The following is a 114,620-nucleotide window of genomic DNA, read 5'->3' as shown; positions in this document are numbered from 1 at the left end:
CTTTCTCGCCGTCACCGAACGATTCGAGCAGTTCCCACTCCGGCGGGAACGAATCCCGAATCTCGACGGCATCGGCATCGGTATCGACCGACTCGACGGTCACCTCGACACGATTGGCGCGTCCGCCGGGCGTCGCCGACGCATCCACGTTCCGGCTCCCGGACGCGGCGAGGGTCGCCCCGACACCGCCGGGGTCGACGCTCCAGTCGTCGACGCGGCCGTACTCGCGTTTCGTCTCGCCCGTCTCACGAATCTGCGTGAATCCGAGCGCCGAGGTGAACACGACGTTCCCGAGGAAGGTCACCGTGTAGTTCTGCAGGCCGAAGGGGTGGAGGTTCGCCTGCGTCGCCGGCGGGAGCAGCGAGGAGATGTAGTGGATGCCGCAACCGCTGTCGGTGCTCTCGGTGACCGAGCCGGTCGCCACCAGCCCGTTGGTCCGTGCCGCGACAGAGGCGATACCCTCGTTGGCCGCCGAGAGGAAGGCCGACTCGTCGAGGAGGTCCATCGGTGCCGAGCCGCTGACCTGATAGCCGAGCGGCTGGACCTTCCAGAGTTGGTTCTGGATGGGTCGGACGCTGTCGTCGAACAGCGGATGGTCGAGGTTCTTGTCGGTGTACCGCGCCACGTCGAGGAACTGCCGCTGGACGTTGGGTTCGCCGATGGCGGACCCGTCGAAGAGGTCGTTGTCGAGTTCCGGCAGGACGTACGTGCCGGTGTCGGTGACGACGAGGTTGCCACCCGAATCGACGAAGTCGTCGAGAGCGTCGGTGTAGTCGTCGTCGGTGACGCCCTCCGTAATCTCGACGTTCGCGTCGACGTTCTCCGAGACGCCCTCGGAGATGCGCTCGGTCGGCGAGACGTAGTCGTGGATGAGGACTGCGTGCTCGTACCCATCGAGTGCACCCTGCTTTACGTCCTCGACGGTGACCGGTTCCACCGAGCCGCCATCCTGGATGAAGTTCCGCAAGGTCCCGCGCTTCTCGGCGGACTGGTAGTCCTCGAAGAACTGGAACGGCGTCACGTCGTAGGCGGTCTGTTCGTATCCCTCGTTGCCCCAACTGTCGACGCTCGAGGGGTCGGGGTTGCTCTGAGCGGCTAGCGTCCACCGCTGCATCTCGACGAGTTGGCCAGCTTCCTGGTAATTGGCGATGCGGAGCGTCCACGTGCCGGGTTCGGGGTCGCTGACGGTGAACTCCGGTAAACCACAGCACTTGCCGCCGACTCGCTCGTCGGTGACGCCCTCGAACTCGTACACCGTCTCGCCGGACGGCGAGCGGAGTTCGAGGTCCGCGATGACGTCCTGTCCGTGGAGGTGGACCCCCATGCTGTTGAGGTCCGCCTCCGTCACGTCGAAGGTCAACTCGGTGCGGTCCGCGGTCAGTTCGGTCTCCTCAGTCGTCTCGTAGAACCGGGTGTCGGAGTCGAAACTCAGTTGGCTCTCGGTCCGTCGCAGGGCATCGTCGGTGCTCCCGGGTTCGCCCGTCGTGATGTAGGCGACCGAATCGCCGCCAGTCTCGGTTTCGGTGCTGAACTGCTCGTCGGTCGTCGGCGTGTCGGTGTTGTTGACCGCGAACTGCGTGATGGTTCGGATGGCTGCTCGGTAGCCGGTGACTTCCATCTCGAACAGCTCGGGGTTGTAGACGTTGCCGCCGAGCATGTGGTTGAACGACATCTCGAAGTCCAGCGTCGTCATGTCCAGCCCGATGGGTTCGGGGTGGGCCATCCAGTCGAGGAACGCCCCCGAGACCGTGTAGCCGATGGTGTCGTAGATGGTGGCGTAGTCGAAGGCGCTCTCCGGGACGACGCCGAACAACACCGGCGAGAACTGCTGGTCGCCGACGAGGTCGACGCGGGCCTGCCCGACGGTCTCCCAGGTGTCGAGGGCCTCCGCCAGCGTGTCGTTGATGTTGAGACACATCTCGTAGACCTCGTGCAGTTCACGGGTGTTGAATTGGTCCTGTGAAATGAGTCCCAGCACGAAGTTGTTGAACACGGGACCGCCGTGGAGGTCTGCGCCGTAGTTGAGGTTCTCGTAGTCCTGGAAGTAGTCGACGAGCGCCTTCGCGTCCGGCACCTTCTCGTTGACGAAGGTGGGTTCCTCGCCAGTGTAGTTGGCCGGGGGCGCCGGGAAGTGTGCGGGGTTGATGTAACCGACGGCCGGATACTGTCGGTTCGTGTCGAACACCTCGGCGTTGCCGCGTTCGTACAGCGGTGCGGCCGGCGCCCGTGGGGTCCCCGTCCCGGGGCCGCCGACCTGCCACCCCGAATCGTACTGGGGGTTCCGAACCGCCCAACCGTCGGGGTTGACGAAGCCGATGATGACGACCACGTCGTCGAGCAACGGTTCGAGTTTCGCGTCGCTACCGGGAACGTCCGGTTCGGAGCCGCGGGCGGCGTTCTCCAACACCCGAGCGCCGGTCTCGCGGCCGGCCATCTCCAGTCCGTGGAGCGAACACGAGAAGAAGACCTTCTCCTTGTCCTCGAAGTCCGTCGCCGAATCGAAGTTCGTCAACTCGACGACGTACATCCCCTTGGGGTCGGGGCGGTCGGTGACGTTGTTGGTGTGGCCCGGCGACTGACCGATGTTCTTCACGCGAATCCGGTCGGGATAGCGCTGCTCGAGCACGTCGAGGCCGTCCTTCAGCTGCTCGAAACCGATGTAGTCGACCGACCGCCGCGGTTCCGGGAAGACCCCTGCGGGGTAGTAACCGATACGCCAGAACGGGTTCGACCCCGGCGCGAACTGGAACTCGGAGGCGGACGGCAACTCCGCGAGGGTCGAGGCCTGCGTCGTCGTCAACTGGGCGTAGCCGGCCGGCTCCGGAGAGGTAATCGTCTCCATCTCGACATCGAGGAGCCCCTCCATCGCCGCCGGGCCGCTGGCATCCGAGAATCGAACCAGCGTCGGTACCTCGTAGTCCTCGGGCGTGTGGTTCAGTACGTACTGATACTCCGTCGAGAACGCCGAGTCGCTGGCGTCGGCCGTCGCGTTCCCGGGAAGCGTCAGGGCGGCACCGGTCGCCGCCGACAGTTGCATGAACCGCCGGCGCGACACCGGCGAACCGTCGAATGGGTCATTGTCGCTCATGTGTGGCTCACACGAGCAGACCGACTATCACTTACAAAACGTTGTGACAAACCCATCCAAACGAACCTTTTTGCACGGCGCGCTGCGCGCGCCGGCAAAAACGTTCATGAAAAAGACACGTCGGCCCTCCCTACGGTCCGGCCTCGGTCCCGCGCCTCGCTATCGCTCGGCACGGCGAACCGCTCACTCCCTACGGTCGCTCGCGGATGCTAAGCATACAACGGACGGTAGTATACGCCGAGCGAAGCGAACAAAAGGAGTACGCGCTATTTTTCCCAAGTTTTTGCCGTGTGGGTTGCGGGCTTTGCCCGCAACCTTACTACGTGGCGGCTTCGCCGCCACGCAACCGGTGTCGCGCGCCGTCCGGCGCGCGACCCGCGTTCTCGTGCAAAAAGTGGGTGCTTCTAGTCGTCGCTCGCCACGTGACCCGGCTGGTCGGCCGCGGCGTCGGGGGTCGCCGAATCCGGCAGTTCGGTGCGCACGTCGGCCTCCTCGCGCTCTTCGATGATGTCGGCGTAGGCGTCGGGCAACACCTTCACGAACTTCGGCAGTTCCTCCTCCCAGTTGTCGAGGATGTACTCGGCGCGGTCCGAATCGGTGTAGGCGACGTGGTTCTCCAGCAGGCGCCGGAGCATCTCGCGGTCCTTCGCGTCGAGGTCGTCGGTCGTCGACACCATCCCATAGTTGACCTTCTCCTCGAAGTCGCCCTCGCGGTCGAGGACGTAGGCGACGCCGCCGGACATGCCGGCGGCGAAGTTCTTGCCCGTCTCGCCGAGACAGGCGACGACGCCGCCGGTCATGTACTCACAGCCGTGGTCGCCGACCGACTCGACAACGGCTTTCACGCCGGAGTTGCGGACGCCGAAGCGCTCGCCGGCCATCCCGTTGATGTAGGCCTCACCCTGCGTGGCGCCGTACAGCGCGACGTTGCCGATGAGGATGTTCTTCTCGGGTTCGTAGGGGGCGTCGTTGGGCGTGTTGACGACGAGTTTGCCGCCGGAGAGCCCCTTGCCGACGTAGTCGTTCGCGGTGCCGGTCAACTGCATCGTCACGCCGTCCTGCAGGAACGCGCCGAAGCTCTGTCCAGCGGTGCCGCCGAAGTCGACGGTGATAGTGTCGTCTGGCAGGCCCTCGGTGCCGTAGGCCTTCGAGATGCGGTTCGACAGCGTCGCGCCGACCGCCCGGTTGACGTTCGAGATGTCGCTGTCGATGTGGACCGGTTCGCCGGTTTCGATGGCATCCTCGGCCGCCTCGATGAGGTCCCAGTCGAGGGCCTCGTCGATTTCGTGGGCCTGGGGGTCCGTCTTCGTCCGCTGGTTGCCCGCGGGTTCGGCGAGAATCGCCGAGAGGTCGAGCTTTTTCGCCTTCTCCTGTTGGACGTCGTCGCGCTGTCGGAGGGTGTCGACCTGACCCACCATCTCCTCGACGGTTTCGAAGCCGAGGTCGGCCATGATTTCCCGCAGTTCCTGAGCGATGAACGTCATGTAGTTGACGACGTGCTGTGGTTCGCCGGGGAACCGCTGGCGGAGTTCCTCGCGTTGGGTCGCGACGCCGACCGGACAGGTGTTCTCGTGGCACTGTCGGGCCATCACACAGCCGGAGGTCACGAGCGGCGCGGTGCCGAAGACGTACTCCTCGGCGCCGAGCAAGGCGCCGACGGCCACGTCGTAGCCGGTCTTCATTCCGCCGTCGACGGTGACGCGGATGCGCGAGCGGAGGTCGGTCGAACACAGCATCTGGTTAGCTTCGGCGAGCCCGAGTTCCCACGGCAGGCCGGCGTTCTTAATCGAGGTTTTCGGTGAAGCGCCGGTCCCGCCGGAGTGTCCGGAGATGTGTACTACGTCGGCGTTGGCCTTCGCAACCCCCGCCGCAATCGTACCGATGCCGGCCTCCGAGACCAGTTTGACGTTGATGTCCGCGTCGGGGTTTGCGGCCTTCAGGTCGTGGATGAGTTGCTTGAGGTCCTCAATGGAGTAGATGTCGTGCAGCGGCGGCGGCGAGATGAGCCCGACCCCCGGCGTCGAGTACCGGACGTGGGCAATCATCTCGTTGACCTTCCGGCCGGGAAGGTGGCCGCCCTCACCGGGCTTGGAGCCTTGCGCCATCTTGATTTGAATCTCGTTGGCGTTGGTGAGGTAATCAGAGGTGACGCCGAATCGGCCGGAGGCGACCTGCTTGACGCTGCACTCCTTTTCGGTGTTGAACCGCTCGGGCGGTTCGCCGCCCTCGCCGGTGTTGGACTTGCCGCCGAGGCGGTTCATCGCGATGGAGTTGTTCTCGTGGGCCTCCGGCGAGAGGCTGCCGAGACTCATCGCGGCCGTCGAGAAGCGCTTGACGATGTCTTCGACGGGTTCGACGTCGTCGATGTCGACGGGGTCGCGGTCGGAATCGAACTCGAGCAGGCCGCGGAGCGTCTGGAGGTTCTCCGTCTGGTCGTTCATCAACTCGGCGAACTCCCGGTACTGCTCGTAGTCGCCCTGCCGGACGGCCTTCTGGAGCGTCCCGACCGTCTCGGGGTTCCACTCGTGGAACATCCCCGAGGAGCGGTGTTCGTACTCGCCCTGGTGTTCGAGGTCGGGGTCGTCGCCGAAGGCAATCTCGTAGCGTTTCCGGAGGTCCGACTCGATGTCCTCGATGTCGACGCCCTCCGTTCGGGCGGTCGTCCCTTCGAAGTACTCGGCGACGAAGTCGGAATCGAGGCCGACGGCCTCGAAAATCTGGGCGCCCTGATAGGATTCGACCGTCGAGATGCCCATCTTCGCCATCGTCTTGAGCAAGCCGTCCTCGACGGCCTTGATGTAGGCCTCGATTGCCTTCTCCTCGTCGGCGCCGTCGGGGCCGGCGACGAGGTCCGTGATGGACTGGTAGGCGAGGTAGGGATTGACCGCACCGGCGCCGTAGCCGATGCAGGTCGCAACGTGATGAACCGCACGCGGGTCGCCCGATTCCAGTACGATGCCGACGTGGTTTCGGAGGCCGTTGCGGACGAGGTGGTGGTGGACGCCGCCGGTCGCCAACAGCGCAGGAATCGGCAGGGCGTCGGGGCTGGCCTCACGGTCCGACAGCACGATGATGTCGTGGTCCTGTGCGGCCTCGGTGGCTTCCTCGCGGATGGACTCGACGGCCGCTTCGAGGTCGCCGTCGGGGTCGTAGGTGATGTCGAGGACGTACGTCGAGAGTTCGCCGTCGTCGCCTGCGAGGTCCTTGATGGACGCCGTCTTCGCGTCGGTCAGGACGGGCGAGTCGACGACGAGCTGTCGGGCGTGAGCCGGCGTCTCGTCCAGCAGGTTCCGTTGGTGGCCGAGACGCGATTCCAGGGAGGTGACGAGTTCCTCGCGGATGTAGTCCAGCGGCGGGTTCGTCACCTGTGCGAACAGCTGTTTGAAGTAGGTGAAAAGCGGGCGGTTGAACTGCGAGAGGACACTGAGCGGCGTGTCGTCGCCCATCGAGCCGACGGGGTCCTTCCCGTCTCGGGCCATCGGCTCCAGGAGGTGGTTCATCTCGTCGTGAGTGTAGCCGTACAGCGCCTGATGGGCGCGAAGCCCCGACACGTCGTCTCGCGGCAGGGCGTCGTCGGAGTTGGCGATGTCGTCGATGGTGACCTGCTCGTCGTCGACCCACTCGGCGTACTTGTCGTCGACGAGGTCGTCGAAGATTTCCTCGTCGGGGATGACGCGGCCCTCCTCGGGGTCGGCGAGGAACAACTGTCCGGGCTGAAGTCGGTCCCGTCGCACGATATCGCCGAAGTCGTGTTCGAGGGCGCCGGCCTCGCTGGCCATCACGAGCGTGTTGTCGCTGGTCACGTCGTAGCGGCAGGGACGGAGGCCGTTTCGGTCCAGCACGGCGCCGACGCGCTCGCCGTCGGTCGCGGCGACGAGGGCGGGACCGTCCCACGGTTCGACCAAGGAGGCGTGGTAGTCGTACCACTCCCGGCGCTCTTCGGGGACGCGGTTGGCTTCCCCGCGCCACGCCTCGGGGATGAGCATCCGGAGGGCGTGCGGCATGTCGCGGTCACCCTGCATCAGCAGTTCGAGGGCGTTGTCGACGGAGGCGGTGTCCGATTGGTTCGGGTCGTTGATGATGGGCCGCAGCGTCTCGATGTCGTCGCCGAAGGCCTCGTCTTCGAGGTCGTCCTCGCGGGCGCGCATCCAGTTGATGTTACCCTGAATCGTGTTGAACTCGCCGTTGTGGATGATGTTGCGGTAGGGGTGGGCGAGGTGCCACGCGCCGAGGGTGTTCGTCGAGAACCGGGCGTGGACCATCGCGAAGACGGATTTTACGCGTTCGTCTTCGAGTTCGGGGTAGTAGGCCGGGAGTTGCTCGGCGGTCAGAAGTCCCTTGTAGACGACGGTGTCGCGGTCCAGAGAGCAGACGTAGAAGCGGCCGGAGCCGTCGGGGCGACGCTCCTCGATGGTGTTTTCGAGGTCGCGGCGGCCGACGTACAGCGCGCGGTCGAAGGCGTCGTCGTCGAGGTCAGAGCGGACGAAACACTGGACGACAGCGGGTTCGGACTCGGTCGCGGTCCGTCCCAACTCGCTGTTGTCCGTCGGCACCTCGCGCCAGGCGAACACGTCGAGTCCGTGCTCGGCGAGGACGGACTCGACGAGGTCCTGTAGATGTGCGGCCTCGTCGGCGTCCTGCGGCATGAACAGCGAGCCGACGGCGTACTCACCGGGCTCGGGGAGGTCGTCGATTTCGTCGGCGAAGAAGTCGTGGGGCGTCTGGAGCATGATTCCAGCACCGTCGCCGGTGCCTTCGTCGGCACCCGTCGTTCCGCGGTGTTCGAGGTTTTCGAGTAGTTCGATACCGTCCGCGACGGTTCCGTGGGAGACGCCGCCGTCGAGGTCCATGACGACGCCTACTCCGCAGTTGGCGCGGTAGTCGTCGGAGTCTACGAGTCCGGCCGAACCCGTAGAGGAGTCGATTCGCTCAGGCATACCACACACTCACGAACACCTCAATAAGAGGCTTCCCCTCAAAGACTAAAGGTTAGTTTACCCCATATAAGGCAATATAATGTCAGGAAATATAATATTTCCCTGTCGAACGAGCGGGCGACTCAGTCGTCAGCGGCGGCCGAGTCGGCTATCTCCCGGGACTCCAGTGGTGGGACGATTTCCTCGACCGGGTCGTCGTTACCACCCAGTCGGGAGCGGCGGTCACGGACCGTATGATACGCCCCGATACTCGACACTGTGAGCGCGATACACAACGCGTAGCCGAACCCCGGTACCGAATCGAACGGTCGAATCCCGAGCACCGCGACGGTGACGAGGGCGGTGAACACGGCGCCGAGTCCGAGATAGAACTGACTCCACGGGAGGTCGTCCGACGGCACGATGTCGAGATAGATGTCGAGTTGGCTGACGTGGGGCGTCATCCCGACGACGCCCCGGTCGCTGTCGTACTCGATCACCTCCAGTTGCGACATCTTCGGGAGGTGGGTCTGATGGAGCGCCGTGTACACCCGTTTTCGGAGTTTCGGCGTCACCGACTCGCGGTCGATGCCGTTCTCCCACGCGGCGACTTGTTCGGAGAGGTCCCGAACCGTCACCGGTTCCTGTCGCTGTTTGAGGTAGTGAAGCGTGTACCGCCGCCGCTGACTACTCAGCGTCTCGAACACCGCTTCCGTCGAAAGCGATTCCGACTCGGAGCCGTCGGAACCACCGGAGTTGTCGGAATCGGTCCCCCCAGTTCCCCCCTTATCTGCGGCTATCGCTACCATATCTCTCCCCCTCTGTTCGAAGTAAACGCATCAATGTGGTATATACACCACTTATAGATGGTTGCCATATCTGGTGTGAGCGGGTTACGGTCCCCCGGGTTCGGTGAGCGAACGCAGTCTGCGTCGATCAGCGAGCAGGTGACACAGCGAGGTCCCAGCGAGCAGCGCCAGCGCCGCGCTAGCCCACAGCAGCGGGTCGAGAAGCGACACCACCGGAAGGCCCGCCAACGCGCCGACGACGAGACAGAGCCCGAGGATGCCGATGGCACGATACAGCTCCGTCCACGAAATACCGAACATCGCGACGGGCGTGGCGTAGTGTCGAACCGACCGAGCCGCGGCGAGCGCCCGAACCTCCCGGCTGTCGGCGTCGTAGGACACCAACCCGAGGTCGGCCAACCGCGGGACGTGGGTCTGTCGCAGCGAGTTGTACACGCTCTCACGAAGCGGCGACGGGGGCTGGTCACAGCCCGCTTCGGCTGCCGCGACCGCGTCGGCGAGCCGCGAAACCGACATCGTCCCCTCGTGACTGAGCAGCCGAAGCGCCGTCGCCCGGCGCGGACTGCTCAGTACGCGGTGTACGGTCGTCTCCGAGATTCGATGTTCTGGGTAGCCGGCTGCTACCCGGTCCCCACTCGACATGCCCCCACGGAGGCCGACAGGGGTAATAATCATGGGGACCATACCGGTTTTACCCGGGTATTTTCGTAAGACTGGAGGCCTCCGGCACGGTGACCATACCGGCACGAAAACCGTCCGTTGAGCCGAGTAGGGCAATCCTTTCGCCCCGACAAACGGGGCGTTCAGCCCGTCTCAACGCCATGTTCCGTGCATGGTCCGCTGTCTTTACCTATGACCCCTCCCCCCAGAGGGAAACCTATCCCGAGGCGTCAGGGGACGACCCACGACCCGCGGGGAGTGAACCAACATGACCGACGACAACCAACCCACGACGTACAGCCTCTCGCGCCGCAAGACACTCGCCGGACTCGGTGCCATCGGCCTCGCCTCCGCCGGCGCCGGGCTCGGGACCTCCGCGTTCTTCAGCGACGAAGAGTCCTTCGAGAACAACACCCTCACCGCAGGCACGCTCGACCTGCGTGTCGTCTACGAAGCCTCCTACGACAGCGGCGGCACGGTGGAGAACATGGCCGACTCCGCGATGGGGACCCAAGACGGCGACCCCGCGGCGATGTTCTACGACCTTCAGGACGTCAAACCCGGCGACTCCGGGCACGTCGAGTTCTGCTTCGAGATCGTCGACAACCCCTCCTACATGTGGGCCTGCGGTGACCTCACCCAAGCCGAGAACGGCATCACCGAGCCCGAGAGCGCGGTCGACGACACGCCCGAGGTCGGCGAACTCGGCGACGCTATCGACGCACGCCTCGCCTACTGTGAGAAGGACGACGAAGAACTCATTGAAGGCGAGGAAATCGTCTCCGGCTCGCTCGTCGACGTGTTCGCGGCCATCTCCGGCGGCGCGGCGCTCGACGGCGACGGCGTGGCTGGCCTCGCTCCCGGCGAGCAATCCCCGTACGACGAGGAAGCCGTCGAGGCCGATGAGGAGTACATCACCGGGGCCTGCCTGTGTCTGTTCTGGGAAATCCCCTACGAGGTCGGCAACGAAATCCAGTCCGACTCCCTGACGATGGCACTGGAGTTCCACGCGCTGCAGTCCCGCCACAACGACGGGACGACCAACCCCTGTGAACCCACCATCACCACCCGAACCGGTGACGGCTTCGCCAAACAAGAGGAGTTCGCCACCGAACAGGAAACCTCCTTCGCACGCGGACGCTTCGGTGACGGCGGCGGCCCGGCCACCTGGGAAGTCGCTGTCGGTCCCGACGTCGGCAGCGCCGACACCGACAACTACAGCTGGTCGTCCGGCAACACCGTCCCGTTCAGCTACACCTACGACGGCTCCGGTAACGCCTCGTTCACCCTCGACGGCGTGACCGTCGGCAGCGGCATCCCCGCACCGAGCGGCAAACTCGCCATCACGACGAAAGCCGACGAGGCGACCGTCTCCGTGGCGAACCTCGCACTCGACCTCGACGGCGTCCCGACAGCCCTCAACGGTCCCGACGCGATTTCGGCGTCCAACGACGGCCCCGACCGCGAGGTCACCTACCTCGTCTTCGACACCGACGCGGCAGACGTCGCGAACGCGTTCACCATCAGCGGTGACGTGACGGTCACGCTCCAAGGCGACTACGATACGACCGCCGAGGAAGGCGTCGCCTTCGACATCAGCGTCGAATAATCGCGTACACTCACCCGGGGGTCCCGGGCCGAACCAACCATACAACACGAAATCATGAGCGACGAAACACAACCACACGGCCTCTCCCGCCGGAAGGTGCTGGCCGGTATCAGCGCCGTCGGCGTCGCGAGCGCGGGCGCGGGACTCGGTACCTCCGCGTTCTTCAGCGACACCGAATCCTTCGACGACAACACCCTCACCGCCGGCACCCTCGATTTGAAGCTCGACTACAAGTCGACGTACCTCGGCGGCCCCGGCCGCCTCGACGACGTCGTAGCGATGGGCTACCCCGACGCCGAAGACCTCGGCGACGGACGGTACCTCCTCGACCAGGCTCCCAGCCCCGCCGACATGCAGGCCTGGGAGGACCTCGTCCAGGGCGAACAGTTCGACTTCTGTTCGCCCGAAGCCGACGAGTACCTCGTCAACGGCGACGGAATCCCGGTGTTCACGCTCGAAGACGTGAAACCCGGCGACTCCGGCGAGGTGACCATCAGTCTCCACATCTGTGACAACCCCGCGTACCTCCAGCTGTTCGGCGCACTCACGGAGAACTTGGAAAACGGTCAGACCGAATCCGAGCTGGACGCCGAGGGCGAAGATACCGACGGAGTCGGCGAACTCGCCGACGCCATCGAGGTCTGCGTCTGGTACGACGAGGACTGCGACAACGTCTACGAGCCTACCGGCACCGGCCAACAGAACGAACTGGAAGTCGCACTCGTCAGCGATGTCTCGGGTTCGATGGGTGGGTCGGCGCTGTCCTCGCTGAAGACCGCGGCCACGACGTTCGTCGACAACCTCTCCTCGCCGGACGAAGCCGCCGCAATCTCGTTCAACTCCAGCGCGGCGACCGACCAGGAGCTGACGACCAACTACCAGGCCGTCAAGGACGCCATCAACGCCTACACGGCAGGTGGTGGCACGTCCATCGCCGCCGGCATCATCGAGGGCGAGGACGAACTGCTCAACGGGACCAACGCCACGCCCGGCGCATCGAAGGTGATGATTCTGTTGAGCGACGGCAATTCCAACGCCAGCGCCGCGACGACGGCAGCTAACGACGCGAAGAACGCGGGCATCCGCATCTTCACCGTCGCACTCGGTAGCGCGAACACGAGCCTCCTCCAGAGCCTCGCGAGTTCGCCCGACGACGCCTTCGTCGCACCCGACCCAGCCGACCTGGACACCGTCTACGCCGAAATCGCACAAATCGTCCTCGAGGGCGAACAAAAGATCCTCTCCGGAACGATGGCCGAAGTCTTCGAGGAGCTCTCCGAGGGAGTGCTCCTCGACGGCAACCGCCAAGAGGAGGGCGTCCAGCCCTACCCGGGTGCGACGACCCAGTGTATCGGCTTCGAGTGGGAACTGCCCTTCGAGGTCGGCAACGAGGTCCAGAGCGATTCGGTCGCCTTCGACATCGGCGTCAACGCCGAACAGAGCCGCCACAACGAGACCCCGTTCGCGGAGGCCGACGACTGATTCGGCCGATTGAGCTGGGGCACCTCCCCCAGCCGAGCTACGGTCCCCCACTTGGAGCATGACGTCTTTGGGCTGTCCGAGGACGCATGGCACGGGCACCCCCCGTGAAACGGCGGTTCGACTCCGCCGGTGGGCTTCCCCGACCGGGGAGACACAATCATGACAGACAACAACAGCAACAACCCGATGGCTCTCTCGCGCCGTCGCATGCTCGCCGGCCTCGGAGCCGTCGGCGTCGCAAGCGCGGGCGCCGGCTTCGGCACCACCGCGTTCTTCTCCGACGAGGAGAGCTTCGTGGACAACAGCCTCGTTGCCGGCGAACTCGACCTGCTCATCGACTGGCAACAGACCTACGACTTCGGCGATGGCCTGACCTTCGTCAGCGCCCACCCCGACCACGATGGCGACGGCGAACAGTCCATCGCCGCAGACAACGACGCCGGCCAACTCAGATACAGCGACTTCCCGGACGAGGAAGACCCGGACAGCAACGGCGCGAATCTCCCGGTGCTGAACTGCGAGAACATCCCCCCGCTGTCGGAAGCCGACTTCGGCACCGACCCCGTGACGGGCGAGGAAATGGAGACGCTGGTCCAGCTCACTGACGTCAAACCCGGAGATTCCGGCGAGATTACCTTCTCGCTACACCTCTGTGACAATCCCGGCTACGTCTGGATGCAGGCCGGTAACGTCAGCGAAGACGGCGGTGTCGCCGCCGAACCCGAGCTGCTGGTCGACCCCGACAACCTCGGAGACCTCGGCGACGCCATCCAGGCGACGCTGTGGTACGACGAGGACTGCGACAACGTCTACGACGGCGCCGAGCCGGTCGACATCATGCTCACGTTGGATTTCTCCGGCTCGATGCTGTACGACCAGTACGGCGGCGTCGTCAGCGACGACGACATCGAGATCTACGGCACCACCTACGACGAGACGACGAAAATCGACCTCGTCGAACTCGGTGCCCGACAGTTCGTCGACTACCTGCAGTCGCAGGGCTCCGACGTGAACATCGGCATCGCGTACTTCGACGGCGAGGGAAGCGACGATACCGAGCCACGGACCGGCATCTTACAGTCGATGACGACGGACCTCTCGGTCGTCGATGGAGCGCTGTCCGGACTCCGACAGAAACTCGCGAACGTCGTCAGCGGCGGCCCCGGCTCGACGCCGTTCGACGGCGACGGCGACCCGGACCCGTTCTCGAACGCGAGCAGTATCGCGACTGGCACCTACATCGGCGAGGGCGTCGACGACGCACAGGACGAACTGGCCACCAACGGGCGGAGCGGCGCCGAAAAGCGGAACATCGTCCTCTCGGACGGCGAGTCGTTCAACGGCACCGGTAGCACCCAGTTCTCGTCGCCGACCGGCGCTGCGAGCGACGCGCGAGCAGCGTCTCCGGCGCCGGAAACGGACGTCTACACGATCAACGTCAACGGCAGCGCCAGCACGCTACAGGCGATGGCGGGACCGGCCGGCGGCTCCGGCGGTGACCCGGCGTTCTTCAACGACGTCGACGACCCCCTCGACATCCCGAGTGTGTTCGGCAGCCTCGCGGCCCAGACCGTCGCGGAGAAGGTCATCATGCAGGATTCGTTGGGCAACATCCTCGCCGAACTGGCCGACGGCAACGGCATCCCGCTCGACGGCAACCGCGCCACGTTGTACGACGAGCTGGAGGACCCTGCAGACGACCCGGGCCGCGAGCCGTTCCGCGGCGACGGCGTGATGCACTGTGTCGCGCTGTCGTGGGAACTGCCCTTCGAGGCCGGCAACGAGGTGCAGGGCGACACGCTCGGATTCGACCTCGGCTTCTACACCGAGCAGGCACGGCACAACGACGGCAGCGGGCCGGCGCTGTCCTAAGTCCTAGGCGACTGGACACGCCCTGTCACCGTCCCACGCTGGCGTAGGGGGTTCGACTCCGCACACGTCGAGTCGCCGTAGCCGTTGTATCGGCGGCGGTACGAACACCCTACCGCCCAGCGGCGAGGCGACACTCGACCCATACCTATGCGATATCCTCCCCAGTGGGAGAGCAACACGAGCGGCCGACTGCGGCCGGAGACTGATGAAATGCAATTCACACGACGACAACTGCTGGCGGGAATCGGAGGGGGGACGCTCGCAGCCGGCGGCATCGCCGCGGCTCGGCCGGCCGAACCCACGTTCACGAGATACACATACGCGGCACCGGACACCGACGACCGCCGGCTCCGCGTCGCGTGGTACGAGCGATACAACGGCGCGTTCCTCGAACACCACAACGGAACGGACGAGGTGAGGCTCACCGACGCCCTCGACCCGGCGACGGACCCCGAATACGTCCTCGAAGCCAGCGGCCCGGTCGTCTCGCTTTCGAACGTCGTCCCCGGAGACAGCGGTACCTTGGTCGTCGGACTCGAAGTCGTCGACGACGAGGGCGCAGAACCACTCGATGTCTACGTGCGCGCGGCGGTGACCGAGGATGAGGAAAACCGCGTCAACGGTCCCGAACTCGCGGCCGGAGACGACCCCGACAGTGACGAGGGGGAACTCGGTGCCGCGACCGAAGTCGTCCTCTGGCGTGACGGCGTGCCGGGGGGCAGTTGTGATGGCGAGTTCCAACCGATGGCTGGCTTCGGCGAAACCGCTATCGCCGAGGGGTCGATGAAGTCGGCGTTCGCGGGGGAGCTGGCAAACGATGGCGAACTCGCAATCGACTGTCTGTCCGTCGGTTCGATTCGGTGTATTTCGCTGTCGTGGCGAGTCCCGCTGGGTGCGGGCAACATTGTCCAAACCGACAGCGTCGGGTTCGACATCGCCTTCGCCGGCGTCCCCTGTGGCGGCGAGAACCCCTTCACGATGGAGGTGACCGAATGACGCTCAGCAGACGCCGCGTGTTGGCGGCACTCGCCACGGCCGGCGGAGCGGGCGTGGTCACCGGCGGCGGGACGGCCGCCCTGTTGGACGACGACGAACGCCTCACGAGCGCCATCGGCGCCGGCGCCGTCGACCTCGCGGTCGGCTACGAGGTGCTGGCCGGACCGAACGCCGGCACCACTGGGAGCCACAGCGGGACGACGCTCGAACTCCCCGTGGCCGGACTCACCGCGAGCGACGACAGCGGGACGGCGCTCGTCAGCGTCTCCCTTCCGGACCTCTCGGAGACCATCAACAACCCGGCCGCCGTCTGGCTCCGGTTGGACTGTCCGCCGGCGTCGGCGCTGTCGGAACACCTCTCGGTTCGGCTCTCGTATGCCGATTGTACGACCGGTGCTCGCGGCGACACCATCGCCGACGGCTCGCTTCGCTCCGTCGCCGACGGACTGCGGAACGGAGAACTGCTCGATGCCGACGCTTCGACCGCTCCGGTCGACTGTCTGACCGACGAACTGTGTCTCCTCGTCGAGTACTGGCTCGACGAAGGGTACGTCGGAACCGACGCCACCGAGCTGTCGTTCGACGTCTACGGCGTTCAGTGCCGAAACGACGAGACGAGAGCGAACCCGTTCCCACGGCGGCCGAGCTGTGACACCTACGACCCCTGTGTGTGCTGTGACTCGCTCGGGAAGCTGGAACTCGAGGACGGAGAGGAACCCGGAATCGGTGACAGCTACATCGAACCGGGTGTCTACGCGTTCAGCGAAGGGGGCGACGGCTACGAAATCGAGATTTACGACACGGTGGAGAAGGACGACGGCACCGAAACCACGGCGGTCGCGTTCCGCCTCCGACGGACCGACGGGGGAACGCCTCCAGCCCTGTGTGAGGTGGGCATCAAGGCGGGACCCGGTGACCCACGGCCCTACACCGCTGGGGAGCAGCCAACCAACGACACGGCGTCGCTCGAAGATGGCGGCCTGTTGTACGCCGATGACGGCAAGGCTATCAGCCACGTCACCGTCGCCGTCTGCTCGACCGACTGTGAGGAGGAGAACCAATGACCGACGAAACCACCGCAACCGAGGAGACGACGACGAGCGACACCCAACCGGAACGGGAACCGGCTCCGGAGGAGCCCGGACCGGCCACCAGCGGTCGGGCACGCCGTATCGCGGCCGTTGTCGGCTTCGTCCTCCTGGTGGCACTCGTCGTTCCGTTCGTGGTGTTCGCGGTGCCCCAGACCATCGGCGCCGACCACGGGTTCGTCGTCCTCTCGGGGAGCATGGAACCGGCCATCTCGCCCGGTGACGTAGTCATCGTCGCCAGCGGTCCGGTCGCGGTCGGCGACGTCATCACCTACCGGACGGGCAACGAGGTGCCGACGACCCACCGAATCGTCGAGGAAGTCGACGGCGCCTACCGAACGAAAGGCGACGCCAACGAGAACGCCGACGCCGGACTCGTCGCCCCCGAACAGGTGCTCGGCAGTGTCATCGTCGTCATCCCGCTCATCGGGTACGTCATCCTGTGGGCGAACACGACCCTCGGATTCGTGCTGTTGGTCGTGGTGCCGCTGGTCCTTCTCGGTGGCATGGAGGCGTACCGTTTCCTCCGTGACCCAGAGGAAGAACACGTCACCACGAGCGCGGCAACGGACGGTGGAGCGAGCGTCTCCGACGGGAGTTCGCCTGCCGAAGGGGCTACCGATGCCGAAGGCAAGCCCTCTGGAACGTCACCACAGAAGACCGTCGAAGTCGCTGGATTCGACCTGACACTGACGTTCTGGGTGCTGTTGGCCTTCGCCGCGTACGCCGGCTACGTGCTCTTCATGGAAGTGAGCCGAACCGGCGTCCCGAGTGCCGTCGGCGTCGGTGTGTTCACCGGCGCACTCGTCGGATTCCTGCTGGTCGCCGCGCTGGTGGGCCGGGAGCGTCTCCGTACTCGCCGGCAGGACGCCGAACCGGTTGCCGTGACGGACCCGGACGCCGACGGAACCCCCGGAGGTGACTGAGATGGCAAACGACATCGCCGTCGCCATCGCCATCGTGGCGGTGTTCGTCGCCGCGACGGTCGGTTCCGCCGGCGGAACGGCCGCGCTGCTGTCCGACCAAGAATCGGTGACCGTCCCCGTCAGTGCCGACGTGGCGCCGCCAGTCCAGCCGACCGAGGACGCCAACGAGACGGAGCGCTCGACCGAAGCGTTCTCACCAGCGTCGGCCGCGGGGGGAGCGCCCACGCCCACACGTGAAAGTGGACCCAGTGGCGACGACAACGGTAGCGATACCGACGCCTCGACGGTCGAAAACGGCTCCGACGACGGGACCACCGCGGACGGAGAAACCATCGAGAAATCGGCCGAGAACGCTTCCGAGTCGAACGACGAGGGAGACGGTTCAACGACCGAAGACGAGTCCGGTACTGATTCGCAATCCACTGACGGGTCCAGTGATGGCGAATCCGAGGCCGAAACGCCGGAAGACGCCGGCGAGGCGGACGCTGCCGGTACCGACGCCGACAGTGCCGACGATTCCGCGGACGACGAGGACGCCGGTACCGACGCCGACAGTGCCGACGATTCCGCGGACGACGAGGACGCCGGTACCGACGCCGAGGCCGAAGAGCAGACCGACGACGGTGCTGACTCGACCGACGGTGACACCGAGACGCCAGAAACCGACGAACAGTCCGTCGACGATGGTGAGCAAGCCACCGACGACGGTGAACAAGCTACCGACGAGCAAGCGGGCGACTCGACGGAGGACGGTGTCGAAACCGAATCGACCGACTCCGGCGACGAATCCGCGGACGACTCCTCACCCGCCGACGATGGCGACACTGACGGGGAAGTCACCGACGATGAGACGGTAGATGAGGACACGGCAGACGACGAGACGACAGACGAAGGGACGACTGACGGCGACACTTCGACCGACGACACGACGGACGGAGAGACCTCCGGAGCGAGCGCCGACGAAACGGACTCCTCGACGAGCGACGTCGAAAGCGAGTCCACGGACGAAGACACCGATGAGTCAGACGACGCCGACGACACGACCGTGTCCGGCGAGTCCTGATGCGTATCCGCGGGGTCCCGACCGTCGGCTTGGTCGTGACACTCCCGGGGATGCGCCCCGGGGCGAATCGTCGCAACGTGCTGGTGGCGCTGACGTATCTGTTCGCGCTGCTGCTCGTGATTTCACGGCTGTTGTAGGCGCCGACCAAAAATCGAGCCGCGCGCTCAGTAACTCTTCGCGAAGTACGCCGTCTCGACGGCTTCCTCCTCACAGATACCGCAGGTGTCGTGGACTGGCTCCTCGTCCTCGTCGAGGGGCAGCATCACGATTTCGGCGGCGATTTCGTCCTTGATGGCCGTCTCACACTCCTCGTCACCACACCAGCCGGTCTTGACGTAGCCGCCGTGTTGACCGATGGTGCCGAGGATTTCGCCGCGGCCGTGGGCCTCGCGGATGTTCTCTTCGAGGTTCTCCTCGGCGGCAGCGTACAGTTTGGCGTACACTGTCTCCAACGCCTCCTCGACCGACTCGACGATACTGTCGGCGTCGGCGACTTCGCTTTCGCCGTCGGGGCGGTGGACGAGAGTAGCTTCGCCGTCTTCGACCTCGTTGGGGCCGATTTCGATGCGGAGTGGGATGCCGTTGAGCTCGTGTTCGTTGAACTTGAAGCCGGGGTTGCGCTCGTCGCGGTCGTCGAGCTCCACGCGGAACTGTTCGTCAAGGTCCGCGGCGAGACCGGCGGCGTACTCCTTGACCTCGTCTTCGGTGTCGGCCTGCCAGATGGGGACGACGACGACCTGCGTGGGCGCCAGCGCGGGCGGGATGACGAGCCCTTGGTCGTCGGAGTGGGTCATGATGAGCGCGCCGAGTGCGCGCCACGACAGCCCCCACGAGGTGGTGTGGGCGATGCGTTCGTCCTCGTCCTCGTCGGTGTAGGTGATGTCGAAGGCCTCCGCGAAGGAGGTACCGAGGTGATGGGAGGTGCCGGCCTGTACCGACTTTCCGTCGGGCATCAATGCCTCGATAGTCGTCGTCGTATGGGCGCCGGGGAACTTGTCGTGTTCGGGCTTGCGGCCGGTCATCCCGGGGATTGCCATGACCTCCTCGTACAGTCGCTCGTACTGGCCGAGTCGGGTCATCGTCTCCTCCCAGGCGTCCTCGCTGGTGGCGTGGGCGGTGTGGCCCTCCTGCCAGAGGAACTCCTTGGTCCGGAAGAACGGCTTCGTCTCGGTGGCCTCCCAGCGGACGACGCTACACCACTGGTTCAGCCGCAGGGGTAAATCGCGGTAGCTGCGAACCCACTCGGCCATGAACGGTGCGATGATGGACTCGCTGGTCGGTCGCACGGCGAGCCGCTCTTCGAGTTCGTCGTGGCCGCCGTGGGTGACCCACGCGACTTCGGGGTCGAACCCCTCGACGATGTCCTTCTCCCGTTCGAGATACGACTCGGGGATGAAAAGCGGGAAGTAAGCGTTGTCGACGCCCGTCTCCTTGAACCAGCCGTCGAGGTGGTCCTGTAGTCGCTCCCACAGCGCGTAGCCGCGAGGACGGGTAACGATGAACCCGCCCATCGGCGCGTAGTCCGCGAGGCCGGCCTTCCGGACGACCTCGGCGTACCACTCGCCGGGACTGTGCTCCTTGCTCTCGGTGATGCCGAGTTCCTGCTCGCCGCTCATACCAAAACCGTGCCGCAGGCTGGTATTAAACCCGGCGTATCCGTGGGAACGGCTCAGATGCCCCACTCGATTCGGTCCCACACCCGCTCGTAGGCGAAGTACGTCCCCGTCTTGAGGACGTTCGCGACGAGGCCGATGCTGAGCGCCTCGCCGACGTTGCCGACGACGAAGAAGGCGACCGCCACGGTGATGACGACCATGAACAACCGGTAGCCGACCGTCTTGACGACCGCCCGCGAGAGCCGCTGGTGTGGTCGCCGCCGGAACGCGTCCATGTGAGGACTCGGTCCGCCACTCACGTAACTCTAGGGGGTTGATTTTCTGAAATTTATAACTGTATCTGGTTACTCCTACGGAACCATCTGCAATCCGACGAGCACCACCATTCCGACGACGATGGTCGCGAAGATGCTCTCGGTCCGCCAGGCGACGACCGCGGCGACGAGACCGGCCAGCAGGCGCTCGTTGCCGAGCGACACCGACGGTGACCCCTCGACGATGACGAGGGCGGGGAGGACCAACGCCGCCAACACCGCCGCCGGGACGAACCGGAGCGCTCGTTGGGCGCCGTCGGGAACCTCCGAGAGGTACTCGAAGAGGAAGAGGAATGAGAACCGAATCAGGAAGGTCCCGACGCCAGCCACGGCGATGGCGAGCCACACCGTCGCGGAGTCGGTCATCGGAACCACCCCGTTTCGACGACCAATCCAGCAACGACGCCGGTAACCGCGCCGGTGATGAGCCCGAGGTTGAGCGGGAGGCCCGCCCCGATGACCGCGATGGACCCGCCGACGCCGGCGGCGACCGCACTCGGCGAGTCGGTAATCGTCGGGACCAAGATAGCGAGGAACGTCAACGGCACGGCGAACTGAAGCGGCAGCGAGTCGGGGACGCGAGCGCCGACGACGACGCCGACGACCGTACAAATCTGCCAGACGACCCACAGCGGCACCGCCGTCCCGAGGTAGTACCACTTCCGGTCGACCGACTCGTCGGCGCGGAACTCGGCGACCGACAGGGCATACGCCTGGTCGGTCAGAATATAGGCCATCGCGGCGCGCCACCGCGTCGAGAACTCCTGTAGGTACGGCGCCAGCGAGGCGCTGTACATCGTCATCCGGAGGTTGATGACGAGAACCGTCACGACGACGACCACAGCGGGTGTGTTCTCACCGAGCAACTCGATTGCAGCCAGCTGGGACGCACCGGCGAAGACGAGAACGGACAGCCCGACCGCGTGCAGTCCGGAGAGACCGACCCCGACGGCCGCCGCACCGGCGACGAGACCGAACGGAACGATGCCGACCATGACCGGTGCGACGGTCCGGGCGCCATCGAGAAACGACGCACGTCGCGAAGACATTACGTCCCGCTACCGGTGGTGGGGATACAGGTGTTGTCTTTCGGCGAAAACTGGTCAGTCGGACTACTATTCGTAGGAGACTTCGGTTCCGTCGGCGACCGGCTGGAGCACGTAGCCGCCCGACTGGCCCTGCTTGACCGGCGTGAAGTCCGCCGTGAACACCGTTCGGGTATCCTCTCGAATCTCGAAGGATTGGTTGAACTTCAGCGGCGCGTCGCCGGGCGTGCTCACGTCGGCGTCGCTGCCGTCGTTCAGCGTCGCGTCGACGTTCGAGACCTGTATTTTCAGATACTCGTAATCGCCTGCATCGAGTTCCTGTTCGTCCACGAGTTGCGTGTTGCCGTCCTGCAGTTCGACGAGGTCGGCCTCGGCGTCGTCGACCTCGTAGGTCTCCTCGGCGGATTCGTCGTCGGCGTCCGTCCCGTTTCCGTCCGTCTCGTTGCCGTCGGCATCGTCGCCGTCGTCGGAGGCCGGCTTGATTCGCAGTTCCGTGATGGTGACGACACACGACTCGAAATCCGAGATGTCGCCGGGTTGGTCGGTGACCTGCGTAGCGAGCGTGCCAGTTGCACTGCCGATACAGCCGGCCAGCGAGGCACCTGCGGCAACGCTTCCGGTCGCGATGAGATATTCCCGTCGTTGCATGTACGTCAGAAAGGGCCGTAGCGGTTGATAGGCCTGCTGGCCGATTCGGGTGGAACGGACAGCGGTGCTCAGGCCAACTGCATCTCGTTGCCACACTCCTTACAGAAGATTGTGAAGCCGTCGACCGGTTCCTCGACGCCGTGGGGCGTCACCTCGTCGCACTCGCCGCAGGGTGCGAACGATTCGAGGTCCTCCCAGTTGTGCTGGCTTCCGGGTGCGGCCAGCGCGAGGCCGACCACGGTGCCGTCGCTCTTGTTCCGGCCACACTGGAACTCGCCGGGTTCGAAGTGGATGACTTCGCCGGCTTCGACCTCGGTTTCCTCGCCGTCGGTTCCGTGTTCGAACGTGGCGACGCCTTCCATGATGTAGAAGCACTCCTCTTGGTCGTGGTGGGTGTGGAGGCCCCCCGAGAAGGACTCGCCGGGTTCGAGTTCGTAGTGGACGGCGCTCATCTCCTCGGCGCCGAGGGCGTCGCTGACGTTGCGGCGCTCGCGGTTGACGCCCATCGGGTGCGGTTCGGCCTCTATGTCGTCGATGGTGACACGTTCCATACCGCCACCAGCGAGGGGTCGACCAAAAGCCTACTCCACTGCGAAGGGGCTATCGGTTTCAGTCCACTCCCAGCCCGGCAGACGCGTCTGAAAGCCGGCGGCGAGGGCCGCATCGAGGTCGTCGGCGCCGGCAGCGTCTCCCGGTTCACCGTGGGTGTGTACGTCCGCGAAGTGAAACGTCGCCTCCGCGAGGGTAGCGTGCGGTTCGCCGCCCGCAATCGTCGCGGCGAGTTTGCGGCCGAGGAACTCGTCGACGACGAACCCGGGGTAATCGCCATCACAGTCGAGGTCTCGGAGGATGCCACAGAGAGCGGCGACGTTGACCGCACGGTCGCCGTCGGAAAACACCGCGTCGACCTCCTGTCGATACTGCTCGGCGGACACGCGGTCGACCTCGACGCCGAACAGCGGACCAAGACGGGATCGAACGTCGTTCATCAGCGCCGGAATCGTCTCGTTTTCGCGGACGCGGGCGCGTTCGGCCGCGACGGTTTCGGGTGTGAGCTCCATGTCTTCCGTTTGCGAAGGATTTTATATGAGTGGTGGGTTACGTCCGGGTACGAGCGGGTTTTCCGGTCGTTCCCGCGGTCGAGAGACCACAGTTACCCGTAGATACGACATCCATGACCTGTTGTCACACCGCACGCCGGTCGGGCCATCGGCCCACACGAGAAGCGGTGCACCGCGGCGCCGGAACCCCACAACCGAGGCTTTCTACATCATGAGTGCAGTAGAGCGGAAACTCGAAGACATCAAGGAAACGATAGTGAGCGAAGTCCCGAACGACATCTCCATCTCCGACGTGAAGTACGAGGGGCCGGAACTCGTCGTCTACACGCGGGACCCAAAGAAGTTCGCCGGGGACGGCGATTTGATTCGGCGGCTGGCGTCGAAACTCCGGAAACGAATCACGGTGCGACCGGACCCCGACGTGCTCTCCCGCCCCGAAGAGGCCCGAAAGAAGATTCGGGAGGTCGTCCCCGATGAGGCGGGCATCACGGATCTCGATTTCCACGCCGACACCGGCGAAGTCGTCATCGAGGCCCAGAAACCCGGGATGGTCATCGGCCGCCACGGGTCGACGCTTCGGGAAATCACCCAACAGGTCGGCTGGACTCCGGAAGTCGTCCGCACGCCACCCATCGAATCCGCGACGGTGTCGAACGTCCGGAACTTCCTGAAACAGGAGCGCGACGACCGCCGGGACATCCTCGAACGGGTCGGCCGACAGATTCACCGCGAGGAGATGTCCGATGACGAGTGGGTCCGCATCACCACGCTGGGTTGCTGTCGAGAGGTCGGCCGCGCGTCGTTCATTCTCAACACCCCTGAAACTCGCGTTCTCATCGACTGTGGCGACAAGCCCGGCGCGGAAGGTGAGGTCCCGTACCTTCAGGTCCCGGAGGCACTCGGCGCCGGCGCACAGAACATCGACGCCGTCGTGCTCACCCACGCCCACCTCGACCACTCGGCGCTCATCCCGCTTCTGTTCAAGTACGGCTACGACGGCCCCATCTACTGTACCGAGCCGACTCGCGACTTGATGGGCCTGCTGACGCTGGATTACCTCGACGTGGCCGCAAAGGAGGGTCGGGCCCCGCCGTACGAGTCCGAACAGGTTCGTGAGGCCATCAAGCACTGTATTCCGCTGGAATACGGCGACGTGACGGACATCGCGCCGGACCTCAAGCTCACCTTCCACAACGCCGGCCACATCCTCGGGTCGGCCGTCTCGCACTTCCACGTCGGCGACGGCCTCTACAACGTCGCCTTCTCCGGAGACATCCACTACGACGACACGCGGCTGTTCAACGGTGCGACAAACGAGTTCCCCCGCGTCGAGACGCTCGTCATGGAGTCGACCTACGGCGGCCGCAACGACTTCCAGACCGACCAGGAAGACTCCGAGGAGGAACTGAAGCGCGTCATCCGCGAGACGACAGAGGACGGCGGGAAGATACTCATCCCTGCCTTCGCTGTCGGCCGCTCCCAAGAAATCATGCTCGTCCTCGAAGAGGCGATGCGAAAGGGCGAGATTCCGGAGGTTCCGGTCCACCTCGACGGGATGATCTGGGAGGCGACCGCCATCCACACGACCTACCCCGAGTACCTGCGTGACGACCTCCGGGATCGCATCTTCCACGACGACGAGAACCCGTTCCTCTCCGACCAGTTCAACCACATCGACGGCGGCGAGGACGAACGTCAGGAGGTCGCCGACGGCGGCCCCTGTATCATCCTCTCAACGTCGGGGATGGTCGAGGGCGGCCCCATCATGTCGTGGCTCACTCACGTCGGCGCGGAGGAGGACTCGACGCTCGTCTTCGTCGGCTACCAGGCCCAAGGGACGCTGGGCCGACGCATCCAGAACGGCTGGGACGAGATTCCGATGGACGACCGCTCGAACGGCCGCGGTACGCTGTCTTTGAACATGGACGTCGAGACCGTCGACGGCTTCTCCGGGCACGCCGACCGGCAGGGACTGATGAACTTCGTCCGGACGATGAACCCACGGCCCGAGAAGGTGCTGTGTGTCCACGGCGACGAGTCCTCCGTTCAGGACCTCTCCTCGGCGCTGTATCACGAGTTCAACATGCGGACGTTCGCGCCGAAGAACCTCGAGACGTTCCGATTCAAATAACCACCCGAAGCCGCAACTCGTGTCGACTCTCGCCCTCCCACTCGAGTTGTTCGAGGTCACTTCAGTAGTCCTCGAAACGGCGTCGCCGTTGGTTTCGGACCTCTCGAAGGGAGTGGCGTCGTTTTTTGCGGCGCTTCTCGATGCCGTGGTTCACGCCGTCGAAACCGCGACCGGATGGACGGGGCTCGGCATCATCTTCGTCTACTCGTTTCTCATCGCGTTCATCCTCCCTGGGCCGAGCGAAATCGTCCTCGTCGCGCCGCTGGAACTGGGGCTCTCGGGGGCGGCGACGCTCGCGCTCATCGTGTTGGTGAGTGCGGTCGGCAAGACCGTCGGCAGCGTCGTCGCCTTCCGAGTCGGACAGGGAGTGAAACACTCCGACCCGGTGGTGGAGCGCCTCCGACGCTCGCGGTTCGACGTCATCGAGTGGTCGGAGAAACAGACGGTTAGAATCGCCCGCAAGTGGGGGTACGCCGGCCTCGCCGTCGCGCTCTCTGTGCCCTTCTTCCCGGATACGGTTTCGATATACGCCTTCGCCGTCCTCGAGGAGGACGACCTGAAGTTCGCGCTGGCGACGTTCGCTGGGAGCCTCGGCCGGTTCCTCGTCGTCCTCGCGCTCGTCGGCGGGCCGGCGACCCTGCTGTGAGCGGCGGGTGAGCCCTCGTGACAGTTCACAACCCCTACCACCCCATTCAGGCAGTCAAATCAGTGTCGGCGACCCGAGACGCGTCACCGTTCCATCTTGAATGTGACTCACGACACCTCCAACAACAGCCTACGGGGCGTTCCGAGCCGTGAACGTCCGTCAGCGCCGCCGTCTCGCCACGCGCTCTTCGGCCGTCTCACTCGTGACGACCTCGTACAGCAGAGCACGCCCAGTGCGAGACCGCGCCGCGGTCTCGCTGGTTTCTGACCCCACAGGGTCGGAGACATCGCCGTCTTTCGGTCGGAGGATTCGGCCGAGACGCTGGGTAAACTCGCGTTCGCTACCGGACCCCGACAGCACGACGGCGACGTTGGCGTCGGGCACGTCGACGCCCTCGTCCAAGACGTTCGCGGCGACGACGCGGGAGTAGTCCCCTCGGCGAAAGCGCTCCAGAATCTCGCGGCGCTCCGCTGCGCCCGTTTCGTTGGTTATCGGCGGGATGAGAAAGCGCTCGGCGAGGTCGTAGACGAGGTCCGTATAGGCGGTGAAGACGATGACGCGATCCTCGCGGTGGCGGTCGAGGATGTCGGCCAGTTTCTCGACCTTCCGGTCGGCGTTCATCATCACCTCGCGGGCGCGCTGTTTGGCGAGCAGTGCCTCACGGGCGCGGGGATCGGTCCCCGAGCGCTTGACAAGTTCCTGATAATCGCTGCCGCTCCGGAGCTGGATGTTCGACTCCTTGAGGTAATCGGTGAAGATGCCCTGGTGTTCCTCGTATCGTTCGCGCTCCTCGGCTGTGAGTTCGACCTCGATGCGGCGTATGTCGTAGTCGGCGAGGTGCTCGCCGGCGAGGTCATCCGCCGACCGGCGATAGACGACCGACCCGACCAGTTCCTCGATTGCCTCGTGGGCACCGTCGGGGCGTTCGAAGGTCGCCGTGAGGCCGAGTCGGACCGGAGCCGCCATCAGGCGAGCGATATCCCGATACCCCTCGCCACCGAGATGATGTACTTCGTCGAAGACGAGTAGGCCAAAACGGTCACCCAACTCGTCGGCCCGGAGGTACGCCGAGTCGTAGGTCGCGACGGTGATGGCTTCGACGCGCTGTTTTCCGCCGCCCAACTGACCGATTGGGCAGTCGAACTCCGCGCGGAGTTCGCCCCGCCACTGTTCGAGCAAGTCGATGGTCGGAACGACGACCAGCGTCGCGGTGTCGAGGGCGGCCATCGCGGCGATGGCGACGACCGTCTTGCCGCTGCCGGTCGGGAGTTCCAACACGCCCCGGTCGTTGGCCTCGCGCCACGCATCGAGGGCTTCCCGCTGATAGGACCGGAGTTCGTACGTCGTCGAGAGGTCGCCGACCGCTGGCGTATCGAGAACGCGGTCCTCGACGGCAAGGCCGCGATTGTGACACGTCGACAGCAGGAACGGGTACCGAAAGGCGGGGGCGCGGCGGCTCTTCGAGCGCTCGTCGACCTCGACGAACGACAGGCCATCGAGGGCCTCGCCGTCGGCCCCGTCGACGCGTATCGTCCCCTCGTCGTAACGCAGCGTGACCACACCGGCGTTCGGCGACCGGTCGGCTTAATTCCACGGTTCACCGACTGCGGTGCGACCGCTTTCTCAACCCTTATTGCCGGGCGAGAACACGCTTCGGGTATGAGCGATACGGAGCGCGAGGAGGCCGCCAACGGTGAGGCACTCGACGCCGAGGAGCCAACCGAGGCCGAGGACCCCGAGTCCGTCGACGAGGAGACGGCCGATGTCGACGCCATCGCCGAGCGCGTCGCGGATGCCGACCCCGATGAAATCGCCGAGGAAATCGCCGCGCTGCGGGAGCGAAACGACGACCTCGAACTCGAACGCGACGACCTCGAATCACGGCTGAAGCGCAAGCAGGCGGAGTTCCAGAACTACAAGAAGCGACAGGAGAAGCGCCGCGAGCAGGAGCGCGCTCGCGCGACCGAGGACCTCGTGAGCCGTCTGTTGGAGGTTCGGGACAACCTCAAGCGCGCGCTCGAACAGGACGACGACGCCGACATCCGCGAGGGCGTCGAGGCCACCTTCCGGCAACTCGACGAGACGCTCGCGGCCGAGAACGTCGAACCCATCGAGCCCGAGCCCAGTTCGGAGGTAGACCCCCAGCGCCACGAGGTGCTGTTGAAGGTCGAAAGCGACCAACCGGCCGGCACCGTCGACTCGGTCCAGCGACCCGGCTACGAGATGGCCGGAAAGGTGCTCCGGGCCGCGCAGGTGACCGTCGCCGAGGAAGGCGAATAGCGCTTCTGTTTATATTTCTCGGTCACCAATACCGGATGTTCAGAAAACCGCCGGAAGGAGCCGTGACGGCGACAAGCGTGAGTCACCGTATCTAGCAACTTTTAACCGATTCAGACCGATAGGTACGGGCAACATGGCGAGCAACAAGATTCTCGGTATCGACCTCGGTACCACCAACTCGGCCTTTGCGGTGATGGAAGGTGGGGACCCCGAAATCATCGTCAACGGCGAGGGCGAGCGGACGACCCCGTCCGTCGTCGCATTCACCGACGACGGCGAGCGGCTGGTCGGCAAGCCGGCGAAGAACCAGGCCGTCCAGAACCCCGAGCGGACCATCCAGTCCATCAAGCGGCACATGGGCGAGGAGGACTACAGCGTCGAAATCGAAGGCGACGACTATTCGCCGGAGCAGATTTCGGCGATGATTCTGCAGAAAATCAAACGCGATGCCGAGGAGTACCTCGGCGACGACATCGAGAAGGCCGTCATCACGGTGCCGGCGTACTTCAACGACAAACAGCGGCAGGCCACGAAGGACGCCGGCGAAATCGCCGGCTTCGAGGTCGACCGCATCGTCAACGAGCCGACCGCGGCGGCGATGGCCTACGGCCTCGACGACGAATCCGACCAGACTGTCCTCGTCTACGACCTCGGGGGCGGCACCTTCGACGTCTCCATCCTCGATTTGGGCGGCGGCGTCTACGAGGTCGTCGCCACGAACGGCGACAACGACCTCGGTGGCGACGACTGGGACGAGGCCATCATCGACTATCTCGCCGACTCCTTCGAGGAGGAGAACGGCATCGACCTCCGTGAGGACCGACAGGCCCTGCAGCGACTGAAGGACGCCGCCGAGGAGGCCAAAATCGAACTCTCCTCGCGAAAGGAGACCACCATCAACCTCCCCTTCATCGCCGCGACCGACGAGGGGCCGCTCAACCTCGAAGAGAAGATGACTCGCGCGAAGTTCGAGTCGCTGACCAGCGACCTCGTCGAGCGCACCGTCGGCCCGACCGAACAGGCGCTCTCGGACGCCGGCTACTCGAAGGGCGACATCGACGAGGTCATCCTCGTCGGCGGGTCCACCCGGATGCCGCAGGTTCAAGAGAAAGTCGAGGAGATGACTGGCCAAGAGCCGAAGAAGAACGTCAACCCCGACGAGGCCGTCGCGCTGGGGGCGGCGATTCAGGGTGGCGTCCTCTCCGGCGATGTCGACGACATCGTCCTCCTCGACGTGACGCCGCTGTCACTCGGTATCGAGGTCAAGGGCGGTCTCTTCGAACGTCTCATCGACAAGAACACGACCATCCCGACCGAGGAGTCGAAAATCTTCACGACCGCAGCGGACAACCAGACCTCCGTCAACGTCCGTGTCTTCCAGGGCGAGCGTGAAATCGCCGACCAGAACGAACTGCTTGGCGCCTTCCAGTTGACCGGCATCCCGCCGGCCCCCGCCGGAACGCCGCAGATCGAGGTGTCGTTCAACATCGACGAGAACGGCATCGTCAACGTCTCCGCGGAGGACCAGGGCTCCGGTAACTCCGAGGAGATCACCATCGAGGGCGGCGTCGGCCTCTCCGACGAGGAAATCGAGGAGATGCAGGAGGAAGCCGAGGCTCACGCCGAGGAAGACCAGCAGCGGCGGGCGTTCGTCGAGGCACGCAACGAGGCCGAATCGTCCATCCAGCGCGCCGAGACGCTTCTGGAGGAGAACGACGAGGAAATCGACGACGACCTCCAGTCCGATATCGAAGCCGAAATCGAGCGCGTCGAGGAAGCTCTCGAGGAGTACGCCGAGGTCGACAGCGACGAACTCGACGAGGCCTCCGAGGCGCTGGAGTCCGCAACCGAGAGCCTCTCGGAGCAACTGCAGGAAATCGGCAAACAGATGTACGAACAGCAGGCCGCAGGCGGTGCTGCGGGCGCTGGCGGCCCCGGCGGCGCAGCGGGTGCCGGCGGCATGGGCGGCATGGGCGGTGCCGGCCCCGGTGCGGGTGCGGGTCCTGGCGGCGCAGACGGCGACGGCGAGGAGTACGTCGACGCGGACTTCGAAGACGTCGACGAAAGCGACGAAGAGTAGCGAGACGCGACGGTCGGGGCGTCTCGATGCGAGCGGGGAGGAACGACCCGCGAGCCTGAGTCGCTTTCGTCGGCTCGTCAGAGCGTCGCTCTGACGGTGTCGACGACGACGAGGAGTAAGGCGACTTCGAGTCGTCGGCTCGAAAAACGAACCGAGTGAGTGTTTCAATGGCTCGGAACGCGAGGGGTAGCGAGTGTTCCGAGTTGGACGAAGGCGACACGCCTTCTGATTGCGTCTCGCTGTGAGCAGCACGATGCTACGCGGGGGAGCCGAACTCACTCCGCCTCGTGGAGCCGCTCGCCACGGTGGAGCCGCGTTGCGATGGAGAACGTGCCCTCGAACTCCCGGCGAGTCGGCGTGTGAGCGGCGAGATAGCGAGCAGCCGCCACCATCGCGAGACGCCGCTCGTCGGGCGCTTCGAGGGCGTCGAAGCGGCGGAACGCGGCACCGACGTTCTGGAGCGTGTGGAAATCCGCATCCTCTCGCAGGAGTCCACGGCCGAGCACGCGCTTGAGGTCGGCGGGGTCACCGTCGGACTCGAAGTGCTCGACGACGAGACGGGCGGTGCGGTTGACTCCTCCCTGTTCGTCGAGAGCATCGAGAATCTCCGAACGAATCGCCTCGGGGGCACGTCCCCCGTCCGCATCCGGTACCGGTGCGCGTGGGCTGTTGAGGAACCGGTCGAGGTAGACGCTCATCGCACCGTCGAAGCAGGCCCGGTACAGTTCCGTCGCGTCGGTTCGGGCGGCGAGTTCGTGGGCCGCGTTGGCGTAGACGAACGTATGGTGGACGGTGTCCCAGTCGCCGAACTCGTTGTTGGTCGCGAAGTACGCGACCCGCCGAGTGGCTGCACGGGCGACGGCGTCGGCGAGTTCTTGCTGGGTCGCGCCGTCTGCGATAGCATCACACAGCGCCTCGAGTATCGTCTCGGGGTCGTCCGTGAGCAGCGTCTCGACGAACCCGTTGGGTTCGGTCCACTCGCGATTCCGCCCGGCGGCGACGAGGTCGTCGAGTCGGTCGTGGGCGTCGAAACACAGCGCGGCGATGTCGACCGGCTGTCGCCACGAGGAAAGTTCCTCCGAGCGGGTTCCGTCGGTGAACCGAGGGACAGTCGAGGCGAGCACCGCCGGCGCGTGCTCGTCCCACCCGAGATGGTCCAGCGTTGAGAGAGCGCTGTTGAGGAAATCCAGCGTGTGGCTCGCGTCCATATACAGGTGGTCGGTGGCAGTGGCGACGAGCATCTCGACGACCTCGTCGGGCGACAGCGCGTCGATGGCAGTCAGGAGCGTCCGTTCGGCGCCGTCCGCGTCTCGCACCTCGCAGTTCTCACGGAACCACGACTTCAGTCGGGACTTCGAGAGGTCGCGGTTCCGGAAGGCGTACTGCTGGAATCGCGGGGCCTCGCCGGCCACGTCGTCGGCCACCTCGCGAACGCCGGTGAACATCGCTCGGCGTTTGTCGCGGCCGGCGACCTGCGGGTATAACTCCGCCATGTACGACAGCGTCGTCAACCCCCTTCCCCACCCGGAAGCGCGGTACTTCGTTCCGAAGTCGACCGCGGTTCGCAGCGGCGTCTCGAAGCCCATCCCCTCCTCGTCGAGTCCAATAGTTGCCTTGGCCATGACCAGTGGGATGTCCTCCTGAAGCCCGTCGGCGAGTCGGTTCCGCCAGCGTGTGGCCGGCTCGACTGTCGGTTCGGGGTCGGGGTCAAGGAACACTTGGCCGTCGCGGAGTTCGACGGGAAACGTCTGTACGTCGTCGGCCCAGGGGTCGAACGTGTCGCCCTCTTCCAGTTCGAATCGGGCGTGATGCCAGTGGCAGGTCAACATCCCCTCGTCGACGGTCCCTTCGACGAGCGGAAACCCCATGTGTGGACAGCGGTTGTCGACGGCGTAGATCTCTTTCTCGTGGTAGAACAGCGCGATTGTCCGTCCGTCTTCGGAGACGACCGTCCGACCCTCGGCTTCGAGGTCGGCGAGGTCACAGACGGGGACGTACGATTCCGTTCCCATGCTTGGTATTTGGTAGCATAAGGTATAATCGTTCGCTGAAGCGCGTTTTTGTTTGAATTCTATGAGGTTCTGTCCACGCGGAGTCGAACGCATCGGCGGACGGTTGCCAAAGAACTAAATCTCCTCCGTGTCGGGTGAATACTGTCCATGACACGACTGTACGGAGACGCAAAGCGGGTTGCCGTGGTGGTTGTCGTCGCGACTCTGTTTTCTTCTGTCTTCGCTGGGGTGGCCGCCGCGGACGTCGAGGTCGGCGGCGAGTTCGACGGAACCCTCGCCGGCTACGGCGAAGACGCCGAAACACCGAACGAGATAACCGTCGACGGGCAGTTCACCGTCGAGGGCGAAACCGCGGTCAACCCCGAACTCGTCATCGAGGGAACGGACGCGGCAGTCCTCGACACCGATTCGATAGATGTGTTCGTCGAGGGAAGTCAGTCCATCTCCTTCGACCGCCAGTACCGCGCGGGAGAGGTCCGGTTGACGCCCGAAGAGGGTGAAATCCCTGCCGGGACGACCATTCGCGTGGAGTTCGCCACTTACTTCACTGGCGGCACCACCGACGAACGAATCGACGCTGGAGCGGTGACGGTGAACTACGAAACCGAGGGCGGCACGCCCGGCGACTCGTCGTTCACCGCCCAGGCCAACGCGTCGAACAGCCCGGATAACCGGATCGATTCGCTTCAGTCAGAGATAGCGGACGGAAACCAGACCAGTCTCGTCATGCAGGCGCTCGCCGGTATCGGCGGACTGGCCATCGTCGTCGCCGTCGTCGGCGGCGCCGTCGTCATCTATCGTCGGCGCAACTCCGGTCCGGACTGGTAGTCGAGCGGTTCAGTCCGCAGTCGCTTCCTCGTCGACGAACTCGATTTTGATTCCCTCGCGGTCCTCGAACTCGCGGGCGTACTCCTCGAGCAGTTCCTCCCAGGAGACGTTGCCGGCCAGCCACTGCCGTTTCTTCTCCGAGGGCGGCGACAGTTCCTGAACGGCGTTCCAGCCGAGGCTGACCCCGTCGAGGGACTGCTTCCACCCGCGGAACCCGGTGGCGCCGTCCTCGTAGTTATCCCAGAGGACGCCCTGATAGAGGTAGCTGACGACGCCGTCGCGGCTGATGAACTCGTGTTTCAGTTCGCCCTCGCCCGTGTCGCCGGTTTCGAGGTGGACGTACTCCAGTTTCGGTTCCGGCGGCATTGGCAACTCGATGGTCTCGTTGATGATGAACGCCGACCGGATGTCGCGGCCGTACCACTCGGGATAGGCGAAGGCCAGTCGGTAGTCGTCCCAGTGCTTGGCGACGAGGTCATCGAGACCGCCGTCGTCGGCGTAGGTGTCGAGTTCCTGATATAGCCGCAACACGTCGATTGGACCGGTTCGGACGTAGGCGACGAACTTGACGCGATGGGAGTCGTAGCTGTCGTCGGTGTAGCGGTTGTACCCCGAACTCGCCGTCGAAACGCGCTCGAAGGAGATGACGTCCTCGTTGTCGTCGTCGTAGACGATGTACATGTCCGTCTCTATCATCCCGAGACTCTGGAAGTAATCGAGAGCGTCGTCGGGCGCGTCGTCCTCGTCGACGTCGAGGACGAGTCGTGGTTCCTTCTGGAAACACCGCTCGTAGCGCCGGGCGATGGCCTCGAGGAAGTCGTCGCGGTCGACGTATCCCTCGTCGAGATACGACTCGATGTCCGTGAGGTCCGTCTCCAGTTTTTCGAGCGTCACCTCCTCGAGCGCCTCGGCTTCGAGGGGCATCCGTGCGATGCGAAGCCCCGATTGGTCGGGGTCGGTGAGTTCACGACGAAGCGACGTGAGGTCGTCTCGGGCGTCGCCGAGTTCGCGTTTCTTGTGTTTGAGTCGACTCTCGATTTCGGCACGCTGGTCGACGATACCGTCGCCGAGGTCGTTGAGTCCGTCGTAGTCGTCCTCGACCTCTCGGAGCCGTTCGAGTGCCTCCTTCAGGTTCGATAGCCTGCTGTCGAGCTTCTCCTCGCGGCCTTTGATTCCGGGCTTGCCGTCCCAGAAGGACTCCTCGGCCTCCTCGAGTTCGACCTTGGTGTCCTCGATTCGGCCCCGGAGGAAGTCGAAGAGGTTTCGCGCCTTCTGGTTGACCCGGGACACGTCGCCGAACTCGGGGTGTGAGGAGAGTTCGAAGTGTTTCCACATCTCCGAGACAGTCTCCTCGCGGTTCTCGCGGATTTTCGGTTCTTGCTCGTCGAGGGCGGACTCGATTTCGTCGAGGGCGAAGGGGACGAACCGGAGGTCGTGTTCGGCCTCGACCTGGTCGAGTACCGACGCGATGTCCTCGCGGGTCCGGTTGACCATGTTGACGCCGCCGCCGAGGCTGTTGTCGATTATCCCGCGGACTTCGCGTTTGATCTCGCTCGCCTCCTCGGGGTCGAGTTGCTCGAAGACGACCTCCGAGTTCCGCACGAGGTGTTCGATAGCGTCGAGGTCGGAGTCCGTCTCTTCGAGCGAGGAGCGACCCGCATACAGCAGGCTCTCCAGCGCCTCGATTTCGGCTTTCGTCTCACAGTAGGCCCGGAGCGTCTCGTGGGGAATCTCGACCTCCGTTTCGACGACGGTTCCGACCCGGGGGTCGGTGTCGGAGACGCCGGAGACGTTCTCCATATCGTCGCCGTGTTTCGCCATCGTGTAGATGGATTCGGCGACGGTGTTGTCTATCACCTGGTCGTAGCGTTCGATTCCGGCAGCGGCCTGTTCGCCCTCGATTTTGTCCTCGTTGACGCCGACGAGGAAGTAGTCGTTGAACGGCTGGGTTTCGAACTCGAAGGCGTTCTCCTCGAGGGCCGCGTCGATGGCGTCGCTCGTCGAGGCGGCGCCATCGGCGTCGTGTCGGGAGTGAATCGGGAGTCGAAGCGTGTCGTTGGCGTCTGCGTTGAGCAGGTGTTCGAGGTCACGCAAAGCGGCGTAGCTGTTGGCGTAGTACCGCCCGTCGTCGCCCGGGAGCTGTTTGATGTCGCGACCGAACTCGAACTCGGGGACGACGCCGAACCCGCCGAGGTAGGCGAACATGTTGTTGCGGTTTCGGATGTTCTCGGCGAGGTGGTGGAGAATGCCGGTCAGAATCGGGAACGTTCCACTTCCAGTACCGCCGCCGAGGGAGTTCACCAACAGGATGTTGATGTGTTTGTTCGAGGACGTGAGCGCGGTCTGGTGTTCCTGTCGGAACCGGTTGACGTTGCGCTGAATCGTCTTGAACACGTCGGAGAAACTCGGCTCCTCGGGGTTGTCGAACTTGTAGCGACCGACGGGACGCTGTCGTTCCGCGCCTTTCGCTCCGAACCGCATGCCGCCGGTCAAAAACGGGTACTCCTCGCGGTGCGTTCCGACCAAAGTGTCGGGGGTCTTCAGATACAGGTTCTTCTCTATCGAGGAACCGTTGAGCTCGCTCATGTTCGAGTCGACGATCAGATAATCGAAGTACGCCGACTCCTCCTCCGGGACGTGTTCCTTCAGGGTTTCGAGCACTTCGATTCCCGCCTGTCCCACCCCGATGAGAAACGTCGGTGACGGCTCTTTGCCAGCCATGTTAGGCTAAACAGAAATCAGTTATTTAATCCCTTGGGTCGCCTCAAAACCGAGCGACGGAGTCCGACTAAGGCGTCGGGTCGACCACCGGATTACCGAACGACCAGACTGCCGGCGAGACGTTTTTATTGCTGGCCGAATCAGTCGGCGTGTGAACCGACGCGGGGAGCAGGGTGCGACGAATCGGAACGCCGCGGGAATCGTCCAAGCGACGACGGTTCGCCTCGACACCGCCACGGAGGGCACCGTCGAACTCGATATCGAGTACGACTTCGCCGACCGGCTGACGGGCTGTAGCGTCGCGATTCCCTCGACGCTCGCCGTCGACGGCACGCGGGGCTTTCGGACGAACGGTCGGCAGTACGACTGGGATGGGACGACGAACCCCGCACGGTTGAGCGGGAGCCTCTCGGCAGACACCGGCGGACCGGGGACTTACCAGTACGTCGATGCCGGCGATTGGGCTATCGTGCAGCGTCCGCAGCTGAGTATCGCCTATCAGTACCGGGGCGCTGAACCGACGCTACAGCGCCGCTACGACGTCGACGGCAAGGGCGTCACCAGTTCCGACGGCTCGGTGATGTATCTGGGCCGCCACGACGAGTACACCGACACCACCGCTGGCCAGCGGTTCCGACTCGTCGTTCCCGAGGCGGCGGCGCTTCGCCCGTCGGTCGACGCCGTGCTGTCGGCGCTGGGCGACGCCGCCGCCCGCCTCGACGTCGGCGGTCGAAACGACGAAGTCCTCGCCATCGCCGCCCCGACCGGCGTCGGGTGGGGCTCACTCGGCGTCCAGAGCGGCGCAAACGGCTTCTGGGCACAGGACGACTGTCGGCTCGACAACGTCAACAACACGTGGGTCCACGAGTACGTCCACACGCGACAGGAGTGGGACCGGTCGGCGTCGACCAAGTGGCTCGTCGAGGCGACGACGGAGTACTACGCGTCGCTTTTCACCTACCGTCGCGGGCAGGCACCGTTCGCAGGGTTTCACAACTACGTCTCGACGAGCCGCGATTCGGGGTCGGTGCTTGTCGACCCGAAGCGGTGGACCAGCAGCCAAGCCTACTACACGAAGGGTCGTCGCGTTCTCGCCGCTCTGGACCTCGAAATCCGCGAGTCCACCGACGGCGAGTCGACGTTCCAGGACGTGTTTCGCCGCATCAACGCCTACGACCGACCGCTCACGCACGACGCCTTCGTCGACATCGTCGCCGAGGTGGCTGGTCGACGACTCGACGACTGGCTCGACCGCTACGTCTGTGGCTCCGCTGCCCCCGAAATCCCCGCCGACGAAGCCGCCTTCGAGTCGCCATCGTCGATGTCGGGAAGTGGTGGACCGACGCCGGGACCAGAGGAGCCAGAACCGGAAACAGAACCAGAACCAGAACCGGAAACAGAACCGGAAACAGAACCAGAACCAGAACCAGAACCGGAAACAGAACCAGAACCAGAACCAGAACCGGAAACAGAACCGGAAACAGAACCAGAACCAGAACCGGAAACAGAACCGGAAACAGAACCAGAACCAGAACCGGAAACAGAACCGGAAACAGAACCAGAACCAGAACCGGAGACGATTCCGTGTCCGGTCTGTTCGACCGAAGTCCCGGAGGACCGTCAGTACTGTCCGGCCTGTGGACAGTCGCTTCACGAGCAGTGTCCGGTGTGTGGAACGGGCGTCGAGGGGGAGGTGTACTGTCCGGAGTGTGGCAGCCGCCTCGAAGAGGCCTGTCCAGTCTGTGATGCGACCCGGGTCGATGACGAGCGATTCTGTGAGCAATGTGGGCACGACTTCGAGGCGTGACCCGTTCTTTTGAAGTGTCTCAACCGATTACCCCCTACAACGAATGAGCGAGGACTTCTACTCGGTGCTGGGCGTCGACCGCGACGCCAGCGAAGACGAAATCAAGAGCGCATTCAGGGAGAAAGCCTCGGAGTACCATCCGGACGTATCGGACGACCCGAACGCCGAGGAGAAGTTCAAGAAGGCCAAGAAGGCAAAGGAGGTGCTGTTGGACGACGAGAAGCGCCAGATGTACGACCAGATGGGTCACGAGCGCTTCGAGCAGGCCGACAAGCGCGGCGCGACGGATTCGGGCGCCGGCGGCATGGGCGGTATGGGTGGCCCGTTCGGTGGCGGCGGTGGCGGAGCCGGCGGGATGAACGACATCTTCGAGCAGTTCTTCGGCGGTGGCGGCTCCCAGTCCGGCCCCCGACAGGGCGCCGACCTGAAGACCCGTCTCACCGTCGAACTGTCGGAGGCCTACGAGGGCGTCACGAAGCAACTCACCATCACGCGCCCGGAGACGTGTCCGGACTGTGACGGGGCGGGCCATCCGCCGGACGCCGACGCCCGCACCTGTTCGGCCTGTAACGGTCAGGGCCAGCGGACGACGGTCCGCCAGACCCCTCTCGGACGAGTCCAGCAGACACAGACCTGCCAGCAGTGCGACGGCGAGGGGACGATTTACTCCGAGACGTGTTCGACCTGTCGCGGCGAGGGGCAAATCCGAAACGAGGCGACTCTACAGGTCGAAGTCCCCGCGGGTATTCGGAGCGGCCAGACCCTCCGGATGGAGCGGGAGGGCGCACCCGGAGAGAACGGCGGGCCGAAGGGCGACCTGCTCGTCGAAATCGAAGTCGAGGAAGGCGAGGAGTTCGAACGCGACGGCGACGACCTCCGGTATCGACACCCCATCTCCTTCCCGCAGGCCGTCTTCGGCGACACCGTCGAGGTGCCGACGATGGACGGCACCGTCGAGATGGACGTTCCGGCCGGCACCCAGAGCGGCGAGACGTTCCGCCTGCGCGATAAGGGGATGCCGCGACTCCAGCGCCGTGGCCACGGCGACCTCTACGTGAAAGTGCAAATCGTCACGCCCGACAGCCTCAACGAGGAACAGCGGGAGGCACTGGAGGCCTTCGCAGAGGCTGGCGGCGAGGAGATAGACGTCGAACAGGGCTTCTTCGAGAAGTTGAAGAACTCCTTCTAGTCGTCGTCCGACCGCGGACGGACGAGGTCCGCGAGCGTGACCGTACAGCCGAGCAGCCACCCCAGCGGCGTGGCGATGCCGACCCACATCAACACGACGCCGATGCCTTCGAGGCTGTAGTTGTTCCGGAGGAACTCGTTGAGACCGCCGACGAACAGCACGTTGTCCAGCAGGTAGATGGCGAGTTCCTCGCTGCCTTCGAGGACGCCGCTCAACGAGGGGTCGTACAGCGCCGCGACGACCGGCGGCAGGAAGATGGCGTTCATCGCGAAGGGGTAGGCGAAGACGACGGTCGTCCCGCGGCCGCCGAGGCGGGTGAATCCGGCCGCCAAGCCCGCAGAGACGACGGCGACGACGCTGGCGGCGCCGACGGCGACGAAGCCGTCGAAGGAGAGTCGAACGCGGGCGAGTGCAGTCAGCAGTCCCCACAGTACCGCTGCGAGGACGACCACGCCGATGACGCCCAGTCGCGTCGTCGCGCTGTCGAATCGGCTGGCGTTGAACCGGGCGGCGAAGCCGACGAGCAACAGCGGGTACAGCAGGGCGACGATGGGGACTCCCAACGCCATCCACAGCCGGTATTTGATTTTGTCACCCTGCGTCCGGGGTTGCCACTTGCCGAGCACGCTGTGGACGGCGGTTCGCTGTCGCGGGAACACCAACTCCATCCACGTCTCGTGGAGCCGTACAACGTCAATCTTGATTCCCTCGACGAGACCGCCGTCTGACATACCCGCACCGTCCCGGCGCGATTAAAAATAGGTTCCGGCTATCGGGGCCGACCGAGGCCTACCAGCCGTCGGGGCCGAAGTCGGGGTCGATGAGTCGCCGTTGTTCGTCGATGTCGTCGATCCGCTCGATATCGGCCGCCGAGAGGTCGACGCCGAGCGACGACCAGTTGTCGCGGATGTGGCCCTCGCTGGTCGCTTTCGGAATCGCGGTGACGCCCTTCTCGCGGAGCCACGCGAGACTCACCGCCGCCTCGCTGACGCCGTGGTCGTCGGCGATGTCCGAGAGCACGTCGACGTCGAAGACGTCGCCTCTGGCCAGCGGCGAGTACGCGACGAGTTCGATGCCCGCATCCTCGCAGTACTCCCGCAGTTCTCGCTGCTGGAGCAGCGGGTGCATCTCGACCTGGTTGGCGAAGATGGGTGCGTCGATGGCCTCGCGGGCTACGTCGAGGTGTTCGGGTTCGAAGTTCGAGACGCCGATGCGCTCGATGGCGCCGGAGTCGTACAGTTCCTCGAAGGCCGACAGCGTCCCCTCGGGGTCGTAGGCGTCGGCCGGCCAGTGGACGTACAGCAAGTCGAGATAGTCGGTGCCGAGGCGGTCGAGGCTCGCCTCCGTCGAAGCGAGTACGTCGTCGTGGGCCAGTTGGTCTATCCACACTTTCGTCGCGAGGAAGACGTCCTCGCGGTCGACGGACGCGGCGTCGATGCCTGCACCGACGGCGTCTTCGTTGCCGTAGGCCTGTGCGGTGTCGACGTGTCGATAGCCGACCTCGAGGGCCGTTCGGACCGATTCGGTACACTGTTCGGGGTCGTCGTTCTGCCACGTGCCGAAGCCGAGTGCCGGCATGCCGCTGTGGTCGGGAACGCCGTTGCTCTCCTGTTGAGACATACCAGCGACTTCGAGGGTGTCGCCGAAAACCGTTGCGACACCGGCGAGGGTCCCCTCGAGTCAACGGCGGGAAACCGCAAGGGTGTTGTCGGCGGATACTGAAGCGCGTTCGTGGCCGTTCAGTACCGATACGTCGCTCTCGCGCTGTGTACGCTCGCGTTCACCGCGACGATGGTCGCACGGCTGGCTATCAGCCCGCTGGTGCCCGACATCACCGCCGATTTCACGGTCTCGAAGGGCGCCGTCGGCCTCGCTCTCTCTGGAATGTGGGCTGCCTACGCCCTCTCGCAGTTCCCGAGCGGCATCCTCGCCGACCGCTTCGGAGAGCGGGCCGTCATCCTCGCGGCCGTCGGTATCACCGCCGGAGCGAGCCTCCTACTGTCGCTGTCGCCGACGTTCGCCGTCTTCGCGTTGACCGTCGTCGCACTCGGCGCCGGGGCCGGACTCCATTACAGCGTCGCGACCTCGTTTCTCGCCCGCCACTTCGAGCAGGTCGGTCGGGCAATCGGCGTCCACGTCGCCGGCGGACCACTGGCCGGCCTCGCGACTCCCGTTGCCGCCGCGGCGGTCGGCGCCCGCTACGGCTGGCGGGTGGCGATGCTGCTCGGTGCCGCCGTCGCCGTCCCCGTCTTCGTGCTGTTTTACTGGCAGATACGGCGGACGCCGCCGGCCCGTCCCGACCTCAGGATGCGGTCGCGACTCGAAGTCGAACCCCTTCGGGAGTTGCTCTCACGGCCGGAGATACGGTACACGACGGTGATGGCCGTCGGCGGCGCCTTCTGCTGGCAGGCGACGGCATCGTTCCTGCCAGCGTTCCTCATCGAACACCACGGTCGGTCGGTCTCGATGGCCAGTATTCTGTTTTCGGTGTACTTCGTCGTTCACGGCGTCACTCAGCCGATTATGGGCGCGCTCTCGGACCGCGTGGGCCGGGACAGCACCGCCGCCATCGCCTTCGGGACCGGCGTCGTCGGCTACGGCACCCTCGTTGCCGTCCCCGACGGCCCGACCGTCTTCGCCGCCGTACCGCTGGTCGGCGTCGCGATGTCCTGGGGGGCACCCGTCCAATCCCGGTTCATCGACAACCTCGGCGAAACCGAACGCGCCGCCGGGTTCGGCCTCGTCCGGACCGTCTACATGTTGCTCGGCGCACTCGGGAGCGTCGTCGTCGGTGGCCTCGCCGATGTTACGGGGTGGACCGTCGCCTTCGGCCTGCTCGTCGCGATTTTGGCTGGCGAGTTCCTGCTCGCAGTCGGGCCGACCGTCCGAGGCCGACTCGCTCCGACGGTGTGAGCGTTCGACTGTCACCTGACGGCTAGGTTATTTATACGGGAGCGTGGAACGGCCCGGTATGCCTCCAGAGACGTACGACATCGCCGTCGTGGGGGGCGGAACTGCCGGCTGTTTCGCCGCCGCGACCGCCGCCCGGGACGGACTCGATGTCGCCCTCCTCGAACGGAAATCCGCGTCCGAGGGTGGCCACATCGCCTGTGGCGACGCCATCAAGGGCACCAGTACGTTCCCCGACGTCATCGACCTCGAGTACCTCCGCGAGGAGTCGTTCACCAACGAGAACATCCGACGCGCTCGCTTCGAGAACCCGAAGACCGGCGAGAACCTCGATATCGGCTTCGGTGACGCCAGTGGCGCGGTCGTCGACCGGAAGCGCTACGGCGAAATCCTGCTGGAGGAGGCCGACCGTGCCGGCGCGGACGTCCACTACGACACCGTCGTCCAGGATGTCGTCCAGAACGGTGCCGTCACTGGCGTGACCGCGACGACTCACGGGTCTGTCCGGGAGTTCGAGGCCGATATCGTCGTCGACGCCGCCGGGTCGCTGTCGCTGTTGCAGGACCGCGCTGACTTCGAGGGGACGACGTTCGACACCAACGTCAACTACCAGCAGTTCTGTTCGGCCTACCGCGAAATCGTCGAGGTGCCCGAGCCCGTCGAGTGGCACGACGCCATCGTGTTCAAGCCGGCGTCGGAACTCGGCTACCTCTGGTACTTCCCGCGGACACCCACCGAAATCAACGTCGGGTTGGGCTTCCAGATGAACAAGCCGCCGATGAAACTCGTCGAGGAACTGAAACGCGACCTGCGGAACCGCCCGGAGTTCGAGGGCGCGACGGTGAAGGACAAACTCGGTGCCGCCCTCCCCACCCGTCGCCCCTACGACTCGGCGGTCGCACCGGGCTACATCGCCGTCGGCGATGCGGCCGGCCACGTCAATCCCTGTACCGGCGGCGGCATCCCCGGCGCGGCGAAGGCCGGCGTGTGGGCCGCCGAGGTCGCCGCCGACGCCATCGCCGACGGCGACACCTCCGAGCGCGCCCTCTGGGAGTACAACCGCCGCGTCCAGACCGATTTCGGCAAGCGCTTCGCCGCGATGGACCTCTACAACATCTGGGGCGGCACCCACGACGTGGACGAACTCGTCGACATTATCAGCGCGATGCCCGGCCAACAGCTCGTCGACGCCCTCGGGGCGGATGGCACCACCTCGATGAGTTGGCCGCTCAAAATCCGCACCGCCCTCGAGACGTTCGGCCACTGGCGGACGCTGTTCAGGGTGAAGAAACTCAACGACCTCGCCGGCGAACTGAAGACCATCTACGAGGATTACCCGACCACCCCGGACGGCTTCGCCGACTGGCAATCGCGGCGGGACGACCTCATGGAGACCGTCTACGATGTGACCGGGGCCGAACCGAAATACTGACCACTCGCCGTGTTGGCGAGCGCCGCAGGCGCACACGACCCGTTCACTGACGGCACAACGCTTAGTTCGCCCCCGTGAGACGGACGGACACATGAGTCGCTACTTCGCGTCCGCAGTCGACATCGCCGAGGGCGTCAACTCGGGGGAGTCCGACCCCGTCGAAATCGTCGACCGCTTCGTCGACCGAATCGAGGAGCGCAACGACGTGACCAACGCCTACGTGAACGTCCTCGCCGACGACGCTCGCGAGCGTGCCCGTGAGGTGCGTGAACGTGTCGAAGACGGCGAGGACCTCCCGCTTGCCGGCGTCCCGCTGGCGATGAAGGACCTCTCGGAGACGAAAGCCGGCGTCCCGAACACGATGGGACTGAAACCGCTCGAAGACAACGTCGCCGAGGAGACGAGCGTCACCATCCGGCGGCTGGAGGCGGCCGGCGCCGTCGTCGTCGGGACGACGAACACGCCCGAACTCGGCCACACCGTCCGGACGGACAACATGCTACAGGGGCCGACGGGAACGCCGTTCGACCCCGAGCGCAACGCCGGTGGCTCCTCAGGGGGGTCCGCAGCGGCGCTTGCCGATGGCCTCTGTGCGCTGGCGACCGGCTCGGACGTGGGCGGCTCACTCCGAAATCCAGCGTCCTGCTGCGGTGTCGTCTCGGTAAAGCCGAGTCACGGCCTCGTCCCGCGTGGCAACCGGACGAACGGCTACCGTGGACACACCCCCGTCGGCGTGTTGGGACCGATGGCCCGCGACGTCGAGAGCCTCGCCGTGATGCTCGACGTGATAGCCGGACAGGACCGCATCGACCCCTTCAGCGTCCCGACGCCCGACGACTACCGCGAGGCCGTCGAGGCAGCGCCCGACGCGTCGGAACTCTCCATCGCCTACTCGCCGGACCTCGATATCTTCGCAGTCGACGACCGCGTCGAGGCGGCTATCGAATCGACGCTGTCGGACCTCGAATCCGCCGGTGGGACCGTCGAGGAGGTCACTCTCGATGCGCCGTCGAAGGGCGACCTCACCCACGCCTACAGCGTCGCCGTGACGACGTTCTTCGCCACCTCGGTCGCCGAAATCGACGAATCACTGGAGATGGACCTCCTGGGAGACCACGCCGACGAGGTGCCCGTCGAACTCCAGACGCTCGTCTCGATGGGAGAGAGCAACGACATCTCCGAGTACACTACGGTCGATTTCCCCCGGACCGACCTGTATCACGCCGTCGAAAACACCCTAGAGGGGTACGACGCCCTCGTGTGTCCGTCGCTCGCGACGCCGCCGCTGACCCACGACGAACCGATGCCGACCGAAATCGGCGGCGAGTCCACGAGCGGCATGCCCACCGACTGGACGCTGGCGTGGCCGTTCAACATGACCGGCCACCCGGTCGTGAACGTCCCCGCCGACACCGTCGAGGGACTCCCCGTCGGTATGCAGGTGGTCGGCGAACCCTACTCGGAGGCACGGCTCCTCGGCGTCGCGGCGGCCCTCGAAGAAGCGAGTCCGTGGAGTTATCCGGGCGTCTGAGTCGGGTCAGTCGTCTGCGGCGGCCGCGTCTCCGCCGTCGGCGTCAGCGGCGGCGTCCTCGATGCTCGGCGGGTACTTCCCGCGGTCGAGTTTCAAATCCGACAGCGGCCGTGCCATACACGTCAACGCGTACTCCTCGGCTTCCTCGTCGGTGAGGCCGCGAGCGGCGGGTTGGGTGACCTCACCCGCCTCGATTTTGGCCGAACACGCCAGACACATCCCGACACGGCAGGAGTACTCCTGTGCGATGCCCTCGTCGATGCACCGCTTCAGGATGGTCTCCTTGTCGGAGACGGTTATCTCCTCGCCCGTCCCGACGAACTCGACGGTGTAGTCGGTCATGCCCGCCCGTAGGGCGAAGTTCGTGAAAACTCTTTACCAAGACCCTCGCACATCCGTCAGCCACGCCGGCCGTCGGACGGCCGACGCTCCAGCCGCTCGCCCGAATCGAGATAGCCAACCAACTCCGAGACGGAAATCGGTTCGTATCCGAGGAGTTCGACGGAGACGTTCACGCGCTGGGCTGTCGAGTCGACGAACGGGTACGTTTCGGGGCGGATGTCGTGGTGGTGGCCGTGGACGACCCACCCCTCGTGGTCGGGGGGAGCCGCCTCGGGGTCGTGAACGCAGTAGAAACGATGGCCGCCGGCCTCGAACTCGACGGCCGACTGTGTGGTGACGGCGTAGCCGCGACGAACGCCGGCATCGTGGTCGCCGGCGACGAACGTGATGTCGCCGTTCAGGCGTCCGAGCCACCGCCGAACCGTCGTCGGTTCCGACGGTTCCGCGAAGTCGCCGACGAATATCACTTCGTCGTCGGACTCGACGACGCGGTTCCAGTTCTCCGCGAGCGTCCGGTTCATCTCGGCGACGGAGGCGAAGGGGCGGTCGGTGTAGGACAGCACCTCCTCGTCGTCGAAGTGGGTATCCGAGAGGAGATACCGGGTCACAGCTCTCGTTGTCTGCCCTTCGGCATCTGCGAGCGCAGTTCGTCGTACAGGTACAGGCCGACGCCGATGGGTTCGACGCCGCCCGCGATGTCGTGGGCGGCGATGAGATATCCCCAGTCGCCGTCCCACGCGGGGTCGGTGTCCTCCCCGCGGAGGAACGCCAAGGCGTCGTCTTCTTCGAGAACGACGACGTTCTTCGTCGCTTCGCGTCCGAATCGCTGGACGGCGTCGGTCGTCGGCTTCCAGTGTTCCTGACGTGTCCGCAGGAACGTCATTCCGAGACCCTCGACATCGGCGGGCGATTCGAGGTCCGAAGCGAACGCCCACACCTTCCCCGCGCCCTTCTCCCAGAACGTGTAGTTCTCGAACGTCTCCGGGTTGAGGCCGAACCGGTCGACCCACCAGTCGACAACTTCCTCGCGGGTCGCCCGACCCTCGTCGTCGCGTTCGGCAGCGGTCGCGGGCAGGCGGTTGAACACCTGTCCGTCGTTTTCGGTCATGGCCCCACCTCTAGTTTCGCACAGAAGAACCCGCCCGTGTCGTTGTGATGGGGGTAGATGCGCTTGGCTCGTCGCATCGACTCGTCGTAGGTGTCGCCGTCCCACTCGGTGATTCCGGAGGCGTGGTCGAGTTCGAGGTCGTACTCGACGAGTCGACACTCGTACTCCTCGAGGGCGTACTGAAGGACGGCCTCGTTTTCCTCGGGGGCGAACGTGCACGTCGAGTAGACGACGGTGCCGCCCTCGCGGGTAATTTCCAGCGACCGACCGAGGATGGCTTTCTGGACGCCCGCGATGCCTTCGATGTGGTCCAGCGACCAGTCATCGACGGCGTCGGGGTTCTTCCGAATGGTCCCTTCACACGAGCAGGGTACGTCGACGAGCGTCCGGTCGAACGGGTCGCCGGAGAACGGTTTCAGCGAGAAATTGCGGGCGTCGGCTCTGGTGACGACGAGATTCGAGACGCCACAGCGCTCGGCGTTCGACCGCAGCGCCGACAGGCGGCCGAGGTTGTTGTCGTTGCCGACGAGCAGGCCGCAGTCGTCCATCAGCGCCGCGAGTTGGGTCGTCTTGCTCCCCGGCGCCGCACAGCAATCGAGGACGCGCTCGCCCGGTTGGGGGTCGACCGCGAGCGCCGGCACCGCCGACACCTCCTCTTGGCCGTACACCCAGCCGTGGACGAACGGCCACGTGTTGCCCGGTTTCACATCGTCTGCGAGTCGAAAGAGGCCGTCGTGCCAGCCGACGCCCTCGTAGTCGATGCCCGCCTCCTCGAAGGCCCGGCGGACGCGGTCCGGCGTTGCCTTGATGTCGTTGACGCGGACGACCGACTGCAGCGGTCGCTCGCAGGCCGCGTGGAACGCCGCCGAATCGTCGACGAGCGAGTCGTATCTGGCGAGCGGGTCCATATCCGCCGTGAGACGCCCGCGGGTTTGTCGGTGTCGGTTCCGAGCCACCGCAGCGCTCCCGGCGGCCAGTATTAAGACGCCACCGGCCGTTCGCTACGGTATGGCACACGTTCAGGTCGAAGCCGAAGACATCGAGTTGGATTCGCCAACATTGGTCGAGGGGCTCCCGGGAGCCGGGCTCGTCGGGAAAATCGCCGCCGACCACCTCGTCGAGGAGTTCGAGATGACCTACTACGGCGCCCTCCACTGCGAGGGACTGCCGAAGGTGGCCGTCTACCGCGGCGAGAGCTCCGACGTCCGTCCGCCCGTCCGGCTGTACGCCGACGAGGAACGTGACCTCGTCGTCCTCCAGAGTGACGTACCCGTCTCGCCGACTCAATCCTCCGATTTCGCCGGCTGTGTCACGGGCTGGATAGACGAACACGACGTCCTCCCGCTGTATCTCAGCGGCCTCGGCGAGGAGAAAGACGGCGTCCCCGAGATGTACGGCGTCGCTACCGGCGACGCGGGCAGCATACTCGACGCGGAGGGCATCGTCCCACCGCGGGAAAGCGGCCTCGTCAGTGGTCCGACCGGCGCCTTGATTCACCGTGCCGGCGAAGTCGGCCTCGATGCCATCGGACTCATCGTCCAGACGGAACCGCAGTTCCCCGACCCCGAATCCGCCCGCGTCCTGCTGGAACACGGTATCGGCCCAATCGCCGACATCGATGTCGAAACCGACGCCCTACTGGAGCGCGCCGACGAGATACAGGAAGCCCGCAAACAACTCGCCGAGCGACTGCAGGATGCCGACCGCGACGAGAGCACGCAAGCCCAGTCGATTCGCGGGTTCCAGTAGCGGAACTGCGCCGGAACTATTATTGCCGGTCGTATGACAACCAACCACAATGTCATCGACACGAAACGACGTGTCGGCCGACCGGCCGCCCGCACCCTCCGTCGACGCCGTAAACCGACTGCGCCGTCGAATCGACGTCGTCCGGATACGCGAACACCTCCGGCGGACCGAGGCGGCGCTCCGAGATGCCGACCACGACCACCTTACGCCCACCCAGCGCCGCCGTCGACAGCGACATCTCGACCGACTGGCGGCGTACCGACGCCGCGGCGAGTTCCCGACGAACCGAACAGAGACCGAACGGACGCCGCTGTTCGTCGGCGCCGACGGTACGCCCTGTGCCGTGGCACACCTCATGCTCGAAGCCGGCCGTGAGGACCTCGTCGATTCGGTGCAAGTGGCCGACCCGACGGTCCGAATCGAGGATCTCCCCGACGGACACCCGGTCGTCGAGTGGCTCGAAGCGAACGGCCTGACGAAAGCCGAAGCCGCACGCATCCAACCCACGTATCCCGAGGGCGTCCAGTTCGCGACGACCTGCGGCCCGGTTCCCTGCTGGCTCGCGGGTGCCTTCGTCGCCCTCGTCGGGGCGGCCGTCTTCGCCGCCTCCGAGTACGTCGGCTACCGCCTCGCAAGCGAGGCCTTCCCCGACAACGCGCTCAAACGGAAGGGCGTCCTCGGCTACGTGACGGTGCTGAACCTCTTTCTGGTACCGCTGCTCGCGTTGGTGCTGTTCGCGCTGTTCCCATGACGAGGCCGCGAAAGCGGCTGCTGGCGTACGCTGCAGCCCTGACATTCGCGGTCGGAGTCGTCGGCGGTATCGTCGCGTCGATGACGGTGTTCGTGCCAATCGATGAGTCGGCATCGCTCATCGAAGCGCGAGTCGGGTCGGCGCTGGTGAAGGTGTTGCTCCTCGCGGCGACGCTGTTGTACGTCGCCGCTCCGTTCGCAATCGCGGAGGTTCGGATTCGCGAAAGCGGGAACCGTGTGTACCATATCGCTGCCGCCGTCACGGGAATCGTTGTGACGACGCCCGTTGTGTTGGTAATCCTACTGGCCCTCGAATCATTCATTTTCGGAATCGTCAGTCCCGTATTACTCCTCGGGGTCGTTGCGGGAATCACAGCCGTTTCCGTGGGGATTGTACTCTCCTATCGTTTCTACACGGGAAGCAACGAAACGTCGCCGTTCGTCCGGTTAGTCGCGCTCAACCTCGTCTTGGCCACCGTTTTCGTCGTTGGGTTCCTCGGTGTCACTCCCTTCGGAGCGGTCTTCGCTGACGAGTACACCGAACAGCGGAGTGGGGGAGGTCCGAACGCGGAGTTCGTCGCCGAAGAGCGATCGGCCGACGGGAACACGAGCGTCCTCACGCTCACCCACGACGGCGGCGACCCCATCTTCCCCGAGAACCTCGGAGTCCGAGGTGAGGGCTTCGCCACGGTCGACGGCGTCGACCAGACCGAACCGGGACCGTGGCAGGGGTCGGTCAGCGGCGAGCGACCGCGGCGCGGTGGTGCGGCGGTCGTCTCGGGCGATTCAATCGAGATAGGTGTAACAGGCGACTGTGATGTGAGTCTCGTTTACTTCGGAAACGAACACGCGTACACTATCACGTATTACGACTGCACCGAGTCCTGAGGACCGATACGAAAACCTATCCGGCAGGCCGAACGATTCCCGGTATGCCGCCGATTCACGACAGCCAGCGGGTCGCGGTCATCGCCGACTCCCAGAACCTCTATCACACCGCCCACAGCCTCTACTCTCGAAACATCGATTACACCGAACTGCTCGACGCCGCCGTCGACGACCGGGAACTCGTCCGCGCCATCGCCTACGTCATCCGCGCCGATTCGCCGAGCGAAGAGGAGTTCTTCGACGCGCTCCTCGACATCGGCTTCGAGACGAAAATCAAGGACATCAAGACCTTCGCCGACGGTTCGAAGAAGGCCAACTGGGATTTGGGGATGTGTCTCGATTCGGTGACGCTCGCCCCGAAAGTCGACGTGGTCGTGCTGTGTAGCGGCGACGGCGACTTCGCGCGGCTGTGTACCCACCTGCGCCACGAGGGCGTCCGCACCGAGGTGTTCGGCTTCGGCTCCTCGACGGCCGAAGAGCTTCGGGAGGCCGCCGACTCCTTCGTCGACATGAGCGAAGACGAAGAGCGGTTCCTGTTGTAAGCCGGAGCGGCCCGACACGAACCGTCACGGCCGATTCGGTGACTACTCGCTATCAGCCGTATCGACCTGCGAGCGTCGGTACCACGAACGCCCGGCGTCGTAGGTGTGCCACACGAGCGGGAGCGTCCCGCGCTCCCAACGGAGCGACGGCAGCGGCGACGCGCCGTACTTCGATTTGAACTTGAACACCGAATCGGAAAAGTGGGGGTTCGTCGGACCGAAGGAGTATCGCTCGTATCCGCGCTCGATGCCCCAGCGGATTCCCCGTCTGTGTAGCAGTTCCGAGGGATAGTACTCGAAGTTCGAACTGTCACCGATCGCCGACAGCCAGTGGTGAAGCACTCCGCTCTCGTCGTCGAGGAGGAACACGTACCGCCCCACTTCCTCGCCGTCGACGGTGGCTTTGAACAGCCGAACCCGGCTCGGAATCCGGTCGGTGAGCGCTTCGAGGAAGGCCTTCGGCAGAACCGTCCCGCCGACTCGCTCCATGTTGGAAACGTATCTCTCGTAGGTACCGTCGAGGTCCTCACCGAGCGGGTGTATCTCCACCTCGTAGTCCTGTTCGGTCGCTCGACGGATTTCCCGACGCCGCGTTGCGTCCATTCCTTCGAGAACCGTCTCCCAGTCGTCTCGGAGGTCGAGGACGGGCAGACACCGTGTGAGCCGCAGCGAGTAGCCCAGCGATTCGAGGTACCGGCCGTATCCGACCGCATCCATATCGAAGGTGTGGACGCGGTGAAAGAGCGTACTCGTCCCGTTCGTCAGGAGCGCGGAGTCGAACAGCCCGTCGAGAATCACGCTCGGGTCGCCAGTTAGAATCGGCCCGCCGTATCCGGGTGGTGGCGGTTCGACGACCTCGAGCGGGAGCGCCGCTGCGAGTTTCGTTCCGATATCTGTCGGCAACGGTACGTCGGTGACGAAGTTCGGCAGGAAGCCGACGGGGTTTCCGCCTTTCGTCATCAGCGTGTGCCGCGGCTCGTGGTCGAACGACTCCTCGACGGCAGCCAGCCACTCGTGGCGATGAAACAGGGTACCGCCAGCCGACTGACACACCAAGTTGTTCAACTGCCCCTCATTCACCTCGTGGATACTGGGGAGGACGGTCGATTCGAACGCGTTCGTCGACGTGCCGGTGTCGGTCTCGGAGAGCAGTCCCATGGGTCAACGCTGCTAGTACGTCCCGCGGGCCGTCGGATGACCGTTATTACCACTTCGTTCTAGATGCCATCTCCACGGCGTTTTCGGGCGGCAGCGTCGCTCACCATCGGTGGACGTGTCACGAGAGAACAGCAAAACAGCGGAACGTACGGCGTTAGATAGCGTCGATTACAGTTTGCCGGCCTTCTGCAGCTTCATCAGGTCCTCGGTGTCGAGGGTTTCGCCTTCCTTGAATTTCTGGTAGATTTCCTCGGCTTCCTCCTTTGCGGCTTCGCGCTTCTCCTCGCGTTCGCCCTTGCGCTCCTGTTCTTCTTCCTTGTCGAGTTCGCGCAGGCGCTTCTGGACGCGGACGAAGTCCTCGTGGTGGCGGTCGGCCGCCTCTTGGGCGTCGACGAACTTCTCGTGCCACTCGTCGGCCTCGTCGCGGATGTCGTCGGCCTCCCGATAGGCCTCGATCATCTGGTTGTGGTGTTCCTGGGCCTTGTCGGCGAGTTCGGTGACCTTCTGGTGGTGGTTGGAGGCTTCCGCACGGACCTCTTGGGCCTCCTCTTTGAGCTCTTCGAGTTCGCCGTCCTGGTTCAGTTTCCCTTTCCGGTCGGCGAGTTTCTCGCGTTTCTCCTCGATTTTCTCGATGAGTTCGCGCTCGTCCTCCGTCGAGAGCACCTCGGTCTGCTGTTTGAACTCCAGCTCCTCGATTTCCTCTTTGAGCTGGTCGACGCTCTTGCCCTCGTTGAGTTCGAGGTCGTCTTTCAGGTCGTCGACCTTGTCGAAGAGCTCGTTGGCCTTCGCGTTGAGTTCGTTGCGTTTCTCTTTGTGCTCTTGGACCTGCTCGTTGAGCTCGTCGCGCTTCTCGCGGTGCTGTTGGGCCTCGTCGACCTTCTCGCGAGTTTTCGCGTTGAGTTCGTCGCGCTTGGAGGCGCGCTCGGAGGCCATCTGATTGAGCTCGTTTCGCCGGTCGCGAAGCTGGCCGGCGCGTTTGATGAGTTGACCTTTAGAATCGTTTTCGAGGTCGTCGTCTGTCAGTTCTACGTTCTGGGATTCGTCGATTGACTCTACCATGGTTATCGTTCTACTCCATTACCGCTCCGGCTGCGGACAGCTAACGCTCGGAGAGCCGCTGTCGCCGTACAAGGAATCGTACCTATCATTCTGGTCGGCTGACGATGCTGCCGAACGCCGGATGCGTTCTGGTGTCTGTTACTACTGTGTTTCTCTATTTAAGAATTACGGAGGTCGAGACACGTGAAAACGGCTACCACACGCCCGAAGGTACCGCGTTAGCCGTTCACACACGTTTTCGCGAGTATATAAAATAGGACAGTGCGCCCGAGGAGCGAACGGACGCCCTGAAGTACCGGCCTCGTTTTCTCACGTGTATGGAACAACGCGTGCACGCGAGTGGCCACGAGCACGTCAGCGCCGAACACACGAGCACGTTCGAGTTGACGAGCGACGACTGGCTCACGCCCGCCGGCGACTGCATCCTCGGAATCGAATCCGACACCGTCCCCGCCGAGTTCGACGACGCGTTCGTCGAGGCCTGTCGGTCCCACGACGCGACAATCACGGTCACCCTCCGAGCAGACGGCCACGAACACGTCATCGAGGGACGGGGCCACCCCGAGCTCACCTTCGAGAACGACCGCAATTTAGTCGGTCGAACCAGCGACTACGTCGACGACCGGACCATCGTCGTCGACTGTGACGCCGCCGCGGCGGACCTCGACCGCGACCTCGTCGAGGCACTCGCCGCAGGCGCCGACCTCGAATGTATCCTCTCGGTAGACGCCTGAACCGCAGACCCATTCGCCGCCTCGGCTAGGGTTTTGAGAGATGACGCCGTAGCCGACGACATGGACGACGAACCCGCCGAGAACATCTCCGGCGGCGACTCCGGTGGCGGCACGGTATCGGAGTTCGACCCCACGAATGCCGACACTCGCGCCGAAGGCGTCGTCGACCGACTCGGCGAGTTGTACTGGCAGAAGACCTACGGCGGACAGGACGCCTTCGAGTGTCTCGTCCGCACCGTGTTGAGCCAGAACACCTCCGACAAGGCGAGCCAACCGGCACACGACGCGCTGATGGAACGGTACGGCAGCGACAACCCCGGCGACCTAGCGGTGGCTCTCGCCGACGCCGCCCAGGACGAACTCGCCGAGACCATCTCCGCTGCGGGACTGTACAACCAGAAATCGGAGACGCTCATCCGACTCGCCGAGCGCATCGTCGCCGAGTACGGGGGCGAAGACGGCTTCGACGAGTTCGTGAAGGACGAAGACCCCCCAGAAGTCAGGAGCGCCCTGCTGGAGATGAAGGGCGTCGGGCCGAAGACAGCCGACTGCGTGTTGCTGTTTTCGGGGGGTCGCGGCGGTGTATTTCCGGTCGACACCCACGTTCACCGCATCGCCCGACGGATGGGACTGGCACCCGCCGACGCCGACCACGAGGGTGTCCGCGAACACCTCGAACGCGACGTTCCCGCCGACAAGTGCGGCTTCGGCCACACTGCGATGATACAGTTCGGCCGTGAGTACTGCTCGGCGCGCAAGCCGGCGTGTTTGGAGGACCCCGACGCCTGCCCGCTGGCCGACGACTGCGAGCAGGTCGGCGTCTACCCGGAGACGGGCGAGGTGGTCGACCCGAGCGAGGCCCCCGAGGCCAAGTAGCGGGACGTTTTTGCGGGTCGGCCGCCCACCCCCGATAGTGCTCACGAAGGACCTCCTGCGGGTCTCCCGCGCCGGCGGCGGCTACCAGCCGCAGTTCACCGACGCCGACGACGAGGCGCTCGCCGCCCGCGTCCTCGGCGTCTATCAGGGCCACGTCGGCCAGCGACGCGAGACGCTGGAGGCCGCACTCACCGACCTCGAGAGCGAGGCCGACGACTTCAAACTCGTCAGGGGCTTCGCCAAACTGCTCGAACGGGCGGCGATCTTCGAGACGCGAGCGCCGCTGGAGCCGATTCGTGCCCGAACGGCCGCCTTCGAGGCCGCCGAGTCAGTTGGCGTCGTCACCGCGGCCGAACGCAAGACGGCGTTGGAGCGGGCCGCAGACCGTCTCGGGAGCCCTGCCGAAGACGTCGAGGCGTCGCTGTTCGCCGACCGCGAAACCGAAGAAGTCCTCGTAGCCGTCGAATCGGACTACGACCCAGAGAGCCTCCGAAAACAGTACGACCTCTCCCTTGCCCAGACCGCGCTGTTCGACGCCATCGAGGTCCGCGTCCGGTCGTCGGACCCGAAGTCGCTCGTCTCGGCCGTCAAACGGCTCCGCCTGATGTACGAAATCCGTCGCACCGACGACGGACGCGAGGTGGTCGTCACCGGCCCGGACGCGCTGTTCAAGCGCTCCCGCCGCTACGGGACGCGCTTCGCCCGCCTGTTGCGGACGGTCGCCAAAGCCGAGGCGTGGCATCTCGAAGCCACCATCGACGACCGCGGCACCGAACGCCACCTGACCCTCGACGACGGCGACGTGACGGTCCCGGGAACCGACCCGGTCGCCGAACCGACCTTCGACAGCGGCGTCGAGTCGGATTTTTACGCCAGATTCGACTCGCTCGACCTCGATTGGAGTCTCGTCCGCGAACCCGAACCGCTGGCCGCCGGCGAACACGTCGCGATTCCGGACTTCGCCTTCGACTGGAAACACGGGGACTTCAGAGTGTTCTTCGAGATAATGGGCTTCTGGACGCCGGAGTACGTCGAGAAGAAACTCTCGCAGTTCGCGGCCCTCGAAGACGTGGCGTTCCTGGTCGCCTACGACGAGTCACTCGGCGTCGGTGAGGCCATCGAAGCGGAGGGCCACCGCGCGATACCGTACTCGAAGACAGTTCGGCTGAAAGACGTTCGAGACGCCCTTCGGCCCTACGAGGAGGAGTTACGGGCCGAGAGCGCCGCATCGGTACCCGACGAACTGACTCCCGAAGCCGGGGTGACGACCATCGCCGAACTCGCCGACTCCTACGGCGTCCCCGAATCCGCCATCGAGGAAGCGGCGTTCCCGGACCACGAACGCGTCGGGCGCACGCTCGTCCGCCCGGCGGTGCTGGAGTCACTCGACGGCCGCATCGAGGCAGGGATGGACCTCGCCGCCGTCGAAGAGCGACTGGCGGAGTACGACATCGACGATGCGAGTGCGGTCCTCTCCAGACTGGGCTACCGCGTCGAGTGGGAGGGCCTCGGCGGCGGCACGGTTCGAGAAAAGTGATCCGTGACCGGCAACCGTGACTGTTGGCAAGAGTTTTGCCGCCCGGGTGTTGAGAGGCGGACATGACCACCTTCGAGTACGACGTCGTCATCGTCGGGGCCGGAACCGCCGGCTGTTACGCCGGCGCGACGCTTTCGGATGCGGGCTACGACGTCGTCATCGTCGAACGGAAGGACGCCGAGGAGGCGGGCCACATCGCCTGCGGCGACGCGCTGAAGGGCGCCGACAACTTCCCAGAGTCCATTCCGAAATCCGACATCGCCGACGCCTTCACAAACACCGAGGTCGACCACGGTCAGTTCGAGATTCCACAGGAGGACGCCGTCCTCGACATTCCCGTTCCGGGCGAACTCGCCGTCATCGACCGCTGGGAGTACGGCCGACTCATCATCGACGGCGCCGAACGCGCCGGCGTCGAGTTCCACTACGACACCGTCGTCCAGGACGTGATGCAGGACGACGACGGCCGCGTTCGCGGCGTCAAGGCCACGAAGAAGGGCGACCCCCGAACCTACGAGGCGACGATTACCCTCGACGGCGCCGGCGCGCTGTCGCTGCTGCAGGACAAAGCCGACTTCGAGGACGCCACCTTCGACACCAACGTCCGCTACTCGCAGTTCGCCTCCGCCTACAGGGAGGTCATCGAGGTCGACGAACCCGTCGAGTGGTCCGACGCGCTCGTGTTCAAACCGACCAAGCGCTCGGCCGGATACCTCTGGTACTTCCCGCGGACCCCCACGGAAATCAACGTCGGATTGGGCTTCCAGATGAACGAGGAACCGATGCAACTCGTCAAGGACCTCCGGGAGGACATCAGCCAGCGACCCGAGCTGAAAAACGCCACCGTCAAGGACAAACTCGGCGCCGCTCTCCCGACCCGCCGCCCCTACGACTCGGCGGTCGCACCCGGATACATGGCCATCGGCGATTCGGCGGCCCACGTCAACCCAATCAGCGGCGGGGGCATCGCCGGCGCCGCCTACGCCGGCCAGTACGCCGGCGAGCAGGCCATCCAGGCCATCGAAGAGGACGACGTGAACGAGTCGAGTCTCTGGCGGTACAACGAGCGCGTGATGGACCACTACGGCGGCCGGTACGCCGCCCTCGACATCTACAACATCTTCTCGACGGCCTACGACCTCGACGACTTGCTGGCCCTGCTGGCCGCGATGCCCGCCGAGAAACTCTCGGACGCGCTGTATTCGGGGTCCGCGAACGTCAGCCTCAAACTCAAACTGCAGGTGCTGTACAAGTCCATCGGCCACTGGGGGACGTTGAAGAACCTCTACGACACGAAGAACCTCGCCGACCGCCTGCTCGACCACTACGAGACCTACCCCTCCAGCCCCGACGGCTTCGAGTCGTGGCGTCGCGAACGGGACCACATCATGGACGACATCTACGCGGAGACGGGCGCGGAACCGAAGTACTGAACGCCGGTTTCGAGTCGTTTAATCCGCGAGAACACGAACCGTGTCAGTATGGCCGAGGAGACGCTGTACGAGCGACTCGGGGGGCACGATGGAATCCGCGCCGTCGTCGACGATTTCTACGACCGATTGCAGGACGACGACGAACTCGGGCCGTTCTTCGAGGACGCCGACATGGAGTCACTCCGAAAGACACAGACGGACTTCCTCTGTGAAGCGGCGGGCGGTCCGGAAACGTACGACGCGGCGCCCGTGCGCGAGGCGCACCTCCACGTGCCGTTCACGCCAGCCCACATCCAGCGCGCGGTCGACCTCCTGTCCGACTCGCTCGAGGAGTTCGATGTCCCCGAGGACGACGCCGAGAAAGTCATCGGGGCAATAGCCGCATACGAGGAGGACCTCCTGGCGTCGCCGGACGGCGAGTGAGACGCGCTTCGGGGGTGGATTCTGACAGCGACCGCAGTGTCGCGTACAATGAAGGCCCCTCGGTCCGTTCTCGGGGTATGCCGAACACCGGAACGCAGCCGGCGGTTCCCGACTCGTTGCGGTCCGATAACCGGTGGGTACGCACCGAGGAGACGACCGAGACGGTGTTCAGCCTCCCGAACGTCGACGTGACCGGCCACACCGTCGTCTACGAGGACGCCGACCTCCGGGAACGCATCGTCAGCGCGGGCGGCCCGGACCGAATCTGGCGGTTCGTCTTCGTCACGCGACTGGAATTTTCACCGTCGCTTCCGTTCGGAACCACGTCGCTCGTGAAACCGCGCATCGTCACCGAATCTAAACGGGAGTTCGCCGAGGAACTCCGCGAGCGTGGATTCGAAGCCGTCGAAATCGGCGACACCGAGAGCGTCCGAACCGACAACCGCAAGCGAGCGCGTCTCACTCGCTATCGGGCGCGGTTGTCCGTCGACGGCGAGACGCTCCCCGTCGAGGGGCAGCTGGCCGCGTGGTACGACGGGGAGTTCTACGTCGCCGGTGGCGCCTACCCGACCGATGGTCTCGAGCGGTGGGTCGACGACGCCGAAACGGAGCGTTACGAGAAAGAACTGCTCGACATCATTCGAGCTGTGGGGTAAAGCGAGCGAAACAGAGGTAGCCGGTGTGGCCGACGCCCGCGGTCGATGGCCGGGAGCCGCGGTCGTCGAAGTCCATCCGCCGCTGGATGGTTTCGAGCGTCTCGATTTCCGAGAGGCCCGCCTCGCGAGCGGCCTCGACGCAGGCGCGGGCGGACTCGACGAAGGGGGTGTAGGCGGCGACGAATCCGCCGGGAGCGAGCAATTCGGGAGCGCGCTCGACGACCTCGGGCGCATCGCCGGTATCGAGCGTCAGCAAATCGAAGGACTCCTCGATGTCGTCGATTTCTTCGAGCAGGTCGCCGGTTCGGACGTCGACGTGGTCGGTGACCCCCGCGAGGTCCATGTTCTCGCGGGCGACCTCGGCGAACGCCGGGTCGCGTTCGTAGGTCGTCACCTCGACGCCGAGGCGGCCGAGATAGGCGGCGAGAACGCCGGTTCCGGTGCCGGCGTCGAGCGTGCGGTCGCCCGATGCGACGCCGGTGTGGCCGACGACCAGTCCGATGTCGCGTGGCATCATCGGCGCGCCGGTGCGTTCGAGGTGGTCGAAGAGGTCCGGACCGCGGAGTCGTCGGACCTCGAAGGCTTCCCCGAGATGTGTCTCGAGGGTCGTTCCGGTAGTCACGTCCTCGGGGACTTCGAGGATGCCGAGGTCGGACTCCATCGTCTCGCCGGGGCGGACGAGGAACTCGCGGTTGCCGCGGACGACGAGAACGCGTCGCTCGCTCACTCTACTTCGAGCTTCTGGACGGCCGCCGCGAGGTCGCCGGTCTCCTCGAGCACTTCACGGGCGCGCTCCTCGGGGACTTCGGCTCGACGGGCGACGATTTCGACGTCCTCGTCGGAGAACTCGCTGCCGCCGGCGTCGCTCTCGGATTCCGACTCGCCCTCGATGGCTTCGGATTCCTCGCCACGGGGGCGGGTGTCGGGGTCGCCGACGATTTGATACGTTTGCTGGCCCTGGGCGTCCATCCGCTGTACCTCGGCGTCGTGGAAGACGAGTTCCTCGTCGGCCGTGCGGATGATGACCTCCTCGGCGTCGATATCGGTGAGGTCGATACCCATCTGGCTCATCATCTGTTCCATCTTGCGCGGGTTCATGCCGCCGCCTCCTCCGAACATACCCTGAGTGAGGGTGCGACGGGGCAAAAAGCCTGATGTTACGCCGTGGGCGAACTCACGCCTCGATGCCGTCGCGGACTTTCACCGCCATGCCCGTCTCGAAATCGAGCATGGCGTCGGCCGAGAGTTCGGCTCGGCCGACCGCCAGGAGGTCGCCGTCGTAGTGTTCGACCAACACCTCGTCGCCCGGACGGATGGCGGGGTCGACCTCGCGGACGAACTTCGCGAAGACGTTCTTCTCCTCGCGAACGAACGGTTCGCTGTCGTCGCCGACGACGACCCGGTAGGCTGGCGCATCGAGGGCGGCCTGCAGGCGTCGGCCGCCCGCCGCGCCGAGCGTGAATCGGCCGTCGACGCCGTATGAGAGTATCCGTTCGTCGTCGGCGAGAATCTGCTGTGGCCGGCCGGAACTGGTTCGCTGGACGGTGATGTCGCCGTCGAACAGCGCGGCGCCGGCGCCCGCCCCGAACTGGTAATCCGCGACGGTCCGCAACGAATCGAGACTGCTGCCCATGACATCGCTGAGTGCTGCACCCGCAAAACCCCTGTGAGTCGGTCCTGAGCGACGGCACCTCCGCCGGTGACAATCGGTGAGTTTTAACTGCCGGGTTCACATACCGACAGGTATGGCAACCAACACGGGCAGACTCGTCATCGGTGGCGTGCTCCTCGTCGTCTGCAGTATCGTCGTCCTCGTCGCGGGATTCCTCGACACGCCGATTCCGTACGCCCCGGGTGTCGCCGCAGTCGCCACGCTGGGAATGGTCGTCGGAACCCTTCTCGTCGGGCTCTCCGAGAAGGACGCCGCCGTCTGAGCCATACCCTTCTCACACACACTTAACAGTCCAACGGCCCTCACTCCGGGCATGAACGGATTCGAGAGGTTCGGACGGCTCGCCATCGGACTCTTCATCGCCGCCGTCGCCGCCGTCGCCGCGTGGCTGCTGTTCGTCGAGACTCCCGCAGATACGGCCGAACTGATTGGTGTGTTGCTCGTCGTCGCGACCGTCGCTGCAGGTCTCCGCGTCGGAAGCAACATCGCTGCCAACGTGTTTCCGGCGTACAACGTCGCGGAGGTGGCCGTCGAGGGACCCATTACCCGCGACGGCGGCGGTGGATTTCCCCCGTCGACTCCCGGCACGCCAGGCGCAGACAAGATAGTCGACCTCATCGAGAACGCGGACGACGACGACAACGCGGAGGCGTTGTTGTTGCGGTTGAACACGCCCGGCGGCGCCGTCGTCCCGAGCGACGACATCCGGCTGGCGGCGAAACGGTTCGACGGCCCCACCGTCGCCTACACGACCGACGTGTGTGCCAGCGGCGGCTACTGGATTGCCTCCGGCTGTGACGAGTTGTGGGCCCGCGACGGTAGCGTCGTCGGCTCCATCGGCGTCCGCGGCTCGCGGATGACCGCCGCCGACCTCCTAGAGAAAACCGGCCTCGAATACGAACAGCTCACCGCCGGGGAGTTCAAAGAGGCCGGCGTCCCCTTCGACGACCTCGAACCGGAGGAGCGGGAGTACCTGCAGGGCATCATCGACGACTACTACGACCAGTTCGTCGAAACCGTCGCCGAGGGTAGAGCGATGGACGAAGCCGAGATTCGGGACACCGAAGCGAAAGTCTTCCTCGGAAGCGAGGCCCACGAGATGGGGCTCGTCGACTCTATCGGCACCCGCAAAGACGTCGAGGAGCGCCTCGAGAGCCTGCTCGACGAGGAGGTGGCGACGACGGAACTGGAGCCCCAACTCGGCGTCACCGAACGGCTCCGTGGTGGTGCCGAATCCGTGGCTTACGCCGTCGGCGCCGGTATCGCCAGTCAGTTCACCGACGCCAGCGGCGAGTTCCGGTTTCGGGTGTAAACCACCAAGACGGTTATGCATCCGCGAGCGCCGCAGGCGCGAAGCGGTTCACGCCGCGCGAACGAAGTGAGCGCGGCGGCAAGGCGGGTGACCGTAGGGAACCCGCCGCGGCTTTTCATCGAAGTTTTTGCCGGTCGCCTGCGGCGACCGTGCAAAAAGTTCGTCCTGAAAGCTTTTGTCCGCCCACTGGCAACGGACCACCGTGAGCACGCTGGTCGTGTGTGTCGACCGCGACGGGACCCTCGGGCCGGACGGCCCAATCGTCGGCTGGGAGGCCGTCCAGGCGCTCGTCACCGACGTGGGCATCGACGACCCCGAGGATAGCCGCGTCAACTGCCTGCTGGAGACGCTCAGCGTCGCCCGGGACCTCCGCGACGAGGGCGAAGACCCCCTCGTCGCCGTCATCTCCGGCGGTGGCGGCGACGGCATCAACAGCGACCGCGCCGTCGCCCGGGGCATCGACACCCTCGTCGCGGACAACGATATCGAGGCCGCCATCGTCGTCACGGATTCGGCCAGCGACGAACGACTCGTTCCCATCATCGAGAGTCGCGTCCAGGTCGACGCGGTCGACCGCGTGGTCGTCCGCCAATCCCACGACATCCAGTCGACGTACTACCTCCTGAAGCAGTTCCTCGGCGACGAGGAACTCCGGGGGACGGTGTTGGTCCCCATCGGCGCCGCGTTGCTCGCGTTTCCGGTGTTGTTGCTGTTGGCCGACGACGTAGCCATCGCGCTGTCGGCCATCGCCGCGGTCATCGGGACGTTCCTGTTGTACAAGGGCCTCGGCATCGACGACTTCGTTGCGACGCTCCCTCGACGGGTTCGTGACGCCTTCTACTCCGGGCAGGTGTCGCTCGTCACCTACGTCGTCGGGACGGGGTTGGCGTTCGTCGGTATCTTCGCCGGCGGCATCAGCGCGACGAACATGGGTAGTGTGGGAACGGCCGAGACGGGCGAACTGCTGGTCGGCTTGCGGTTCATTTTCGACAGCGTTCCGTGGTTCGCGGCGGCGGCGCTGGCCGCGGCGACCGGCCGCCTCATCGACGAGTTGCTGGCCGAAGAGAGCGTCTCCGCGGCGCTGATGAACCTCCCGTTCGGCGTCGTCGCCGTCGGGTTGGTCGTCCGTGGCTTCACGGGCTACTTCCTCGAACGCGCCGGCGTCATCGGTCCGCTTGAGGTCACGGCGGTGGAACTCGGCCCGGTGAGCATCGAGGGGTTCGTCCTCGGTATCTGGGGGCGACTCGCGCTGTACGTCGCCGCCGGCATTCTCGCGAGTTTCCTCGGGGTCGCCTTCGCCTCGCGGATGAGCGAGGGTGAGTCGCCGCTCGACGAGGTCCCCGAGTAGCCGAACCGACGCCCATTTAGCCGGCGCTGGGTTACTCCGGGTATGAATCCGTGGGTGAGCCTCTTTTCGGGCGGGAAGGACTCCTCGTGGGCGCTGTATCGGGCGCTCGAACGCGATTTGCCGGTCGAGCGACTGGTGACGGTCCACCCCGAGGGCGACTCCTTCATGTACCACGTTCCCGCGACCGAGTTGGCGTCGCTGGCCGCCGAGAGCATCGGGATTCCGCTCGTCGACGTTCGCCCCGATGACTTCGAGGCGGGCGCCGACCCGGCCGAAGACAGCGGCGAGCGCGGCGACCGGGAGTTGGAACCGCTGGAGGCGGCGTTAGTCGAGTTGGCCGACGACCTCGGCGGCATCGGCGGCGTCACCGCCGGCGCCGTCGAGAGCAGCTATCAGACCGACCGCATCGAGGCGATGTGTGAGCGCCTCGACGCCGAGTTGTTCGCCCCGCTGTGGCAGGAGGACCCCCGCGAGTTGGCCGACGCGATGTTGGACGCCGGCTTCGAAATCAAAATCGTCCGCGTGGCGGCGTACGGACTCGACGAGTCGTGGCTCGGCCGGACGCTGGACGCCGACGCCATCGCCGACCTCGAAGCGCTCAACGACGAGTACGGCGTCCACATCCTCGGGGAGGGTGGGGAGTTCGAGACGCTCGTCACCGACGGCCCGCACATGGACCGGCCCATCGAACTGTCCTACGAGACGACCTTCGACGGTTCGCGTGGCTCCCTGCGGGTCACCGACGCGTGGCTCGGCGAGTAACGGGGCCGCTTCACCGGCCGTTCGCCGTAACAAAAGACACTTGTCCGCGGCATCTGTCGTTGTCGGACAATGAAAGCCGTCGTTCTCGCTGGCGGGTACGCGACGCGTCTGTGGCCCATCACGAAACACCGTCCGAAGATGTTCCTCCCGGTGGGTGAGTCCACCGTCATCGACCGCATCTTCGAGGCGCTGGAAGCCGACGACCGCATCGAGGAGGTGTACGTCTCGACGAACGAGCGCTTCGCCGAGGAGTTCGAACGCTACATCACCGACAGCGACTTCGAGAAGCCGACGCTGTCGGTCGAGGACACCACGGAGGAATCCGAGAAGTTCGGCGTCGTCGGCGCGCTCGGGCAGTTGGTCGACCGCGAAGGCATCGACGACGACCTGGTCGTCGTCGCCGGCGACAACCTCATCGGTTTCGACCTCACCGACTTCATCGATTACTTCGAGGAGAAGGGGACGGCCGCCCTCGCCGCCTACGACGTCGGCGACCGCGAGAAGGCCAAATCCTACGGTCTCGTGGAGTTAGAAGGCGACCGCGTCGTCGACTTCCAGGAGAAACCCGACGACCCCAAGAGCACGCTCGTCTCCATCGCGTGTTATGCCTTCCCCGCGGAGTCGCTGCGGTTCGAGGAGTACCTCGAGGGCGGCAACAACCCCGACGAACCGGGGTGGTTCCTCCAGTGGCTGCAGTCCCGGGAGGCGGTCCACGCCTTCGTCTTCGAGGAACCGTGGTTCGACATCGGCACGCCGGAGTCGTATCTGGAGGCAATCGCGTGGTCGCTGGACGGCGACAGCGTCATCGCCGAGTCGGCGACCGTCGAGAACTCCACCATCGGCGAGAACGTTCACGTCATGCCGGGCGCGGAAATCGTCGACTCGACGCTGAACCGCTCGGTCGTCTTCGGCGACGCCACCGTCTCGGATTGCGAAATCCACGACACCATCATCGACGAGGGAACCCACATCGAGAACGTCGACCTCGCGGGCGCGCTCATCGGCGCCCACACCCGACTCACGAACGGTTCCGGGGAGTAAGTTTTAGCCTTCGGGACCCAGAGTAGCGGTATGCAGGGTGCAGAGCGGACCACCCGGCAGCGCATCGCCGAGTTCCTCCGACACGACAGCGCCGAAGCGGGAGCGCTGGCGAACGAATTCGAGATCACCACCGCCGCCGCGCTCTCCCACGTCGAACACATCGCGCGGTCGCTGGACGGCACCGACGAGGAGTTGCTCGCGGCGCCGCCGGAGTGTCGCGACTGCGGCTTCTCGTCGTTCGACGACCTGACGAACCGGCCCTCGCGGTGTCCGGAGTGCAAAAGCGAGAACGTGACCGAACCGGCGTTTACGATACAGTAGCGGGCGGAAGCTCGCCGTCAGTGCTGGAAGGCCCGCTGCCCGGTGAACGCCATCGCGATGTCGTGTTCGTCGGCAGCGTCGATGACGTCCTCGTCGTTGACCGAGCCACCGGGCTGGATGACCGCCTCGATGCCGGCGTCGGCGGCCTCCTCGATGCCGTCGGGGAACGGGAAGAAGGCGTCCGACGCCATCACGGCGCCGTCGGCGTCCTTGCCTTCGGCGTGTTCGTCTGCCTTCATCGCGGCGAGTCGGACGGCGTCGACCCGGGAGACCTGTCCCATCCCGACGCCGACCGTTTCGGTGCCTTTCGCGAAGAGGATGGCGTTGGATTTGACGTGTTTGATGGTCCGCCAGGCGAACAGCATCGTCTCGATTTGCTCGTCGGTGGGTTCTCGCTCGGTGACGATTTCGAGGTCGTCGGCCGAGGGGGCCTGGAAATCCCGTTCCTGGACGAGCCGGCCGCCGACGAGATGCTGTTCGGTGAGCGACTCGCTTCGCTCCTCGAGGTCGCCCACGTCGAGGACCCGGAGGTTGTCCTTCTCGAAGAGAACGTCCAGCGCCGCCTCGGTGTACGCCGGCGCGACGACGACTTCCTTGAAGGAGTCGGTGATGGCCTCGGCGGTGGTGGCGTCGCACTCGCGGTTCAGCGCGACGATGCCGCCGAAGGCGCTCATCGGGTCCGTCGACAGCGCCCGCTCGTAGGCGTCGGCGAGCGTTCCGGCGGTCGCACAGCCAGCCGGATTGGTGTGTTTGATGACCGCCGCCGCGGGGTCGTCGAACTCCTTGATGAGGTCCAAGGCGCCGTCGGCGTCGTTGTAGTTGTTGTACGACAGCGCCTTCGCGCCCTCGTTCAGTTGGTCGGCGTCGACGACGCTGGCCTCCTCGCAGGCGCCGTCGACGTACACCGCGGCGTCCTGGTGGGGGTTCTCGCCGTAGCGGAGTTCCCGACCCCGGTCGTCGGAGACGAACCGGCGGGCAGGGAACTGGCCGCCGTCGTCGCCGTCGACGGAGACGTCGCCGTCGTCGACGGTGACGCGGTCCTCGGCGAACCACTTGACGGCGCGCGGGTAGGCGGTGAACTCCGCGTCGTGAAGGACGCGCGTCTTCAGGTCGGCGGCGTCGTCGCCGTCGTAGACGGGGACCGACTCTTGGGTGACGATGGGGCCGCCGTCGACGGTTTCGTCGACGACGTGGACCGTACACCCGGTGACGGAGACGCCGGCGTCGAGCACCTGCTCGTGGGCGTCCATTCCCGGGAACGACGGCAGGAGCGAGGGATGGACGTTGAGCGTCGTCGGCGCCGAATCGAGGAACTCGTCGGTGAGGATTCGCATGTACCCGTCGAGACAGACCAAATCCACGTCGTACCCCTCCAAGCGCTGGAGGACGCGGCGTTCGTGTTCTTCGCGCGTCTCGTCGTCGGATTTGGGGACGACTTCGGTCGGGATGCCGCGCTCTGCGGCGCCCTCGATGACGGGCGCACCCTCCTCGTTCGTGAGGACCACCGAGAACTCGGCACCGCCCGGTTCGGTGTCCGCGATGTGAAGCAGGTTTCGGCCGCGGTTCGAGGCCATACCGGCTATTTTCATGGTTGAAACGGACCGCCGCGCCGGCAAAGTAGTTGCGGTTGCAGTTCCCTCGAATATACACATATACGGATATAATACGAACAACAACGGCCCCGAGCGTCGTTGTTATACACATTCGTGCCCACAGAACCCAATTTAACGCGTTGGATATGTGTTCGCTGTTCGACGAACAATGTTAACAGCACGCGGAGCGAGCGTCGTCCCATGTCGGATGAAACGCGAATGGCGGACCTTCTCGAAGAACTGCGAGAGACGAAACGAGCCGTCGCCGACGAGGGGCGCCCCGACGCCGTCGAGAAACAGCACGCACAGGACAAACTCACGGCCCGCGAGCGCGTCGAGTATCTCTGTGAGAGTTTCGACGAAATCGGCCAACTCGCCGCCCCGGCGCCGACGACGCCCGAGACGGCCGACTGGGACCGGGAGGATGCCCCCGCCGACGGCGTCGTCGCCGGCGTCGGCGATATCGACGGGCGGCCAGTCGCAATCGCCGCCACCGACTTCACGGTCAAGGGCGGTTCCATCGGCCACACCGGCGGCGAGAAACTGAAGCGAGTCATGGAGTTGGCGCTCGAACGGGGCTTCCCCACCGTCCTCCTCCACGACGGCGGCGGCCACCGAATTCAGGAAGGACTGGACGCCCGCCCCACCGCACAGGGCGACGGCGGCATATTCCGGTTGCAGACGAAACTCTCCGGGTGGGTGCCCATCGTCTCGGCGATGATGGGTCCCGGGTTCGCCGCACCGACGAACTTCTCGGCGATGGCCGACTTCGTGCCGATGGTCGACGGGTCGACCCTCGGCGTCGCCGGCCCCTCGCTGGTGAAGGCCGCACTCGGCGTCGACCTCTCGAAGGAGGAGTTAGGCGGGGCGCAGTTTCAGACGGCCGAGACGGGTATGGCTGACCGCGCCTACGAGGACGACGAGGCCTGCCTCGACGGCATTCGGGAGTTCCTCTCGTATCTACCGCGGAACGCCCGTCGCGACCCGCCGACCGCCGACGCTCGACCACCCTCCGAGGCCGACCGCGAACGCCTGTTGGATGTGATGCCCGCCGACCCGAAGAAGGGCTACGACATCTACGCCATCGTCGAGGGCGTCACCGACGAGGAGACGTTCTTCGAGACGAAACCCGAGTTCGCCCGCAACGTCGTCACCGGGTTCGCCCGCATCGACGGCCGACCGGTCGGCGTCGTCGCCAACAACCCCCGGGTGATGGCCGGCACCATCGACGCCGACGCCTCCACCGCGGCCGCCCGGTTCGTCTCGCTGTGTGATGCCTTCGGCCTCCCCATCGTCGCCCTCGAGGACGTACCCGGCATCCTCCCGGGACCGGATTCCGAACGCGACGGCGTCGCCCGCGCGGCCGGCAAACTCCCCTTCGAACTCAACCGCGCGACGGTGCCCATCGTCAATCTCGTCCTCCGCCGTGGGTACGGCTTCGGCCACGTCGCCATGGGCGGCGGCGAGTCCGTCCAGAACGTCCTCACGGCCGTCTGGCCGACCGCGGAGGTCGCGGCGATGGGTATCGAAGGTGCCGTCGACGTCGTCCACGGACGGGAAATCGAGGCGGCCGACGACCCCGAGGCCAAACGGCGGGAACTCGTCGAGTTCTACAAGGACCGCACCGACGCCATCCGGTCCGTCGAGGGCGTCGGGATGGACGCCGTCATCGAGCCCACCGAAACCTACGGCTGGGTGAAACGCGCGTTGAATCGCTACGACGAACCGCGCGAGGAGGAGTGGCCGCCGAAGAAACACGCAATCAATCCGTGGTAGCGGTCAGCTTCACGACGGTGCCGCCAGTCGCTCCCGTCGGCTCCGGAGGCGGTCGGACTACAGTACCCACGTGTCCGTTGAGCGCCGGCACCAAGCACGGAGCGAGTGACGGCGTCTCAGTCCGACCCGACGTACACCGTTCCGTCGACTACGAGCGGGTCGGTCCGAATCCAATCCGGCATCGAGTAGGTCCACATATCCCTGCCTTCGGTGTCGAAGGCGGACAGGGTCTCGTCGTCGCTGCCGACGTACACCATGCCGTCGGCGACTGCGGGTGCGGAGTAGGCTTCGCCTCCGAGACCGACCTCCCATCGTGGCGCGCCGTCGGTGTCCATCGCATAGAGCCGGCCCTCCGACGTGCTCACGTAGAGGACGCCGTCGGCCAGCGTCGCCCGCCGGTACACGCCGCTGTCGTCGAGGGTTCGGTCCCATTGGACCGTCCCGCTGTCGACCCTGAGTGCGTACATCCGTCCGTCGGTGTTGCCGATGTAGACTCTCTCGTCGGCGACGACCGGGCCAGCGACGAACTCCTCGCCTGTGGCCGCTCGCCAGCGGTCGGTTCCGGACTCGATATCGACGGCGTGGACGCCGCTTTCGCGTGACCCGACGTAGACGGTTCCATCAGCGACGGCGGGGGCGCCTTCAATCGAATCGTCCGTTCGATACCGCCAGCGTGCGGTCCCGGAATCGGCTCCGACAGCATACAACACACCGGATTCGTCGCCAACGAACACCGTTCCATCCGCGACCGTCGGCGACGAACGGACCCAGTCGGCCGTTTCGATGGACCATCGTTCGGTTCCGTCCGCCGCATCCAGCGCGTACAGGTGGCTGCTGTCGCTGCCGACGTAGACCGTGCCGTCGACGACGGTCGGTCCGGACCGGACCCAGTCTTCGGACCCCGACCCGAGGGACGTCCGCCACCGTTCGGTTCCGTCGCCGGCGTCGACCGCATAGCAGTAGGTGTCGTCGCTCCCGACGTAGACGGTGCCGTCGGCGAACGCCGGCGAGGAGCGCATCCAGTCGTCGGCTTCGAAGGTCCATCGCTCGGTGCCGTCGGCCGCGTCGACGGCCGCCAGAACCCCATCGTTGGCGCCGCCGAGTTCGTCGAGGCCCGTACACCCCGCCAGAACCCCGCCGACGGCAGCGGCACCGACACTCCGGAGGAGGCGTCTGCGTGTTGGCGTCACGCTCCGCGGCACGAAGAGCAGTGGCAAAATACTTCCGCGCGTGACGGTTCGCCGGGCCGCGTTGATACACAAACGTGTTCATTTTCTCCGCCGACGGTTCGATTATCGACACCCTTTTTCAACGTCTCGCCGCAGGTACGACCATGACTGACCGGGGCCCGCTGTACGCCGTCTCGCCGCTCGACGGCCGCTACGCCCGTTACACCGAACCGCTCACAGAGTACGCCAGCGAGGCCGCACTCATGCGTGCCCGCGTCGAGGTCGAAGTCGAGTACCTCATCGCGCTGGGCGACCTCGACGCGACGCCGCTGTCGCTGAACGAGGAGACACGCGAGACGCTTCGAGACCGATACGAATCCTTCGACGCCGACGACGCGGCCGTCGTCAAACAACTCGAAACCGAGGGGTACGCCGGCTACAGCGCGACGAACCACGACGTGAAGGCCATCGAGTACTTCGTCCGGATGGCGCTGCCCGACGAGGACGAACAGGGGCCGTGGGTCCACTTCGGCCTCACCAGCGAGGACGTGAACAATCTCGCCCACCGTCTGCTCGTGAAACCCGCCGTCGAGGACGTATTGGTCCCCGAGATTCGAGAGCTGCGGGACACGCTGGCCACCGAAGCCCGGGCGTACCGCGAGTTGCCGATGCTCGCACGCACCCACGGCCAGCCGGCGACGCCGACCACCTACGGCAAGGAGTTGGCCGTCTACGCCTCGCGACTCGGCCGTGGGCTCGGCCGCGTCGAGGCGGCCGCCGACGACCTCTCGGGGAAACTCGCCGGGGCCTCCGGCACCTACGCCGCCCACCACGTCGCCTACCCCGACGTCGACTGGCGAGCGTTCTCGAAGTCCTTCGTCGAATCGCTCGGTCTCGAACACACCGAACTGTCGACACAGGTCAACCCCTGTGACGACCTCGCGGCCGTCTTCGACGCCTTGCGCGGCGTCAACAACGTCCTCCGAGACCTCGATTTGGACATGTGGCTCTACGTCTCGGACCGCTATCTCGGCCAGGAGACCGTCGAGGGCGAAACCGGCTCCTCGACGATGCCACACAAGGTCAATCCCATCGACTTCGAGAACAGCGAGGGCAATCTCACGAAGGCCAACTCGGATTTGACGTTCCTCGCCGACTACGTCACCACCTCGCGGCTCCAGCGGGACCTCTCGGATTCGACCGTCAAGCGGAACATCGGCGCGGCCTTCGCTCACTGTCTCATCGGCTACGGCAAGACCGCCAAGGGACTCTCGAAAGTCACACCCAACGAGACGGTGATGCGGGAGGAACTGGAAGCCAATCCCGAAATCATCGGCGAGGCCGTCCAGACCATCCTCCGTCGGGAGGGCGACACGGAGGCCTACGAGCGCATCAAGGCGCTCACCCGGGGTCAGCGCGCGACGCTGGAGGACTTCCGTGAGCTGTTCGACGAACTCGACGTCGAGGCGTCCGTTCGCGAGGAACTCCACGACCTCACTCCCGCCGGCTACACCGGACTGGGAAGCGAGTTGGTCGAGGAGGTTTGACATCCGGCCGCTCGTCCCGGATGGAAAGGAACGTAACGCTTGACAACGCGGGACAAAACAGCAGCATATGAACGGGGTGGAACTAATACTTCGCCTGCTGGCCGGAGGGTTGCTCATTTTGGCGAACGGCTTTTTCGTTGCAATCGAGTTCGCGCTGACCCGTGTCCGGCAGTATCCACAATCCGAGTTCGACGTCCCCGGCCTCCGGCGGGCGTGGGAGATGACACAGGACCTCGAAATCTATCTCACGAGCTGTCAGGTCGGCATTTCCGCGACCAGTATCGCTGTCGGCATCGTCGCAGAACCAGCGTTGGCTGCGTTGATTAATCCAGTTTTCGAGAATACACTGCTTACGTCGATTGGTGCGGGTGGCATCCTCGCGTTCATCATCATCAATCTACTCCACCTGACCCACGGCGAGCAGACGCCCACGTATCTCGGGGTGGAGCGGACGAAGTTCGTCGCGCGGTACGGTGCGACCCCCCTCTACTGGTTTGCCAAACTACTCTATCCAGTTATCGTACTCGGCGACAGCGTCGCCAAATGGACCCTCGGGCTGTTCGGTATCGAGATGACCGGTGCCTGGCTCGAAACCGAAGCCGACCGCGTCGAATCGCGAGCAGACCTCCGCCACCGACTCGGAACCTTACTCGACCGCGGAGAGCTTACCAGCGAGCGGAAAGAAGAGATACTCAATGCCTTCACGGTGGGCGAACTGCCGGTGAGTGAGGTCATGACCGATCGGTCGGACATCGTGTTTCTCTCGACGACCGTCTCTACCCGGGAAAACCTCGACCGAATCGGGACGAGCCCACACACACGATTTCCGTTGATCGGTGACGACCCCTCCGATTACCGAGGAATCGTCTACGTCCCCGCCGTCGTCGACCAACTCGACGATCTCAGACGAGGCGAGATTACGCTCGAGGACATCGCCGCCCCACCGATGACGCTTCCCGCAGACATCCCCATCAGCGATGCCGTCGATTCGTTTCAGGACGAACATCAGGAACTCGCGCTTGTGACTGACGAGACAGACGGAACCGTCGTGGGGTTGATTACCGCAACGGATGCCCTCGAGGCGGTAATGGGTGAAATCGAGGACCCGCTCGATATCGAACACCGAGAACGAACGAACGCGCCACAATAACGCGAGTGAACGGCGCGATTCGAGACCTCACGGACGGTTCACTCGAGCGGCGACCACGAGCATCGATGACGCCGCCGACCGCGAAACGAGCGGCCCCGGCGTTATTCGGAGCCGGGTGCCTCGTCCTCCAGTCGCGTCAGGTCGTCGAACGTCTCACGGCGGCGCGTCAGGCGAACGTCGTCGCCCTCGATTGCGACCTCCGCGGGCTTGGGCTGGGAGTGGAACTGGCTGGCGAGGTTGATGCCGTAGGCACCGACGTTGCCGATGGCAAGCAAATCGTCGGCCTCGGGTCGGGGGATGGGCCGGTCGGTACAGAACACGTCGGCGCTGGTACACAGCGGCCCGCCGACGCTGGATTCGACGGCCTCGCGGTCGTCCCCCGTGACGTTGCGGATGTGGTGATAGGAGTCGAACATCGCGGGCCGAATCATCGCCGTCAGGCCGGCGTCGACGCCGACGACGCGCGTCTCGGGGGTCTGTTTGATGGTGTTGACCCGCGTGAGGAGTGCGCCGGCGTCGGCGACGAGATACCGACCGGGTTCGAGCGCGATGGTGGCATCGACGTCCTCGGTCACCTCCCGAACCATCTCGGCGGCGGCCTCGATGTCCAGCGGCGGTTCCTCGGGGCGGTAGGGGACGCCGAAGCCGCCGCCCAAATCGAGGAACTCGATGTCACCCACGCGTTCGGCGAGGTCGGCGACCTTCCCGAGCGCCCGTCGGTGGTCCGCCAAGTCCTCGGAGAGGACGCCGCTGCCGACGTGGGCGTGAAGGCCGACGAAGTCGAACCGGTCACGGGCGTCCTCGGCGACCGCTTCGACCTCGTCGTAGGGGAGACCGAACTTCGCGTCCTTGCCGGTGGCGACCTTCTCGTGGTGGCCGGTGCCGATTCCGGGGTTGACGCGCAAGGCGAGTCGTCCGTCGAAGCCACGTTCTTCGAGGCGGTCCAGCGTCATCTCGGCGCCCGCCGTAATCGTCAATTCCGGCGTCGACTCCCAGAGGTCGACGGCGTAATCGAGGTCGCCGTCCGGCGGATTGACCGCGGTGTACTGGAGGTCTTCGGGGTCGACACCGGCTTTCAGCGCGCGGTCGAGTTCGCCGGCGGCGGCACACTCGATGTCGGCGCCGGCGTCGTACAGCGTCTGTATGACCGCCCGGCCCGTGTTGGCCTTCGCGGCGTACATGACGTGGGCGAAGTCGAACGCCGAATCGAATCGAGCGAAGTTCTCGCGGATGCGGTCGTGGTCCATCACGTACAGCGGCGTGCCGTGTTCCGCCGCAAGTGCTTCGAGGCGGTCGGCGTCCCAGTCGGCGAGCCGCTTGACGAGCGGCGAGGCGGCGAGACTCATTGTCGAAGGGGAGGGTCGACCGATAACAAGGGTTCCGCTTCGACCGAAACGTTTGCGCTACTCGACGGTGAACGGGAGGGTATGACAGAAGACGATTCGCGCGGACGTGGCGACCGGTCGAACCCAATCGGTACCGTATTCGGCGCCACGTTCGGCCCCTTCGGTGCCGCCGTCGGCAGCGTCGTCAGCGAGGACCGCTTCGCGTTCAAGTTCTCCGTCGGCACGGGCGCTCACGGCGACGACGCAGACGACGCCGACGCCACGACCATCGAAATCGAGGATGAAGGCGAAAAAGAGGAGACGGACGCCGTTGCCGAAGCCGAAGGGACCGACGAAAGCGAAGAGTCAGCCGACTAGCGTCAGTACGTCTCGACTTCGAGCCCGTCGATTCGCCGGAAGTGGTCGACGTTTCGGGTGATGACCGGCCGTTCGTTGACGAGGGCAGTCGCGGCAATCATCACGTCGGTCTCATCGATTGGCTCGCCGGCAGCGACGAGTTCAGCATTGATTTTTCCGGCACGCATGGCACACTCTCGGTCGAACGGGAGTTCCGTGATCTCGGTCAGAAGCTCCCCGACAGCTGCCCGCTCACTCTCGTCGGCGTCGGCGAGGTGGATTCCCTCCCACAGTTCCATCACGGTAACCGCGCTCACGAACGGAGTCCCGTGTGCGTCCAGTTCCTCGATGTTATCGATGACATCGCCACTACCGCGCAACACGTCGATAAGAAACGTCGAGTCCAGGATCATCCGTCGAGTTCGTCGGCGAGGGTATCGACGCGTTCGCGGTGGGTCTCGGACCGAGAGTCGCGCCGACCTGCCAGTATCTCTTCGAGTTCGTCCGCGGTATCCTCCTCGATAACACCGTGGTACTCGGAAAGCGTGACACCGCCTGCGAGGCGGCGAACTACGTCGCTGAAGCTTTCACCCTCCCGCTTGTGAGCCCGAAGCTTCTCGTAGGCGTCGTCCGCGAGCGAGATAGTTTTCGTCCCCATATCCCTGTGTACGTGTACGTACGTGCATAAACGTTCGGCCGACACGGAACACTATCGTAGCGAAACGTGGCAGACTGCAGAGCCCTCGACCGCCCTCAGTTATCGCGCAGGGCGTCCTCGCGCTGGGTCGCCTCCAGGGTCTCTTCCTCTACGTCGGTGGCGACGACGGCGGGCTTGTAGGCGCCGCCCTCGAAGAGGTCGTGGTCGCCAACGCTGGATTCGACGAACCGGGTGAACGCCCGCCGTTCGGGCGGCAACTGGCCGTAGATGACCTCCTCCTCGACGAGGTCGTACACCGGAATTCGGGGCGTCAAAAGCGTGTTCTCGCCGACGATGCTACCCTCGCCGACGACGAACCCGCTCGTGACTCGACAGCCAGCGCCCAGGGACACGTCATCTTCGACGACGACGGGGGCGGCCTCGACGGGTTCCAGCACGCCGCCGATGAGCGTGTTCGCGCCCAACTTCACGTTGTCACCGATTTGGGCCGCCGACCCGACCGTATCACAGGAGTCGACGAGCGTGCCGTCGCCGACGTGGGCGCCGATGTTGACGAACGCCGGACTCATCAGAATCGCGTCCGACCCGATGTAGGCACCGCGGCGGACGACCGTTCCGTCGGGCGTGTTCCGGGTGCCGCGTTCGGAGAGGTCGTCGGTCTCCCGGAGCGGCAACACGTCGTGGTAGTCGACGCCGCCGTAGGTGTGGGTCTCGATGTTCCGGAGACCGAAGTTCAGCAGGATGCCTTGTTTGACCCACTCGTTTGCCTCCCACTCGCCGTCGTTCTTCTCTGCGGCCCGGACCTCGCCGGCCTCCAGCGCCGCGAGGAACTCCTCTAAGACGGCGATGTCCTCGGCGCTGACATCGTCGGCCGTCAGTCCCTCGTCCTTTCGCTGTTGTAGGTCCTCGATGTCGTCTCGGAGTACGCTCATTACCCCGACGGACGGAAACGCGGGACTTGGCTCTGTTGGAATCCGGTTAAAATAGTCGGCCAATCCAGCGACGCTCGCTGCCCTACAGCACGTCCTCGAAGTCGTACCAGCCGGCTTCCTGACCGAGGAGCCATTCGGCGGCGTCGACGGCGCCGGCCGCGAACACCCGACGCGATTCGGCACGGTGGGTCAGCGTCAGCACCTCGTCGTTGTCGGCCAGAAGCACCTCGTGTTCCCCGCGGACGTTACCGGCCCGGCGGACGTGGACGCCGACCTCGCTATCTTCACGCTCGTGTTCACCCTCCCGGCCGTGGACGCGGTCGAGGGCGTCCTCGCGGGCGGAGTCGACAACCTCGAGCAGGGTCTTCGCCGTCCCGCTCGGGGCGTCGCGTTTGCCGTTGTGATGGGTCTCGGTGAGTTCGACGTCGTAGTCCGGCAGCGCCTCGACGCCGGCCTCGACGACCCGGAGCAGCGCCTGCACGCCGCGGGCGAAGTTCGACGCCTTCAGCACCGGCGTCGACTCGCTGGCCGTCCGGAGCGCATCGAGGCCGTCCTCGTCGAATCCAGTCGTCCCGACGACGTAGGGGACGCCGGCCTCGGCGGCGAGGGCGGCGTACTCGTGGCTGGCCGACGGGACGGTGAAGTCGATGGCGACGTCGGCGTCTGCCAGCAGTTCCGGCAGTTCGTCGTCGGGGTAGACGCGAACGTCTTCGATGGTGTCAGAGGACGTGGCGACGCCGGTGACGTCGTGGCCGCGGCCGCTGGCCTCGGCGACGATTTCGCTGCCGGTCCGTCCGGTCGCGCCGATGACGAGCAGGTTCATTCGAGGTCGTCGAGCACGCGGCGCAGTCGGTCGCGATTCTCGGGCTGCAGCGGGCTGAGCGGCGAGCGCATCGTATCGGAGTGGATGCCCCGCATCGCCATCGCCTCGTTGATGGGGATGGGGTTGGTCTCGACGAACAGCGTCCGGAAGAGGTCGCCCAGTTCGTACTGGAGTTCGCGGGCGCGGTCGAAGTCGTTCTCGAGGGCCGCCCCGACGAGAGCGACGGTGCGTTCGGGTTCGACGTTCGCCGCCACGCTGATACAGCCGGTGCCACCCTGTGCGATGATGGGCAGCGTCAGGGCGTCGTCGCCCGACAGCACCGAGAAGTTCTCCTCGCGGGTGCGCTCGATGACCTCGTTGGTCCGGTTGAGGTCGCCGCTTGCGGCCTTGTAGCCGACGACGTTCTCGTGAGAGGCCAGGGAGACGGCGGTCTCGACGGCGATGTTCCGGCCGGTACGGCCGGGGACGTTGTAGATGATCTGCGGGAGGTCGACCGCGTCGGCGATTTGCCGGAAGTGGTGTTCCATCCCGTCCGGTTCGGGGATGTTGTAGTACGGCGAGATGAGAAGCAGGCCGTCGGCGCCCGCGGCGGCGGCCCGTTCGGAGAGGTCCAGCGCCTCGCGGGTGTTGTTCGAACCGCTACCGGCGATGACCGGCACGTCGTCGACCGCGTCGACGACCGTCTCGATGACGGCGACGTGTTCGTCGTGGCTCATCGTCGCCGACTCGCCGGTCGTGCCGACCGGCACGAGGCCGTCGACGCCGGCGGTTTCGAGTCGCTGGGCGTGGGCCCGAAGGGTGTCGTGGTCGATGCTTTCGTCGTCGTCGTGGAACGGCGTCGTCATCGCAGGGAAGACGCCGTCGAATGTGTCGTGTGTCATGGTGTGTTGGGAGTCGTGCGTTCGGAGGCTGTGCGTTCGGTGTCGACCTGCGACGGGACGCCACGCCCGCCGGAGACCGGTCTACGAACGTTTGCCTTTCCCTTTGGAGAAAGCGACAGAGACGACGGACTCGCTAGGGTTCGTCCGTGGCCGACCGACGAGTACGCCATCTCGCATACATCAGAGACGTTCGCGGACGGACTTAGGCGTTTTGAGTCCGCTACACCGTCATGTGGTATGTTATCACCTACGCCAGAAGCCATTTGACCGTAAACATCCAACTCGGGGTACATGAGACACGTAGGACTCAAAGCCCGCATGGCGGTCGTGGGGAGCATCCTGTTTGCATTCTATGCGATGCTCGCCATCGTCGCCTTCGAGGTGTTCGGCGTCGGCATCCCCGTCATCCTGCTGGGGACGGTCGCCTTCGCCGGGTTCCAGTACGTCGTCGGCAAGAAGATGGCGCTGTGGAGTACCGGCGCCGAGGACATGCCCGAAGAGCGCTACCCCGAGGTTCACCGCTCGGTCGAGCGCATCAGCGAGGAGATGGACCTCGAAAAGCCGCGGCTGATGGTCGCCGACATGGGCGTCCCCAACGCCTTCGCGGTCGGCCGACGCGGCGCCGGCGTGGTCGTCGTCTCCTCGGAGTTGATGCACCTCCTGAGCCACGAGGAACTCGAGGCCGTCCTCGCCCACGAACTCGCCCACATCGACAACCGCGACGTGATTACGATGGTGATGGGCCAGTCCATCGCCTCGATGCTCGGGTTGGCGGCGTACTTCGTCGTCGCCTTCGCCGGCGAGGACGGCATCGGGAGCATCGTCCTCGGCTACATCGCCTCCATCCTCGTCCAGTCGGTGGCGATGGTGTTCGTACTGGCCATCTCCCGGTATCGGGAGTACGTCGCCGACTCCGATGCGGCAGAACACGTCGGCGGCGACGCGATGGCGCGTGCGCTACAGAAAATCAGTTCGGCCGGCCAGCGTGGCAACGCCGAGTTGGACGACAACGTCAGCGCGCTGTGTATCTTCGGCGGCGAGCGCTCGGCGCTGGAGCGGGTGTTCGCGACTCACCCACCCATCGAGAAGCGCATCGAGGCGGTTCGGAACGTAGAGCGGTCGTACTACTGAGTTCTCTTATTCGCTCGGTTCTCTGACCGCCATTCCGGAGATGTACTCGGTGAGGTCCGTCGCCGAGATGATTCCGATGGCCTCGCCGTCCTCGTCGACGACCGGGAAGTGACTGATTTCGTACTCGACCATCCGTTCGGCGATTTCGGGAATCGCCACGTCCGGTGGCGTCGTCGCGATGTCCTCGGTCATGTGGTCGCCGACGGTCGTCGTCGACTTGGGCGTCCCTTCGGCGACGATGCGGACGAAATCCGTCGAGGTGAGAATACCAATCGGGCGGCCCGCGTCGTCGATGGCGACGACTGATTTGATTCCCTCTCCGAGCATCGCGTCCGCGATCTCCTCGACCGGCGTCTCGGGGTCAGTAGTCAGTACGGGCGCCGTCATGAGGTGCCCGACTTCCGTGTTCATAGCCGTCCGTTGCGCGCTTTCAGTTATAAGCATCCGGTTCTCGGCGCGTTCCGCCACCACCGGCCCTCGGGGGCCATCCCACCTGCGTTCGACACGCTAAAGCGGCCGCCGGAACTCCGTAGGGTATGGAGTACCACGAGGCGGCGAACTTCCTGTTCGACCTCCGCCGGTACTCGCCGACGACCGGCGTCGAGTCGACCCGGCGGCTCCTCGATTTCCTCGGGGAGCCCGGCGAGGACCTCCGGGTCGTCCGCATCGCGGGGTCGAACGGGAAGGGCAGCACCGCCCGAATGGTCGAATCCGTCCTCCGGGAAGCCGGCTACGACGTTGGGCTGTACACCTCCCCGCACCTCGACGACGTTCGCGAGCGCGTCCGCATCGACGGCCGGAAGGTCTCGAAGACCGCCGTCCGTGAGTTCGTCGAGCAGGTCGAACCGTACGTCACGGAACGGGCCGCCGAGGGCGCCTCGCCGACGTTCTTCGAGACGACGACGGCGCTTGCGGTGTGGGCCTTCGCCCGTGCCGACGTGGACGTGGCGGTACTGGAGGTCGGCATCGGCGGTCGCTACGACGCGACCGCCGCCGTCGACAGCGAGGCCGCAGCGGTCACGAGTGTCACGCTCGAACACGCCGATATCCTCGGCGATACGATACCCGAAATCGCCCGCGACAAGGCCGCCGTCGCGCCGGATTCGAACCCGCTCGTCACCGCCACCGAGGGCGAAGCTCTCGACGCCGTCACCGACGTAGCCGGTGACGTACGCCGCGTCGGAACCGACGACGAGGCGGACATCCGCATCCGCGACGACGGACGGGTTGGCGTCGAACAGGCCGTCGCACTCGACGGCGACGACTGGGCTGTCGAGACGCGTCTCCCGCTCCTCGGGACGTATCAGGCTCGCAACGCCGGCGTCGCAGCTACGATTTGCCGACAGATAGGTGGCGTCTCGACCGACGACATCGAACGCGGCCTCCGGAACGCCCACTGGCCCGGCCGCTTCGAGGTGATGGAACGAGAGCCGCTTATCGTCCTCGACGGCGCGCACAACCCCGGGAGCTGTGCCGGCGTCGCCGAGACGCTGTCGGGGTTCGAGTACGACGACCTGCATCTGGTCTTCGGCGCGATGTGCGACAAGGACCACGCGGGGATGGTCGAGGCGCTTCCCGACCCCGAGTACGTCTACACCTGCCGACCGGACTTCGAGCGCGCCGAAACCCCGGACGCGCTCGCGGCGGCCTTCGAGGCCGCCGGGTCTGGTGCCGAGAGACGGACGAAGGCGGCCGTCGAAGACGCCGTCGAGGCCGCCATCGACGCGGCCGGCACAGACGACGCCGTCCTCGTCTGTGGGTCGCTGTTCGTCGTCGCCGAAGCCAGACGACGCTGGACCCGACTCCGCGTCGAAAAGCGCGTGCCGGACCTCGACACCGCACGAGAGGTCCTCGCCGACGCCGACGTGACCGAGGGGGGCATCCGCCGGATGCGAGCGAAGGGCGTCCACCGCGTCGTCGCCACGCGCGTCCAACCGCGGCAGGCGGAGTACCTCAAACAGGAGTCGCTGTCGCTCGGCGCCGAGTGTGCCACCTCCGGACTGACGGCACAGGACCGCGAACTCGTCGACGTGGTGTTGATGGGGACGCTCGCGCAGTTCAAGCGCCTCGCCGAGAAACTCGACGGGCAGGCCTACGGCCTCTCGCGGTTCGCCGACGAACTGCGGGAGACGCTGGAAATCGGCCATCGACCCGAACCACACGGCTACCCGTGGGACGACGGAACGGCCGTCATGGGGATTCTGAACGTGACGCCCGACTCCTTCCACGATGGCGGCCGCTACGAGGACATCGACGACGCCGTCGAACAGGGCCGACGCCTCGTCGAGGCCGGCGCCGACATCGTCGACGTGGGCGGGGAATCCACCCGGCCGGGCGCCGACCCCGTACCAGTCGAAGCCGAGAAAGAGCGCGTCGTCCCCGTCGTCGAAGCGCTTTCCGACACCGACGCCCTCGTCTCCGTCGACACGCGGAAGGCCGAGGTCGCACGGGCCGCCCTCGATGCCGGCGCCGACATCCTCAACGACGTCTCGGGGCTGGAGGACCCCGAGATGCGGCTGGTGGCGGCCGAACACGACGTTCCCGTCGTCGTGATGCACTCGATTCACACCCCGGTCGACCCCGAGGCCGACATCGAGTACGACGACGTGGTCTCCGATACGCTCGATGCGCTGGTCGAACGCGTCCTGCTGGCCGAGAAGGCCGGTCTCGACCGCTCGCAAATCATCGTGGACCCCGGTCTCGGGTTCGGGACGGCACCCGAGGAGGACTTCGAGATACTCGGCCGCTTAGCGGAGTTCCGCGCGCTCGGCTGTCCGGTTCTCCTCGGCCACTCACACAAATCGATGTTCGGCCTCGTCGACCGTGAGGCGGACGAACGACTCTCGGCGACTGTCGCCGCAAGCGCGCTGGCTGCCGAACGGGGCGCCGACATCGTCCGGGTTCACGACGTCGAAGAGAACGTCGCGGCGGTAAAGACGGCCACTGCCGTGATGGACCCCGCGGCGTTCACTGAGGAGTAACCGACACGTTCGGCCGATTGGAGAAGATATATCCTCGCCGTTCGACTACACGTAGCCGTGGCGTCCCCGTTCGAGGTCCTGGGTGTCGAGCCGGGTGCTGACCAGCGGGAGATAGAGCAGGCTTACCGGGACCGAATCAAGGAAGCCCACCCCGACCACGGCGGCTCTCCACGGGAGTTCAAGCGCGTCCGGGAGGCCTACGAGGACATCAAAGCCGGCCGCGCCCGGAGCGTGCCCGACGCCGACGAGAGGGTCGGCGCGCCGGGCGAACCGGAACCCGAGACCGACGAGTCGGACGAAAGCACCGACGGACCCGAGGAGTCGGCGACGCGCGTCGAGTATCTCAACTACGACGTGCTCGCCGACCACGGCTGGAGCCTCGAAGACGACGACCTCTTCGATAACGCGTCGGCGGCGAACCTCGACCACGAGGACTACGGCCGGTTTCTGGCCGAACCGCGGGAGTCACTGCTGGAAGCCGCCGAGAACCGCGGTTTCGCGTGGCCCTACGCCTGCCGCGGCGGGGCGTGTGCGAACTGCGCCGTCGCCATCAAGGAGGGCGAACTGTCGATGCCCGTCGACCACATCCTTCCCGACGAGATGCTCGACCGAGGGATTCGACTCTCGTGTATGGCGCGGCCGGCGACCGACCGACTGCAGGTCGTCTACAACGTCAAACACCTGCCCGACCTCGACGACCTCCTGTTGCCGCCGAGTCCCTTCGAGAAGGCGCAAGCCGACGACTGAGAGCGGACGCTCGGCGGTTCAGTCGTCCGTTGGAGCGGCTTCCGCCTCGGCTTCGTCGGATTCCTCGCCGTAGATGTCCTCGATGGCCTCCTCGTAGGCAGCCCGGATGTTCCGTCGTTTCTTCTTCATCGACGGCGTCAACAGGTCGTTTTCGGCGGTCCACTCCTCGGGCACCAGACGGAACTCCTTGATCGTCTCGTGTTTCGACAGCACCTCGTTGACGCGGTCGACCTCCTCGGCGACCCACTCGTGGACTCTGTCGTCCTCGATGGCCGCTGCGGGGTCTTCCGGAAGGTCGATTCCCTCCTCGTCGGCCCACTCCCACAGCTCTTCGAAGTTGGGGGCGATGACCGCGCCGATGAACTTCCGGTCGTCGCCGACGACCATAATCTGGTCGACGCGTGCGGAGGTGGCGAACTCGTCTTCGATTGGCTCCGGCGCGACGTTCTTGCCCGTATCGAGGACGATGAGGTTCTTCCGGCGGTCGACGAAGCGGACGTAGCCGTCGCCGTCGATGGCGACGATGTCGCCGGTCCGGAAGTAGCCGTCGTCGGTGAAGGCGGCCTCGGTCTTCTCGGGTTTGTTCCAGTAGGCTTCGAAGACGTTCGGCCCCTTCGCGAGGAGTTCGCCGACCTCGCCTTTCTCGGAGGCTTTCGTCTCCTCGCTGACGACATCGGGGTCCAACTTCAGGTCCACGTCACACAGCGCGATACCCATCGTCCCGACGCGGATGTCCTCCGGGGGGTTCGTCGTCAGCGCGGGCGCGGTCTCGGTGAGGCCGTACCCCTCCAGAATCGTCAGCCCCATCGCCCGATACAGTTTCGCGAGGTCCTCCGAGAGCGACCCACCGCCGGAGACGAACAGTTGGACGTTGCCGCCGAGCGCCTCCCGCACCTGCGAGAAGACGAGTTTGTCCGCGATTTTCAGTTTCGTCTCCAAGATGGTACCGGGGTCCTCGGCGTCGTCGTAGGTCTGGGCGGTGTCGACGGCCCACTCGAAGATGCGCTTTTTGACCGGCGACTCGGAGGCCTGCTCGCGCATCTGGTTGTAGATGCGCTCGTAGACGCGCGGCACCGACGCCGCGGCGTCGGGACCGACCTGCTGGAGGTCGTCGCCGACCGTATCGGGGTTCTCGGCGTAGGCGACGGTCATCCCGATGCCCAACTCGTGGAAGTGGTTGATGCGCTCGAAGGCGTGGGCGAGCGGCAGGAACGAAAGCGCCGTCATCCCGGCTTCCATCACCGGGATGTCCTCGCCCTTGTCCGGACGCGGCCCGATGCGCTTCCGGAGTTGGTTGAAACAGGTTCGCCAGTTCTTGTGAGTCAGCTCGACGCCCTTCGGGTCGCCCGTCGTCCCCGAGGTGTAAACGAGCGAACAGAGGTCCGTCCACTCGCGGTTCTCGAGCCACGACTGGAAGGTCTCCTCGTCGTGGTTGGCCTCGCCGAGTTCGTACACGTCCGCAAGCGTGTGGATGTCCTCGCGGTCGGCGTACTCCTCGGAGACCTCGTCGATGACGACGACGAACTCCAACTCGAGGTCGTCTTCGACCGACAGTAACGTCTCCAGCAGGTCCTCGTTCTCGACGACACAGCCCATCGCGTCGTTGTCGTCCAGCAGGTACTGGACCTTCGGCGCGGAGGATTCGGTGTAGACGGTCGTGACGACGCCTTCGGCGGACTGAATCGCGTAGTCGGCCTGGGACCACTCCATCCGCGTGTTCGCGTAGATGCCGACCCGGTCGTCGGAACCGACGCCGAGTTCCCGAAAGCCCGTCGCGAGATAGCGCACGATGTCGCCGGTTTCCTCGTAGGTGAGCGCGCCGTACTCGCCTCGGGGCGGTTCCGGAACCACGTCGTCGGTCAACGACCGGTCGTAGACGCCCCCCTTGTACATCTGTGCGTCCCGACTGCCGTTCCGTCCCACCGAATCGAAGAACAGTTCCGGAATGGTCGTCTCACCGATTACCTCGTCCGTGTACTCGCGTTCGACTGCTCTCCAATCCATAGTGATTGATAATCACACACTCACTTGAAGCTATCCGCGCGTTGACCACTTCACGGTGTTCCGAGACCTGTTCGACGGATTTCAGGGCGCCTCGGCGCCACAGGACCGGAACAACTCGAGGTAGCCATCGACGACCGCGGCGTGGTCGAACGACCGGAAGGATTCCTCGATATCCCGGAAGCCGTAGCTCCAGGCCTCCTCGATGGCCTCGTCGAGGGCTTCCATGTCGGTGACGCGGATGCCGCGCTCGCGGCGCTCGACGAGTTCGTGGGCGCTGGAGTCGCCCTGATACTCGACGATGCCGACACAGCCGGCGGCGAGTGCCCACAGCAACTCCTCGGCGAACAACTCCCGTCGGGCGGTCTGGACGAAGGCGTGGGCGCCCCGGTAGATGGCGACGCGCTGTTCGCGGTTGCACTCCCCGACGAACTCCACGCGGTCGGCCAATCCGAGGTCACGGGCCTGCCGCTCGTAGTCCGCTCGTTCGGGGCCGTCACCGATGACCGTCGCCGTCCAGCCGTCCTCCCCGCGGAGTTCGGCCAGCCCCAACAGCAGGCTCTCCAGATTGGCGTCCTCGTCGAGTCGGCGGGCGTACACCACGTCGCGGCGTTCGGCGGGGTCGGTGTCGGCGACGAGCGAGAAGTCGATGCTCTGGGGGACGACCGTGGTGTTCGACTCCGTCGCGCCCAACTCCCGGACGCGCGTCCGCTGGAGTTCCGAGGGCGTGACGACTCGCGTCGGAACGCGGGCGGCGGTCGCGGTCCACGGCGACCCCTCGACTTCCGGTTCGTCGCCGAACCACTCACAGATGAGCGGTGCACGCGCGAACGTGGCGCCGAGTCGTGCGGAGACGACGGCGCCGGGCGGCGACGCCGAGGCGAGGACGACATCGGGGCGGTGCCGAGCGAGCAGGCCCGGAATCCGCGTGTAAAACAGCGGCGGCGTATCGAAGGTGACCGACTCGTAGACTACGTCGTCGAGTTCGAACTGTCGGGTGTCGCTGCCCCACCAGCCGAGACAGTACACTCGAACCTCGTGGCCACGAGCGGCGAAGCGGCGGGCGAACCGCCGGAGGCGCAACGCGCCGTCGCGGTCGGACTGCGGCGGTGGCCTTCTGAACACGACCGCGATTCGCATGAACCCGACGACGAAGCGGGGTGGCAAAAAGGAATGGGAATCCCTGCCGGAGCCATCGCCCGGGCCGAATCGATATTACCAACCGGCCCCAGTTCCGGAGCGTGTACGACATCGAGCGCTATCTGAACGTCCGAAGCGCCTTCGGGTCGAGTTTCGCCCCCGACGGCACGCTCGCGTTTCGGATGGATACGACCGGGACGCCACAGGTGTGGACCCTCGAGGAACCGGGCGCGTGGCCGACACAGCGCACCTTCTACGACGAGCGAGTCACCTTCAGCACGTGGTCGCCCGAACGGAACGAACTCGTCTTCGGGAAAGACGAGGGCGGCAACGAACGCCAGCAGTTGTTCCGACTCGACGCCGACGGGACGGTGACGAACCTCACCGCGACGGACGCGAAACACCGTTGGGGTGGCTGGAGCCACGACGGCGAGCGCATCGCCTTCGCCTCGAACCGACGCGAGGAGTCGGCCTTCGACATCTACATCCAAGGACGCGAGGAGACGGGCGACGACGCCGAACTGATACACGAAGGCGACGGCTGGCTGTCGCTCGGCGGGTGGAGCCCCGACGACTCACGGCTGCTCGTCCACGAGGCGTACTCCAGTTTCGACCACGACGCCTACGTCCTCGACGTGGAGTCCGGGGAGTTGACCCATCTGACCGACCACTCCGAGGACGCCATCCGGTATTCGAGCCTCTCGTGGTCCCCCGACGGAACAGGGGTGTACTGCTGTACTGACCTCGACGCCGACACACTGTATCTCGCGCGACTCGACGCCGAGACGGGCGGCATCGAGACGGTCGAGGAAGGCGGCGAGTGGAACCTCGACGGCGTCGCGTTGGACGACGAGACGGGTCGACTCGTCTACTCGCGGAACGTCGACGGCTACACGGAGCTGACCGTCGGCGAACTAGCCGGAGCGACCACAATCGAGACGTTTCCCGACCCCGAGATTCCGGCGGGCGTCGCCGGCGGCGTCGCCTTCGACGACGACGCCGACCGCTTCGCCGTGACGGTCACCGCCGACACCGAGAACACGAACGTCTACGTCGTCGACGTGGCGTCGGGCGCCGCCGAGCGGTGGACTCAGGCCTCCACCGCGGGCATCCCCGAGGAGACGTTCCGGGAAAGCGAGTTGGTGCGCTACGAGACGTTCGACGACCGGGAGATTCCGGGCTACCTCTCGCTTCCGGAGTCGGTGCCGGAGGAGGGAGCACCCGTCGTCGTCGACATCCACGGCGGCCCGGAGAGCCAGCGGCGACCCGCCTTCTCGCCGGTCAAGCAGTACCTCCTCGCCCACGGCTACGCCGTCTTCGAGCCGAACGTTCGCGGGTCGACCGGCTACGGCCGGGAGTACACCCACCTCGACGACGTCGAAAAGCGGATGGACTCGGTGGCCGACATCAAGGCGGCCGTCGAGTGGCTCGCCGACCGCCCCGACATCGACGGCGACCGAATCGTCGCCAAGGGCGGCTCCTACGGCGGGTTCATGGTACTCGCGGCGCTCACCGAGTATCCCGAGTTGTGGGCCGCCGGCATCGACACCGTCGGCATCGCCAACTTCGTGACGTTCCTCGAAAACACCGGCTCGTGGCGCCGCGAGTTGCGCGAGGCCGAGTACGGCTCGTTGGCCGACGACCGGGAGTTCCTCGAATCCATCTCACCCATCAACAACATCGAGGCCATCGAGGCGCCGCTGTTCGTCCTCCACGGCGCGAACGACCCCCGCGTGCCGGTGGGTGAGGCCGAACAGATCGTCGAGCAAGCCAGAGCACAGGGCGTCCCCGTCAGAAAGCTCATCTTCGAGGACGAAGGCCACGGCTTCTCGAAGTTGGAAAACCGCATCGAAGCCTACACCGAAATCGTCGACTTCCTCGACGAACACGTCTGAAGACGGCTTTCGAGACGGGGTTCGGGATTCGAGCGATAGCCGTGGTGGGCACAAGCTTTTTGGTACGCCAACACATACCATACTACGAGAGGTGGTGACCAGTCTACGGGGAAACACACCAGCAATCGACCGGACGAATCGCCATCGAACGACTGCTGTAGTGGTATCGACTCGAAAACTCCCGACCCAAGAGGGCCGACGCACTGCATCGAATCGATTCGCAACCCACGTTTGAACCGAGCACCGAGGGTCCGGACCCTGTCCCGGGGACCGTAGCGAAACCGACGCGAACCGAACGAATCGAGAAACGGACGGAGAAACCGAAGGACCGAGCGAAAAACACGACCGAGTATTTTTTCGACCGACGATACCCCTACCGTGCGTTCTCCAGTTCCTCCATCGCTTCGGGGTTCTCGATAGACGACATGTCACCCAAGTCCTCGCCGGTGTAGGTGGCCTGAATCGCCCGTCGGATGATTTTCCCGGACTGAGTTTTGGGGAACTCGTCGACGAACAGCACCTCCCGCGGCCGGAACGGTTTGCCGTGTTCCTCGCCGACCTTCGCGCGGAGTTCCTCTTTGAGGTCCTCCGACTCCTCGTATTCCGGTTCGAGGACGACGTAGGTGACGACGGCGGTGCCGGTGGTGTCGTCGGGGACGCCGACGGCAGCGGCCTGATTGACCGCCTCGTGTTCGATGAGCGCCCCCTCGATTTCGGCGGGGCCGACCTTGCGGCCGGCGACGTTAAGCGCGTCGTCGGCCCGGCCGTGGAGGTACCAGAAGCCGTCCTCGTCCTTCTGAGCCCAGTCGCCGTGGTCCCACATCGGCGGATCTTGGAACGACGACCAGTACTCGTGGAGATACCGGTCGTCACCCTGCCACAGCGATTTCGTCATCGACGGACAGGAGTCACGCGCGACGAGATACCCGCGCTCGTGATCCTCCTTGATTGATTTCCCGGCCTCGTCGACGATATCGATGTCCATCCCGAGACCCGGGCCACCGAGCGTACACGGCTTCAGCGAGTTGATCGGCATCGGCATCAGGAAACAGCCGAAAATCTCGGTCCCGCCGGAGATGTTGATGATGGGTGCCTCGCTGCCGCCGACGTTCTCGTAGAACCACAGCCACGATTCGGGGTCCCACGGTTCGCCCGTCGAACCAAGCAACCGCAGACTTGAGAGGTCGTGACCCTCGACCCACTCGTCGCCCTGCTTGCGGAGCGCCCGAATCGCCGTCGGCGAGATGCCGAACTGGGTGATGTCGTGGCGGTCGATCATCTCCCAGAACCGATCCGGTTGGGGGTGGTCCGGCGCGCCCTCGTACATCACCATCGTCCCCCCGAAGGTGTGCGTCCCGATGAGCGTCCACGGCCCCATCATCCACCCGATGTCCGACACCCAGAAAAACCGGTCGGAGGGCTTCAAATCGAACCCGAAGTACACCTCCTTTGCGGCCTGCAGTTGCGCGCCGGCATGCGTGTGGACGATCCCCTTCGGCTTGCCCGTCGTCCCCGAAGAGTACAACAGCATCGACTCGTCGCTGGCATCGAGTTCCGTCGTCTCGTAGTCGTCGGCCTGCGTGGCGACCGACTCGCTCCAGTAGACGTCCCGGCCATCGGTCATCTCGGGGTCGCTGTCGGGGAAGCGCCGGTAGACGACCACGTCGGTCACGTCGTGGTCGGCCTCCTCGATGGCCTCGTCTGCGGGCGCTTTCAGCGGTATCTCCGACCCCCGTCGGTAGAAGCCGTCGGCGGTAAACAGCACGTCGGCTTCGGGGTCCTCGATGCGGGTGGCGGTGGCCTCGACGCCGAAGCCCGAGAAGATGGGAACGGCGATGGCGCCGACTTTGAAACAGCCGTACAGGATGGAGATGACCTCCGGGACCATCGGCATGTACAGCGCGACGGTGTCGCCCTTCTCGACGCCGACGGATTCGAGGTAGTTCGCCACCTGATTGGAGGTGCGTGCGAGTTCGTGGTACGTGAAGTTCCGAACGTCGCCGTCCTCGCCCTCCCAGATGCAGGCGACTTTGTTCCGGCGCTCGGAGTCGGCCGCCGCATAGCGGTCGACGGTGTTGTGGGCGACGTTCAGTTTCCCGCCGGGATACCAGTCGGTGAACTGCGGCCCCTCCGAGTCGTCACGGACCGTGTCGTACTCCTCGTACCACTCGATGTCGAGATAATCGGGCAGTTCGTCCCAGAACCACTCCACGTCGCCCGTGGTGCGTTCTATCAGTTCCTCGTAGTCGTCGATGCCGTACTCCTGCATGAACGCCCAGACGTTCGTCGACTCGACGAACGCGTCGTCGGGCTCGTGTACGATTTCGTCGAACTCCTCGAGAGACTCCATACTGTGATGTGTTCGCACCCGCCGTCAAGTAGTTTTCTTCCTTAAAAAAACAAAAAACGAATTTCATGTTGTCCGACGAGGGGGAACGGTTTTGCGTCGGCCGCTCCAACGCAACGCTATGTACGTCCGGGACGCACGAAACCGCGATGAGGCCTGGCTGTTAGACCACATCGAGGCGATGGGCCTGGACGAAACGGCCTTCCGGTCGCGGGACTACGTCATCGCCGTCGACGAGGAGTCGAACACCCGCGCGGGATTCGGCCGAATTCGAGTCCACAGCGGCGACGACGGCGAGGTTTGTGAACTCACCTCCATCGGCGTCCTCGACGGCTGGGAGCGACAGGGCGTCGGCGCCCACGTCGTCGAGCGCCTCGTCGACAGCGCCGAAGCCGAAGGGTTCGACCACGTCTACACACTGACGAGTTCACACGACTACCTCACCCAATTCGGCTTCGAGGGCGTCTCCTCGGATTCCCTTCCGGAGGTGTTACAGGAGCGACTCGAATCCAAGCGGGAGTCGCTGGACCCCGAGGCGGTGCCTATGCGCATCGACACTGAGCGGTTCCGGATGCCCGAGCGCCTCCGCGAGCGGTTCAAGGTCGCAGCCGAGGCCCAACCGGAGCCCGAACCCGAGGAGTCGGCCGAGGATTTCGGTATCGACCCCGACGAAGCGACCTACAAGTACGATACCGGGAGCTGAGGCTCCGTTCGCAGCGTCAAAAAAAGCCGTCTCGGAAGGCTCCGTTCAGGTCGAGGGTTTGTTGCACTCCTTCTTCGTTTCCTCACCGTCGGCGACATCGAAGCTGCCGCCACTTTCCTCAACTTTGAAGCCTCTCTCACCGTAGCAGGGCGAGGACTGACATCGGACGTAGTCGCTTCCGTCGGTACCGAATGTGATGCCTGCGGACCCGTTGCCTGCAACGAAATCGTCTGCGGCGCGACCGGCCCCGAACGTGCTTTCGTCGGCCGACATGAGGGCTGTTCCCTGCGTCGCGTTATCGGCGTCGAACAGGTACCATTGTTGGCCGCCGAACAGGACGACCTCCTCGATGGCGTCGTTCGATTCCCACTCGACTCCGACGGGTTCGCCGTTATCTTTCGTGTTTTTCACGTCGACGCTTTTGATATCGGGGACAGTACCATCGCCCGTACAGAACGCGACGAAGCTGATTGCTGTGAGGTCCTCGAAGTCCTCCGTTTCATCAGGTTCGTCTTCGCCTCCCTCGTCACCATCATCCCCGCCGTCGCCATCATCGCCATCACCCGGTTCCTCGGTGTCGCACTCGTCACCGGCGAAGGCCGTGATGCTCAACGAGGCGTCTTCGAAGATATCCGTGCCGGCGTCGAAGCCGAACGCTCGGACGACGAAGCCGATACACAGACACTCACCCGGGGCGAGGTGGTACCCCTCGGCTCTCGGTTCGAGTGGCGACATGTCGATGACGGCATCCCGATCGTCGCCCTCGTAGAAGACGACCGCGTCGTCTCCCACCGAGAAGCCGTACTCGGCTTCGTACTCGTGCGGAACCGGTCCCGGAATCTCCGGAACGTCGAGGCGGAAATCGACGCAGACCCCGTGGTCGCTCTGATTGCAGACCTCGAAGACGTTGTCGAACCAGTAGATGGATTCAACGTTGACACCGTCGCCGATTAGGTCGTCGTTGTCGTCGCTTATCTGCAGGGCGAACTGTCCGTTTTCCTCGACGACGTAGACCCCGTTTGAGGTTGGCTGGCCCTGCGGACCCCTACACGGCCCCAGTCCGATCAGTGCATCCGAATCGGGGACGACATCGATGCTAGTGTCCCGTCGGACGTTGGCCGCGCTGAACGCTCCCGAACCGACGAGTGTACTTGCACCTACCGACGCGCTTCCGAGGCCGACGAGTATGGTTCTTCGTTTCATAGTTGTGTTGTCGGTGCTTTGACCACCACCAGCGGGCTCACACTGGAGGGCCGAAGGTCCGACTGTAGCGGCTGCTGTCGGCCCGTTTCAGTTGTCGATGTTTTCCCCGGACGGCGGGTCCTCGCCAGCGTTGACGACCAGCGATCCTTCCCAGTCGGGCGTGTCTGTCGAATCGACGTCGCCGACGTTGATAATCAGTGAGACGTAGAGGCACTCACCGGGGCCGAGTTCCGTACTCACACGGCCCGCATTGTCAGTCATATCCATCGCGAATGCGGCACCCCATGTGTCGTCAGCGCTGCCGACGAGCACGGCCGCCGCATCCTCATCGTCGACATCGCTTGAGTCGGTCGGAGCCGAATCCGCGTCGTAGGTGAGCTCGAATTCGTAGGTTTCGTCGCTCTCGTTGCAGAGTGCGAACGCTGGGTCGTCCTCGATTTCGTTGTCCGATGGACCGGGCGCGGCACTCCCGTACAGGACATCATCGGAGCTGATACCAGCGATGCCCTGCTTGTCGAGGCCGTCTTCGGCGTCTTCTTCGCCCAGGGCACCAACCTGGTAGGTCGAGTTGGCGTTCACGCCGTTGCCGCTCTGGTTATCCGCTTTGAAGCTGATGTAGAGCTGGCCGTCCTCGTAGCCGACCCGACTTTCAGAGACGGTTGAGTCGTCACCGGCAACATCTTCATGATGGCCGGGAAGCAATTGAATAAGCGCAGCGTCGTCGGCACTGACTGCCACGTTTGCCTCACGATTTCGAATCTGTGCGGAACTGAACGCGCCCGACCCCACGAGCGCGCTTGTTCCGACTGCTGTACCACCGGCCGCGATCAGGAACTTTCTTCGGTCCATATTGGTTTCACCTTGGTTTCGCGCGCCCCCACACCACACCGCTGTACCACCACCGACCGACACACCGTCTCGCCCGACGCGCTTGAGAGGACCATACAGCCATACCTACGTTGGTATTGGCAGCCACACCGAATCACAACGTGTCGTGTCGGTCCGGAAACCCGAGTGTGAGCCGACGAAACCCCTCGTTGAACCGTGGTCGAACTCGGTAATATCGGAATGAACGCACTGGGAGTGTCAGAAGTGAGGGATCACTCGAGAGATCACGTTCCGTAGTTGCTCGAATCGTACTCAGAGGCCACTCGCTAGCAGTAGCCGAAAGGAAAACGCCTACTCAGGTCGACGGCAGGGTGTACTCTTTGGTGTCCGTCGCGACCCTGGAGTCTTGGGAGTCTTCGACGTGAAGTAGCACCTCGCGGGTCGAGTCGCTCGGGTCCGGGTTGCACGTCTGGTAGGTGAGTGCGTAGGTTCCCGAAATTATCTCGCCGATGTCCTCGAAGATATTGGCAATATCATCTTGACCGCCGACGAACGCGTTTTCGTCCCCGGCCTGAATGGCATCGTCGTCATCACCGTTCTTCGGTGGACTCGAAATGCCAAGCATCAACTCCTCGTCGGCATCATCCCCATAGGCAATAGAGATGATGGTTGTGCCATCTCCTTTCGCAGTATTGGCAGCGGCTTTCGCGTCGCTACTGAAGCTCTCAACACCGTTTGCGAGAACCACCATGAATGCCGGTACGTCACGCCCGTTGTTCTCAAGTTCCTGTTGAGAGACGTTGATGCCGTCTTCCATAGGCGTTCCACCATCGGCGGTAAGACTGTCAATGGAGCTCTTGATATCGGTTTTATCGGTGCCGAGTGGGTCAAGTACTTCCGCGTCGGGAGTCCCAGATCCGTCCCTTGGGAATTGAGCCAAACCGACGTTGACTCCCGGTCCTAAGTTGTTTACGAGTGTCTCCGCGCCGTCCTTTGCGTTCGGGAATTTACCGTCTTCGTCATCCATCGACCCCGAGGTATCCATCAATATCATCACATCGGCTTCCGCTCTCTCGTCTTCCCCCGCAAACGCGACCGTCGGGTCCTGTCCGAAGTTGTCGCCTTCGAACGTCTCACAGAGGGTGAAATCCTCTGCTTTGAGGTCTCCGTCCCCGCCCGCGTCCGTCTCTACCCGAGCAGTGACTGTGACCTCCGGGAAGTTGCTATCGTCAACGCTCTCTATCGTGAGGAAATCCTCATTCCCGTCGCTCTCAGAGACGCTGCAGGGAACGCACTCGTTTTCTTGGGGCGGCTGCTCGACCCCGTCAGGACACTCCGAGTCCGCTCGGAGGTTGATGTCGTCGCCGACCGGTTCGAGAATCGTATCGGCTTCGGCTGACGTGAGTCCGACGGTGTTCGTCTTGATGCCGATACAGACACAGTCGCCGCTGTCCAGTTCGTGACCGTTGCTGGCGCCCAGAATCGAATCGTCGGGGTCAGCACCGAGATAGAAGTCCACTCGGGGGTCTCCTTTCGACGGCCCGCTGTCGACCTCCGGCCATCCGTTCTCCCGTTCGACCCACAGACAGATGCTGTGGTCGCTCTGGTTACACACCCGAAACACCTCGTGGAACAGGTACACGGAATCGCCGTTGACGCCGTCACCCTCGTTCGGCTTTTCCGAGATGTCGACGAACAGCTCTCCATCGTCGTCGACGCCAGCGTATTTCGCGTTGTCCGAGCCGGGACAACGGTCCAATCCGACCAATGCGCCGGGGTCTTCCGAAACCTGAATCGAGACGGGACGCTCGGCCCGCATCGCCGAGAACGCACCCGAACCGACCAGTGCACCACTGCCGAGGGAAGCACCCCCCACGCCAATCAGGAATTTTCGTCGTTCCATGGTTGTTGTACCTCCTTTGTGCGCCTCCCCGCGCTCGCGAGGGCGAGCGCGAACCTGGGAACCGCTCGATTCGAGGTAGATGCCGACCCCACGTTGGTATTGCCTAACACACCGAGTCGAACCCGAACCTTCAGAGCCGAAACGGAAGGTTCAACGACAGAAACGAATGGTTTCCAGACGTACTAAGCGACTACAAATGTATAATGAAGGGTTCGTTTTTCGAGTGTTCAGTTACCATAAGGACCCAGATGCCGGAAATAAACGGCGTTATTAATACTTCCGTTGAACGGACGAAAAGTAATTTGTGGGTTATGATCAACCCCCATCCGGATTGGTGGGAGCATGAAAGATTCAAATCAGTTCGAGGGACTACACTCGACGGGGCGGGGAACCCTCACGGACACGCTTGAGGCTGGAGAGATATCCGTTCCACGGGAAGACATCTTCGAGGTGCTGTGTAATGCCCGTCGGCGGTGTATCGTTCACTACCTGAAAAAGTATGAAGGCAGGCGAATCGAGCTCAGGGAAATCGTCGACTACGTCGCCGCGTGGGAGGAGGGGACGACTATCGACCGACTCGACAGCGACAAACGCAAGAGCGTCTACTCGGCGGTCAGGCAGACACACCTTCCAAAACTCGAAGATGCCGGACTCATCGAGTACGACCACATGCGCGGTGACGTGGAGTTGACCGACGCCCTCCAAGAGGTCCAACTGTATCTAGAGTACGTCCCCGGTAACGACATCCCGTGGAGTGAGTACTACCTCGGGTTGTCGCTCGTGGCCGCCGCGCTCATCGCCGCGACGTGGTATGGAGCCTACCCGTTCAGCGGTCTCTCTGGATTCACGCTGGCAGTGATTCTCGTCGCAGTGTTCGGAGCATCGGCCGTCGTTCAGACGTACCAGACCGCGCGAAACCAGCTCGGAACCGGGAAATACGAACTAGAAGAATGACCTCTCGAACGCTCGTCGGGTTGTTGGTAGTGGCGCTTGGAGCGTCACTCATCGTCGCAAGCGGTGGCTTCAGCGCCGCAGAGGTCGACCGCAACGCGACGGTCGATGTCGTGGACGACCCCGACGCGTTGGTCGGCGTCGAGACACACGACATCGAGATGGAGAAACAGGATCACCCAGACAGCATCGAGACCGACATCGGAGTCAGCATCGATAGGGCCGAGGCTGGGACGGCGGTGGTGTTCGTCTACGAAGACGTTCCAATCGTGACGGTAACGAACCGGGCCCCTGCGTCACTGAGCACGAATGCAACTGTCGAAACAGAAGGCGACTATCCCAGCGTAGAGCGACACGGAACACCATCAGACCTCGCCGTCGGTGAGTCGGGGAACGTGACGGTCGACGTAAAGTGCCCAGTCGTGCTCACGAACGTCGGCGATGGAAGAGTCGAAGTGTCCGCACTCGATGTCAGGGAGACGAAGACAGCCCTCGACATTGGCGCCGACTCCCCGGTTGCACGGACGACAGCACGGATGACGCGAGTGGCGACTGTCGAGTGCTCATTCCCCGGGACAACGGTCCAATTCGACTTGCTACCGGATAGTGCGCTCGATAGGCCCGGGGTAGAATATCGGCCCGGTTCCGTCGAAAACGCGAGCCAGAACCCTACTCCAGTTCTCGAAGATTGACGTGCTGTGGCGGTTCGAACTCGTAACACAGCGACTCCCCGAGTACGTAGTACCGGTGTTTGCCGACGTCCTCGATCACGCGTGCGTCGGTATCGATGGCGATGTCGACGAGGTCCTCGAGATTGTCGATGCGGACACGCGGTTTGTCGTCGGCCGCGGTCGACACCGCACCCCGGGATATCCACTGGTCGAACTCCCTTCGTTCGGCGGCAAACGCCAAGGTTCGGCGTTCGGCGTCGGTCACCTCGAACGCTCCGCGATATCGGCCGACCGCGATACCGGCGAGTCCCACGAGCGAGAGAACGACGAGCAGCGGCCCGAGAGCGCTCCGAATCGGCCCGTAGCTCCGTTCGACCGACACCGTCTCGGTTCGCGGATGGGATTCGGTCTCTCCGGAGGGCCCGCTCACGCTGTAGGTGTCCGAACCGGGGTCGAGCGTGAGCGTGTAGTTGGCGTCGTCCGTCGCGTCGCCGCCTGCCGCCGTTCCGGTGGCTTCGACTTCGGAAATCACGCGAACGGATGCCTCCCCGGGTGAGGCGCCGAGGTCCTCACGGACGCCTTCGATCTCTGCGAGCACTTCGGTCACGTTGATAGTGAACGACGTCGTCGCCAGCTCACCGGGAGCGACCGTTTCGGAGGTCGTTCCGAGCGGTTCCTCGATGCGCCAGAGTTCGTCGGTGTCGCCCTCCTCACCTTCCGACACCGACCGGATGACGAGCGTCGTCGTACTCTCGACGGTCAGTTCCCCGTCCGGTGCCTCGAAGCCGTATCTGAACTGCCCGTCGAGTTCCGGGCCGACTTGCGTGTAGTACAGCGAGCGGTCCTCCAGCGTCTCGCCGACAGGGAACACCCTGTTTTCGGTCTGAATCGTCGAAGCGTGCGTGTAGCCGCCCACGGAGCGCCACTCACTTACGGTTCGCTGTTCGGTCTCCGTCCCCGGTTCGACGTTGGTCGTGTAGGTCAGCGCCCCGCCGACGAGCAACACGACGACGAGCACCGCCGCGATAACCACCGCGTAGTCGGCGACCACCACCTTCGCCCGTTTCCCCCACATTTCGTCCCGGCAAACGAGAGGCCACAATAAAAGGGTTGCCACGCCCGTCAGAACCACGAGCTTCGAGAGCGCGAGCGGGTCCGAACCGGTGACGCACCGACTAGGAGGAACCCGACGAGGAGGAACGCTCCACCCATCAGCAGGCTCGTGACGAGCGTCGGCAGCCACGGATGGACCGCGTACAGCCCCGCGACGACACCGAAGGGCAACACGGCGAAGTAGCGGTGTTCGGCGACGTACTGCGGGTAGTAGCCGGTCTCCGGTGGCGCCTGTAAGGTGACCGTGACGTTCCGCGACTCGCCGCGGTCCATCCGCATCGACGACGGCTCCACGTCGACGTTGTTGCTCGTGGGCGCATAGAAGGCATACACCGGCAGTTGGCCGCCGTTGAGCGCCGGATACGTCAGGTTCGAGGTCTCGTTCGTCGGCACCGTCGTCGGGTTCTCCGAATCGAACGACGCGCTCACCATGCCGTACTCCTGGGTGTTCGACATCGCGACCATCGTCCCGCCGCTGACCAACGCGACGAACAGCGCCATCGCAAGCACGAGTCGCCGCGGGTCGTAGATGCCCTTCCGTCTTCGGGTTCGCTTGACGACGCGCTGTCGTCGCTCGTCGTCGAAGAGGAATCCGAAGAGCAGTACCGCCAACCCGCCCCCGGCGATGAGGAGCGCCAGCCCCTGCGTGCCGAGGAACGCCCGTGTACCGAACGTCTGTGCCAGCGTTCGCTGGACGGAATCGAGCATCCCGCGGGCTGCTTCAGTCAGCAGACCTAACCCCGGAATCGCGACCACCTCGCCGTTTACTTGCCAGACCTTCGCGACGATTTGCCCGTCGGTGACCGGCGGCTCCTGGCCGTCCTGGTCGGTGAAGGGGTTTGCATCACCGCGGGTGATGTACCCCGATTCGGTCTCGCCGACGACGCGGTGGGTCGTCAGTCCGCCGCCCTGGAGGTTCTGGGCATTGAAGACGATAACGTCGCCCTCCTCGATGTCGCCGGCGACGGGCGAGGGAATCGCGACGAAGCCGTCGCCGGGTTCCAGCGTCGGCTCCATGCTCCCCGTCTCGACGAACCCCAACAGCACGGGCTGGCCGAGCGCGGCCCCCGCGATGAGCGCGACGAGCACCAACACCAACAGCAGTTCCACCCCCCGGGTGGCGTAGCCTCGAAGCGACACGTACTGTTGCTCTCGGCGGCGATTGGGAAAAGCGTTTCACTGGGAGCGACCCGTAATAGACCGTTACTCGCGGTATCGCTACGCTACGTACAAAACAAGGATGTCGAAAATAACCGGTGTTTTATTCCAAACCAGTGAACTATCAAAACCGATTTACCCACAAATATCCTGCTAGCCTCTACCACGTCGAGTGGGGAGGGGATTGGATGCACACAAAACTACCCGTAGGGAGGTCGCTCGAATCCGCTGGCGACGGCCGCGAGCTATCGCGTACCGACGTCTTCGAGATCCTCAGCAACGACCGACGTCGATGTATCGTTCACTACCTGAAGCAACACGATGGCCGCCGCGTGGACTTGCGGGAGCTCGTCGATTACGTCGCCGCGTGGGAGACCGACACGCCGATCGAGAAGCTCGATGGCGACAAACGCAAGAGCGTCTACGCTGCGATTCGACAGACGCATCTCCCGAAGATGGAGGAGGCGGGTATCGTCGAGTACGAATCGGTCCGCGGTGAGGTGCAGCTCACCGACTGCGCCCGCGAAGTCGAGTTGTACCTGGAGTACGTTCCCGGCAACGCCATCCCGTGGAGTGAACTGTATCTCGGGCAGTCCACGGTCGCGGTCGCCCTCGTCGCCGTCGCGTGGACCGGTATCTACCCGTTCGCCTGGCTTTCGCCGTGGTGGCTCGCCTTGGGCGTGGCCGTCGTCTTCACCGTCACCGCGGCGGTTCACACCTACCAGTCGACACAGCGCCGGCTCGGTACGAACGAGTACGACCTCGAAGCCTGAGTCCGAAATCGGCGCTCAGACCCACGCCTCCGACCCGGGGAGTCGAAGCCCGACCTCGACGCTCGCGTACGTCGCGACGAACGCCAACGCGTAGCCGAGCAGGTGCGCATAGAGGTTGACGACGCTCCCGCCGGCGGCCGGGTCCGCGGGGAAGGCGACGAACACGAACGCGAGGAACGCGAGGAGGCCGACGGCGAACAGCTCGAAGTGTCCAGCCATCCCCGCGGCCGCCCGAACGTTCGAGCGGAGTCGGCCCGGGTGCTCGAAAGCCGGCAGGACGTACAGCAGCGCCGACAGCACCGACGCCGCCGCCAGCCCGTAGGTCACCGGCGACCGAACGCTCAACAGCGCCGACAGCGCCAACCCGACGAAGAAGAACGCGGGAGCGAGCGACCGACGCGAGCCGATGTCGAACTGCGCGTCGAGGTAATCGGCGAGCGCGATGGGCAGGTAGCCGACGAAGGCCAACAGCACCCCCGAGAAGCCATACCCCACGCTCGGCCGGATAACGGCGAGGTTCAGATACGACAGCGCGACCGGGAAGACCGCGAGGAAGACAGCGAAGGCGACGAAAAAGCGCCGCCGGTGGCCGCTCAGGGCGCTCAACAGATACGCCAGCGGCGCGACCAGCAGGTAGCCGCCGACGTTCACCAACAGGTGCGTCGAATTGAGGTGGACGAACGCCGAGGCGTAGGCGGTGAGTAGTGAGGGGTCGGTGTAAGCGAAGGTCAGCGACTCTCGAACAGTTATCGGGAGCGCAAAGACCACACCGAGGACGAGCGGGACCGAAAGCAACAGCGCGAGGTCGCCAGCGCGGACGCTCTTTCGGAGGGTTCCGAAGAACGACTCGGCATTGGACAGCGCGCTCTCGTCAGCCATTACCCTTCTATACGGCACGAAGGGGCTTAAAATAGCGCCGCGTATCGGGCGCTGAAACGGGGGACGTTACTCCTCGCTTCGGCGGCGCCGAGCGAGAGCGAACAGGAGCAACAGCGCCGCGAGAGCCACGAGGAGCCACAGCAGCGACGATGGGTCGAGACCGGCCTCCTCTCCGGTCGGGTCGTCGGTGGGCGTCGGCGTGGAGGCGACCGTCGGTGTCGGCGTCGACTGCGACTGGCCCAGGGTCGGCGTGGCCGTTCCGGACGACTCGGGTGTGGATTCCGTTTCGGTATCCGTCTCCGTCGAATCCGGTGTTTCCGTACCCGAATCGTCATCATCCCCGGAATCGCCGACGGAGCTGAACTGGTAGTCACCGTCGCCGCCGGAGCTGCCGGTCTCGACTTCGGGGTCGAGGACCGCCATCACGTTGATGGAGTCGAGTGTGATTTCGTCCGTCTCGCGGGTGTCGACGCGCATCGCTATCGTCTCGGAATCGCCCGGCTGCATGAACACGCCGTCGGCTTGGCTCTCGACGGTTCCCTCGCCCGGAACGTAGAACTCGACGGCATCGCTGTCGTGGGAAATCCAGACGGTCGCGTTACTCTGTTGTTCGAGGATGTTCTTGACAGTGAATACCGGGCCGATATCGGTGAGTGCGTCGTTGTTGACACCTCCGGCGTTCAGGTTCGGGTTCTCTTCGGTGAGGATAATTTGGATTTCACCGGTCTCGTCGTCGATTTGGGTGTAGGTGCCCTCGCCTGCGGGTTCGAGGTCGAGAACGTCGGTTTCGTCATGAGAGACCACGTCAGCACCAGTGGTCGAAACAAGAAACGGAACCGACAACAGCGTAAATACTAGGAGAACGCGTCGTAGCGTTATACGGCCGGCGAGAGATTTTTTCATTTAACAATCACTTATATTACACTAAATGCTCACTTCAGGCGATATCAGTGAACGTTTCGGTACTTTCGTCCAACTGGGACGCTCCGCCGTCAAGTTCGATTTCGAACCAAGCACCGCTGTTGGCATCGTGTCCGTACAACACCTTTCCGTCGTCTCCGACACCGAAGGCAATCTGCTTGCCAACCGCTTCACCTGATGTGATGATGGTTTCTACGTCGCTACTGCTGACATCGTCGGTGTTCTCGGAGAGTTCGACTTTGAAGAACTCCGAGCTCGAACTACCGTACAGTACACTGTTTTCGTGGGCGATAGCGAGGTCCCCGAGCGTCATGTTTGAGCCAACATCGACGACATCGTCAACGCTTTTGACGCTTCCATCGCTCTCGTCGATTTCGGCTCGTTTCAGCTTGCTGGTACCTTGGGGGATGAAGTAGTAGTTACCGTCGTCCCACGTCGCACCAGCGAGGTCTTCTCCATCGGTAATCTGCTGGAGTTCAGTTACACTTCCATCGTAGAGATGAAGCACACCGTCCCCAGCATCGGTCGTGTCACCGTAGTACCAACGCTCGTTTTCGGGGTCGTATGCAAGCCCGTTGGGGAAGTTCTGCCGGCCGGAGTCATCGAAGTCGATTATTTCGGAGTCGACAGAGGGGTTCGGAACGGTAAACGACTTCAGTTCGCCCGCACCGTTACCTCGAGTGATCCCCCACAGTGTATCAGAAGTTGGCTCCGATGACCCCTCACTACCCTCGACAGGACACTCGCCGGCCATCGCGTTGATGACCATCTCGTGGTCGCTGTCGCCGAGTTTCTTCATGAGGTTGTTCACCCCATCTTCGTTCGTGAAGTCAGAGCCGAGCCCGCGCGTATCGATGTCCATACTCACACAGACCGAGTCACCGACATCGAGACAGACGCGGTTGTCATAGCCGATTATCTTCGCGTTCTCGTTCTCGTCGAGTTCCTGTTCGTGGAGATAAAATTCGACTCGGTCCTCGACTGGGTCGACATCAATCCAGACGGCTGTTTCCTGTGTCCCCTGGTTTTTAATCTGGAACACGTCACGGATTTTAGTCAAAGCGTCAGGATTGACACCCTCACCGTCAATCTGGTTGTTCGACTCTGATAGGTCGATTGCCATCGCACCGTTGTCTTGAATTCGAGCGTATTGCCCGTTCGGGCTCCCCTCACAGCCACCAAGGCCGAGTAGTGCATTCGGGTCGTCGACGACCGCAACCGCGACGTTTCGATTGGCACTCACGCTCGTAAACGCACCCGAGCCAACGAGCGCGCTGCTACCTGCAGCGATTCCACCCATCCCCATCAGTATGCTTCGTCGTTTCATGTGTTACACCCCGTGTTGGGAAACCCACCGGTGGAATCGAACCACCGTGCGCCAGCGTGGGTATCGAAAGACTATGCCAGAATTACTCCGAAGGACTGACTAGGTCGTAATCGACCGCGTCGATAGTCATCGTGATATCGCTGTCAAAGGAGCCGTCTCCACCTTTAATGTAGAGGCCGAAGTTGAACGACTGACCAACATTGAGTTTGAAAGCATCAGCAGGGTAGTCTGCGAGGTCGTCTTCTGGGAAACCCGTAGTATACCGACCTGTTAGACTAACCTCATCCTGAATCTGGTTAGGATTGTTCAGGTCATCATGCGGGCCCGTGTCGTAGGTACCATTCGGTCGGTCGGTAGCCTGCGGGTCGATATAGAAGTCACTATCTTGATGTTTGCCATTATTGAGGGTAGTTCCGCTGTCAGTCGCTTTAACGCTTGTCGGCTCAACGTACACAAAGACAGGTTGCGTACCTTGGTTTTTGATAGCGAAAATATCAAAAATTCGGGTGAGGGCGTCAGGGTTGACACCATCCGCGTTGTCGCTACCATCTCCGTTTTTACTGTAATTGGCGCTATCCGTCAACCCGACTTCGATTGACCCATCTGTATTGACTTCGGTATATTCTCCGTTCTCAGAATTGGATGCATCCATCGAGAGCAGGGCGTTCGCATCGTCGGTGGTGTTCACCGAAACGGTCCGGTCAGCACTCACACTCGTAAACGCGCCCGAGCCGACGAGCGCACTCGCTCCCACTGCTGCACTACCCGCACCAATCAAGAATTTGCGTCGTTCCATGTTGTTTCACCTTGGTTTCCGCGCGGCCCCACGCCCCCACACCTCACATCGACCGACCGGGCGTCAGTGGCTCCGCGCTTACTCTACCCCAGTAGTGGCACCCCCTTCTGTATGCACTGGCAGAATCGAACACAGCCCCGACCTGCGAACAGACAGCGCAGGGCTGAATCGCTCACAGCCCTATCCTGAAACACCGCTCAAAGACGCTTAATCAGCCATTAATAGCGATTTTACCGAGAAATTGAGTGCTATCCGGCTCGTTTCGGCGCTGACGAACCGTGCGTTCCGTGGCTCGAATTCGAATCCGCGCCCAACAGACAGCCATCGAAATCAGAATTGACCGCAGTCTGTCGATTTTCCGAGAGCGCGCGAGAATTGGCAATATTATTTCGCACTACTAATCATAGATTTTCCGAGCCAGTCACAGGTCCGAAACCGCGGTTCGAGAATTGCAAATCCATCTTATAAATAGCCCACCCCTAATCACCTACCAATTATATACTAACCATCCAAAACCGCAATACTGCAGTCGAATTAGCACCCGAATTCGGGCTCAAACCGCAAAACCATCGCAGGGTTTAATTAGTGCGACCTGCGTCAGACAATTGTAGTCCTCTGGTGGGGGAACATGAGTCTCAAAGGAACCACACTCTCCGATTCGGTGTCGCCCTCTGATAACGCGTCGTCGCTGCCGCGCGACGAGGTCTTCGAGGTGCTCAGTAACGCCCGGCGCCGCTGTGCGCTGCAATATCTCAAACAACAGGACGACCGTCGGGTCGAGTTGCGCGAGCTCGTCGACCACGTCACCGCGTGGGAGAACGACACCTCGACGGCACAGATCGACAGCGCCGAGCGCAAGCGCGTCTACACCGCACTCCGGCAGAATCACCTCCCGAAGCTCGACGAAGCTGGCATCATCGAGTACGAACACATGCGCGGGGAGGTGGAGTTGACCGAGGACGCACGCGAAGTCCAGATGTATCTGGAGTTCGTCCCGCACAACGACATCCCGTGGAGCGAGTACTATCTCGGCCTGTCGGCGGTGGGGGCGGCGCTCGTCGCCGCCGTGTGGGTGGGTGTGTACCCCTTCGGTGAACTGTCCGGTCTTGGACTCTCTGTGATTCTCATCGCGCTGTTCGCTGTCTCCGCTGCGGTTCACACCTACGACGCCGCACGGAATCGAATCGGCTCCGAGAAATACGAGGTGTGTGACGAATGAAGCGCCGCAGCGTTCTCGCCTCGATGGGCGCATTCACCGCGAGCGGAAGCACAATTATTGGCTCAGGAGCGTTCTCAAGCGTCGAAGCTAATCGCTCCGTGACGGTGAAAATAGTCGAAGACGAAAGCGCCTATGTCGGCTTGGAGTACGACGAAGAGGTTTCCGCCGGACCACAAGATACTGACCCAAGTAGCGGTTTGGACCGCCGAGACGAAGAGGTCGCCACGATAACGAACAAGTTCACTGTTCCTGTCGAGGTCGAAATCGACGGTGACGACGAAGTCGGAGTCGAATACGAGCCAACAGATGGCAGCGAACAGCCTGTCGAACTCGGTCCGGGAGATCACCAAGATTTCGACGCCGTCTTCGAATGTGAGGTCTCCGTTGAGGACGACACTCGAAGCGCTGAATTCACGGTTACCGCCATCGGAACGGGTGATGAAGTCTCTGGAGAACTTGACAGACCAGTGAAAGTGACGTGTGAGGGCGTTGATGTTGGTGTGTCAGGCAGTGAAATCAGCTTCGTCGCGTTTTGTGGTATCGACAATACTGAGGACATCGATATTACGAATATCGAATCGAACGACGACAGCGAACCGGTCAGTATCGATTGGGAGTACACCGGCCATAATGAAGTCAAGTCCGTTATCGTCAAATCAGGTACATCGTTCTGGAGACAGGACGGTGGAAATTCCGGAACTGCAAGTTCAGGTTCGGGTGAACTGCTTGACCTTCATCCATCTGCGAGCAGTGCCCCCTGTGATACCACCAATTTCGTGAAGTTCGAAGACATCGAAAGTGAAGACAACGATGAAAAGGCCGACTGAGGACATTCTAAGCCAGGTTTCGGAATAGTCGTAATTCCAGTATGGTCACCGGAGACATATTTTCACTGTCAGCTTGCTGTGAGCCACGCGGTGTCAGGACTTGAGGTTCGTGACGCGCCCCTATATGCCGTTTAGCGATTACATTTTGAGCAGCGGTCTCAGTACCATCTCGCCAACCCTTAAGCCCCGTCCGACCCCTTTCTCTAATAATGTTCGACCCCGACGACCTCGAAGCCATCCGCGAGGGCCACGAGGACTGGAAAGACGACACCTTTGGCCCCACCGTCGAGCGCTTCGGGGAGCGCAAAGAGCAGTTCACGACCGACACCGGCGGCCAAGAGGTCGACCCCCTCTACACCCCCGCCGACATCGCCGACATCGACTACGACGAGGACATCGGCTTCCCCGGCGAGTCCCCGTACACCCGCGGCGTCTACTCGACGATGCACCGCGGCCGGCTGTGGACGATGCGGCAGTACGCCGGCATGGGCACCGCCAGCGAGACCAACGAGCGGTTCAACTACCTGATGGACGAGGGCCAGACCGGCCTCTCGATGGCCTTCGACTTGCCGACGCAGATGGGCTACGACTCCGATAGCGAGATGGCCGAAGGCGAGGTCGGCAAAAGCGGCGTCGCCATCGATTCCCTCGACGACATGGAAACTGTCTTCGGGGGCATCCCGCTGGACGAGGTCTCGACCTCGATGACCATCAACGCCCCCGCGTCGGTGCTGTTGGCGATGTACATCGCCGTCGGCGACCGACAGGGCGTCGACCGCGAGGAGTTGCGCGGGACCATCCAGAACGACATCCTCAAGGAGTACATCGCCCGCAACACCTACATCTTCCCGCCAGAGCCCTCGATGCGCATCATCACGGACATCTTCGAGTTCTGCGCCGACGAGGTGCCGAACTTCAACACCATCTCGATTTCGGGCTATCACATCCGCGAAGCGGGCGCGACCGCCGCACAGGAAATCGCGTTCACCCTCGCCGACGGCGTCGAGTACGTCGAAGCCGCCATCGACGCCGGCCTCGACGTCGACGAGTTCGCTCCCCAGCTCTCCTTCTTTTTCAACGCCCACAACAACGTCTTAGAGGAGGTCGCGAAGTTCCGCGCCGCACGTCGCATGTGGTACCGAATCATGGAGGAGCGCTTCGACGCCGAGAACCCTGCCTCCAAGCAACTGAAGTTCCACACCCAGACCGCCGGGTCGACGCTGACCGCCCAGCAGGTCGAAAACAACGTCGTCCGCGTGGCGTATCAGGCACTTGCCGCCGTCCTCGGTGGCACCCAGAGCCTCCACACCAACGGCAAAGACGAGGCGCTCAGCCTCCCGACAGAGAAATCCGTCCGCACCGCCCTCCGGACCCAGCAAATCCTCGCCCACGAATCCGGCGCCGCAGACACCATCGACCCGCTTGCGGGCTCGTACTACGTCGAGAGCCTAACCGACGAACTCGAAAGCGAGGCCTTCGACATCCTCGACGACATCGACGACCGCGGCGGGATGCGGAAGGCCGTCGAGAGCGGCTGGGTTCAGGGTGAGATTCAGGACGTCGCCTTCGAGCGCCAACGCGAAATCGAGACGGGCGAGCGAATCATCGTCGGCGTCAACGAGTATCAGGTCGACGAAGACCCCAAAGAGGACATCGAGGAGGTCTCCGAGGAGGAACAACAGCAACAGAAAGAACGCGTCCAGGCGATTCGCGGCGACCGCGACCAGGCCGCCGTCGACGACGCCCTCGCCGACCTCAAGGCAGCCGCCGAAGGTGACGAAAACGTCATGCCATACATCGTCGACGCGGTGAAGGCCTACGCGACGACGGGCGAAATCTGCAACGCGATGCGCGACGTCTTCGGCGAGTACCGCGCCGGCGTCTGATAGGGAGTCTCGTAGCCAAGCGACGGGTTCGAATCCCGTCATCCGGCGCTGCCTCTCGATTCGTCGTTCGGAAACGATGCACTCCTACGAGACTCCCAATGAGTCGGGAGGTTATTTCTCCCCGGACCTCGACACCAACGTATGCGCTTCGACCACGCCGGTGTCGCCACCGAGAACGCCGAGAGCCTCGCCTTCCGCTACGAGGACATCTTCGGCTGTGACATCGCCCACGAGGAACGGTTCGGGGACCTCCGAGTTATCTTTCTGGAACTGGAGAACGGCTACTTCGAACTGCTCGAACCCCAAGAGGAGGGAACCATCTCGAAGTATCTGGAGAACAACGGCCCCGGCCTCCACCACATCGCTCTGGAAACCGACGACATAGACGCGGCCCTAGAACGCGCTGAATCAGCCGGTGTCGAGTTGATAGACGAGGAACCGCGCCCGGGCGCGTGGGGCCACGACGTTGCCTTCCTCCACCCGAAATCGACCGGTGGCGTCCTCATCGAGTTCGTCGAGCACTGACGTACGCCGGCACGCTTTTTCGCTCGGCCATCGACCCCTCCAGCGTGACTCTCTCGACCCCGCTGTGTGAGGCCCTCGAAATCGAGTACCCAATCGTTCAGGCACCCATCGGGAGCGCGACCAGCTCGGAACTGGCCGCGGCGGTGTCGAACGCCGGCGGCCTCGGGACGCTAGCGGTGACGTGGCGGCCGCCCGACCGAGCAGCCGAATTCGTCGAGCGAACCCGCGAGCGGACCGACCGCCCCTTCGCCGTCAACGTCGTCCTCGACCCCGAAGCCAAGGAGGTCGCAACCGAGGACCACCTCGATGCCGTCCTCGGTGCCGGCGTCCCCGCCGTCTCCTTCTCGTTTGGCGATGCGACACCGTACGTCGACCGCGTCCACGACGGAGGCGCGTCGGTACTCGTCACCGTCGGCAGCGCCGAGGAGGCCGAGACGGCCGCGGCGGCCGGCGCGGATGTAATCGTCGCACAGGCCTGGGAAGCCGGCGGGCACGTCCAAAGCGAGGTCGCCACCCTGCCGCTCGTCCCGCGCGTAGCCGACGCCGTCGACGTGCCAGTCGTCGCCGCCGGCGGCATCGCCGACGGCCGCGGTGTCGCCGCCGTCCTCGCCGCGGGGGCCGATGGCGCGTGGCTCGGCACTCGATTCGTCGCTACCGAGGAAGCCGCCGTCGAGGACCACTATCGGGAGCGCATCGTCGACGCCGAGGAGACCGAAACGCTGTACTCAGAACTGTTCGACGCCGGCTGGAAGGGAACCCCTCACCGCGTCCTCCACAACAGCACTACGGAAGCGTGGGAGGAGGCGGGACGTCCCGCACCCGGCGACCGCCCCGGCGAGGGCGAGACAATCGCCGAGTACCCCGGTGGCCACCCCATCGTGCGCTACGGCGACGACCTCCCGATGGAGGGAGTCGAGGGGGACCTCGACGCGCTGGCGCTGTATGCGGGACAGAGCAGCGGCCTCACCGACGAGGTACAGCCAGCCGACGAGGTTGTCGAGGAACTGATCGCCGAAACCGAGGCGAGAATCGACCTGCTATCGGAGTTAGTCCAATAGAAGCATCCGCGAGCGCCGGAGGCGCGAGCGGTTCGCCGGCGGCTTCGCCGCCGGTAGCGACGAGTGACTACCGCGCGGCGAAGCCGCGCGACAGGAACGAGTCGCGCATATTTTCCCCAAGTTTTTGCCGCGGAGGCGTGTTCGGCGCGTTCCGCGCCGAACCGCCGGAGCGTGCAAAAAGTGGGTTTAGTAAAATTCGCGGACGAGGTCCATCGCGTCGTCGGGCGCGCCGTCGGGGATGTCGTTCATCGGTGCCTCGATGCCCTCGCGCTTCTCGAAGCCGACGGAGCTGTCGTCTTGGTAGATGACGCCCTGATACTCCTTGCCGCGATCCATGATGAGGTCCTTGGCGGCGTCGTAGTCGGAGGGGTCGTGATCGAAGTCGTCGTCGGCCACGTCGACGATGGCGTCGCGGAAGTAGTCGTAGGTGTCGACGTCGTTGAACGTCACACACGGCGAGTAGACGTTCACGAAGCCGAAGCCGTCGTGTTCGATAGCCTTCTGGACGATTTCGGCGTGTCGCTGACTGTCCGAGGAGAACGACTGCGCGATGAACGTCCCGCCTGCGGCGAGCGCGAGTGCGAGGGGGTTGACGGGCTGTTGGTTCGTCCCGTCCGGCGACGTGGAGGTCTCGAAGTCCTCACGGCTGGTCGGCGAGAACTGCCCCTTCGTCAGGCCGTAGATGCGGTTGTCCATGACGACGTACGTCATGTCGACGTTCCGGCGGACGGCGTGGACGAAGTGGCCGGCCCCGATGGAGTAGCCGTCGCCGTCGCCGCCCGCGACCATCACTTCGAGGTCCGGGTTGGCCATCTTCACGCCCGTTCCGACGGGCAGGGCGCGGCCGTGGACGCCGTGCAGCGCATACGAGTGCATGTACGTCCCGATTTTGCCGGAGCAGCCGATGCCGGCGACGACGAACGTGTTGTCGGGGTCGTTGCCCGTCTCGGCCAGCGCTTTCATCATACCGTTCATCGTCCCGAAGTCACCGCAACCGGGACACCACGTGGGCTGTTTGTCGGATTTGAAATCCGTGAATCGAATGTCGGAGCTCATTATGCTTCCACCTCCGTCGCCTCGCCGAGGGCCGCTTTGACCTCGTCGGCGAGTTCGTCCGCCTTGAAGCGGACGCCGTTGTACTTGTTGATGCGCTCGACGCGCGTGAGGGTGTCGTGTTCGACGAGGTCGGCGAACTGACCCGTCGCGTTACACTCGACGACGATGACCTCCTCGGCGGCCTCGAACTCCTCGGTGAGGTCCGGCCGCGGGAAGATGTACGGCACCGAAATGAATCGCACGTCGATGCCGTCGTCTTCGAGGAAGTCCATCGCTTCGAGCATCGCGCCCTCGTTGGAACCCCACGAGACGATGAGCGTGTCGGCGTCGGCGTCACCGAATTCGCGGTAGTCGAAGTTCTCCCGCTCGATTGCGGTTTCGACCTTGCGGTCGCGTTTGTCGACCTGCTCGACGCGCATGTCGGTGTCCTCCGTCCGTCGGCCCAGTTCGTCGTGTTCGAGGCCGGTGGACATGTGGGCGCCACCCTCCGTGCCGGGGAACGAACGCGGACTGACGCCGTCGTCGGTGAGCGCGTGGGGTTTGAACTGCCCTTTCTCGTTTTGCCACTCCTCGATGTTCTCCTCGTCGACGACCTTTCCGCGGTCGATTTCGACCTCGTCCATGTCGAACGCCTCGGGTTCGAAGGTCTGTTCGGTGACAGCGAGTGCGAGGTCGGCCGTGAGGTAGACGGGGAGTTGGTACTTCTCGGCGAGGTTGAACGCCTCGACGGTCTTGTGGAAACACTCCGAAATCGTCGTCGGCGCCAGCACGAACCGCGGTACCTCACCGTGACCGCCGTACACCATCTGATTGAGGTCGCCCTGCTCCTGTTTGGTCGGCATTCCCGTCGAGGGACCCGACCGCATCACGTTACAGATGACCAGCGGCGTCTCCGAGGTGGCGACCAGTCCGAACGTCTCCGTCATCAGGTCGATGCCGGGTCCGGAAGTGGCAGTCATCGAACGGGCGCCCGCACGCGCACCGCCGAGCGCCATGTTGACCGCCGACAGCTCGTCTTCGGCTTGGACGACGACGCCACCGTAGTCCTCGATGCGGCCCTTCAGGTACTCCATCACGTCCGTCGCGGGTGTGATGGGGTAGCCGGCGTAGAACCGACAGCCGCCGGCGAGAGCGCCCATCCCGATGGCTTCGTCGCCGTTCAGGAGGACGTAGTCGTTGTCCGTCGTCTCGAGGTCATCGTCCGTCGAGAGGTCCGTCTCCTCGCGAACGAAATCCGCACCGAGGCGGGCCGCCTTCTTGTTGTTCTCGACGATAGCCTCGCCTTTCCCGCCGAAGCGCTTCTCCAGCGACTCGTCGAGGTACTCGATGTTGAAACCGGTAACCTCACACGCGGCACCGAGCGCAACGATGTTGCGCATGATGGCGCCACCGGCGTCCTCGGCGAGACGCTTCAGCGGCACGTCGAGCCCTGTCATCTCGCCGGGGGCCTCGAAGTCCTTCATCATCGTCCGCTCGCCGTCGTAGATGATGACGGAGTCCTCGTGGAGTTCGTCGAGGTTTTCGTTGACGGTTCGCTCTGTCAGCGCAATCAGGATATCGAGTCTGTCGACGACACTCTCGACGCGGTCGACCGACGTCCGTACCTTATACGCCGTGTATCCGCCACGGATTCGTGAGGCGAAGTCCTTCGAGGTAAAGACGTGGCGCCCCGCACGTGAGAGCGCCTGGGCAAAGATCTTCCCGGTCGAGTCGATCCCGTCGCCGGCTTCGCCGCCGACGGCCCAGTTGAGGTCCTCTGGCATACTACATCGGGGTTCTGCGCGGCGGACGTTAAGCCTTCTGAATATTGCCGCAGTTGAGCGGTTTTCCGGACTACAGCCCTCGAAAGCGACTTTCAACGACTACCGAGGGAAAACTTCACACGCGTTTATATTTGATTTCCGGATGCGGCTTCGAAAGCGCCTTGCCGGCGGGGAAGCCCATACCGTACATGGACCCCATCGAGACGACCGTCGCTGCCGTCCACGAGGTCGGCCCCGACGCAGTCGCCATCGACCTCGATACCCCGGCGGCGTTCGACGCCGAACCGGGACAGTTCGTCAAACTCACCGCCACCGTCGGCGGCGAAGAGGAATCGCGGTTCTACACCGTCTCCTCGCCGAACACCGACGACACATTCGAGTTCACCATCAGTTACGACCCCGAGGAGGGCGGGGCGTTCAGCGAGTACCTCCTGAACCTCGACGCCGGCGACACCGTGACGATTACCGGCCCCTTCGGCGACGACTATTACGAAAGCGAGAATCGAGCAATCGTCCTCGCCGGCGGCCCCGGTATCGGTCCAGCGGTCGCCATCGCCGAGCGCGCACTCGCAGAGGGCAACGAGGCCGCAATCGTCTACCGCGACGACACCCCGCTCCACGAGGACCGCCTCTCGAACATCGCCAACGCCGGAGCGTCGGTGTTCGTCCTCTTCGAAGACGAATCGCTCACCGACGCCGTCGCGGACGTGCTGACGAACGCCGACGGCGAACAGGTGTTCGTCTACGGCTTCGCCGACTTCCTCGAGGACGCCACCGCCGCAATCGAGGCCGCCGGCGGCGACCCCGACGCGGCGAAGGCCGAGAACTTCGGTTGAACCTTTTTGCACGGCGGGCCTGCGGCCCGCCGGCAAAAACGTTCATGAAAAAGACACGTCGGGCCTCCCGATGGTCGGCCCTCGGTCCCGCGCGCCTGCGGCGCACGGCGAACCGCTCGGTCGCTCCGCTCCCTCGCGGATGCTCTACTGGCCGCACTTCGAACCACCAGCTCGTCCGAGCATTCATATACCAGAACGGAACCACCGGCCGTATGCGCTGACCAGCAACCGACGGCCATTCGGCTACCGTGCGGCAGGTCGTCGGATACGGGAGACAATCGCACAGAACGCCGCCTGTTCGCTACCTACTCGCCGCTTCCAGCGCGTCCGGTGTCGTCGAGTCGGCCCTCGTACTTCGACAGCGAGGTTTCGAGTGCCGTCTCGGCGTCCACGCCGAGCTCCGAACACAGCGCTAGCAGCGCGAACAGCGCGTCCCCGAGTTCGTCCTCGGGAACCGACACCGACGACGGGTCTTCACCGTACTCCGTCGACGTACACACCTCCTTCGACACCTCACCGAGTTCCGAGACGACATCGAGGAGTCGGTACGCTGCCGGTGCGTGAAGCTCGGTATCGTCGAGGAACGCCGCGACTCGTTGTTGTGCGTCCATGGCCTCGGGACCGTCCCGGCGGAGTATAAACGCCCGGCGTTCGTAGTCGGTGTATGGACGTACTCGGGGACGCAATCGACCGACAGCGCCGCACCTCCGACATCGCGCTTCGAGCGCCGGCAGTCGGCCGAACCTACGACTACCGACGGTTCTGTACGAGCGCGTGGAAAGTCGGGAACTTCCTTCGGCACCTCGGCGTCCGGAGCGGGGCGGGCGTCGCCGTCGCCGACGACCCGATTCCGGAACCGGTGTTGACCTTCTACGGCGCCGCGCTGCTCGGGAGTGTCGTTCGGTTCGGCCCGGCCGAATCGGTTGGGGACGACACGCGCGCGCTCGTCGTCCCCACAGTCGACCTCGGCGAGTACGACGCCGGACCCTCCACGAAGCAAGTCGCCTACGGCAGTCCACCCGACGACCCCACGGTTTCGTACTTCGAGCGCGACGTGTGGAGCGAGAATCCGACGGAACCCCCGGACCACGTCACACCGGCTGACCCGTTGCTGGCGACCCCCGAGGCGACGTACAGCCACGGCGACGTTCTCGGTGCCGCAACCGAAGTGGTCGACGACCACGGACTCGCCTCCGACACGACGGTCGCGGTTCGAGGGTCGTTCACCGCTCCGGGCGTCGTCGCCGCGGGGTTGGTCGCACCCATCCTCGCCGGTGGGACCATCGTCCTCGGAGCCGACTCGACCGGCGACCTCGTCGTCGGCGGTGCCGAAAGCGACGTCGCGACCAGTGCCCACTTCGACTGAGGCCGCGAACGCCGCCGCAAGATAGGAGCTTCACCCGTCGGTCACTACGAACCGCCAGCGGATTCGGAGAGTCGTATCGCGAATCTCGAAGGGGGTATCCGACAATTCGACACTGCTGTTTCCCGTTCACGACGGATTTGACAAGAAAGAGCTCCTGCTCGTCCATCTGAACGGAGCGGCCGCGACCTGGCGAAACTACTGTCTCCACTGGACAGTTGAGAGGCATAATGCAACCGCCCCATTATCCTTATATTAAGCTCCAGCTATACTAATTCGCTTATGTACATAAGCGATAAACGTTGTGCAAGTAGATTATAGAACACTACTCAAACAAATCGGTCGATAAGCAGGAGGGCGGACACTCTAGTAGTTCCGGTTCCGGCAGGTTTGGGCGAGATACAGTCGCTCGAAGACCTCGTGTCTGTCACGCCCGAGGAGTTCCGCCAGGAGCGAGATATCGACCTCCGAACGGGCCACAACGTTGTCGACATCGACCCGGAGACCCGGACGGGTACTGGGAGGCAGTCTCGTCTCCGAGTACGGTGAGGGCGCCGTCCATCGAAGTCACCCCCTTGTCGGAGCGGTGACGGAAGGAATCACTCTCGGCAATCTTTCGAACTACGACCTCGCATATGCTCCCCCATTCAATACGACGTGGGACCCGGTGTTGACCGCCGCGAAGGTACTAGAGGGAAAACGATAGCGAGCACGCAAACAGACCGCATCTCACACTGTCTTGGGTACGATTGATAGACGAGCGGTCGACCCTCCCAGATGTCCGTCGGCACACCGAGCGCTTCGAATGCGTCACCGCTTCAGGAACGCTTCCCAGAACATCCCGAGAAGTCGAGAATCCCGTCGGTCACGTCACGTGTTCACTGCAAAAATACATCGCTAGGGGTCCGTCCGCTCAGACCAGTTCGAAGACGTGGACCGGCCACTCCTCCTCGTAGGACAGGTCGAAGTCCGAGTCGATACCGACCGTCTCGGAATCACGAACTTGGAGTTCGACGCGGTCGCCAATGGTGACGTCCGCGAGCGGGGCGTCGACGCGACCGGTGAGTCGAGCCGAGGAGTCGAGTTCGACCACCGCGACGGTGATCGGCGCCAAGTGGGCGAACGCAGACGGGGGGCGGTTGACCGACGTGTACGAGATCACCTCGCCGGTCCGGGGCTGTTCCTCGAGGGTGACTGCCCGGCTGCCGCAGCCGTAACAGGCTGGGCGGGGCGGCAGCAGGTGTCTGTCACACTCCGTACAGCGCGCGCCCACCAGCCGGCCCTCCGCTAACGCGTCGAAGAAGCCGGGCAGCGTGAACGGCGAGTCGGCGGTGATGTCTTCCGGTACGAGCGGTCCAGTCGTCGGGGAATCGGTGTCTGTCATGGGTGAATCACTTTCCTCGGTCATTGGTTGGTCAGGACGTGGGCAACGGTGTGGGCGTCAGCGACGCCACCTTCGTTGATGAGTAGCGCGGTGTCGGCGTCGGACACCTGACGATCGCCGGCTTGTCCGGTGAGCTGTTCGTAGGCCTCGACCGCCTGCAACAGCCCGGTCGCCCCGATCGGGTGCCCACGGGCTTTCAGTCCGCCGCTGGTGTTGATCTGGACGTCAGTCCAGCCCGCCGACCGGTCGCTTGGGTCCTCGACGGTCTCGATGCCGCGACCCTTGGGGGCGAACTCTGCGGCTTCGGCCAGGAGTGCTTCACAGACGGTGAAAGCGTCGTGGACTTCCGCGACATCGATGTCAGACGCATCGACACCGGCCTCCTCGTAGGCGGTCGTGGCAGCGACGTTCGCACCCTCGACGTACGTGAGATCCCGTTCGGCGACGGCAAGGTTATTGGCCGCCGAGCCGACGCCCGTCACCCGGACCGCATCCTCACGGTCTAGTAAATCGTTCGCGACCTCGTCGTTCGCGACGACCACGGCCGCGGCAC

Annotated in this window: 104 protein-coding genes and 1 pseudogene (2 of these 105 running past the window's edge); 54 read left to right on the top strand and 51 right to left on the bottom strand. The window is 64.4% G+C overall.

The genetic code is table 11. From position 1 onward, the window contains the following. The 4 genes from HWX69_RS07450 to HWX69_RS07435 all read right to left on the bottom strand — a co-directional run. On the bottom strand, positions 1-3,088 hold the 5' portion of the coding sequence (locus tag HWX69_RS07450; protein WP_178916447.1) for a M14 family metallopeptidase. It extends 227 nt beyond the left edge of the window; the window shows 3,088 of its 3,315 coding nt (coding positions 1-3,088); it begins with the start codon at positions 3,086-3,088; the stop codon falls past the left edge of the window. A 404-nt stretch (positions 3,089-3,492) separates the two neighbouring features. Then, a complete protein-coding gene (gltB, locus tag HWX69_RS07445; RefSeq protein WP_178916446.1) occupies positions 3,493-8,025 on the bottom strand; it encodes a glutamate synthase large subunit in 4,533 nt (1,510 codons plus the stop codon). Positions 8,026-8,147: 122 nt separating this feature from the next. Then, positions 8,148-8,813, bottom strand: coding sequence for a DUF7344 domain-containing protein (locus HWX69_RS07440; RefSeq protein WP_178916445.1), 666 nt, complete (start codon positions 8,811-8,813; stop codon positions 8,148-8,150). 84 nt (positions 8,814-8,897) lie between these two features. Further along, on the bottom strand, positions 8,898-9,455 hold the full coding sequence (locus tag HWX69_RS07435; protein ID WP_178916444.1) for a DUF7344 domain-containing protein: 558 nt from the start codon (positions 9,453-9,455) through the stop codon (positions 8,898-8,900). Between the two features lie 286 nt (positions 9,456-9,741). Between HWX69_RS07435 and HWX69_RS07430 the strand changes: the two genes are divergently transcribed. The 8 genes from HWX69_RS07430 (at position 9,742) to HWX69_RS07395 (ending at position 18,646) form a co-directional block, all read left to right on the top strand. Next, entirely contained in the window at positions 9,742-11,082 is a 1,341-nt protein-coding gene (locus HWX69_RS07430) for a choice-of-anchor W domain-containing protein (RefSeq protein WP_178916443.1), read from the top strand. A gap of 54 nt (positions 11,083-11,136) precedes the next feature. Beyond that, entirely contained in the window at positions 11,137-12,564 is a 1,428-nt protein-coding gene (locus HWX69_RS07425; protein ID WP_178916442.1) for a vWA domain-containing protein, read from the top strand. Between the two features lie 159 nt (positions 12,565-12,723). After that, positions 12,724-14,436, top strand: a complete 1,713-nt coding sequence (locus tag HWX69_RS07420) for a vWA domain-containing protein (RefSeq protein ID WP_178916441.1) — start codon at positions 12,724-12,726, stop codon at positions 14,434-14,436. Positions 14,437-14,646: 210 nt separating this feature from the next. Further along, positions 14,647-15,432 carry a hypothetical protein gene (locus HWX69_RS07415; protein ID WP_178916440.1) on the top strand — a complete coding sequence of 262 codons (786 nt, stop codon included), beginning with the start codon at positions 14,647-14,649 and terminating at the stop codon, positions 15,430-15,432. Further along, positions 15,429-16,496: a hypothetical protein gene (locus HWX69_RS07410; RefSeq protein WP_178916439.1), complete on the top strand. Its 1,068-nt coding sequence runs from the start codon at positions 15,429-15,431 to the stop codon at positions 16,494-16,496. Before HWX69_RS07415 ends, HWX69_RS07410 begins: the two co-directional genes overlap by 4 nt. Continuing rightward, a complete protein-coding gene (locus tag HWX69_RS07405) occupies positions 16,493-17,446 on the top strand; it encodes a signal peptidase I (protein ID WP_178916438.1) in 954 nt (317 codons plus the stop codon). The genes HWX69_RS07410 and HWX69_RS07405 overlap by 4 nt, the downstream gene beginning before the upstream one ends. A gap of 1 nt (position 17,447) precedes the next feature. Beyond that, positions 17,448-18,509 (top strand): putative sodium/potassium/calcium exchanger, encoded by a 1,062-nt coding sequence (locus tag HWX69_RS07400; protein WP_178916437.1) that lies wholly within the window; start codon positions 17,448-17,450, stop codon positions 18,507-18,509. Next, complete coding sequence (locus tag HWX69_RS07395) at positions 18,509-18,646, top strand: hypothetical protein (RefSeq protein WP_178916436.1); 138 nt, start codon at positions 18,509-18,511, stop codon at positions 18,644-18,646. Before HWX69_RS07400 ends, HWX69_RS07395 begins: the two co-directional genes overlap by 1 nt. Before the next feature lie 27 nt (positions 18,647-18,673). On the opposite strand, the gene proS is transcribed toward HWX69_RS07395, so the two are convergent. The 7 genes from proS to HWX69_RS07360 form a co-directional block, all read right to left on the bottom strand. Beyond that, on the bottom strand, positions 18,674-20,125 hold the full coding sequence (proS, locus tag HWX69_RS07390; RefSeq protein WP_178916435.1) for a proline--tRNA ligase: 1,452 nt from the start codon (positions 20,123-20,125) through the stop codon (positions 18,674-18,676). Positions 20,126-20,178: 53 nt separating this feature from the next. After that, complete coding sequence (locus HWX69_RS07385) at positions 20,179-20,400, bottom strand: DUF2061 domain-containing protein (RefSeq protein ID WP_178916434.1); 222 nt, start codon at positions 20,398-20,400, stop codon at positions 20,179-20,181. A 75-nt stretch (positions 20,401-20,475) separates the two neighbouring features. Beyond that, positions 20,476-20,805, bottom strand: a complete 330-nt coding sequence (locus HWX69_RS07380) for an AzlD domain-containing protein (protein WP_178916433.1) — start codon at positions 20,803-20,805, stop codon at positions 20,476-20,478. Continuing rightward, entirely contained in the window at positions 20,802-21,488 is a 687-nt protein-coding gene (locus HWX69_RS07375; protein WP_178916432.1) for an AzlC family ABC transporter permease, read from the bottom strand. The genes HWX69_RS07380 and HWX69_RS07375 overlap by 4 nt, the downstream gene beginning before the upstream one ends. 66 nt (positions 21,489-21,554) lie before the next feature. Beyond that, a complete protein-coding gene (locus tag HWX69_RS07370; protein WP_178916431.1) occupies positions 21,555-22,133 on the bottom strand; it encodes a DUF4382 domain-containing protein in 579 nt (192 codons plus the stop codon). A gap of 68 nt (positions 22,134-22,201) precedes the next feature. Further along, a complete protein-coding gene (locus HWX69_RS07365; protein ID WP_178916430.1) occupies positions 22,202-22,684 on the bottom strand; it encodes a cupin domain-containing protein in 483 nt (160 codons plus the stop codon). 30 nt (positions 22,685-22,714) lie between these two features. Beyond that, positions 22,715-23,194 carry a hypothetical protein gene (locus HWX69_RS07360; RefSeq protein ID WP_178916429.1) on the bottom strand — a complete coding sequence of 160 codons (480 nt, stop codon included), beginning with the start codon at positions 23,192-23,194 and terminating at the stop codon, positions 22,715-22,717. 211 nt (positions 23,195-23,405) lie between these two features. Between HWX69_RS07360 and HWX69_RS07355 the strand changes: the two genes are divergently transcribed. Together HWX69_RS07355 and HWX69_RS07350 are read left to right on the top strand one after the other, a co-directional pair. After that, positions 23,406-25,325 (top strand): beta-CASP ribonuclease aCPSF1, encoded by a 1,920-nt coding sequence (locus HWX69_RS07355; protein WP_178916428.1) that lies wholly within the window; start codon positions 23,406-23,408, stop codon positions 25,323-25,325. A 112-nt stretch (positions 25,326-25,437) separates the two neighbouring features. After that, positions 25,438-25,971 carry a YqaA family protein gene (locus HWX69_RS07350; RefSeq protein WP_348642996.1) on the top strand — a complete coding sequence of 178 codons (534 nt, stop codon included), beginning with the start codon at positions 25,438-25,440 and terminating at the stop codon, positions 25,969-25,971. Positions 25,972-26,130: 159 nt separating this feature from the next. Here the strand turns inward: HWX69_RS07350 and HWX69_RS07345 are convergent, their stop codons facing one another. Beyond that, positions 26,131-27,531 carry a DEAD/DEAH box helicase family protein gene (locus tag HWX69_RS07345; RefSeq protein WP_178916427.1) on the bottom strand — a complete coding sequence of 467 codons (1,401 nt, stop codon included), beginning with the start codon at positions 27,529-27,531 and terminating at the stop codon, positions 26,131-26,133. A 99-nt stretch (positions 27,532-27,630) separates the two neighbouring features. On the opposite strand from HWX69_RS07345, the gene HWX69_RS07340 reads away from it, so the two are divergent. Together HWX69_RS07340 and dnaK are read left to right on the top strand one after the other, a co-directional pair. Then, a complete protein-coding gene (locus HWX69_RS07340; RefSeq protein WP_178916426.1) occupies positions 27,631-28,251 on the top strand; it encodes a nucleotide exchange factor GrpE in 621 nt (206 codons plus the stop codon). A gap of 133 nt (positions 28,252-28,384) precedes the next feature. After that, a complete protein-coding gene (dnaK, locus tag HWX69_RS07335) occupies positions 28,385-30,331 on the top strand; it encodes a molecular chaperone DnaK (protein WP_178916425.1) in 1,947 nt (648 codons plus the stop codon). A gap of 275 nt (positions 30,332-30,606) precedes the next feature. Here the strand turns inward: dnaK and HWX69_RS07330 are convergent, their stop codons facing one another. After that, on the bottom strand, positions 30,607-32,343 hold the full coding sequence (locus HWX69_RS07330) for a Rieske (2Fe-2S) protein (RefSeq protein WP_178916424.1): 1,737 nt from the start codon (positions 32,341-32,343) through the stop codon (positions 30,607-30,609). Positions 32,344-32,490: 147 nt separating this feature from the next. On the opposite strand from HWX69_RS07330, the gene HWX69_RS07325 reads away from it, so the two are divergent. Continuing rightward, positions 32,491-33,171 (top strand): hypothetical protein, encoded by a 681-nt coding sequence (locus HWX69_RS07325; RefSeq protein WP_178916423.1) that lies wholly within the window; start codon positions 32,491-32,493, stop codon positions 33,169-33,171. A 9-nt stretch (positions 33,172-33,180) separates the two neighbouring features. Here HWX69_RS07325 and HWX69_RS07320 read toward each other — a convergent pair whose 3' ends face one another. Continuing rightward, complete coding sequence (locus tag HWX69_RS07320) at positions 33,181-35,892, bottom strand: tubulin-like doman-containing protein (protein ID WP_178916422.1); 2,712 nt, start codon at positions 35,890-35,892, stop codon at positions 33,181-33,183. Positions 35,893-36,043: 151 nt separating this feature from the next. Between HWX69_RS07320 and HWX69_RS07315 the strand changes: the two genes are divergently transcribed. Together HWX69_RS07315 and dnaJ are read left to right on the top strand one after the other, a co-directional pair. Further along, on the top strand, positions 36,044-37,699 hold the full coding sequence (locus HWX69_RS07315) for a double zinc ribbon domain-containing protein (protein WP_178916421.1): 1,656 nt from the start codon (positions 36,044-36,046) through the stop codon (positions 37,697-37,699). A gap of 43 nt (positions 37,700-37,742) precedes the next feature. Next, positions 37,743-38,888 (top strand): molecular chaperone DnaJ, encoded by a 1,146-nt coding sequence (dnaJ, locus tag HWX69_RS07310; protein WP_178916420.1) that lies wholly within the window; start codon positions 37,743-37,745, stop codon positions 38,886-38,888. On the opposite strand, the gene HWX69_RS07305 is transcribed toward dnaJ, so the two are convergent. Together HWX69_RS07305 and HWX69_RS07300 are read right to left on the bottom strand one after the other, a co-directional pair. Next, positions 38,885-39,619 carry a hypothetical protein gene (locus HWX69_RS07305; protein WP_178916419.1) on the bottom strand — a complete coding sequence of 245 codons (735 nt, stop codon included), beginning with the start codon at positions 39,617-39,619 and terminating at the stop codon, positions 38,885-38,887. The two genes, dnaJ and HWX69_RS07305, sit on opposite strands and share 4 nt — an antisense overlap. A 58-nt stretch (positions 39,620-39,677) precedes the next feature. Further along, positions 39,678-40,508 carry an aldo/keto reductase gene (locus HWX69_RS07300; protein WP_178916418.1) on the bottom strand — a complete coding sequence of 277 codons (831 nt, stop codon included), beginning with the start codon at positions 40,506-40,508 and terminating at the stop codon, positions 39,678-39,680. Between the two features lie 111 nt (positions 40,509-40,619). On the opposite strand from HWX69_RS07300, the gene HWX69_RS07295 reads away from it, so the two are divergent. The 3 genes from HWX69_RS07295 to HWX69_RS07285 all read left to right on the top strand — a co-directional run bounded on the left by HWX69_RS07295 (position 40,620) and on the right by HWX69_RS07285 (position 44,761). Continuing rightward, positions 40,620-41,801: an MFS transporter gene (locus tag HWX69_RS07295; protein WP_178916417.1), complete on the top strand. Its 1,182-nt coding sequence runs from the start codon at positions 40,620-40,622 to the stop codon at positions 41,799-41,801. 58 nt (positions 41,802-41,859) lie between these two features. Further along, on the top strand, positions 41,860-43,230 hold the full coding sequence (locus HWX69_RS07290; RefSeq protein WP_178916416.1) for a geranylgeranyl reductase family protein: 1,371 nt from the start codon (positions 41,860-41,862) through the stop codon (positions 43,228-43,230). 91 nt (positions 43,231-43,321) lie between these two features. Continuing rightward, the gene (locus HWX69_RS07285) at positions 43,322-44,761 is read left to right on the top strand and encodes an amidase (RefSeq protein WP_178916415.1); all 1,440 of its coding nucleotides are present in this window, start codon (positions 43,322-43,324) and stop codon (positions 44,759-44,761) included. A gap of 6 nt (positions 44,762-44,767) precedes the next feature. On the opposite strand, the gene HWX69_RS07280 is transcribed toward HWX69_RS07285, so the two are convergent. The 4 genes from HWX69_RS07280 to HWX69_RS07265 are packed head-to-tail and all read right to left on the bottom strand — an operon-like array spanning position 44,768 to position 47,119. After that, a complete protein-coding gene (locus tag HWX69_RS07280; RefSeq protein WP_178916414.1) occupies positions 44,768-45,103 on the bottom strand; it encodes a 2Fe-2S iron-sulfur cluster-binding protein in 336 nt (111 codons plus the stop codon). 56 nt (positions 45,104-45,159) lie between these two features. Next, positions 45,160-45,711 carry a metallophosphoesterase family protein gene (locus HWX69_RS07275; protein WP_178916413.1) on the bottom strand — a complete coding sequence of 184 codons (552 nt, stop codon included), beginning with the start codon at positions 45,709-45,711 and terminating at the stop codon, positions 45,160-45,162. Next, entirely contained in the window at positions 45,708-46,211 is a 504-nt protein-coding gene (locus HWX69_RS07270) for a DUF7122 family protein (protein ID WP_178916412.1), read from the bottom strand. Before HWX69_RS07270 ends, HWX69_RS07275 begins: the two co-directional genes overlap by 4 nt. Continuing rightward, complete coding sequence (locus tag HWX69_RS07265) at positions 46,208-47,119, bottom strand: RsmB/NOP family class I SAM-dependent RNA methyltransferase (RefSeq protein WP_178916411.1); 912 nt, start codon at positions 47,117-47,119, stop codon at positions 46,208-46,210. Before HWX69_RS07265 ends, HWX69_RS07270 begins: the two co-directional genes overlap by 4 nt. Before the next feature lie 100 nt (positions 47,120-47,219). On the opposite strand from HWX69_RS07265, the gene HWX69_RS07260 reads away from it, so the two are divergent. From HWX69_RS07260 to HWX69_RS07245, 4 genes are read left to right on the top strand one after another with little or no spacing between them, the layout of a single operon-like run. Then, positions 47,220-47,960 (top strand): proteasome assembly chaperone family protein, encoded by a 741-nt coding sequence (locus HWX69_RS07260; RefSeq protein ID WP_178916410.1) that lies wholly within the window; start codon positions 47,220-47,222, stop codon positions 47,958-47,960. A gap of 49 nt (positions 47,961-48,009) precedes the next feature. After that, a complete protein-coding gene (locus HWX69_RS07255) occupies positions 48,010-48,711 on the top strand; it encodes a hypothetical protein (RefSeq protein ID WP_178916409.1) in 702 nt (233 codons plus the stop codon). After that, positions 48,708-49,598, top strand: a complete 891-nt coding sequence (locus tag HWX69_RS07250) for a hypothetical protein (protein ID WP_178916408.1) — start codon at positions 48,708-48,710, stop codon at positions 49,596-49,598. The genes HWX69_RS07255 and HWX69_RS07250 overlap by 4 nt, the downstream gene beginning before the upstream one ends. A gap of 44 nt (positions 49,599-49,642) precedes the next feature. Continuing rightward, positions 49,643-50,140: a LabA-like NYN domain-containing protein gene (locus tag HWX69_RS07245; protein WP_178916407.1), complete on the top strand. Its 498-nt coding sequence runs from the start codon at positions 49,643-49,645 to the stop codon at positions 50,138-50,140. Positions 50,141-50,182: 42 nt separating this feature from the next. On the opposite strand, the gene HWX69_RS07240 is transcribed toward HWX69_RS07245, so the two are convergent. Both HWX69_RS07240 and HWX69_RS07235 read right to left on the bottom strand, forming a co-directional pair. Then, positions 50,183-51,298 (bottom strand): GNAT family N-acetyltransferase, encoded by a 1,116-nt coding sequence (locus tag HWX69_RS07240; RefSeq protein WP_178916406.1) that lies wholly within the window; start codon positions 51,296-51,298, stop codon positions 50,183-50,185. Between the two features lie 168 nt (positions 51,299-51,466). Further along, complete coding sequence (locus HWX69_RS07235; protein WP_156708831.1) at positions 51,467-52,357, bottom strand: coiled-coil protein; 891 nt, start codon at positions 52,355-52,357, stop codon at positions 51,467-51,469. Positions 52,358-52,674: 317 nt separating this feature from the next. On the opposite strand from HWX69_RS07235, the gene HWX69_RS07230 reads away from it, so the two are divergent. The 6 genes from HWX69_RS07230 to HWX69_RS07205 all read left to right on the top strand — a co-directional run bounded on the left by HWX69_RS07230 (position 52,675) and on the right by HWX69_RS07205 (position 58,016). After that, positions 52,675-53,091, top strand: coding sequence for a DUF371 domain-containing protein (locus HWX69_RS07230; protein ID WP_178916405.1), 417 nt, complete (start codon positions 52,675-52,677; stop codon positions 53,089-53,091). Between the two features lie 60 nt (positions 53,092-53,151). Then, positions 53,152-53,967: an endonuclease III domain-containing protein gene (locus HWX69_RS07225; RefSeq protein ID WP_178916404.1), complete on the top strand. Its 816-nt coding sequence runs from the start codon at positions 53,152-53,154 to the stop codon at positions 53,965-53,967. A gap of 37 nt (positions 53,968-54,004) precedes the next feature. After that, positions 54,005-55,504, top strand: a complete 1,500-nt coding sequence (locus tag HWX69_RS07220) for a DUF790 family protein (protein WP_178916403.1) — start codon at positions 54,005-54,007, stop codon at positions 55,502-55,504. Positions 55,505-55,566: 62 nt separating this feature from the next. Next, on the top strand, positions 55,567-56,937 hold the full coding sequence (locus tag HWX69_RS07215; RefSeq protein WP_178916402.1) for a geranylgeranyl reductase family protein: 1,371 nt from the start codon (positions 55,567-55,569) through the stop codon (positions 56,935-56,937). Between the two features lie 48 nt (positions 56,938-56,985). Beyond that, positions 56,986-57,360, top strand: a complete 375-nt coding sequence (locus tag HWX69_RS07210) for a group I truncated hemoglobin (protein ID WP_178916401.1) — start codon at positions 56,986-56,988, stop codon at positions 57,358-57,360. Positions 57,361-57,437: 77 nt separating this feature from the next. Further along, positions 57,438-58,016 (top strand): hypothetical protein, encoded by a 579-nt coding sequence (locus HWX69_RS07205; RefSeq protein ID WP_178916400.1) that lies wholly within the window; start codon positions 57,438-57,440, stop codon positions 58,014-58,016. On the opposite strand, the gene HWX69_RS07200 is transcribed toward HWX69_RS07205, so the two are convergent. From HWX69_RS07200 to HWX69_RS07190, 3 genes are all read right to left on the bottom strand, one after another. After that, complete coding sequence (locus tag HWX69_RS07200; RefSeq protein WP_178916633.1) at positions 57,997-58,677, bottom strand: methyltransferase domain-containing protein; 681 nt, start codon at positions 58,675-58,677, stop codon at positions 57,997-57,999. The genes HWX69_RS07205 and HWX69_RS07200 overlap by 20 nt on opposite strands. Positions 58,678-58,739: 62 nt before the next feature. Beyond that, positions 58,740-59,135, bottom strand: coding sequence for a nascent polypeptide-associated complex protein (locus tag HWX69_RS07195; protein ID WP_178916399.1), 396 nt, complete (start codon positions 59,133-59,135; stop codon positions 58,740-58,742). A 55-nt stretch (positions 59,136-59,190) separates the two neighbouring features. Next, positions 59,191-59,649, bottom strand: coding sequence for a PUA domain-containing protein (locus HWX69_RS07190; protein WP_178916398.1), 459 nt, complete (start codon positions 59,647-59,649; stop codon positions 59,191-59,193). A gap of 112 nt (positions 59,650-59,761) precedes the next feature. On the opposite strand from HWX69_RS07190, the gene HWX69_RS07185 reads away from it, so the two are divergent. The 6 genes from HWX69_RS07185 to HWX69_RS07160 all read left to right on the top strand — a co-directional run bounded on the left by HWX69_RS07185 (position 59,762) and on the right by HWX69_RS07160 (position 64,472). Then, positions 59,762-59,950 carry a hypothetical protein gene (locus HWX69_RS07185; protein ID WP_178916397.1) on the top strand — a complete coding sequence of 63 codons (189 nt, stop codon included), beginning with the start codon at positions 59,762-59,764 and terminating at the stop codon, positions 59,948-59,950. A 51-nt stretch (positions 59,951-60,001) separates the two neighbouring features. Then, the gene (gene sppA / locus HWX69_RS07180) at positions 60,002-61,000 is read left to right on the top strand and encodes a signal peptide peptidase SppA (RefSeq protein WP_178916396.1); all 999 of its coding nucleotides are present in this window, start codon (positions 60,002-60,004) and stop codon (positions 60,998-61,000) included. A 202-nt stretch (positions 61,001-61,202) separates the two neighbouring features. Next, positions 61,203-62,348, top strand: a complete 1,146-nt coding sequence (locus HWX69_RS07175; RefSeq protein WP_178916395.1) for a DUF373 family protein — start codon at positions 61,203-61,205, stop codon at positions 62,346-62,348. A 42-nt stretch (positions 62,349-62,390) separates the two neighbouring features. Then, positions 62,391-63,110, top strand: a complete 720-nt coding sequence (locus HWX69_RS07170; protein WP_178916394.1) for a diphthine--ammonia ligase — start codon at positions 62,391-62,393, stop codon at positions 63,108-63,110. 69 nt (positions 63,111-63,179) lie between these two features. Then, positions 63,180-64,151, top strand: coding sequence for a sugar phosphate nucleotidyltransferase (locus HWX69_RS07165; protein ID WP_178916393.1), 972 nt, complete (start codon positions 63,180-63,182; stop codon positions 64,149-64,151). 30 nt (positions 64,152-64,181) lie between these two features. Next, positions 64,182-64,472 carry a transcriptional regulator gene (locus HWX69_RS07160; protein ID WP_178916392.1) on the top strand — a complete coding sequence of 97 codons (291 nt, stop codon included), beginning with the start codon at positions 64,182-64,184 and terminating at the stop codon, positions 64,470-64,472. A gap of 17 nt (positions 64,473-64,489) precedes the next feature. Here HWX69_RS07160 and purH read toward each other — a convergent pair whose 3' ends face one another. Next, complete coding sequence (gene purH / locus HWX69_RS07155; RefSeq protein WP_178916391.1) at positions 64,490-66,061, bottom strand: bifunctional phosphoribosylaminoimidazolecarboxamide formyltransferase/IMP cyclohydrolase; 1,572 nt, start codon at positions 66,059-66,061, stop codon at positions 64,490-64,492. 204 nt (positions 66,062-66,265) lie between these two features. Between purH and HWX69_RS07150 the strand changes: the two genes are divergently transcribed. After that, positions 66,266-67,840: an acyl-CoA carboxylase subunit beta gene (locus HWX69_RS07150; RefSeq protein ID WP_218644682.1), complete on the top strand. Its 1,575-nt coding sequence runs from the start codon at positions 66,266-66,268 to the stop codon at positions 67,838-67,840. Positions 67,841-67,956: 116 nt separating this feature from the next. Here the strand turns inward: HWX69_RS07150 and HWX69_RS07145 are convergent, their stop codons facing one another. Continuing rightward, positions 67,957-69,030: an outer membrane protein assembly factor BamB family protein gene (locus HWX69_RS07145; protein ID WP_178916390.1), complete on the bottom strand. Its 1,074-nt coding sequence runs from the start codon at positions 69,028-69,030 to the stop codon at positions 67,957-67,959. Positions 69,031-69,173: 143 nt separating this feature from the next. Here HWX69_RS07145 and purB point away from each other — a divergent pair, with 143 nt between their 5' ends. Both purB and HWX69_RS07135 read left to right on the top strand, forming a co-directional pair. After that, on the top strand, positions 69,174-70,556 hold the full coding sequence (purB, locus tag HWX69_RS07140) for an adenylosuccinate lyase (protein WP_178916389.1): 1,383 nt from the start codon (positions 69,174-69,176) through the stop codon (positions 70,554-70,556). A 67-nt stretch (positions 70,557-70,623) separates the two neighbouring features. Continuing rightward, entirely contained in the window at positions 70,624-71,706 is a 1,083-nt protein-coding gene (locus HWX69_RS07135; protein WP_178916388.1) for a CNNM domain-containing protein, read from the top strand. Positions 71,707-71,807: 101 nt separating this feature from the next. Here HWX69_RS07135 and lysA read toward each other — a convergent pair whose 3' ends face one another. Next, the gene (gene lysA, locus HWX69_RS07130; protein ID WP_178916387.1) at positions 71,808-73,052 is read right to left on the bottom strand and encodes a diaminopimelate decarboxylase; all 1,245 of its coding nucleotides are present in this window, start codon (positions 73,050-73,052) and stop codon (positions 71,808-71,810) included. A gap of 81 nt (positions 73,053-73,133) precedes the next feature. On the opposite strand from lysA, the gene HWX69_RS07125 reads away from it, so the two are divergent. Further along, positions 73,134-73,409, top strand: a complete 276-nt coding sequence (locus HWX69_RS07125; RefSeq protein ID WP_178916386.1) for a hypothetical protein — start codon at positions 73,134-73,136, stop codon at positions 73,407-73,409. Between the two features lie 2 nt (positions 73,410-73,411). Here HWX69_RS07125 and HWX69_RS07120 read toward each other — a convergent pair whose 3' ends face one another. The 5 genes from HWX69_RS07120 to dapA form a co-directional block, all read right to left on the bottom strand. Further along, a complete protein-coding gene (locus HWX69_RS07120; protein WP_178916385.1) occupies positions 73,412-73,801 on the bottom strand; it encodes a type II toxin-antitoxin system VapC family toxin in 390 nt (129 codons plus the stop codon). Then, entirely contained in the window at positions 73,798-74,046 is a 249-nt protein-coding gene (locus tag HWX69_RS07115) for an antitoxin VapB family protein (RefSeq protein WP_178916384.1), read from the bottom strand. Before HWX69_RS07115 ends, HWX69_RS07120 begins: the two co-directional genes overlap by 4 nt. A 95-nt stretch (positions 74,047-74,141) precedes the next feature. Further along, positions 74,142-74,978 (bottom strand): 2,3,4,5-tetrahydropyridine-2,6-dicarboxylate N-succinyltransferase, encoded by an 837-nt coding sequence (locus HWX69_RS07110; RefSeq protein WP_178916383.1) that lies wholly within the window; start codon positions 74,976-74,978, stop codon positions 74,142-74,144. A gap of 82 nt (positions 74,979-75,060) precedes the next feature. Next, positions 75,061-75,801 (bottom strand): 4-hydroxy-tetrahydrodipicolinate reductase, encoded by a 741-nt coding sequence (gene dapB, locus HWX69_RS07105; protein WP_178916382.1) that lies wholly within the window; start codon positions 75,799-75,801, stop codon positions 75,061-75,063. Beyond that, entirely contained in the window at positions 75,798-76,682 is an 885-nt protein-coding gene (gene dapA / locus HWX69_RS07100; protein WP_178916381.1) for a 4-hydroxy-tetrahydrodipicolinate synthase, read from the bottom strand. Before dapA ends, dapB begins: the two co-directional genes overlap by 4 nt. Before the next feature lie 291 nt (positions 76,683-76,973). On the opposite strand from dapA, the gene HWX69_RS07095 reads away from it, so the two are divergent. After that, positions 76,974-77,813 carry a M48 family metalloprotease gene (locus HWX69_RS07095; RefSeq protein ID WP_178916380.1) on the top strand — a complete coding sequence of 280 codons (840 nt, stop codon included), beginning with the start codon at positions 76,974-76,976 and terminating at the stop codon, positions 77,811-77,813. A gap of 6 nt (positions 77,814-77,819) precedes the next feature. Here HWX69_RS07095 and HWX69_RS07090 read toward each other — a convergent pair whose 3' ends face one another. After that, positions 77,820-78,224, bottom strand: coding sequence for a CBS domain-containing protein (locus HWX69_RS07090; RefSeq protein ID WP_178916379.1), 405 nt, complete (start codon positions 78,222-78,224; stop codon positions 77,820-77,822). 125 nt (positions 78,225-78,349) lie between these two features. On the opposite strand from HWX69_RS07090, the gene folP reads away from it, so the two are divergent. Further along, entirely contained in the window at positions 78,350-80,794 is a 2,445-nt protein-coding gene (folP, locus tag HWX69_RS07085; RefSeq protein WP_178916378.1) for a dihydropteroate synthase, read from the top strand. 57 nt (positions 80,795-80,851) lie between these two features. Further along, a complete protein-coding gene (gene fer / locus HWX69_RS07080) occupies positions 80,852-81,541 on the top strand; it encodes a ferredoxin Fer (protein ID WP_178916377.1) in 690 nt (229 codons plus the stop codon). A gap of 18 nt (positions 81,542-81,559) precedes the next feature. Here the strand turns inward: fer and HWX69_RS07075 are convergent, their stop codons facing one another. Further along, entirely contained in the window at positions 81,560-83,545 is a 1,986-nt protein-coding gene (locus HWX69_RS07075) for an AMP-dependent synthetase/ligase (RefSeq protein ID WP_178916376.1), read from the bottom strand. Between the two features lie 81 nt (positions 83,546-83,626). Next, positions 83,627-84,682: a glycosyltransferase gene (locus tag HWX69_RS07070; protein WP_178916375.1), complete on the bottom strand. Its 1,056-nt coding sequence runs from the start codon at positions 84,680-84,682 to the stop codon at positions 83,627-83,629. A gap of 101 nt (positions 84,683-84,783) precedes the next feature. Between HWX69_RS07070 and HWX69_RS07065 the strand changes: the two genes are divergently transcribed. Next, complete coding sequence (locus tag HWX69_RS07065; protein WP_348642991.1) at positions 84,784-86,577, top strand: S9 family peptidase; 1,794 nt, start codon at positions 84,784-84,786, stop codon at positions 86,575-86,577. A gap of 373 nt (positions 86,578-86,950) precedes the next feature. On the opposite strand, the gene HWX69_RS07060 is transcribed toward HWX69_RS07065, so the two are convergent. Then, a complete protein-coding gene (locus tag HWX69_RS07060; RefSeq protein ID WP_178916374.1) occupies positions 86,951-88,927 on the bottom strand; it encodes an AMP-binding protein in 1,977 nt (658 codons plus the stop codon). A 118-nt stretch (positions 88,928-89,045) separates the two neighbouring features. Here HWX69_RS07060 and HWX69_RS07055 point away from each other — a divergent pair, with 118 nt between their 5' ends. Next, positions 89,046-89,627: a GNAT family N-acetyltransferase gene (locus tag HWX69_RS07055; protein WP_178916373.1), complete on the top strand. Its 582-nt coding sequence runs from the start codon at positions 89,046-89,048 to the stop codon at positions 89,625-89,627. Between the two features lie 45 nt (positions 89,628-89,672). Here the strand turns inward: HWX69_RS07055 and HWX69_RS07050 are convergent, their stop codons facing one another. From HWX69_RS07050 to HWX69_RS07040, 3 genes are all read right to left on the bottom strand, one after another. Continuing rightward, complete coding sequence (locus tag HWX69_RS07050) at positions 89,673-90,830, bottom strand: DUF1102 domain-containing protein (protein WP_178916372.1); 1,158 nt, start codon at positions 90,828-90,830, stop codon at positions 89,673-89,675. Positions 90,831-90,917: 87 nt separating this feature from the next. Beyond that, positions 90,918-91,679 (bottom strand): hypothetical protein, encoded by a 762-nt coding sequence (locus HWX69_RS07045; RefSeq protein ID WP_178916371.1) that lies wholly within the window; start codon positions 91,677-91,679, stop codon positions 90,918-90,920. Between the two features lie 334 nt (positions 91,680-92,013). Then, a complete protein-coding gene (locus tag HWX69_RS07040) occupies positions 92,014-93,561 on the bottom strand; it encodes a VWA domain-containing protein (RefSeq protein ID WP_178916370.1) in 1,548 nt (515 codons plus the stop codon). A 342-nt stretch (positions 93,562-93,903) separates the two neighbouring features. Between HWX69_RS07040 and HWX69_RS07035 the strand changes: the two genes are divergently transcribed. Both HWX69_RS07035 and HWX69_RS07030 read left to right on the top strand, forming a co-directional pair. Beyond that, positions 93,904-94,515, top strand: a complete 612-nt coding sequence (locus tag HWX69_RS07035; protein WP_218644681.1) for a DUF7344 domain-containing protein — start codon at positions 93,904-93,906, stop codon at positions 94,513-94,515. Next, complete coding sequence (locus HWX69_RS07030; protein ID WP_178916369.1) at positions 94,512-95,204, top strand: hypothetical protein; 693 nt, start codon at positions 94,512-94,514, stop codon at positions 95,202-95,204. Before HWX69_RS07035 ends, HWX69_RS07030 begins: the two co-directional genes overlap by 4 nt. On the opposite strand, the gene HWX69_RS07025 is transcribed toward HWX69_RS07030, so the two are convergent. Then, positions 95,182-96,258 carry a DUF5305 domain-containing protein gene (locus HWX69_RS07025; RefSeq protein ID WP_178916368.1) on the bottom strand — a complete coding sequence of 359 codons (1,077 nt, stop codon included), beginning with the start codon at positions 96,256-96,258 and terminating at the stop codon, positions 95,182-95,184. The genes HWX69_RS07030 and HWX69_RS07025 overlap by 23 nt on opposite strands. 47 nt (positions 96,259-96,305) lie before the next feature. After that, positions 96,306-97,436, bottom strand: a complete 1,131-nt coding sequence (locus tag HWX69_RS07020; RefSeq protein ID WP_218644680.1) for a signal peptidase I — start codon at positions 97,434-97,436, stop codon at positions 96,306-96,308. Positions 97,437-97,642: 206 nt separating this feature from the next. Here HWX69_RS07020 and HWX69_RS07015 point away from each other — a divergent pair, with 206 nt between their 5' ends. Continuing rightward, positions 97,643-98,227, top strand: a complete 585-nt coding sequence (locus HWX69_RS07015; protein WP_178916367.1) for a DUF7344 domain-containing protein — start codon at positions 97,643-97,645, stop codon at positions 98,225-98,227. Between the two features lie 15 nt (positions 98,228-98,242). Here HWX69_RS07015 and HWX69_RS07010 read toward each other — a convergent pair whose 3' ends face one another. From HWX69_RS07010 to HWX69_RS06995, 4 genes are all read right to left on the bottom strand, one after another. Then, complete coding sequence (locus HWX69_RS07010; protein ID WP_178916366.1) at positions 98,243-99,106, bottom strand: hypothetical protein; 864 nt, start codon at positions 99,104-99,106, stop codon at positions 98,243-98,245. 66 nt (positions 99,107-99,172) lie between these two features. Further along, complete coding sequence (locus HWX69_RS07005) at positions 99,173-99,910, bottom strand: hypothetical protein (RefSeq protein ID WP_178916365.1); 738 nt, start codon at positions 99,908-99,910, stop codon at positions 99,173-99,175. Positions 99,911-100,043: 133 nt separating this feature from the next. Next, the gene (locus HWX69_RS07000; RefSeq protein ID WP_178916364.1) at positions 100,044-101,354 is read right to left on the bottom strand and encodes a DUF1102 domain-containing protein; all 1,311 of its coding nucleotides are present in this window, start codon (positions 101,352-101,354) and stop codon (positions 100,044-100,046) included. Between the two features lie 82 nt (positions 101,355-101,436). Further along, positions 101,437-102,150, bottom strand: a complete 714-nt coding sequence (locus HWX69_RS06995; protein WP_178916363.1) for a hypothetical protein — start codon at positions 102,148-102,150, stop codon at positions 101,437-101,439. Between the two features lie 628 nt (positions 102,151-102,778). Between HWX69_RS06995 and HWX69_RS06990 the strand changes: the two genes are divergently transcribed. The 5 genes from HWX69_RS06990 to HWX69_RS06970 all read left to right on the top strand — a co-directional run bounded on the left by HWX69_RS06990 (position 102,779) and on the right by HWX69_RS06970 (position 107,665). Beyond that, a complete protein-coding gene (locus HWX69_RS06990; RefSeq protein ID WP_178916362.1) occupies positions 102,779-103,369 on the top strand; it encodes a DUF7344 domain-containing protein in 591 nt (196 codons plus the stop codon). Next, positions 103,366-104,196, top strand: coding sequence for a hypothetical protein (locus HWX69_RS06985; protein WP_178916361.1), 831 nt, complete (start codon positions 103,366-103,368; stop codon positions 104,194-104,196). Before HWX69_RS06990 ends, HWX69_RS06985 begins: the two co-directional genes overlap by 4 nt. A 209-nt stretch (positions 104,197-104,405) precedes the next feature. Then, on the top strand, positions 104,406-106,082 hold the full coding sequence (locus tag HWX69_RS06980; protein WP_178916360.1) for an acyl-CoA mutase large subunit family protein: 1,677 nt from the start codon (positions 104,406-104,408) through the stop codon (positions 106,080-106,082). Positions 106,083-106,223: 141 nt separating this feature from the next. Next, positions 106,224-106,607 carry a methylmalonyl-CoA epimerase gene (mce, locus tag HWX69_RS06975; RefSeq protein WP_178916359.1) on the top strand — a complete coding sequence of 128 codons (384 nt, stop codon included), beginning with the start codon at positions 106,224-106,226 and terminating at the stop codon, positions 106,605-106,607. 29 nt (positions 106,608-106,636) lie between these two features. Further along, positions 106,637-107,665: a nitronate monooxygenase gene (locus HWX69_RS06970; RefSeq protein WP_178916628.1), complete on the top strand. Its 1,029-nt coding sequence runs from the start codon at positions 106,637-106,639 to the stop codon at positions 107,663-107,665. Between the two features lie 186 nt (positions 107,666-107,851). Here HWX69_RS06970 and HWX69_RS06965 read toward each other — a convergent pair whose 3' ends face one another. Then, positions 107,852-108,721, bottom strand: coding sequence for a 2-oxoacid:ferredoxin oxidoreductase subunit beta (locus HWX69_RS06965; RefSeq protein ID WP_178916358.1), 870 nt, complete (start codon positions 108,719-108,721; stop codon positions 107,852-107,854). Then, complete coding sequence (locus tag HWX69_RS06960) at positions 108,721-110,484, bottom strand: 2-oxoacid:acceptor oxidoreductase subunit alpha (RefSeq protein ID WP_178916357.1); 1,764 nt, start codon at positions 110,482-110,484, stop codon at positions 108,721-108,723. The genes HWX69_RS06965 and HWX69_RS06960 overlap by 1 nt, the downstream gene beginning before the upstream one ends. A 188-nt stretch (positions 110,485-110,672) precedes the next feature. Between HWX69_RS06960 and HWX69_RS06955 the strand changes: the two genes are divergently transcribed. Beyond that, positions 110,673-111,320, top strand: coding sequence for an FAD-dependent oxidoreductase (locus tag HWX69_RS06955; RefSeq protein ID WP_178916356.1), 648 nt, complete (start codon positions 110,673-110,675; stop codon positions 111,318-111,320). 305 nt (positions 111,321-111,625) lie between these two features. Here HWX69_RS06955 and HWX69_RS06950 read toward each other — a convergent pair whose 3' ends face one another. After that, positions 111,626-111,931, bottom strand: coding sequence for a MazG nucleotide pyrophosphohydrolase domain-containing protein (locus tag HWX69_RS06950; RefSeq protein WP_178916355.1), 306 nt, complete (start codon positions 111,929-111,931; stop codon positions 111,626-111,628). A gap of 53 nt (positions 111,932-111,984) precedes the next feature. Here HWX69_RS06950 and HWX69_RS06945 point away from each other — a divergent pair, with 53 nt between their 5' ends. Both HWX69_RS06945 and HWX69_RS18360 read left to right on the top strand, forming a co-directional pair. Continuing rightward, positions 111,985-112,686: an acyl-CoA synthetase family protein gene (locus tag HWX69_RS06945; RefSeq protein WP_178916354.1), complete on the top strand. Its 702-nt coding sequence runs from the start codon at positions 111,985-111,987 to the stop codon at positions 112,684-112,686. A 496-nt stretch (positions 112,687-113,182) separates the two neighbouring features. Next, positions 113,183-113,389, top strand: a pseudogene (locus HWX69_RS18360) (FAD-dependent oxidoreductase); the annotation flags it as partial. Positions 113,390-113,596: 207 nt separating this feature from the next. Here the strand turns inward: HWX69_RS18360 and HWX69_RS06940 are convergent. Beyond that, positions 113,597-114,067, bottom strand: a complete 471-nt coding sequence (locus HWX69_RS06940) for a Zn-ribbon domain-containing OB-fold protein (protein WP_178916353.1) — start codon at positions 114,065-114,067, stop codon at positions 113,597-113,599. 20 nt (positions 114,068-114,087) lie between these two features. Next, a protein-coding gene (locus tag HWX69_RS06935) for a thiolase C-terminal domain-containing protein (protein WP_178916352.1) crosses the window boundary here: on the bottom strand, positions 114,088-114,620 show its end. Its footprint extends 634 nt past the window's final position; only the last 533 of its 1,167 coding nucleotides appear in the window; its start codon lies off the right edge, out of view — the gene reads right to left on this strand; its stop codon occupies positions 114,088-114,090.

Origin of the sequence: Natronomonas gomsonensis, from assembly GCF_013391635.1 — an archaeon.
Taxonomy (GTDB): Archaea; Halobacteriota; Halobacteria; order Halobacteriales; family Haloarculaceae; genus Natronomonas; species Natronomonas gomsonensis_A.
This window is presented reverse-complemented; position numbering and strand designations above follow the sequence as displayed.

Bases quoted from the DNA above. Each gene is read 5' to 3' on its own strand.
- gltB (WP_178916446.1), bottom strand. From the start codon at position 8,025: ATGCCTGAGCGAATCGACTCCTCTACGGGTTCGGCCGGACTCGTAGAC.
- HWX69_RS07440 (WP_178916445.1), bottom strand. From the start codon at position 8,813: ATGGTAGCGATAGCCGCAGATAAGGGGGGAACTGGGGGGACCGATTCC.
- HWX69_RS07435 (WP_178916444.1), bottom strand. From the start codon at position 9,455: ATGTCGAGTGGGGACCGGGTAGCAGCCGGCTACCCAGAACATCGAATC.
- HWX69_RS07430 (WP_178916443.1), top strand. From the start codon at position 9,742: ATGACCGACGACAACCAACCCACGACGTACAGCCTCTCGCGCCGCAAG.
- HWX69_RS07425 (WP_178916442.1), top strand. From the start codon at position 11,137: ATGAGCGACGAAACACAACCACACGGCCTCTCCCGCCGGAAGGTGCTG.
- HWX69_RS07420 (WP_178916441.1), top strand. From the start codon at position 12,724: ATGACAGACAACAACAGCAACAACCCGATGGCTCTCTCGCGCCGTCGC.
- HWX69_RS07415 (WP_178916440.1), top strand. From the start codon at position 14,647: ATGCAATTCACACGACGACAACTGCTGGCGGGAATCGGAGGGGGGACG.
- HWX69_RS07410 (WP_178916439.1), top strand. From the start codon at position 15,429: ATGACGCTCAGCAGACGCCGCGTGTTGGCGGCACTCGCCACGGCCGGC.
- HWX69_RS07405 (WP_178916438.1), top strand. From the start codon at position 16,493: ATGACCGACGAAACCACCGCAACCGAGGAGACGACGACGAGCGACACC.
- HWX69_RS07400 (WP_178916437.1), top strand. From the start codon at position 17,448: ATGGCAAACGACATCGCCGTCGCCATCGCCATCGTGGCGGTGTTCGTC.
- HWX69_RS07395 (WP_178916436.1), top strand. From the start codon at position 18,509: ATGCGTATCCGCGGGGTCCCGACCGTCGGCTTGGTCGTGACACTCCCG.
- proS (WP_178916435.1), bottom strand. From the start codon at position 20,125: ATGAGCGGCGAGCAGGAACTCGGCATCACCGAGAGCAAGGAGCACAGT.
- HWX69_RS07385 (WP_178916434.1), bottom strand. From the start codon at position 20,400: ATGGACGCGTTCCGGCGGCGACCACACCAGCGGCTCTCGCGGGCGGTC.
- HWX69_RS07380 (WP_178916433.1), bottom strand. From the start codon at position 20,805: ATGACCGACTCCGCGACGGTGTGGCTCGCCATCGCCGTGGCTGGCGTC.
- HWX69_RS07375 (WP_178916432.1), bottom strand. From the start codon at position 21,488: ATGTCTTCGCGACGTGCGTCGTTTCTCGATGGCGCCCGGACCGTCGCA.
- HWX69_RS07370 (WP_178916431.1), bottom strand. From the start codon at position 22,133: ATGCAACGACGGGAATATCTCATCGCGACCGGAAGCGTTGCCGCAGGT.
- HWX69_RS07365 (WP_178916430.1), bottom strand. From the start codon at position 22,684: ATGGAACGTGTCACCATCGACGACATAGAGGCCGAACCGCACCCGATG.
- HWX69_RS07360 (WP_178916429.1), bottom strand. From the start codon at position 23,194: ATGGAGCTCACACCCGAAACCGTCGCGGCCGAACGCGCCCGCGTCCGC.
- HWX69_RS07355 (WP_178916428.1), top strand. From the start codon at position 23,406: ATGAGTGCAGTAGAGCGGAAACTCGAAGACATCAAGGAAACGATAGTG.
- HWX69_RS07340 (WP_178916426.1), top strand. From the start codon at position 27,631: ATGAGCGATACGGAGCGCGAGGAGGCCGCCAACGGTGAGGCACTCGAC.
- dnaK (WP_178916425.1), top strand. From the start codon at position 28,385: ATGGCGAGCAACAAGATTCTCGGTATCGACCTCGGTACCACCAACTCG.
- HWX69_RS07330 (WP_178916424.1), bottom strand. From the start codon at position 32,343: ATGGGAACGGAATCGTACGTCCCCGTCTGTGACCTCGCCGACCTCGAA.
- HWX69_RS07325 (WP_178916423.1), top strand. From the start codon at position 32,491: ATGACACGACTGTACGGAGACGCAAAGCGGGTTGCCGTGGTGGTTGTC.
- HWX69_RS07320 (WP_178916422.1), bottom strand. From the start codon at position 35,892: ATGGCTGGCAAAGAGCCGTCACCGACGTTTCTCATCGGGGTGGGACAG.
- dnaJ (WP_178916420.1), top strand. From the start codon at position 37,743: ATGAGCGAGGACTTCTACTCGGTGCTGGGCGTCGACCGCGACGCCAGC.
- HWX69_RS07305 (WP_178916419.1), bottom strand. From the start codon at position 39,619: ATGTCAGACGGCGGTCTCGTCGAGGGAATCAAGATTGACGTTGTACGG.
- HWX69_RS07300 (WP_178916418.1), bottom strand. From the start codon at position 40,508: ATGTCTCAACAGGAGAGCAACGGCGTTCCCGACCACAGCGGCATGCCG.
- HWX69_RS07290 (WP_178916416.1), top strand. From the start codon at position 41,860: ATGCCTCCAGAGACGTACGACATCGCCGTCGTGGGGGGCGGAACTGCC.
- HWX69_RS07285 (WP_178916415.1), top strand. From the start codon at position 43,322: ATGAGTCGCTACTTCGCGTCCGCAGTCGACATCGCCGAGGGCGTCAAC.
- HWX69_RS07280 (WP_178916414.1), bottom strand. From the start codon at position 45,103: ATGACCGACTACACCGTCGAGTTCGTCGGGACGGGCGAGGAGATAACC.
- HWX69_RS07270 (WP_178916412.1), bottom strand. From the start codon at position 46,211: ATGACCGAAAACGACGGACAGGTGTTCAACCGCCTGCCCGCGACCGCT.
- HWX69_RS07265 (WP_178916411.1), bottom strand. From the start codon at position 47,119: ATGGACCCGCTCGCCAGATACGACTCGCTCGTCGACGATTCGGCGGCG.
- HWX69_RS07260 (WP_178916410.1), top strand. From the start codon at position 47,220: ATGGCACACGTTCAGGTCGAAGCCGAAGACATCGAGTTGGATTCGCCA.
- HWX69_RS07255 (WP_178916409.1), top strand. From the start codon at position 48,010: ATGTCATCGACACGAAACGACGTGTCGGCCGACCGGCCGCCCGCACCC.
- HWX69_RS07250 (WP_178916408.1), top strand. From the start codon at position 48,708: ATGACGAGGCCGCGAAAGCGGCTGCTGGCGTACGCTGCAGCCCTGACA.
- HWX69_RS07245 (WP_178916407.1), top strand. From the start codon at position 49,643: ATGCCGCCGATTCACGACAGCCAGCGGGTCGCGGTCATCGCCGACTCC.
- HWX69_RS07240 (WP_178916406.1), bottom strand. From the start codon at position 51,298: ATGGGACTGCTCTCCGAGACCGACACCGGCACGTCGACGAACGCGTTC.
- HWX69_RS07235 (WP_156708831.1), bottom strand. From the start codon at position 52,357: ATGGTAGAGTCAATCGACGAATCCCAGAACGTAGAACTGACAGACGAC.
- HWX69_RS07230 (WP_178916405.1), top strand. From the start codon at position 52,675: ATGGAACAACGCGTGCACGCGAGTGGCCACGAGCACGTCAGCGCCGAA.
- HWX69_RS07225 (WP_178916404.1), top strand. From the start codon at position 53,152: ATGGACGACGAACCCGCCGAGAACATCTCCGGCGGCGACTCCGGTGGC.
- HWX69_RS07215 (WP_178916402.1), top strand. From the start codon at position 55,567: ATGACCACCTTCGAGTACGACGTCGTCATCGTCGGGGCCGGAACCGCC.
- HWX69_RS07210 (WP_178916401.1), top strand. From the start codon at position 56,986: ATGGCCGAGGAGACGCTGTACGAGCGACTCGGGGGGCACGATGGAATC.
- HWX69_RS07205 (WP_178916400.1), top strand. From the start codon at position 57,438: ATGCCGAACACCGGAACGCAGCCGGCGGTTCCCGACTCGTTGCGGTCC.
- HWX69_RS07200 (WP_178916633.1), bottom strand. From the start codon at position 58,677: ATGGAGTCCGACCTCGGCATCCTCGAAGTCCCCGAGGACGTGACTACC.
- HWX69_RS07195 (WP_178916399.1), bottom strand. From the start codon at position 59,135: ATGTTCGGAGGAGGCGGCGGCATGAACCCGCGCAAGATGGAACAGATG.
- HWX69_RS07190 (WP_178916398.1), bottom strand. From the start codon at position 59,649: ATGGGCAGCAGTCTCGATTCGTTGCGGACCGTCGCGGATTACCAGTTC.
- HWX69_RS07185 (WP_178916397.1), top strand. From the start codon at position 59,762: ATGGCAACCAACACGGGCAGACTCGTCATCGGTGGCGTGCTCCTCGTC.
- sppA (WP_178916396.1), top strand. From the start codon at position 60,002: ATGAACGGATTCGAGAGGTTCGGACGGCTCGCCATCGGACTCTTCATC.
- HWX69_RS07170 (WP_178916394.1), top strand. From the start codon at position 62,391: ATGAATCCGTGGGTGAGCCTCTTTTCGGGCGGGAAGGACTCCTCGTGG.
- HWX69_RS07165 (WP_178916393.1), top strand. From the start codon at position 63,180: ATGAAAGCCGTCGTTCTCGCTGGCGGGTACGCGACGCGTCTGTGGCCC.
- HWX69_RS07160 (WP_178916392.1), top strand. From the start codon at position 64,182: ATGCAGGGTGCAGAGCGGACCACCCGGCAGCGCATCGCCGAGTTCCTC.
- purH (WP_178916391.1), bottom strand. From the start codon at position 66,061: ATGAAAATAGCCGGTATGGCCTCGAACCGCGGCCGAAACCTGCTTCAC.
- HWX69_RS07150 (WP_218644682.1), top strand. From the start codon at position 66,266: ATGTCGGATGAAACGCGAATGGCGGACCTTCTCGAAGAACTGCGAGAG.
- purB (WP_178916389.1), top strand. From the start codon at position 69,174: ATGACTGACCGGGGCCCGCTGTACGCCGTCTCGCCGCTCGACGGCCGC.
- HWX69_RS07135 (WP_178916388.1), top strand. From the start codon at position 70,624: ATGAACGGGGTGGAACTAATACTTCGCCTGCTGGCCGGAGGGTTGCTC.
- lysA (WP_178916387.1), bottom strand. From the start codon at position 73,052: ATGAGTCTCGCCGCCTCGCCGCTCGTCAAGCGGCTCGCCGACTGGGAC.
- HWX69_RS07125 (WP_178916386.1), top strand. From the start codon at position 73,134: ATGACAGAAGACGATTCGCGCGGACGTGGCGACCGGTCGAACCCAATC.
- HWX69_RS07120 (WP_178916385.1), bottom strand. From the start codon at position 73,801: ATGATCCTGGACTCGACGTTTCTTATCGACGTGTTGCGCGGTAGTGGC.
- HWX69_RS07115 (WP_178916384.1), bottom strand. From the start codon at position 74,046: ATGGGGACGAAAACTATCTCGCTCGCGGACGACGCCTACGAGAAGCTT.
- HWX69_RS07110 (WP_178916383.1), bottom strand. From the start codon at position 74,978: ATGAGCGTACTCCGAGACGACATCGAGGACCTACAACAGCGAAAGGAC.
- dapB (WP_178916382.1), bottom strand. From the start codon at position 75,801: ATGAACCTGCTCGTCATCGGCGCGACCGGACGGACCGGCAGCGAAATC.
- dapA (WP_178916381.1), bottom strand. From the start codon at position 76,682: ATGACACACGACACATTCGACGGCGTCTTCCCTGCGATGACGACGCCG.
- HWX69_RS07095 (WP_178916380.1), top strand. From the start codon at position 76,974: ATGAGACACGTAGGACTCAAAGCCCGCATGGCGGTCGTGGGGAGCATC.
- HWX69_RS07090 (WP_178916379.1), bottom strand. From the start codon at position 78,224: ATGAACACGGAAGTCGGGCACCTCATGACGGCGCCCGTACTGACTACT.
- folP (WP_178916378.1), top strand. From the start codon at position 78,350: ATGGAGTACCACGAGGCGGCGAACTTCCTGTTCGACCTCCGCCGGTAC.
- HWX69_RS07075 (WP_178916376.1), bottom strand. From the start codon at position 83,545: ATGGATTGGAGAGCAGTCGAACGCGAGTACACGGACGAGGTAATCGGT.
- HWX69_RS07070 (WP_178916375.1), bottom strand. From the start codon at position 84,682: ATGCGAATCGCGGTCGTGTTCAGAAGGCCACCGCCGCAGTCCGACCGC.
- HWX69_RS07060 (WP_178916374.1), bottom strand. From the start codon at position 88,927: ATGGAGTCTCTCGAGGAGTTCGACGAAATCGTACACGAGCCCGACGAC.
- HWX69_RS07055 (WP_178916373.1), top strand. From the start codon at position 89,046: ATGTACGTCCGGGACGCACGAAACCGCGATGAGGCCTGGCTGTTAGAC.
- HWX69_RS07050 (WP_178916372.1), bottom strand. From the start codon at position 90,830: ATGAAACGAAGAACCATACTCGTCGGCCTCGGAAGCGCGTCGGTAGGT.
- HWX69_RS07045 (WP_178916371.1), bottom strand. From the start codon at position 91,679: ATGGACCGAAGAAAGTTCCTGATCGCGGCCGGTGGTACAGCAGTCGGA.
- HWX69_RS07040 (WP_178916370.1), bottom strand. From the start codon at position 93,561: ATGGAACGACGAAAATTCCTGATTGGCGTGGGGGGTGCTTCCCTCGGC.
- HWX69_RS07035 (WP_218644681.1), top strand. From the start codon at position 93,904: ATGAAAGATTCAAATCAGTTCGAGGGACTACACTCGACGGGGCGGGGA.
- HWX69_RS07030 (WP_178916369.1), top strand. From the start codon at position 94,512: ATGACCTCTCGAACGCTCGTCGGGTTGTTGGTAGTGGCGCTTGGAGCG.
- HWX69_RS07025 (WP_178916368.1), bottom strand. From the start codon at position 96,258: ATGTGGGGGAAACGGGCGAAGGTGGTGGTCGCCGACTACGCGGTGGTT.
- HWX69_RS07015 (WP_178916367.1), top strand. From the start codon at position 97,643: ATGCACACAAAACTACCCGTAGGGAGGTCGCTCGAATCCGCTGGCGAC.
- HWX69_RS07010 (WP_178916366.1), bottom strand. From the start codon at position 99,106: ATGGCTGACGAGAGCGCGCTGTCCAATGCCGAGTCGTTCTTCGGAACC.
- HWX69_RS07000 (WP_178916364.1), bottom strand. From the start codon at position 101,354: ATGAAACGACGAAGCATACTGATGGGGATGGGTGGAATCGCTGCAGGT.
- HWX69_RS06995 (WP_178916363.1), bottom strand. From the start codon at position 102,150: ATGGAACGACGCAAATTCTTGATTGGTGCGGGTAGTGCAGCAGTGGGA.
- HWX69_RS06990 (WP_178916362.1), top strand. From the start codon at position 102,779: ATGAGTCTCAAAGGAACCACACTCTCCGATTCGGTGTCGCCCTCTGAT.
- HWX69_RS06985 (WP_178916361.1), top strand. From the start codon at position 103,366: ATGAAGCGCCGCAGCGTTCTCGCCTCGATGGGCGCATTCACCGCGAGC.
- HWX69_RS06980 (WP_178916360.1), top strand. From the start codon at position 104,406: ATGTTCGACCCCGACGACCTCGAAGCCATCCGCGAGGGCCACGAGGAC.
- mce (WP_178916359.1), top strand. From the start codon at position 106,224: ATGCGCTTCGACCACGCCGGTGTCGCCACCGAGAACGCCGAGAGCCTC.
- HWX69_RS06965 (WP_178916358.1), bottom strand. From the start codon at position 108,721: ATGAGCTCCGACATTCGATTCACGGATTTCAAATCCGACAAACAGCCC.
- HWX69_RS06960 (WP_178916357.1), bottom strand. From the start codon at position 110,484: ATGCCAGAGGACCTCAACTGGGCCGTCGGCGGCGAAGCCGGCGACGGG.
- HWX69_RS06955 (WP_178916356.1), top strand. From the start codon at position 110,673: ATGGACCCCATCGAGACGACCGTCGCTGCCGTCCACGAGGTCGGCCCC.
- HWX69_RS06950 (WP_178916355.1), bottom strand. From the start codon at position 111,931: ATGGACGCACAACAACGAGTCGCGGCGTTCCTCGACGATACCGAGCTT.
- HWX69_RS06945 (WP_178916354.1), top strand. From the start codon at position 111,985: ATGGACGTACTCGGGGACGCAATCGACCGACAGCGCCGCACCTCCGAC.
- HWX69_RS06940 (WP_178916353.1), bottom strand. From the start codon at position 114,067: ATGACAGACACCGATTCCCCGACGACTGGACCGCTCGTACCGGAAGAC.